This is a genomic window from Oscillibacter sp. PC13 (assembly GCF_900115635.1).
In the GTDB taxonomy this organism is placed as follows: domain Bacteria; phylum Bacillota; class Clostridia; order Oscillospirales; family Oscillospiraceae; genus Oscillibacter.
This window is the reverse complement of the sequence record NZ_FOXE01000004.1, coordinates 1-110,688: the sequence shown is the minus strand read 5'-3', so window position 1 is coordinate 110,688 and position 110,688 is coordinate 1. Positions and strand designations below refer to the sequence as shown.

Sequence of the window (110,688 nt, the reverse complement as noted above, 5' to 3'; positions counted from 1 at the left end):
ATGCCTTTTGCGTCGCAGTAAGCCTCCATCGTTTTGTGAAAATCCAGATGATCCTGAGTCAAATTCGTGAAAATTCCCACGGCGTAATGCACGCCGTATACCCGGTCCAGTGCCAAAGCATGGGAGGAAACCTCCATCACTACATGGGTACATCCGGCGTCCCGCATCCCAGCAACCAGGCGCTGCAGTTCAAAGGACTCCGGCGTGGTTCGATCGGTAGGCAGAATCTCGTTGCCAATCATATTCTGATTGGTGCCGATAAGCCCCACCTTGGCCCCCGCCGCCTGCTCCAGAATTGCCTTGAGCAGATAGGTGGTGGTGGTTTTACCGTTGGTGCCGGTCACTGCCGCCATCGTCATGGTATCGGCCGGATGCCCGAAGAAGTTCGCCCCCAGTACAGCCAGCGCACGGCGGGAGTTTTCCACTTGTACATAGGGAGCAGGTACCTCTGGCAGCCGCTCACAAAGCACTGCAGCCGCACCGGCGGTCACAGCCTTGTCAATATAGGCGTGACCGTCCGTTTCAAAGCCGCGCATCGCCACAAACAGTTCGCCCGGCTTGGTGCTCCGGGAATCGTAGCTCACATTGGAAATCTCCATCTCCATGTCCGCAGTGGCAGACAGCACAGAAATCCCCTGTAAAAGTTCCTTTAATTTCATGATATGCGCCTCGTTTCTTCCCTTTTTGCTTCTTTAAAATGCCTATTGTATTATAAACAGGCAGAAATGAGAAGTATACGGGAGAATGTGCCGAAAATCATGCAAATCCTGTGGTCAGTCCAAAACGGAGTTATCACCGAATTGGACCGTAACCACCGTGCCGGCCTCCACCTCTGTCCCCGCCGCTGTGACTTGGGAAATGGCGTGGACATTTCCAGAGCTGGAGGTGGTCGCTCCAGCCACTTTCATAATCAATCCTGCATTCGTCATGGCCGTATTGGCCTGAGCCGCACTCAATCCCACCACATTGGGCACCGTGCACAAAGCATCGGACTTTTCCGCCCCCAGATATAGGATAATGGACGCATTATTGGGGACGATGGCACCGCCCACAGGCGTCTGATCCGTAACAGTGGAACCTTCTCCCACGGTCTTATAAGCAAATCCCGCACTGGTCAGTCGTGTTTTCGCATCCTCCAGAGATTTCCCCACCACATTGGGTACCGTCGTATCCGCGCCCACCAGTTCCTCTGCCGTATAGTCCGGATCGATTCCAAGCCAAGGCAGAACCTCGCTCATAATCCGGCTGGCCACAGGGGCCACCATGGTACCGCCAAACACCGGCGTGCCGGTGTTCCGGCTGGGTGTATCCATAGTCAGCAGCATGATCACCTGGGGATCATCCGCCGGGGCAAAACACATAAAGGACACCACTACGTCCCTGGTGCCGGTTTTGTCGGCGGTACCAGTCTTGCCACCGACGCGGTACCCGGTAACCTGGCCGTTTTTGCCACCGCCGTCGGACACCACCCACTCCAGGCATTCCCGCACCAGGGCGGAGGTTTCCTCGCTGACTACCTGACGCACGGGTGTGGCGTCGTGCTGTTCCAGAATGTTTCCGTTGTCATCCAGCACCTGGTCCACAATATAGGGCGTATACAGGTACCCGCCGTTGATGGTAGCGGCCTGGGCGCGGATCAGCGCCAGCGGCGTGACGTTAAACGTCTGACCGAATGCATAGGATGCCAGAGACACCACGTTGGAGTTAAAGCTCTTCTCGTCGGCAAAGATACCGCTGGTCTCACCGATCATGTCCACGCCGGTCTTTTCCATCAACCCGAAGGATTTAAGGTATTTGTAATAGGTCTGGGTGCCAATTTTCAGGCCCATGGTGATAAAGGCCGGGTTGCAGGAGTTCCCGGTGGCCACCTTCAGCGTCTGGGTGCCGTGCCCGGCTTTTTTGGCGCATCCGATGGCCTTATACCAGCCTGGCACCCGGATAGAGCCGGTACAGGTAAAGGTGGTGTTCATATTGACCACACCTTCCTCTAACGCCGTTGCCAGCGTGATGGGTTTGAAGGTGGAGCCGGGCTCATAGGTGGAGTCGATGCACTTATTGCGCCATTGCGTCTGCTGGGCAGTTCCCAGCGCACTCTTATAGGCGTCGCTTCCCTCCTCCAGCCCCTGAAGCGCAGCCTGGAGATCCGTATCGTAAATCTCACTGGGATTCTGCAGATCATAGTTGGGGTAAGTAGCCATTGCCAGAATCGCACCGTTCTTTGGATTCATGACAATGCCGGTGCCGCCGTTGGCAGCGCCGAATTTGTCCAGCATGCTCTTCAAGCCCTTTTCCAGATAATACTGGACATTGGTATCCAGCGTAAGCACCAGGTTGTGTCCGTTTTCTGCATCATAGTATTGCTCATATTGATACAAGAGGTCGCTACCCGCGGCGTTTTTGGCGGTGACCGTCAGCCCCGCCGTCCCCTGGAGCACATCGTCATACTTGGCCTCCAGCCCCATGAGCCCGGAGTTTTCCGTCCCAACAAAGCCAATGACATTGGAGGCCAGTGTGCCGTATGGATAGTACCGCTTGGAATCCGGCTCCATATAAATCCCGCGAAGCTTGGTGGGGCCTTTCGTTGGATCGGCGATTAGAACCGTATCCCCCTCTTCATTGACTGTGGTCAGGGCATTGCCCGCGTCGTCAATTTCCCCATTGATAAACCGGCGGACCTCGTCTGCCACCTCCTGATCTGTGCGGAGCTTGACAATCTCATATTGGGACTGTGTCTTCTCCATTTTTTTCAGGATGCTGTCCTGGTCTACCTCCAGAATCCGGCTGAGGCCCCGGGCGATGTAATTGCTGTCCTGCTCCTTTGCGTGATCACTGATTTCCTTCGGGGAGACGAATACTGTCTCCGCTGTGGCCGAAATGGCCAGTGTGTTGCCGTTCCGGTCATAAATGGTTCCCCGCGAGGCCGTTACCACCGTACTGCGGGTCTGCTGTTTTACCGCTTTTTCCTGCAGTTCCTCGTGTTGGTTGATCTGCAGATCGTATAGCTTCCAGAACAGAAGCAGAAAAGTAACGACGCCCAGCAGCACCATCATCAAAACTGTCCGCCCGCGAATAACCTGATTGGCCCGCCGTGCGGCATCGCTCTTTCTTCCAGGTGTTTTTGCCATGATCAATTGCCTCCTAACCGCCGGGCACCCAATCCCGCCAGCGCTTGAATACCAAAGCAAGGAGTAAGAAGTCCCCCTTCTTACTCCTCACTGTCCATTCATTATAGTGCAGTGTTCAATCAAAATATTCCACCACTGTATAAATGCCGTGGTTCAGGGACGTCAGCAGGCGGCTGAGGATGTCCGGCTCCTCCTTCTGATAAACCACAGCGTTGTCACCATCGCTCAGGTCAATATAGTAAATTTGGCTGTTGCTGGGTTTTCCCATCCCGGCAGCCTCTGCCGCAGCCTTAACAGTTTCCAGATCATACATCCGCTCGTACTGGGCAGTCAGTGTCACATTTTCCGTCTGCAAGGTGGACAACTGGCTTTTCAGTTCCACCACCTGGCTGGATAGTTCCGTCAGCTGAATGTAACTCATCAGCACCAGCACCGCCAATGCTGCCACTGCGCCAAATCCAAGCAGGGAAAACACAGAGAGTTTCTGTTTCTGCCGCACCTGTACCTGTGAAACCCGGCGCACCTGTGGCCGCGCCATAGATTCCTCCCGCGGCTGGCGACGTGCCTCTCCGGCATGACGCAGAGTGTGCTCCCGAACTTCCCGGTCCAGATCATATGCCAGATCACCGTATACGGCGCTTCTGCTGCTATACCCACTGTACCGCAGTTCCCGTGCTGCCGAAGCCACGCCCATTCCTCCTCTTTTGTCCACACACTCCTGCAAAAGCGTTCCTTCCGCAAGGTAAGTCTTTTTTCGTGCAAACGGACGGGCTTCGCCCGGCCGTTTCAAAACTTTATCTGCTGCATCTATAGCAGCCCGTCACACATAGCGGGACTGCTGGCCTGTTACAGATCAAATGAATTACACTTTTCCGCAACCCGCAGCTTCGCACTCCGGGCCCGCGGATTTTCTTTCAGCTCGTCCGAACCGGAAACAACAGGCTTTCGGGTCACCAGTTTGATGGCCGGCTTCTTTCCGCATACGCACACCGGAAACTCCGGTGGGCAAGTGCAGCCTCTGGCCATCTCCGCCAGTGCCCGCTTTACAATCCGATCCTCCAGAGAGTGGAAGGTAATCACTGCCAGCCGTCCTCCCGGGTTTAAGCCGTTTACCGCTGCATGCAGCATGGGCGGCAAGGCATCCAACTCTCCATTGACAGCAATCCGAATTGCCTGAAAGCTGCGCTTTGCCGGATGCTGCTTCTCCCGCAGCGCCGCAGGCGGCATCGCACTCTTGATGATTTCCACCAGTTCCAAGGTTGTCTGAACCGGTGCGGTTTCCCGCGCCCGGAGAATCGCCCTTGCGATAGCCGGAGCGTACCGCTCCTCGCCATACTCATACAGAATGCGGCGCAGTTCCTCTTGGCTCCAGGTATTCACCACCTCGTAAGCCGTCAGCGGCGCATCCTTATCCATCCGCATATCCAAGGGCGCATCCTGCATGTAAGAAAAGCCTCTGGATGCATCGTCCAACTGGGGCGAGGACACACCCAAATCAAAGAGCATCCCGTCTGCGCCGTCGGTGCCGGCCTCTTGGAGGACCGTGTCCAGTTCCGAAAAATTGCTGTGAATCAGCGTCACATGATCCATCCAGGGCGCCAGGCGAATCTTTGCCGCCTCAATCGCTGCCTGGTCACGGTCGATACACACAAGCCGGCCGGTTGTAAGCCTCTGGGCAATCTCGATTGAGTGCCCTGCGCGGCCCAGTGTACCGTCTACATAAATTCCATCAGGACGGATTTGCAGCGCCTCTATGCACTCCCGCAGCAAAACGGGCTTGTGAATATATTCCATAGGCGCTTACCCCCGGCTGCGGCGAGCACGGGCCAGCGCGTCCATGGCCGCCGCCATGTCATCGCTTTCCAGCATCCGCTGTTCCCGCTCCTCCCATGTCTTCTGATCCCAAATTTCCGCAAAGGAGTTCAAGCCCACAATGGTGGCCGTTTTCTTCAGCCCCGCGTGCTTGCGCAGGCTGGCTGGAATCAGAACCCGCCCCTGGGCATCCGGCTCGCACTGAACGGCATTGGCATACAGCAGGGTCAGGGCCCGGGCCTCTGTATAACTTAAATCGTCCATCTCTTCAGACATCTGTTCCCACTTTGCCTGCGGATAGATAGTCAGACAGTGTTCCGCTCCAATCGTAATGTAAAAGGTGTCTCCAAGGGCCTCCCGCATGGTAGAAGGGATAACAAGCCGGCCTTTTGTGTCAATACTGTTATTGGATTTTCCCAATAATCTTGCCACAACCGCCTGCCCCCTTTCCCCGCTTTTTGGCCCCGAGCGGGAAAGTCTGGCACTTAATTGCACTAATTACCCACTTTTCCCCACCACATGCTTTGAGTATAAGCGAAACTCTTTTGGATTGCAAGGATTTTTTTCTGATAGAAATCTCCCAAAAACTGCTAAAATCATGTATTTTGGGGCTAAAAAGTCATTTTCCAAACAGGTGTTCGACACAGGAGCCGTCGGTTTACGTAAAACAGAAGGAACCTGTCGACACAATATCTTGTGTTGATAGGCTCCTTTTTTAAATTCATTTTCAAAATATTGAATATATCAAAAAAGTTTCACAGTTTTTCTCGTCGTTTTTTACAAAATTTTTTAGATTATGGTCGACCCGGCAAAAGCGGTCTGGCAGCACGCTGCCAGACCGCTTTTCATCTTCCACCTTATTCCGGTTCCTCCAAGGATCTTCCCTCCAGCTTTTCCCTCTGCTCCTGCGCTTTTGCCGCCGAAGCGCTGCGGAAGCTGACACGTGACTGCTTCACCTCGTCCAGCGCCGCCTGCACAGCCTCTTCTGTCCGGGCCAGAGCATCCTCAGCATACTCGTTGGCCACCTGATACAGCTGGCGGGACCGCTCCTCCGCCCGGGACACAATCTGCCGGGCTTTCTCCTTTGCTGCATACAGGATTTCACTGTCCGATACCTTAGCCTTTGCATCCAGTTCCGCCTGGCGCATCATACGGTCCACATCCCGTTTGGCGTCATCCACAAACTTCTCCCGGGCAGCCAACAACTCCTGTGCACGCTTGATCTCCACCGGAAGCTGCGCCCGCAACTCATCCAGCAGATCCAGCATTTCATCCCGGTCCACCATACTCATATTTGGCTTCAGCGCAGGGGCCTTCGCGTCTTCGATCCGCTCATACAGCATGTCGATCAGACGGTTGACATCGTTTGCCATATGTTATCCTTCCTTCTTCTCAGTAAGATCCCGCACCAAGGGAATAATGGTTGCGGGCAGGTACTTCTCCAACGGCTGACGGTACCGAATCATCTCCCGTGCCATTGAGGAGCTGAAATGCTGGTAAGCCGGGCTGGCCGGCAGCAGCAGAGTTTCCAGGCCCTCATAAATATTCCTGTTAATCAGGGCCAGCTGATATTCCAAGTCAAAATCCGCCGTGTTGCGCACACCCCGGACAATGGCGGTTGCATGATGGTTCACGGCAAAATCCGCCAGCAAGCCCGGCCACAGCTCCGCCTCCACATTCGGCAGTTCTTCCACTGCCATCTGCACCAGCATCAGCTTCTGTTCCGGCGTAAACATCTGATTTTTCTTTTCAGCGTTGGGGCTGACGCAGACATACACCTGGTCGAAGCAGGCAGCAGCACGGCAAATCAAGTCCATGTGTCCCAGTGTAATGGGATCAAAACTTCCCGAGCAAATGGCTGTTCTCATGACTCTTTTCCCTTTTCTTCATTTCCGGTGCGGTGATAGATCGTCACTCCGATCTTCCCATAGCGGTAGGTGCGGTGGATGCGGTAAGGCGCCTCCAATACCGGCAGCAGACGCTCTGCGGGATGTTCCGCCACAATTATACCATGCGGTTTGAGAATGTCAAATCCTGCGATATGGGCAATTGCGAGTTCCACCAGCCCTGCCTCATAAGGCGGATCCAGAAAAATGAGGTCAAACGGTTCCCGGAGCGTTTTTAAAAACTCCAAAGAGTCTCCAGCCACTACCCGGGCCCGGTCCTGGAGGCCGGTTGCTTGCAAATTCTCACGAATCAGTCTCACCGCATCAGCCCGGCGGTCCACAAACACGGCTGAGGCCGCACCCCGGCTGAGGCACTCGATTCCCAACTGGCCGGTCCCCGCAAACAAGTCCAGCACTTTCCGTCCCTCGATGTCAAACTGCAGGGCGCTGAACATCCCCTCCTTCACCCGATCGGTGGTAGGGCGGGTCTCCATCCCCTCCAGTTCTTTCAATCGCCGTCCCCGGGCGGAACCTGTGATCACACGCATGGCGGTATCTCCTTTTCTTGCACTTCCGCCGGCGGCGGTTTCATAACTTGGTTTATTTTACGGCAAACTTCTGCACATTTCAATAGGATTCCGCCGCTCTGCGCATTCTTTTTTAGACTTGTACTTTATAGAAGAATCGTATATAATAGAATTCTCAAAGTACGGGTATCCGTCACTGCGATTTTCCTGAGGAGTGCGGCGCTGCCGCCTCTTCTCTCCATACTTGGGAAAGAAAGGACGTTCTCATGATTCAATTCAAGTCTGATCAGGGTGAGATCTCCGTCAGCAGCGCCGTGTTTTCCAACATCACCGGAATTGCTGCCACCAATTGCTTCGGCGTAAAGGGTATGGCCTATCGTTCCATGACCGACGGCCTGGTGCATCTTCTGCGCCGGGAAGCCATGAGCAAGGGTGTCAATATCACCTATCACGAAGACAACTCCATTTCCATCGAGCTCCATATCATTGTGGAGAACGGCGTCAACCTCCCCGCAGTCTGCCGTTCCATTATGAACGAAGTGCGGTATGTGGTGACCAAGAATACCGGCGTGTCCGTCAAAGCTGTGGACGTGTGCGTCGATTCCATGACCCTGTGAGGGAGGAACAAGGAAAATGAACGAACAAATTACCGGCGCGCTGTTCAAGCAGATGATTCTGCACGGCGCTGCCGTCATCACTGCTCACAAGCAGTCCATTAACGATTTAAATGTGTTCCCTGTCCCGGACGGCGACACGGGGACCAACATGTCCATGACCATCGGTACAGCCGTCACGGAGCTGCGGAAGACCGCCCCTTCCACGGTGGACCAAGCTGCCTCTACCACCGCCTCTGCTTTGCTGCGGGGTGCCCGGGGCAACTCCGGCGTCATTCTCTCCCTGTTGTTCCGGGGGATTTCCAAAGGGCTGAAGGGTTTGGAAAGCGCGAATGCTGCCACGTTTGCCGCCTCCATGCAGGAGGGCGTTTCCGCCGCCTACAAGGCCGTCATGAAACCCGCCGAGGGTACCGTTCTCACCGTCTCCCGTTTGGCGGCTAAGCGGGCTGTGGAAGTGGCCGCCGAGGAAAAGAATGTGGAAAAGGTCTTGGAAGAAGCGATTCGCGAAGGGTATGATGCCCTTGCCCAGACAATTGAGATGAACCCCGTCCTGAAAAAAGCCGGCGTGGTGGATGCCGGCGGAAAGGGTTACCTTCTGATTTTAGAGGGCATGCTGGCAGAGATGCGGGGCGAGCCCATGCCTGCGTCCTCAGAGGAGCCTGTGGAAGAGAAACACAAGGCGGACTTCAACGCGCTTTCTGCTGAGGAGATCACCTTTGCCTTCGATACCGTGTTTATTGTGCGAAAATCCGCTCCGGATGTCTCACTGGAGCCATTCCGAACCTATCTGAACAGCATTGGCGATAGTCTGGTCATCGGCGAGGACGACGAGGCCTTTAAGGTCCACGTTCACACCAACATTCCCGGCAGCGCGCTGAATGAGGCGCAGAAATACGGTACGCTGGAGCTGGCTAAGATTGAGAATATGCGCACCCAAGCGGATGACCTGGCCGCCGGCAGAACCGCCCAAAGTACCGATGACCTTGATGCTGTGGAGGCCGAGTTGGAATCCGCCCCCGAGGAAGACGCCCATATGATCGCCGCGCCGGAGAAACAGTACGGCTTTCTTGCGGTCTGCGCCGGCGATGGCCTTGCCGCTGTATTTCAGGATTTGGGTGCCGACGGCGTGGTCTCCGGCGGGCAGACCATGAACCCTTCCACCGAGAGCATTTTGGCCGGAATCAATAAAATTCCCGCGGAAACGGTATTTGTCCTGCCCAACAACGGCAACATCATCATGGCCGCACAGCAGTGCAGCGCCCTGACGGAGAAAAATGTGGTGGTCATCCCCTCCAAAACCGTACCTCAGGGAATTACTGCCATGATGAACGTGGATTTTGAGGCACCAGATGCGGCTTCCATCACTGCCGCCATGACGGAAGCACTTTCTTCTGTCACCACCGCCCAGATTACCTACGCCGCCCGGGATTCCGACTTTGATGGATTCGACATTAAAGAGGGCGATTATCTGGCCCTGGAAGAGGGCAAGCTCTTCGGCACCGACGGTTCCCTGGATACCTTACTGCGGCGCCTGGCCGAAGATGCAGTGAAGCGGGAATCTTCATTCATCTCCCTGTATTTCGGCGAGGATGTGTCTGAGGAAGACGCCCAAAAGGCCGGAAAGCTTTTTGAAGACGTGTGCCCGGATGCCGAAGTGGCCATTCTCTCCGGCGGACAGCCCGTTTACTACTATATTATTTCTATGGAGTAACTCTCCCATCTGCTGAACAAGGCCTCCGGCTTATAGCCGGAGGCCTTGTTTGATTTCTAATTTTGATACCAAATCAGCATATGAAGATGGGTTTCCGTATTACCAGGGTTCTGGTAGCCGTGAATCTGGTCCGCTGGAAAACGCATGGAATCTCCTGCCGCCAGCAAATAGGCCCCTTCCCCGGCGGTAATTTTTGCCTGTCCACAAAATACGGTGATAAACTCCTCTGTACCTGGCATGTGGGGCTGCGCCTCCAAATGCCCGCCCGGCTGGATAGCCACCCGGTAGGTCTCAAACTGCTTCTCCCCGTCAAAGGTGAAGGCGGGACAAATAACATACCGGCCTTCATCCTCTTCCATGGGAGTAGCCGTATTGCCACGTACCACCACTGGCTGCTGCCTGGAGCCTTCCACCAAGGAGGTAAACGAAACCTTATAGCCCCCGGCAATCTTCCACAGCACGGAAATGGTGGGGTTCACGTCTCCCCCCTCAATTCGGGCCAACATACTGCGGGACACACCGGTAAGCGCCGCAGCGGCATCCAATGTCAGCTTTTTCTGTTCCCGAATGCGCTTGGTATTTTCTGCTACTGTTAGTTGAATATCCAAAAGTGCCCACCCTCCTATTGATGGGATATTGTAATTGTAGTACATTATAAGGGAAATCCGTTATATTGGACTTCTATATTCTGATATTGTAATGCATAACATGCATAATAAGATGGAGGCCAAGCATTATGTTGTTTCCCTGGTTCCAGTTTCTGACATACGCCTTTGCCACTGCAGTGACTCCCGGCCCCAATACTCTGGCATCCATGTCCAACGGCGGCAGGCTGGGGTTCCGCCGGGCTCTGCCCTTCAATTTCGGAATTCTGGTTGGTTTTTCTGTGGTGATGCTGGCCTGTACCATTTTGTGCGGGACTGTATCTGCTCTGATTCCAAAGATCAGGGTGCCTATGCTGGTCATCGGGGCGGCCTATATGCTGCACCTAGCCTGGAAAACCTGGCGCAGCGGTTCTCTGGCAGAAGAAAGTCACAGTGGCAGCGGCTTCCGAGACGGGTTGCTGCTGCAGTTTGTCAATCCCAAAATTTACATCTACGGTATTGTCTCCATGGAGTCCTATGTGCTCCCCGTCTATCAGGGGCAAACCGCCGTACTGGCAGGCTTTGCCCTGCTTCTGGCCTTCATCGGTTTTGCACTGACGCTCTGCTGGTCAGCCTTTGGCTCCGCCTTCCGGCTGCTGTTTTCCAAATACGCAAGGGTCACCAATACCGTCATGGCATTGGTACTGGTGTGGTGCGCGATTTCGTTGTTTCTGTAATTGCCTGGTTTTCCCTATTGTTTCCTACGCATCCTTTCTGAATGCCCAAACAGCCGCCGCGGAGAATTCTCCGCGGCGGCTGTTTCCTTGTTATAGTTTTGCCAGCTCGGCGGCAACACTCTCCTCGCAGGCGCGCATGGCCTGCAGCGTCTTGTCCATCAGCTCCTCCAACGGCCATCCCAGTTGCTCCGCACCGGTTTTAATCACATCCCGGGAGCAGCCTGCGGCAAACTTCTTATCTTTGAATTTCTTCTTCAAAGAGCTCAGCTCCATATCCTGGCAGCTCTTGCTGGGCCGCATCAAGACCGCTGCGCCGATGAGGCCCGTTAACTCATCCGCCGCAAAGAGGACTTTCTCCATCTCCTCTGTGGGCTCCACATCAGAGCACAGACCGTATCCATGGCTGCATACGGCATGGACAAACTCCTCGCTGCAGCCGATTTCTGCCAACAGCTCCGGGGCCTTTTTGCAGTGCTCCTCCGGCCAATTCTCAAAATCCACATCGTGGAGAAGACCCACGGTGGCCCAAAAATCCGCATCCTCCCCGTAGCCCAACTCGCCCGCGTACCAGCGCATCACGCGCTCCACCGTCAGGGCATGCTGAATGTGGAAATGCTCCTGGTTGTATTTTTGCAGCAGCGCCAACGCGGCGTCTCTCTCAGGACATGCTTTCATAAAAACTTCTCTCCTTTTTGTTGTCCTCCGCGCCTGACGGCGCGTTTATAGGGGTAGTCTGTGCCCCTCAAACCAGCGGAATTCTTTCCGTCAGTCTGCATCCGGTGCAGGCGCCCTGCCGTGTCCGCGCGGGTCCGGGTCCCCATCCAGGGTGACAAAGTAGTCGTAATAGGGCAGCAGAAATTCATATCCCTGTTTCAGATGCCCCACAATGTCCCGGCAGAACAGTTCCTCCGTCAGCTTGTCGCTGTGGCAGACGGAAAAGGACTTCATCCGATACCAGGGTTCCAGCATCTTGGAGGGTGCAGCGGCCCTTGGTTTTTTATACTCCTCTGCCTCCAGCACAAATTCCTGCTGGTTGTTCAGCTTCCGGGTCAGGGTTTCCATGATCTTGGGAGCCCGATCAATCCGGGCGCGAAGCTTGGCCATGGTCAGAGGCTTCGGCATATAATAGCCCATGCCATAGGTCCATCCCTCCGGCATCAATTCAAACCAAAAGGTTGGGTGAGCGGTCCATTGCTCTGAAGGCTGCTCCACGGAAAACCACAGGCTTTCCTTATACGGCCCCCGGCCGTGAAGCCGCCGGGCGTCCCGGTAGATACGGGTCACCTTTCGAATCAGGCCGCAGTCCGGCCGCTTGTCGGAGAGAAATTCATAAATTTCGTCTCCCAATTCCCTCATGGGCTGGTAAAACTGGGTGAGATAGATCTGTTTGTTGGCCTCAAACCAGGTCCGCTCGTTGTTGAAGCGGATGCCCCACATAAAGTCTACGGTCTCTTCGGTAAATCCGGTAAACATGGCATTCTCCCGTCAGATTTCAAATTCTATGACAGTATAACACAAAAGCTTTGCAGGAGCAATCACCGCAATCGACAAAAGAAAGGCCGGAGATCTCTCTCCGGCCCGGTGTCTCTCCCTTATTCCGCCTGCGCCGCTTCCATGATAAACCTGGTGCACAGCTCATATCCCAGAATGCCGCTGTCCAGTGAGAGGTGATAGTTGCGGCTGTCTCCCCACTTCTTCCCGGTATAGCGGCTGTAATATGTATGGCGGCTGCTATCCCGCTTGGTCATCAGCCGCTGAATTTCCGTGGCGTCGGTAATTCCGGTCAGTTGACTGACCCGCACCGCCCGGTGAATCTCATCGGCATGGATAAAAACGTTCAGGCTGTCGATTCCGTTCTTTCGCAGAATCTCATCGGCACAGCGGCCCAAAATCACGCAGGGCCCCTCCTGGGCGAAGCGCAGGATAATGGCCTGCTGCACATCGTGGATAACCTCCTGCGTGTCATGAAAATAGGTGCTGGAGGCAGAACAGATGCTCTTCAGGATGGAGTCCGTCTTGGTAACATCCTCTTCCTCATTTTCAATCAGCTCCGTGTCAAAGCCGCTGGCCTTCGCTGTCTCCCGGACAATGTCCCGGTCATAGAACTGAATGCCCAGCTTCTCCGCCACCTGTTTTCCAATGGAGTGGCCGCCTGCGCCGTATTCACGGCTGATGGTAATGACTTTCATTGCGATCCCCCAGTCTCCCCGCCTGTCTGCGGGGATTTCCTCTTGTGCGTATCATATCATATTCTGGCCATAGACGCAACGAAAATCTCCCTGCTTTTCCTTACAGTGCCCGTTCCAGCAGAGCCATCAGCTGGTCCGCATCCCGGTAGGACTCCTCCCCCAGCTGGTTCAGAAGCCGGGTCAAACAGGGATCTGTAGTGCCGTCTGCCGCCCGGAGATAGTTCAGGCCGTTGCAGGCCTCCACATGATACCGCTCCCGCAGGGCGCTGCACCACTGGCTCACAAATATGCGCTCACAGTTGATGGAGGCTTGATAGCACTGTCCGGTAATCAGATAATACACCGCCATCAGGCGCTTCGCGCGGCCCCCTGCGGCAGCAGCAAGATCCCGCAGTCTTTGCCGGGCCCAGGAGGGGGCCTGGTGTGCAAAGGCCAGATAATACCGTCGGTCCGCCAGCTCCTCTTCAATGAAGCCCTCAATCACCTCCAGCATTTCCATGGCCGCGCTCCCCATGCAGCAGGGATTCGCCTGTGCGCCGGGAAGCTGTTCTTCCGCTGTCAGCGCGGCGGATGGCGGTGTGTTCTGTACCGGCTGCGCCTGAGGCTGCCCAGGCAATTCCGCCATGGCTGGTACCGCCGCTTCCCGAATACCCGGATACGGCTCCAGGTTTGGGGCCACCCTCTGCCAGACACGGTCATATTGGCGATAGTCGTACCCATTGGGGCTATGTAAATCTTGTTCCATAAAAGTCCCTCCTTTTCTACCCAGCATATGCCCGGAAGAAAAAAGCGTTCCTGTTGCACCCGCAACAGGAGGATTGTATAAAATCCGGTTACAATACCTCCATACAGCTTTAGACGCAGCTGCTTTGCAGTACACAGGCTGCTGAGCGGCCGCATGCTGCGCGGTTCCGCCATGGCGCAGGGAAGCCCATTTCCCCGGATTTTCCCTTCAGAGAAAGAAAACAGTGGAATCCCGTGCTTCCCGTTGCTTTTTCTATCTGTTTCTGCTAGAATAAGAACGCTATGAGCATTTTCGCAGAAGGAGGTTCCGTTTATGCTGGAACTGAAACATATCAGCTATGTCGTCCGTGAGGGAGATGACGAGCTGGGCATTTTGAAAGACATTTCACTGACCATTGATGACCACAGGCTGGTGGTATTTACCGGCCCCAACGGGGGCGGTAAAACCACTTTGGCTAAAATTATCATGGGTCTGGTGCAGCCCACTGCAGGCCAGATTATTTGGAACGGCCAGGACATTACCCATTTGGGCATCACAGAGCGGGCACGTCTCGGCATCAGCTACGGTTTCCAGCAGCCGCCCCGCTTCAAGGGGCTGACCGTCCGAAATCTGTTGACCTTGGCCTCCGGGGATGAGAAGCTGTCCAAGGATCGTTGCTGCCAGTATCTGACCAAGGTTGGCTTATGTGCCAACGACTATCTGGACCGGGAGGTGGACGTCAGCCTCTCCGGCGGTGAGGTCAAGCGGATTGAAATCGCCTCCATCCTGGCCCGGAACGGATCGCTGATGATCTTTGACGAGCCGGAGGCTGGCATCGATCTATGGAGCTTCGCCCGCCTGACGGAGACCTTTGAGCAAATCCATGCCACGGGCAAGGCCACGATGATCATTATCTCTCATCAGGAGCGCATCATCTCTCTGGCGGACGAGGTAGTCGTCGTCGGGGATGGCACCATCCGCCATCGCGGCTCTGCCGACGAAATATTGCCTCAGATTCTGGCGGACACCCTGAGCGGCTGTCCCGTCTTGACGAAAGAAGGTGCTGCGAAATGATGGAAACTGAAATTGACCGCGAGCTACTGGAAAAGATTGCCGATTTGATCGGCAAGCCCGTGGGTGCTTTCAATATTCGCAAGGACACTGGCTGCGACGGCCGCCAGTCCACGGAGCATATCGATATCACTGGCAAAACTGACGGCAAGTCGGGTATCGACATCCGCATCAAGGACGGCACAGTGGGTGAAACCTGCCACATCCCTGTGATCATCACCAAGCCCGGTATCGAGGAGACGGTATACAACGACTTCTATATCGGTGAGAACTGCAGCGTGGAAATTGTGGCTGGCTGTGGCATTCACAACTGCGGCGACCAGGACAGCCGTCATGACGGCATCCACACATTCCACGTGGGCAAGCACTCCCATGTGCATTACACGGAAAAGCACTATGCCGAGGGCGACGGCAAGGGCAGCAAGATCTTTAACCCTCAGACGATTGTCTATCTGGAGGAGGGTGCCTCCATCCAAATGGACACCACCCAGATCCGGGGTGTGGACTCCACCAAGCGGTACACCAAAATCGTCTGCGGCAAGGATGCCGAGGCCGTCATCACTGAGCGTCTGCTGACCCATGGAGAGCAGGTCGCGGAAAGCGACATGGAAATCGACCTGGACGGAGAGAACTCCAAGGGGCGGGTGATCTCCCGTTCCGTGGCCCAGGACTCCTCCAGTCAGGTGTTCTACCCCCGAATGGTGGGCAACGCCCAGTGCTTTGGCCATGTCCAGTGCGACTCCATCATCATGGGAGACGCCAAGATCAAGTCCATCCCCGCCATCACCGCCAATTGCACGGAGGCACAGCTGGTTCACGAGGCCGCCATCGGCAAGATCGCCGGCGACCAGCTTTTGAAGCTGGAGACGCTGGGCCTCACGGAGGAAGAGGCCGAGGACTGCATCCTGAAGGGCTTTTTGGCATAATCAAACAAGGCGGCTGGCAGAATGCCAGCTGCCTTCTTATATTCCGCTGCTTCTCTTTTTGGCAGCTCCTATCCCCTTTTCACCCTGTTTGCGCATCGTTTCTCATATTCTCTTAGTATTATTTTTAGTACTTGACAATACAAGGTAGTTGGTATAATATCATTCTCAAAGGGGAGATGTTATGAACGCGCAGTTCAAAAAGGGCGTGCTGGAGCTGATTGTGCTGGAATCTGTCCGCAAGCGGGATATGTACGGCTATGAACTGGTGGCCGAAGTCTCCAAAGTTGTGGATGTAAATGAAGGCACCATCTACCCCCTGCTGAAACGTCTGACCAACGAGCACTATTTTGAGACCTACCTCCGGGAGTCTTCAGAGGGCCCGCCGCGAAAATACTATCACCTGACTGCCGCCGGTGTTTTATACCGGGACGCTTTAGAGTCGGAATGGATCCAGTTTTCAAAACAGGTCAACGCATTCTTAAAGGAGCATGTGGAATGAACAAGCAGGAATTTTTAAAGGATCTGCAGAGCCGTATCCGCATTCTGGCGGATGCGGAGCAGCAAGATATTCTGGCGGAATACGCGCAGCACATCGATTTGCGCACCGCTTCCGGTCTTTCCGAAGAGGAGGCCATCCGCGACTTTGGCGACCCGGGGCAGCTGGCATCTGAAATTCTGGAGGCCTATCATGTGGACCCAGCTCGCCTGATGGCAGAGCCATCTGGAAAGGAAACTGCAGATATGGTCGGCGCTCTGCGGCGGGCCGGTTCCAAAGCTGGGGGCACACTCCGCCGTCTTGGCATACGTATCGCCAGCAGTGTCTGCTCCATCGGCCAGCGCCTCTCTGCCGGTGTGAACCGTCTGGGCCGGTGGACAGTCTCTTTTTTTCACCAGTGCGGTCTGGCTCTGCGCCGCCTCTTCCGTCGCCCGTCCCAATCAGAAAGCACTGTTCCACAATCTGTAAAGGAGGATCCCCACATGAACGTGGTTTCCACCCCCTCCCACCGGGGACACCAGGTGCTGCGTGCAGTAAAACGCCTTTGCACCGGCCTGCTGCGGCTTCTCTGGAATCTTCTGCTGGCCCTGTGCGCCGTTCCGTTTATTGCGGCCGGAATGTTGGCGTTGGTGGGCATCGGGCTTCTGGCCGTGCTGCTGATACAGGGCTATCCATTGATTGGAATTCTACTGTGCTGCCTGGGAGCCGTCCTCTGTTGTGCCGCGATTCTGGGACTTGGCATCACCCTGATCTGGCATCGCCCTCTCCCGGCAGAAAATCCGGAGGAGTCCCAGGCAATAGAAGCGTCTCCCGCTGAAATCATCGTTCGGACAGTAGAACTGGCTGCCTCGCAGCCGGAGAGAGAAGAGGTGAATCATCATGCGTAACCTCCGTTTGATCATGCTGGGCCTTCTCTGCAGCGGGCTGCTGTTGGGCGGCATCGGCGCCGGCGTGGCTTTTTCTGAGTTTTCTTCCTTCAGCTATGCCGGGGAACAGCTCATTGACGGCGCCCAGCGCCGCACCCAGTGCTTTACCGTTCAGCTGGAGAGTACCGTCGGCTCGGTCTCCATTCAGGACTACTCCGGCGTTGGCACTGTCCGCTTGAAGGATGTGGTCCGCCTGGAAGCCAGCAACGACGTGACTCCAGGTACCCTCCAGTGGGAGATCACCTATCAGTCTGCCGGTCCGGAGGCCGGTGTCTGGGCGGACTACTCCTCAGAAAAAGATCAGGAGTGGCTCCACTTCTCCTGGCAGGGACACTCCTGCAGCGATTTGGCGCTGTTGATAGCCTGCAAGGATCAGGTTCTATCTGATATTAAGGCACACCGCCTGGGTGACTACATTCCAGCCCTGCTGGAAGAAGCGGTGATTTATGTGAATCCTGCCGACATTTCCCGGATCAGTCTGGACTGACGGCCGGAGCATGTGTATTGATCATTCAGGCTATCTTAAAGCGCCTGACAGTAAAAAAGCGGGACCGCCAGAGCGGTCCCGCTTCCTGCTTCTTTTTGAGAGATTTATTCTGTGCCTCTTCCCTCGTTCCACTTCCACTCTCGGATCTCCGGCAGATCCACGCCGTGATCCTTGATATACTGCTTGTGCTCCACCAGCTTGTCGTTCATCCGTTGAACCAGGTAAGCACCCCGGTTACCCAGCTCCGGCAGGCGGCGCACTACATCGATGACCAGGTGGAACCGGTCAATATCGTTTAGAACACGCATGTCAAAGGGTGTGGTGATGGTGCCTTCTTCTTTATAGCCCCGGACGTGGAGGTTCTTATTATGGCGGCGGTACGTCAGTTCGTGAATCAGCGTGGGATATCCATGATAAGCGAAGATAATAGGCTTGTCCTTCGTGAAGAGCATATCGTACTCCTCGTCCGTCAGGCCATGGGGATGCTCTGTGTGAGGCTGAAGCTTCATCAAATCCACCACGTTGATTACCCGGATTTTCAGGTTTGGCAGTTCCTTCCGCAGAATCGTCACCGCGGCCAGTGTCTCCAGGGTGGGCGTGTCACCGCAGCAGGCCATGACTACATCTGGCTCCTGGCCCTGGTCGTTGCTGGCCCAATCCCAGATGCCGATCCCCTGGGTGCAATGCTTCACTGCCTGATCCATGGTCAGCCATTGGGGCCGGGGATGCTTGCTGGTGACCATCACGTTCACGTAGTTCCGGCTCTGGATGCAGTGGTCAAACACGCTTAAAAGGCAGTTGGAATCGGGAGGCAGATAAATGCGCACCACATCCGCCTTTTTATTGGCCACATGGTCCAGGAAGCCGGGATCCTGGTGTGTGAAGCCGTTGTGGTCCTGCTGCCAGACGTTGGAAGAGAGAATATAGTTGAGAGACGCGATATCCTGCCGCCAGGGCAGTTCATTGCAGGTCTTCAGCCATTTGGCGTGCTGGGCGAACATGGAGTCCACAATGCGGATGAATGCCTCATAGCTGTTGAAGAAGCCGTGGCGTCCGGTCAGGAGATACCCCTCCAGCCAGCCCTCGCACATATGCTCGGAGAGCATGGAGTCCATCACCCGGCCGTCCGGATCCAGGTGCTCCTCCGGATCCTCATTCTCATGCCGTTCGCCCAGGAAGCGGCGGCCCGTCACTTCGAACACGGGGCCCAGGCGGTTACTGGCCGTCTCGTCAGGAGCGAAGATGCGGAAGTTTCGGGCATCCATGTTCAGCTTCATCACATCCCGGACATAGCTGCCCAGCACCAGCATATCCTGCGCTTCCACAGCGCCGGGAGCAGGGACATCCAGGGCGTAATCCCGGAAATCCGGGGTCCGCAGATCACGGAGCAGCAGACCACCGTTGGTATGGGGATTGGCACCCATGCGCCGGTTCCCGGTGGGCGGGAAGCTGCGAATCAGCTCCACGGGGCGGCCGTCCTCGTCAAACAGTTCCTCGGGATGGTAGCTGCGCAGCCACTGTTCCAGCAGCGGCAGGTGCCTTTCCGTGTCCGCCCCCATAGAGATGGGGACTTGATGCGCACGGAAGGCGCCTTCCACCGCATTGCCGTCCACCTCCTTGGGACCAGTCCAGCCCTTGGGCGTGCGGAGTATAATCACTGGCCAGCGCGGACGAGTGGTATCTCCCGTGCTGCGGGCATAGTCCTGAATCCGCTGGATCTCCCGGATGGCCCAGTCCAAAGTCGCCGCCATCTGCTGGTGCATGGCCTCCGGATCGTCACCCTCCACAAACCGGGGCTCCCAGCCGCAGCCGCGGAAGAACTGTTCCAGTTCCTCGTGGGAGATGCGGGAGAACACGGTGGGGTTTGCAATTTTGAATCCGTTCAGGTGCAGAATCGGCAGTACTGCGCCGTCAGTAATGGGATTAAGGAACTTATTGGAATGCCAGGAGGTGGCCAGCGGACCAGTCTCCGCCTCGCCGTCGCCCACTACGCAGGCGGCAATCAGGTCGGGGTTGTCCGCCACCGCGCCAAAGGCATGGGCCAGGGAATAGCCAAGTTCTCCTCCCTCGTTGATGGAACCGGGTGTCTCCGGCGCCACGTGGCTGGGGACGCCGCCCGGAAAGGAGAACTGCTTGAACAGCTTCTGCATACCGCTCTCATCCTGGGTGATGTTTGGATAGACCTCTGTGTAGCTGCCGTCTAACCAGTCCTGCGCAATCATGGCGTTTCCGCCGTGGCCAGGGCCGGACAGGTAGATCATATCCAGATCCTCCCGCTTGATAATCCGATCCAAGTGGGTATAGATGAAGTTCTGCCCCGGGCAAGTGCCCCAGTGGCCCACAATCGTCTGCTTCAGGTCTCCGGCAGTCAACGGGCGCTTCAGCAGCGGATTGTCCAACAGATACAGCTGGCAGGCAGTCAGATAGTTGGCAGCCCGCCAATAAGCGTCAATCTGCTTAAGCTGATCCGGCGTCAGCAGCGGTCTCTTGGAAAGGCGGGTATTTGCTTTAGGTCTTGTATTTGCCACCCTCCGAGCAGCTTTTGGCATAATAGTTCCCCCTTTTTGTAATCGTTTAACTTTAGTATATCGCTTATTTTTCAAAAAGCAATACACTTTTTGTATTTTCCAAAAATATTTCCGCTTTATTCACATTGTTCTCGAGTTAAGCATACCGTTAATTCCGCTCCTTTATTTTTTAATTTTGTAAATATTTTCATCTCCTTGTATTTTCTCGCCAGGTATGCTATGTTATTGCCATGGATACTTATGAAATTATTCGTTCCCGCCGGCGTACGTTGGCTTTGGAAATTACCCGGGACTGCCGTGTGGTAGTGCGCTCCCCCCGCGCTTTGTCCCGGGATCGGATTGACGCTTTTGTACAGCAGCATGCGGATTGGATTGCCGTCCATCTGGAACGGCAAAGGCTGCGGGCGGAGACTTTGCCACCCGTTCCCACCAAGCATGAGATTGACGCGCTGAAACGCAAAGCACGCGACATTTTACCGCCGAAGGTTGCGGAGTGGAGCAAAAAAATGGGAGTCTCCCCCACCGGCATTAAAATCACTTCCGCCCGGACCCGATATGGCAGCTGCAGCGGAAAAAACAGTCTTTGTTTTTCCTGCTTTCTGATGAACTGCCCGGAATCGGCTGTCGATTTGGTAGTAGTTCATGAGCTATGTCATATTCGGGTGAAAAATCATGGCCCCCAATTTTATGCCCTTCTGCGCCAGTACCTTCCGGATTATCAGGAGCGGAAAAAGCTGCTGTGACAGTGTGCGGCGCTTTTGTGCATGAGAAACCGGACAGGCCGCCCGGACCCGTTGATGGTTCTGTCAGACCGCGGCATCACCGGCACCCACCAAAATACCTCACGGAATATCTTTGAAATTCATTTTAAAAAACCGCCGCTGATAGCGGCGGTTTTTTTGCGCTTGTGGGTTATGCGCGGGGTGTGGTATCCCGTTCCAGCGGAATATCCGGCTGGAACAGCCGGATGGCATTCAGCACCGCATCCGCCTCCTTCTGCGTTTCAAACAGGAAGTCCTGGTAAAACTCCCCGTCGTAATAGGCCCGGAGCCGCACCATAGGCAACTGCTTACCACAGCAGCCCGTCACCGCGATGGCTGTATTTTTTGTCCAGACCTTGGCCAGTGCCGCAAAGGGCAGATACTTAGTACCCGGAAAGGCCGGGAAATAAATAGCCTCCCGCCCCACCCGGTACTGGCCTGCCCGGTGGGATTCCCGGAGATCGTCAGAAGCATTCTCTAGTAAGTAAGAATTGGACAGGGATTTCAATGCAAACAGCGGCATAAAGCAGTCTCCTTTCGCCATCAGCCTTCGTGCTCGATGGGAGTTTTTCAGTTTTACTGTATCCGTTTTTTCGGCAGCTGGACAGTGCAATTGCAACAGCGGACATCCAAAATTCCTATATTTTTGTTTTCGCTTAAGCTGCCATGAATCGCGTACACATACGACTCAATATACAGCCGCGGACGATATGAAATACATAACAGACAATATCTGTGCTCTTACGTATTCAAAGGGCGGCGCGGCAAACGGCGAAGGTTGGAGCTGTGCCTTACGGTGGTATGGCGGGAACGGAGAAACTATAGAAAACATCACCCTTTCGGGGAATCGTGTAATCATTTCCAGCGGGTATTACTATAAGATTACATTGGCGGATGATAAGATTGATTTGGTATTTTTAGAAGGCCGGTTCGCCAAATATTTGGAACTTCCAGATATCGAATCGGCAGATGTCAACGAGAATGCTCCTGAAGTATTGGAAACTACGGAGCAGGGATAGGTAAAGGAGCCCTTAAAACAGCAGTTGAATATCCGAAGGGGAAGCAAACACCATTGAACCCCCAAAAAAGAATCGGAAGTTGAAGAAAGGGACTGGCTGCGGCCCAATGTCATTAAGTTAAAAATTTTGTGCACGCGAAAAAACACCCACCTCGCTTTGAACCGAGGCGGGTGTTTTTTAGAGATAGCTTATCTCGCTCCTTAAAATCACTTGTAGACTTTTTTTAACTTCTTTTTTAAAACCATGTCGCTCACAGGCTCATCATAACCCCAATATACCAAGGCAACTCCTTGTTCCTCACAGAGTTTCTTTTTTCTGGCATCTCTTTCTTGTGCAGCCTTCAACCCTTCTTCTCCACCAAAATACTCTACGACCTCAAAATGTTGTCTTCCCTGATACTCAAATCCTGTATTGAGAGAGGGGACATAAACATCTAGGGATTGTTGCCCTAGCCACTTAGAATGATATTGATAAATAGAATCGGGATAGTGTTTGCCTATCAAGACAAACATTTCAACCTCACTCTTCCACTTACTGACCTTGATGCCTTCGCTCTCCATCTTCAGAAGCAGAGAAGACTCATATTTTTGCAATTCTTCCTTATTGAAAAACGGGTTTTTAACAGAATCAAAAGTATCATTCCCCATGAGAGCAAAGGCATACGAGAAGGAGTTGTTGGAATTGTAATTCACACCCACATAGAACAAACTCAGAATTGGCTTAAAAACCTTACGATAAATCTGTTCATCTGAGCGCAACCAAAGTAGTTCTCGCATTGTATTAATAACAGAATCACACATCCTCAATTCTGCATCTTTCAATGTAGGAAGATTGAGTGTGAAGTCATGCCTTGCTTCATACGAATTGATTGCAGACAGATACTTATCAATAGGCACATTGAAGATGGAATAGGTGCTTTTGTACTTTGAAAGCAAAAATAAGACACTTTCATTTTTGCAGGTATCCGCGCTCACTTCAACCATAATGTTCAAGGTGTCGTCATCACTAAAAACATTTGGCATAACAGAGTACGGCAAACCATTTCCCATCAGCCATTTAACAATCTGACCTTGCTTACTACTGTTGCAGGTAAAACACAAGTATCTTTGTTTCCTAAACCGCTTTTGAATGATAAACTTTTTGAACTTGGGGTTAATTTGCAGAGACTTGTCTGCTCTGGTTTCTTCTTGATAGAGAGCAACATCTTCGTCACTCATAGTCTTGATATTCCACAAGATAATCCCTTGGTAATCCTGTATTTTATAAGTACCACTCTTTTTATCAAAGGCAAAACCATACTGTCCTGGACCAAAGAAATGTGCTTTCTTACTTGCTTCAGGAAGCAAAAACAAATCTCCTCTTGTATCAAGTAGATAGTTCTTATTTTCCTTTTCATTTCTGACAATACAGCAAGTACCCTTTTGATTTGTGGCAGCTACAAAGGTGTTCTTCATCACAACAGATGAACCTCTCCTATCTACCAAAACCAAATCAAAATATTCGCCTCTCTTTTTCTGATAGTAGATGCCTTTCTCTGAATTAACACAAAAAACAGGGTAATCATAATTCTTGGCGGTCTCAGCAGAAAACATAGGCGGTCTATCTACCACGATAATATCCCTGTCAATATCCCAATTTTTATACTGTTTCAAAAGATTCATAAATCCCAAAGCCATTGGTCACCCCTCTATCGCTTCATATACCGAAAAACCTCCATAAATGATACCACAAATATGACAATGAACACAATTTTAATTATAGTGCTTTTAAGACATTCCAACGACTAGTTGATTTTTGTGTCGCGTCTTAACTTAATGGCTGAATCGACGGAAGATTTACGATAAAATGCCTACCTCCGAAAATATATGGGCGGATTTTCTGATACATTTTGTAGACTAGTTGATTCTTTGATGGTTGCGTATATTTTACTCCAAACCACAAAACAGGCCGATTTTCACAAAATATTCAATACTAGTTGATAGACCGTGCGTAGCGTTCCATATTTTTTCGTTTTTTGGTGTCTGTTAAGATAGGGCGGCATTTCTTTTTCTGAAAACCCCTGTTTTGACCGTCTGAAACCGGCTTTTACGAAAATTAATGTGTTGAAGGAGTGGAAGGCAATGCCCCCACCCCCCTCATTTTTTAGTTGCTATTCAACACACAAATCCGGGGAATCCCTTTGCGAGAAAATTGCACTGATCCTACCGTCTAAGGTTGACTGGAATGGCATAGTCAGGGAATTTCCGCTATCTAAATAAAGTAGCACAAATACAGCACCGCCGTTAAGCAATAGAACATAGTTCTTTATCGCTTGACGGCGGTGCTTTTCGCTTAACTTAATGACATTGGCTGCAGGCCAGTCCCTTTTTTTGCATTCTTATTCTCCCATGGGAGCCCCGCACTGGGGGCAGAATTTGCTGTCGGAAACCGCACCGCAGATGGGGCAGGTCTTTTGTGCGGAAGCAGCGGGTGTCTCCTCTGCCGCGGTCTCCGGCTCCCCGTCCTTTGAGGGTTTGCTGGCCTCCAGTTCGGCAATCTTGGCCTTGCTGGCGTTGACCGCCTCCACCAGTTCCCGGACACTCTCTGGAATTTCCCCCTCATACTCACTGACAAACCACTCACCGATGGTGCGGTAGTTCTTGTCGATCTCCCTCTGTTCGCCAGCAATGGCCACGCTGATCTTGGTCAGCTCAGCAGCATCTTTCGCCTTGTCGGCAGCAACGGCAGCTACATCCTTTGCCTTTCTGGTCAGTTCATCAAAAAAAGCCATGTCAAAAACTCCTTTCATTCTACGCCGCAAGGCGCGATGGTAGTTCATCATTTCCTGCATTTTTCAGATTCGATGGCTTCAGTATATCGTACTTTTCCTGTGAGTGCAACAGAATTTCCGTTTGTTTACACATCGTTTTTAATCCACCCGCAGCTTCTTTCCACCGCTCTTCGCCATTGCTGGTAGTCAGCGCTGCAGACTCCCGCGTCTCTTTGCGGCAGGAATACGTGCTGACTGCGCCGCAGGCCTTCCAATTCAGAAAGCCCGTTCCATAGTCCAACCGCCAGGCCAGCCAGTGCCGCCGCGCCAAACGCGGTGGTTTCCACCTGGGCGGGCCGGTCGACCGGAATCCGCAGAAGATCCGCCTGTGTCTGCATCATGATATCACTGACGGAAGCTCCTCCATCCACCCGGAGTGTAGTAATGGGACAGGATGCGTCGGCATTCATGGCCTTTACCAAATCCGTCACCTGGTAAGCAATTGCATCCAGCACCGCCCGGGCAATATGGGCCCTGGTGGTCCCCCGCGTAATTCCCACAATGGTGCCGCGGGCATACATATCCCAATACGGCGCCCCCAAGCCTGTGAAAGCCGGTACAAGAATAACACCACCTGAAGAGGGGACACTCTCTGCCAGCCGGTCGCACTCCGGTGCGCTGGAAATAAGCCCCATCTCATCCCGCAGCCACTGGATCGCACTGCCGGCGTTGAACGCACTTCCCTCCAGCACATAGGTCGTTTTTCCCCCCAGACACCATCCCACGGAGGTCACCAGTCCCGTCCGGCTGCGCACCGGTACTTCCCCCACATTCATCAAAGTGAAGCAGCCTGTTCCGTATGTGTTCTTTGCCTGTCCGGGTGCAAAGCAGGCCTGACCGAACAGGGCTGCAGACTGATCGCCTGCACTGCCGCAAATCGGAATACCCGCCAGTGCCTCCAGTCCCGGAATGCCGGCGGCGACCACGCCATAGACCTCGCTGTTTGGCCGTGGTTCCGGCAGCAGCGACACGGGGATATCCAGCAGCCTGCACAGCTCTTCATCCCAGGTCATCGTGTGAATATTGAACAGCATCGTGCGGGAGGCATTGGAATAGTCCGTCACGTGTACCCGGCCTCCAGTCAGGTTCCATATCAGCCAGCTATCCACCGTACCGGCGCATAATTCTCCCCGCTCTGCCCGTTTCCGCACTCCGGGAGCATGATCCAGAATCCACTTGATCTTGGTGCCGGAAAAGTAAGCGTCAATCAAAAGTCCTGTCCGCTCTGCCACCAAATCTCCATGTCCGTCCGCTTTCATTTGATCACAGATGGACGCGGTGCGGCGGCACTGCCAGACAATCGCGTTCTGTACGGCTTCTCCAGTACGCCTGTCCCAGAGAACTGTCGTTTCCCGCTGGTTTGTGATGCCAATGGCGGCAATCCGCTTTGGATCAATATGGGCAGCATTCACCGCCTCTGCCAAGGCGCGCTTTTCTGTCTGCCAAATCTCCGCAGGGTCATGCTCCACCCAGCCGGGCTGCGGATAAATCTGGCGGAAGGGATGCTGGGCCCGGGAGACTATCTCCCCTGCCCGATTAAAGAGAATCGCCCTGGAACTGGTGGTTCCCTGGTCCAGAGCGGCAACATGGGTTTCCATCAGCAACTCCCCCTTTTCTGAGTGGCTGCGCCGATCCTACCATAGGTACAGGGCATTCAAACAGAGGCCGCAGGCCGCCAAACCCTCTTGGCATTTCTGTCTCATTTATGGTAGGATACAGTCGGTATCTATTTCCGCAGGCACAAGGTCTGTATTTAAAAGTTCCTGCTCAGTATAACACAGGGGAGTTGAATTTTCCATGGTACAACATGAATTTACCTTTCCTTCCGCTGACGGAAGGACCGCTATTCACGCAGTGGAGTGGCTGCCGGATGGCGAGGCGCGGGCTGTACTGCAGATTTCCCATGGTGTGTCCGAGTACATTCTGCGGTATGCCCCCTTCGCCGCTTTTTTAACCGATCGGGGTTTCGCTGTGGTAGGGCATGATCATTTGGGGCACGGCAGCTCTGTGGCGCCGGGTGCTCCGCGGCTGTACTTTGGTCCAAAGGGCAGCTGGAATTGGGTGGTAAAGGATCTCTACACCCGTCGGGAACTTGCCGGCAGGCGTTTTTCCGGCGTTCCCTATTTCCTTCTCGGCCATTCCATGGGATCTTTTCTGGCCCGGACCTATTTGATCCAGTATCCTGGCACCTTGGACGGTGTCATTTTGATGGGCACCGGCCAGATGTCCCCCTCCCTGATTGCAGGTGGTAAGCTGATTGCCGCTCGGGAAAGCAGAAAGGTGGGGGAAACCAATCCCAGTCCCCTAGTGATGAAGCTAGCTTTTGAAAATTACAACAAGCGTTTTGCCCCCAACCGTACCGGGTTCGATTGGTTGTCCGCCAACTGCGAAAATGTGGACTGGTATATTGCTCATCCCCTGTGCGGCGGAAACCCCACCATTGGCCTTTTTCGTGAAATGCTGGATGGCCTTTCCTTCATTTCAAAGCCCGCAAACCTCAAAAAAATGAACCTGAACACTCCCGTATTCTTCATCTCCGGTGCTATGGATCCGGTCGGTGACTGCGGCAAGGGCGTTCAACGGGCCTTTGAGAGCTTTCGAAAAGCGGGGGTTCGGGACGTATCCATTCAGCTGTATCCCCATCTCCGGCATGAGATTCTAAACGAGGACTGCAAAGAGGTCATCTATCGGGATCTCTATCAATGGCTGGCCCAAAGGCTGCCATCCCGGGAGGGAGGCGACAGTTGCCCATGAGCCAGCCACTTACCAGACAGCAAAAGTATTATATGCTCACCCTGGCGGGCCGGGTGGCCGTCTTTGTATTCCTTGCAGTCTATGCGCTCGCCGGAGCGGCGCATTTTGACACAGATCTGGACCAAGGTCCTTCTCTTCTCTCTCCGTTGACGGCGGTATGGCTGCTGCTGATGGCCTCTATGGTGCGCCGATTTTTTCCAGCCCGTTCAGAAAGCCTGGGCTGTCAAAAGCTGTTCTCTGAACGACTCCAATGCACTGACCGAAAACCATCTGTGCAAGAAGTGCGGCAGGCTGACCGGGGTGCATTTGTGGTGCTGTTCGTCTGGGCCTCGACAAATGCGCTGTTTCTTTTGGGGCACGCAAGGGGGTAGCTGGAAGATCGCTTTCTCATCTGTCTGGCGGGATTTTATGGTGTGTGCGATATTGTCTGCATTCTGTTCTTCTGCCCCTTCCAAGCCTGGATGATGCACAATCGCTGCTGTATTACCTGCCGCATCTATGATTGGGATTACCTGATGCTGTGCACGCCCCTTCTGGGTATCCGCAGCGCCATGACGGCCTCTGCCTGCCTGCTGGCGGCAGTGCTCTTTCTTCGTTGGGAGATTACGTACCGTCTCCACCGGGAACGTTTTTTTGAGTGCGGCAATGACGCCCTGCGGTGTACAAACTGCGAAGAACATCTGTGCCATTATAAAAAAGCGCTGTCTTCCAAATGGAAGCGCCGCCATTAAACAAAAAAGCAGGAGCAAAGCATGTGTGCTTTGCTCCTGCTTTTCAGCCGGACGCTCCCAGACGCAGTGCCGCCGTATCCCCGGTTCTCTGCAGAATACGCGCAGAAAGCACAGTATCCATGGTGAACACCAGCAGCACAGCATAGGTGAGCCCGGCTGGAATTCCAGCCAGCACCGGCGTCAGGACGTTGTGGACTGCAGGAAACACCGCCGCCAGCAGCCCGCCCCAGATTACAGAAAATGGAAGGCAGACCCGTCCCCGAAGGTTTCCCCACACGGCACTGTAGTCCCAAAAATGCACGTGGAAAAGGGATTCATAGGCCAGATGGACAACATACTCCACCGCTGTGGCAGTCAGCCCGCCCCAGAGTGCCAGCCTCCAAAATCCGTCTCTCCATTCCGGCGGCAAGGCCAGCACTGCCAGTACCCCAAGGCCGTACACCGGGCACAACGGCAGCAGCAAAAAGCACTTGCGCACTTGATTTTTCGACCGGGTTACCACCGCAAATCCCTTCTCCAGGAGATATCCCAAAAAACTGTATGTCCAAAACTGCCAGAACAGCAATGCCATCGCGCTCCTCCTCTCCGATTCAGTATTTCCAGAATGGAACCCCGTATCCATGCATTGCGCTGTCCGCTCTTTCGTGATATCATAAGAAAAACATCAATTGGGAGTGTGACAACCATGGCAGATACCTGGGAGCATTTAAAGCAGGACTGTATGCAGTGCCGCGGCTGCGCACTGGCAGATACCCGCACCCATGTTGTCTTTGGTGATGGTGCCACCGATGCAGAGATTCTGCTGGTGGGTGAAGGCCCCGGCCAGCGTGAGGACGAGCAGGGAATTCCCTTCGTCGGCAAGGCAGGCCTGTTTCTTGATGATATGCTGGAAATGATCGGCTTGGATCGGAGCAAAGTTTATATCGCCAATATTGTCAAGTGCCGCCCGCCCCAGAACCGGGATCCGCTGAATGTAGAGCAGGATGCTTGCATCGGATGGCTTCGGCGGCAGACAGCCCTGCTGCGGCCGAAGATCATCATCTGCCTGGGACGCATTGCCGCCAAGGTCATCATCAAGGAGGATTTCAAGATCACCGCAGAGCATGGGCGGTGGTTTGAGCGGGGCGGTGTTCAAATGACCGCCATCTATCATCCGTCTGCTTTGCTGCGGGATGTGAGCAAGCGCCCCGAAACGTTTGAGGACTTGAAATCCATTCAGACAAAAATCCGGGAGATTTGCCCCGTTCATTCATAAGTTTTCTTTTCTCCGTTTGTGCTGGCGAGGAATTTCCATTCACTGCGTTACCGTGGCGGTACATGTCCAGTTCTCCGCCGCACAATCTGCAGGAACGGGCAGCTCTGTGCAGGGCTGCCTTTCTTTCGGCGCGGCAGCTGTTTGAAAAATTCTGAATTTTTCAAACAAGCTCTCAGCAGGCCCTCTGTGCTGCAGGATACCGCGCTTTTATTTTCGCCGAATTGTTAACCAGTAAAATAAATATGGTTGACAAGTACTTGCGTCCATGTTATACTCCCTACGATAAGAAAAGGAGGCTTTTGCAATGGCTGACACTGATATTTCCGTTTCCCGAATCCGTACTGCGGATATGGCCTATATTGCCCTATTTGCCGTACTGATGGCCGTGTGTGCCTGGATTTCGATTCCCTTCACCGTCCCCTTTACGCTTCAGACCTTTGCGGTATTTGCTGCCTTGGCTATCCTGGGCGGCAGGCGGGGTACGCTGTCCGTAGTTGTTTATCTGCTGTTGGGAGCAGTGGGACTGCCGGTGTTTGCCGGCTTCAAAGGCGGTTTGGCCGCCTTATTGGGTACCACCGGTGGCTATATCCTCGGTTTTCTCCTCACAGCCCTGTTGTATTGGGGGATTACGCATATTCTTGGTGAAAAGCCGGTTGTGATGATTCTCTCCTTGATACTGGGGCTTGCAGTGTGCTACGCCTTTGGCACCGCTTGGTTCTTGGTGGTTTACACACGCACCTCCGGTGCACTCAGCCTTTTCACCGCCTTGGGCTGGTGTGTATTCCCCTTCATTCTCCCCGATCTCTGCAAGTTGGGACTGGCGGTGTTGCTGTCTTTTCGGGTAAAGAAGCACTTGAAATAATCGGATTTTACGCCCCGCATCATACCTGCGTATCAATTGCGCACCGATTTGCCGCCGGACAAGTGACGCTCCGGAGGGTTCCGGAGGATTTCAGGTTCCAAATCTTAATAAAAGGATAAAAGGACATGCCGGAGCAATACTCCGGCATGTCCTTTTCGCGCTGTCAGAAAGTCTCTGTCTTTCCATCACGGGCCTTTGGAATGCGCTGTGGTTTATTTCTTTTCCGCTTTCTCTTTCAGTTTCGCATCTACCCGTTTCAGTCCCCGGATACAAATGCACGCTGCGGCCGCAAGGATAGCAATTCCTCCGGCCAGCCCTTTTTCTCTTTTGTCCTTTCCTGTCACTGTCATTGCGCCTCCATTTTCCCAAAAGGTGCAAAGGTCAATCGCATATCATACCACATCACGCCGCCATGGACGGATTTGGATACACCTTCATTATGAAAGCCAAACGTTTCATAGTAGTGAATCAGCCTTTCTTTACAGGTGAGGACACAGCCCTTCCTCCCCTGCGCACATGCATCTGCAATGACCTGTTCCATCACTTTGGCGGCATAGCCGCGGTTTCGAAATTCCGGCATGGTATTGACGCCAAAAATCATCTGCCAAGCACCGTTCTCCTTGTGAAGTGCGGCATTTTCATACATCTCATCCCGCAGCAGCGGTTCATCCGTCGCCAGTCCGTTTACAAAGCTTATCAGCCTTCCATCATCCGCTTCCAGAAGCCAAAAGTGATTTGGATAGACTGCCAGCCGGGCCGCAAAATCCCGTTCCGTGGCCGCTTCTGAAGCCGGAAAGCAAGCCGCCTCCACCGCCGTCAATGCCGGAAGATCCCGCATGTCTGCATTGCGAATGCGCATACCGCTTTTCCTCCTCTTACTTTAAATACCGATACCCCAGCAGCAGCCGGGCCGTGGTATTGGACATGTTCTCAAACCAATAAGACCTATCCGCCGCAAACCGCAGGGCATCCCGCTCCAGCAATTGGAGCTTTTGCTCTTCCGCCACCAACTGCACGGTACCGGAAAGCACTGTGGCATGGCAGATACACCCCGGCATAGAAACCTCCGGTTCATATCTGGCGCTGATATACAGATCCAGGAAAAAGCTCTCCTGTCGGGTACTCTCGTCGTAGGGAAACGAAGGCCGCAGCACCACTTTGCCGCCGTCCAGCCGCTGAGGCTTCGTATCCAGTTCCCGCACCAACAGCAAGCTCTCAAAGCCGTCATTTTCCAGCAGAAGTTCTGCCGGAACCTTCAGCGCCGCCGCCAGTTTGCCCAGAATCGCCACAGAGGGGTTTGCATCTCCCCGCTCAATCTGACCCAGCATACTGCGGGAAACACCGGACAGCTCCGCTGTCCGCTCCAGGCTCAGCTTTTTACTTTTGCGAATGCGCTTGATATTCTCGGCCACAGCCCGGTTCAGCTCCACAGCAGATCACCCTTCCCAATCGGTCAATATATTGTCAAATTACTTTCTTATAGTACCTGTTCCATCGCCTCTTGTCAAGAAAAAGCGGGGCAGTACACCGCCCCGCCTCTCTCGTTTGGTCTATATCCGCTTCCACACAGCACCACCGGGCACATCGGTAATCTCAATGCCCTGCTGCTTCAGCTCATCACGAATCCGATCCGCCTCAGCAAAGTTCTTGTTCTTCTTGGCCTCGTATCGGGCCAACACCTGCGCGTCAACTGCCGGATCCCCTTCGCCCTGCACTGTGTATCCACTGCCAGACGCAGCCTTCGACGTCTTGGCATTCTCCTGCCGCTTTTTTTCTGCCCGGTCCATCAGTCCAAGGCCCAGAACCGTATCAAATTCCTCCAGCAGCAACAGCTTCGTAGCATCCGTGGTCTTGGCCTTCAGCACATCATACAGGGCAGTGACCGCCAGTGAGGTATTCAGATCATTATCCAGAGCCGTTTTGAATTTGCTCCTGAGAGCGGATGCCGCCGCCTCATCCGCCGTACCTTCGCCGGGCTTCAGTGCCGCAATGCGGGCAATCAACTTGTCATAGGCAGTTTTCGCGTTGTCCAGATTTTCCCAGGAAAAGACCAGCGCCTTCCGATAGTGGGACTGGAGGCAGAACAGCCGATAAATCAGCGGGTCATATCCCTTCTCCTCCAGCAGCGACACCGTTAAAAACTCGCCCTTTGACTTGCTCATTTTGCCGGAGGATGTGTTCAGGTGCAGAACATGGAACCAGTAATTGCACCACTTATGGCCCAGAAATGCCTCAGACTGTGCGATTTCATTGGTATGATGGGGGAAAGCGTTGTCAATGCCGCCGCAGTGAATATCCAAATCCTCTCCCAAGTGCTTCATGGAGATGCCGGAGCACTCAATATGCCATCCGGGGTATCCCACCCCCCATGGAGAATCCCACTTTAGGGCCTGATCCTCAAATTTGGACTGGGTAAACCAAAGGACAAAGTCATTTTTGTTGCGCTTATTCGTGTCCTCTTCCACCCCCTCCCGGACACCAACGGCCAAATCGTCCGCGTCGTGATCGTTGAATACATAATACTTATCCAGCTTAGCGGTATCGAAATATACATTGCCGCCCGCCTGATAGGCATACCCCTTTTCCAGCAGGCGCGTAATGATTTCGATATATTCATCCACGCAATGGGTTGCAGGCTCCACCACATCCGGCGTCTTGATATTCAGTTTGGCGCAGTCACCAAAGAATGCGTCCGTGTAGAACTGGGCAATTTCCAGTACGGTTTTGTGCTCCCGCTTGGCGCCCTTGAGCATTTTATCCTCGCCGGTATCTGCGTCCGAAGTCAGGTGTCCCACGTCTGTGATGTTCATCACCCGCTTGACATGGTAGCCCGCATAGCGCAGATACTTCTCCAGCACGTCCTCCATGATATAGGAGCGCAGGTTGCCGATATGCGCGTAATGATAGACTGTGGGGCCGCAGGTATACATTTTCACAACGTCGGGATGGTTGGGAACGAATTCCTCTTTTTTGTGGGTAGCGGAATTATAAATCTGCATATCAGGCAGACCTCTCTTTCGTCTCATTCAGTTTCTTTTCCAGCTCTTCCATACGCTGGGACAGGAGATTCAATTCCTCCAGCAGAGGATTTTTGATATGAATCTGATCCACATCGTCGGCATAGTAGATGGGCTTTCCATCTACGCGCACCACCTGTGCAGGTACACCCACGGCAGTGGCATTTGGTGGCACTTCCTCCAGTACCACCGCGCCGGCAGCAATGCGGACGTTGTCTCCCACCTTGAAGGGCCCCAGCACCTTGGCTCCGGATCCTACCAGAACATTATTCCCCAATGTGGGGTGGCGCTTTCCCTGATCCTTGCCAGTACCGCCCAAGGTAACGCCCTGGTACAAAAGGCAGTCGTCCCCAATTTCAGCAGTCTCTCCAATGACAATGCCCATGCCGTGGTCGATGACCAGCCGATGACCGATGGAAGCGCCAGGGTGGATTTCAATTCCGGTCCAAAAGCGGTTCCACTGGGAGACGCAGCGGGCCAAAAACCTCCAGCGGTGCCGGTAGAGCCAGTTCGCAATGCGATGATAGATAATGGCATGGACACCCGGATAGAGAAGAAAAACCTCCAATTTGCTGCGCGCCGCCGGGTCACGGCGCTGGTAGGCAGCCAGCAGGCCGCCTAATCTGGTAACTCGTTTTGCCATAGCAATTCTCCTTGTGTTGGTCGGGAGACAAATCAAAACGCCCCCCGTACCAAAGTACGAGAGGCGACGAATCGCGGTTCCACTCTCTTTTATCACTCAAGGAGGCCCTTGACGCAGGCCGGACGGAGGGCTTCCACATCCCCCGCGCTCCCAGGCGCACTTCACAGTCTCCGCCGCAGGTGTGCTTGCAGCCGGTGACACACCCTCTCTGCCCTTTGGATAAACCGTTACTCTTCCCGATCATCACGCTATTGATTACTTTTCAGTATAGTATCAGGATTTGTCCGGCGTGTCAAGGAGGTCTGCTGAAAAAGCGTCCGCCTTCAGATTAAAACTCCTTCTCTGCGACACAGTCCAATGCCTCGTTTAAAGTCTTTATCGCGCGGTCTGCATCCATTTCGACCTCCAATAAATAGATGGCTGTCTCCATAGCTCTGCAGAGATCGGCGCACAGTGCATTTGTTTTCCATTCTTTGCTGTTCATATCACCATCTCCATTTATTACTTTATATTACTTTATCATAATTGTCAATATTAAGTAATATTCAATGCTATTCTCGAGACGGGGTGAATATATGGAGACAAAACCTTTAAAAACCAGAGTCAGTCTTTCTCTGGACGAAGATGTGGTGAAACGCCTTCGGATCATTGCAGAAGAGGATGATCGGGCGCTGTCCTCCTGCATTAATCTGATTTTGCGGGATTATCTCCGCAATTGTGAAACCAAATGCTCAAATGCCCAAAGGGGGCGGTGCTGATGCACCGCTCCTTTTGGTGTGTTCTGGCTTTGCGGCAGCGTGCCTTTCCGTCTTTGTATGTCTGCTTTCTTTTCTCAGATTTCCGCAAATTCCGCCTGTCAACCGCCTGTTGACCGAATTCTCTCAGCTGTTGCTTGTCAACCGGCAGGGGATTTGGTAGGATGGAGCCAGAACAACAGGAGGAAACTGCCAATGGAATGGAACGAACGTATCGCCTTTGTCCGCAAAGCCGCAGGCCTGACTCAGGAACAACTGGGGCAGCTGCTGGGCGTCACCCGGCAGGCGGTCAGCAAGTGGGAATCCGCCCAGACCGTACCGGACGCCGTCACCATCGCCCGCCTGTGCGAAGCGCTGCACGTTTCCGCAGATTTTGTGCTGCTGGGGAAAGAGCCGGAGCCGCCGGACAATGCCGGTGACGCTCCGCCCTACGCACTGCCGGACACCTGCCCCTGCTGTGGGCGGCCAGTCTCCGGCACCATCTGCCCTGTCTGCGGATACACACTGCCTACAACCCCGCCCCGTGGTCCCCGGTACGCCATTGTCGCCAGCCGCGTCTCCTTTGTCAACGAGGAGGATCGGGCAGCGGAGCTGGTAAAATACTGCGGCATGCCCGAAAGCTATGCAAAAGCGGCCGTCCACCAGATGCAGGAGTACGCATCCTTTTTCCTTCTGCGCCGGAATTTGACGGACAGTGCCGCCCAGTGGATTGCCGCCCATTTGGATGGCAGCTGTTTCTCCCTGCGGATTGTCCAGGATAACGGCGAGGAGAGCAACGACGCGCTTCTAACCAAGCCAAAGGCTATGGAGCTCCCCGCCCCTGCCGCTCCCAAGCAGGGTGGGCTTGGCTTCTGGGGTGTGGTGGGGGCCGTTATTGTGGCGCTGCTGATTCTCTCATTTTTCTAACGATGAAGGCCGCTTTTAAGACGCGCTGTCTCTTGCCTACAGTGGTCATTGCCGCAGTCTATTTCTGTAACCGGCTTTGGCTGCTCCCCCACACATCCGGAATGTCCCATCGTCTGCTGGCCTGGTATTTGGGGGACTTTCTGGCCGGAGCCCTGATGCTGTGCATTCTGAATGGCAGTCTGGCGATGGGAAACCGCCCCGCTCTGAAGGGAATTTTGCCGGTTTCTGTCTTTTTGGCGGGGTGCGGCCTTTTTTGGGAGGTTGTCACACCGCTGTATCTTTCCCGCTCCGTCTCCGACCCCTGGGATGTCGCGGCCGTGTGGCTGGGCGGCATGGGGATGCTGGCATTTTTCAGCATTATGGAGCACCGTTGAAAATGCCTCTCCAACCATTCATTTGCATTCGAATCCATCAAGAAGGAGCCGCTGTTCTGACAAGCAGAATAGCGGCTCCTGTCCCATATGCTCCCAGCCTCACGCCGAGGCAATGACATCCTTATTCTTCACAAAATACTCCACGCCGGAATAAAGGGTGGTCAGGGTAATCACCCAAACACAAACCGTGTTCAGCGCTTCCGGCAGGAAAGGCAGGAACATCAGCACAATGCACACCATGGTAGAGGCCGTCTTAACCTTACCCGACCAGCCAGCGGCGATAACCCGTCCCTTATCGCTGGCAATCATCCTGAGGCCGCTGACAGCAAATTCCCGGCAGATGACAATCAGCAGTGCCCAGGCCGGCATCTGCCCAATTTCCACGAACCACAGCATGGCGGCGGTGACCAGCATCTTGTCCGCCAGAGGGTCGGCAAACTTGCCGAAATCCGTCACCAAATTGTACTTCCGGGCAATTTTCCCATCCAGCAGATCTGTAAGACTTGCGACAATAAAAATAGCCAGCGCCACATATGCGGCGTTTGGAAAGCCCCAGTACAGCACTCCCATAAATACAGGAATCAAAATAATGCGTAAAATGGTTAGTTTATTGGGTAAATTCATGTCGCTTTCTCCTTTTTAAACCGCTTCCCCGGTCAGTTCGCCGTCCATAGTCCCGGTGAGCCGGACATTCACAAAGGTGCCGGGTGCAATCTCCTCCTGGGCCGTGAAGTAAATCCGGCCGTCAATGTCCGGAGATTCGGCATAGCTTCGGCCAAAGAACATCTGCGCCTGAGAATCAAAGCCCTCGCACAGGACCTCCCGTTCCTCTCCCAGCAGGGACTCGTTGTACGCGTCAATGATGTCGGACTGGACATCCACCACCAGCTCCGCCCGGCGCTTTGCCTCCTCGGTGTCCACATGTTCCATCTGCGCGGCCCGGGTGCCGTCCTCCGGGGAGAAGGGGAAGACGCCCGCGCGCTCAATCCGCATCTCCCGCAGGAACTGGCAGAGTTCCTCAAACTCCGCCTCCCCCTCATAGGGCAGGCCCGTGATGATGCTGGTACGCAGCACCAGGCCGGGAACGCGCGCCCGGAGCTTTTCAAGCAGGGCCGTCAGCTCCGCCTTGGTGTCCCGGCGGTTCATGGCCTTCAAAATCGTATCGTTACAGTGCTGAATGGGGATATCCAGATAGGGCAGCACCTTTGGCTCTGCCGCAATCGTGTCAATCAGCTCGTCGGTGATCTCATCGGGATACAGGTAATGGAGCCGGATCCACCGGAAATCCAGCCTGTTGAGCTTTCGCAGCAGGGCAGCCAGCTGATGCTCTCCATTCAGATCTGTGCCATAGCGGGTGATGTCCTGGGCAATGACAATCAGCTCCTTCACGCCGGCGGAAGCCAGCTCCGCTGCCTCGTCCAGCAGCTCGCCCATGGGGCGGCTGCGGTACTTGCCCCGGAGGGATGGAATCACACAGTAGGCGCAGTGGTTGTCACAGCCCTCGGCAATGCGCAAAAAGGCATACCAGGGCGGCGTGGACAAAATCCGCGCCCCGCTCTGGTTGGCGGTATGGATATTGCCGATGTGACAGGGACGAAGGCCCTTTTCCATCACCTCTGCAATGGCGCCGGCGATGTCGCCGTAGCTGCCGGTCCCGAGGATGCCGTCCACCTCCGGCAGTTCCTGCAGAATGTCCTCCTTGTACCGCTGCGCCATACAGCCGGTGACAAGGATTTTTTTCACCTGGCCGGCCTTTTTCAGCTCCGCCATCTCCAGAATGTTGTCAATGGCCTCCTCACAGGCAGAGGCCAGGAAGCCGCAGGTATTCACCACCACCACATCGGCCCCCTCCGGGGCGACGGTGACGGTATACCCCGCCTCCTGAACAGATGCCATCATCTGCTCGCAGTTCACCTGGTTCTTGGCGCAGCCCAGGGAAATAAATGACACGTTGTAACTCAAAATGGATTCCTCCGGTTCAATCGAGTGGTTTGCCCCGCCAGGCGGGGTCGTCGGTGATGCCCAGCAGGTAGTCGGTGGAAACGTGGAAATACTCCGCCAGAATCACCAGCTTGTCAATGGTCGTGCTGCGGCTGCCGCTCTCAATCATGCTAATGGATTTATGGGTAAGCCCAAGGATTTCGCCCAACTGCTGCTGGCTAAGATGTTCTTCTTTTCGCAGTTGACGGACTCGTTCATTCAGTAAAATCGTTGTCTGCATAAATACCCCTTGACTTGTTCCTTTAAGTGGAGTATACTCCACTTAAAGGAACATTTTAGATGGAAGGAATCACTTTGCCTGATATTCTCAACGCCATTCTCGAAGGCGGCGACCTTGTCTTCCCGCGGAGGGATGCCCTGGATCCGCCCCGCTCTCCTTCGGAACAGGAGGCGGCGTCTCTTCTTGGCACGCTGGACCCAGGGACTGCCTGGAACCTGCGGGACAACATTCAGATTCTGGTCCGTGAGCACCGGGACGAGGCCTTCCTCTCCGGCGTCCGTTTCGGCGTACAGCTCATGGAGGAGCTGGCGGCGGATTAGTCCTCCGTCACTTCGCTGCCCCATCTTCCCCAGGCCGACTTTACATCGCCCCAAGAAAAGCCCCGGCGCAGCAATGCGTCGGTGAGCCGTTTCTTCTCCTTTTCCTCCGGCAGCCGGCCGTGGAGCTTGCTCTCCAAAAAGCGGTCAATCTGCCCCTCCGGGGGCGGCAGGGCATCCAGCGCATCTTCCCACAGCTCCCGGGGCACCCCCTTTTCGTACAGCTTCTCCCGTACCCGGGCCGGGCCATAGCCCAAATCCGCGCAGTGGCGGACCAGCAGCGATGCATAGTCCGCGTCGTCAATGGCACCGATGGCCTCCAGCCATTCCGCAGCGTACCGGGCCTCCGTTTCACTGGCCCCCTTCTCCCGAAGCTTTCGCTCCAGATCCCGGCGGCTCATGGCTCGCTTGCCGATGAAATCCGCTGCCGCTGCCTTGGTGTTGGACACGCCGGCAGCCTCTTTCAGCTTTGCCAGCGCGGAGCCATCCAGCTCGTCCCCGGCCCGCAGGCCAAAATCCAACAATTCCTGTTCTGTGATTTTGAGACAGGCCCCGTCCTCCAAAAACACCAGCACCCGGCCCTTTTTATGTTTGGACGCCTCAATGCGCTCAATCCGCATCGTCGAAATCGTCTGCGCTCACATCCACCGCCCGGCCGGCCGCCTTTGCGGCGATGCGGGCCTGATTGCTCATCAGCTTGTCGAAATTCTTGCGGATGTCCGCCTCCAGCTGCTCGGCAATCTCCGGGTTTTCCAGAAGATACTTCTTGGCCGCGTCCCGGCCCTGGCCGATGCGGGTTTCCCCCATGGAGAACCAGGAGCCGGACTTCTGCACCAGATCCAGCTTCACACCCAGGTCGATCAGCTCGCCCTCATGGGCAATGCCCTGGCCGTACATGATGTCAAATTCCGCCTCCCGGAAGGGGGGCGCCATTTTATTTTTGACCACTTTTGCCCGGGTGCGGTTGCCGATGATCTCACTGCCGTTTTTCAGCGCCTCAATCCGGCGCACGTCAATCCGGACGGAGGAATAAAACTTCAATGCCCGGCCGCCGGTGGTCACCTCCGGATTGCCGTACATGATACCCACCTTTTCCCGCAGCTGGTTGATGAAGATGACAATGCTGTTGGTCTTGCCGATAGCGCCGGTGAGCTTTCGCAGCGCCTGGCTCATCAGCCGGGCCTGAAGGCCCACATAGCTGTCGCCCATTTCGCCTTCGATCTCCGCCCGGGGCACCAGGGCTGCAACAGAGTCCACCACAATCACGTCAATGGCGCCGGAGCGCACCAGTGCCTCCGTAATCTCCAGCGCCTGCTCGCCGGTGTCCGGCTGGGAAATCAGCATATCCTCCACCTTGACGCCCAAAGCCCGGGCATAGGTGGGATCCAGCGCGTGCTCGGCATCCACAAAAGCCACCTCGCCGCCCCGCTTCTGCGCCTCCGCCACCACATGGAGCGCCAGCGTGGTCTTGCCGGAGGATTCCGGTCCGTAAATCTCCACGACTCGGCCCCGGGGCAGACCGCCGATTCCCAGGGCCACATCCAGTGCCAGGGATCCTGTGGGAATGAAGTCCACATTCAGCTCTGCCTTATCACCAAAGCGCATGATGGACCCCTTGCCATACATTTTTTCAATCTGGGCCATGGCCGTGTCAATGGCCTTTTTCTTGTCATCCGCCGGTGCCGCCGTGGGCATGGGCGCCTTGTCTTTTGCCATATGTCTCTTCCTCCTCAAATTGCTCGACAGCCCGTTTTCATTGCGGCGGAGTCCCCGCCGCTGCCGGCATGCCTTGTCGTTGTACCCGTCAGATCTCCGTACACAGGGTGCCAAATACCACCCTTGGGATGTCATGAAGGTCCTTTACAATCTGGATGTCTCCAAAGCCCTGGGTGCGCATGATGCGCAGCACATCATCCGCCTGGCCGGCACCCACTTCAAAGTACAGCCGTCCGCCCGGCATCAGGCAGTTTTTCCACTTCTCAGAGATGGTGCGGTAAAAGTCCAGCCCATCCGCCCCGCCGTCCAGCGCCAAATGCGGCTCATAATCCCTGACAGAGGTATCCAGCCCCGCAATATCCGCCCGCGGAATATACGGGGGATTGGAGATGATACACTGGAATTCTCCCAAGGCCTTGTCCGGTTTTTCCCGGGCATCTGTCTGCATCGGCACCACCCGGCCGCTGAGTCCGTTGCGCCGGATATTCTGACGGCAGATTTTCAGCGCCCCGTCCGCGTATTCTCCCAGCACCACCCGGGCCTCGGGCACCTGGGCCGCCACGGCCAGGCCGATACAGCCGCTTCCAGCGCACAGATCCAGCACCCGGCACTCCCCCAAGGTCTTGATGTAGCCGATGGCCTGCTCCGCCAGCACCTCTGTGTCCGGCCGGGGAATCAACACATCCCGGGAGATATCCAGGGGCAGGCCGTAAAATTCCCACTCGCCGATAAGATACGCCACCGGCTCTCCAGCCAGATGGCGCTCCACCAACCCCCGGACGCGGTGCTCCAACTCCGGGGAGGCATACAGGCCGCCGTCCCGGGTCAATTCCTCCCGGCTCTTGCCAGTGCCGAAGCACACCAGCTCCCGTGCCTCCAGCGTGGCAGCCTCGATGCCGGCTTGCCGCAGCTGTTGGCGAATATCCAAGTATAAATTGTTATAGGTAATAGCCATAGCATCCTTGCAAGGTCCGTTTGACTCCATTTCTGCCTGTGACAGAAACTCCGTTCACTCCCCCTGATCCTCCTTTTCTGTCTCAAAGGCTCCTTTCGCCTGCGTCAGAATTTGATACAGGCCGTCTTACCACTCATCCTTGCCCTTCTCACTGGGCAGCACCAGCTCCAGGGAGCGGATTGCCACTTCGATCATCCCGTCATCCGGTTCGTTGGTGGTAAAGTTCTGCATCCACAGGCCGGGGGCCGTCAGCACCTTTGCCAGCTTGTTGTCCTGGACGTGGCGTCCCACCCAGCGGTTGAATTCATACGTAATGCCAACCACCAGGGGCAGCAGCAGCAAGTGCGCCGCGGTCCGCAGCCAGACATTGGTGATGGGCCAGATGCCAAATACCACGCTGGAGAGCAGGATGGAGACGAAAATCACCACAAACAGGAAGCTTGTCCCGCACCGGGGATGGTGGCGGGGCTGAATCCGGACGTTCTCCACCGTCAGCGGAAGCCCCGCCTCATAGCAGAAGATGGTTTTATGTTCCGCGCCATGGTACTGGAACACCCGATAGATGTCCTTCTGCTTCGAGCAGAAAATCAGATATAGCAGGAAAATCAGGATTTTCAGAACACCCTCCACCAGATTCCGCCCCCACATTGGGAAGCCGGGGAAAAAGTGCAGCAGTCCCCCCGTGATGAAGGTGGGCAGCACCATGAACAGCAGCACCGAAAGTCCCACGCCCAAAATCACAGACAGGGTGACAATCGCCCCTTCCAGCTTCTTGCTGGAGAGCTTTCTGTCCAGCCATTGCTCAAATTTAGAGGGCTGCGCCGCTTCCTCATCCGGGTAGAAGTCCGCCGAGTACATCAACGCCTTGACTCCGTTGACCATGGAATCCAGAAAATTGACGGTTCCCCGGATCAGCGGCACTCCCAGAATCGGATAGCGGTCGCGGATGAATTTCAGCGCCTCCACCTTCTCCACCAGGTTGCCCTCCTGATCCCGGACCACAATAGCCTGCTGCTCCGGCCCCCGCATCAGGATGCCTTCAATCAGTGCCTGTCCGCCGATGCTGGTGCGGAAGGCACAGGACTTGTTTTCTTCTGCCATGAGGTTTCCTTTCTAATGCTATCAAAATTTTATCACACCCCGTTGCGGAATGCAAACATTTGTTCGATTTTTCTCAGTCTTTTTCCGGAAGGCGAATCTGCACCTCTGTTCCGCCGCCCTCAGCATTTCGGATGGTAAATATGCCGTTGTGCAGACCGATGATCTCATCACAGACCGCCAGGCCAATCCCGCTTCCCCGGGCTTTGGACGATCCCTTGTAGAATTTTTGCTTGATGAACGGCAGCTCTGCTTCCGGTACGCCTGGACCATAGTCCCGAACCTGAACCACCTGGAATGTCCCCTCCCGGTAGATTGCAGCAGAAATTCGCTTGCCGCTTCCACCGTGCTTCGCCGCATTGTCCAGCACATTGCAAAATACCTGCTTCAGCCGCTCCGGATCGCCGGGAATGGGCGGAAGTTCTCCGTCTCCGCTCTCGTATTCCAGTTCAATGCCTTCCTGGCGGAACAGTTCCCGATAGGTGAAAATAGCATCCTCAAATTCCGCCTGCAAATCCACTTCCTCCATCTGAAGCGTAAATCGTCCATCCTCCATTTTAGAGAACTCCAGCAGCTCCTCCACCATGGTGGAGAGGCGTCTGGATTCGTTCAGGATAATACGGATTCCCCGCCGCAGCTGCACCGGATCACCTGTGGGATCTTCCAATATGGTCTCGCCCCAGCCATTGATGGCCGTCAGCGGTGTACGCAGCTCATGGGATACAGAGGAGATAAACTCGGATTTCATTTTCTCATTTTGGCTGATTTTCATGGACATATCATTGATATTGTCCACCAGCTCCCCCAGCTCATCCGTATACTTGTTTTCAATCCGGAAACCGTAGCTGCCGGCAGAAATCCGCTTGGCAGCAGTCGTGACAACAGCCACCGGCTCCACCACGTTGTTGATGAACAGCAGGTTGGAAATGACCACCAGAGACATGCAGATGCAGGCCACCAGTAAAATGGCCAGCACTGCCAGGAAAATCTGCCGATTTACCGCCTTCAGTGATGTGACAAAACGCATCACGCCCACCACCTTACCATTAAAGGTCAGCGGAGATGAGACAGAGAGAATCTTTTCCCCCGTCTCCGGATCCCGTCCGCGGAAGTCCCGCATCTCGTTTTCTGCAATCGCGCGGGTAATATCATCCGTGCCGGGGGCGGTTCCTGCTGTGAGGCCCGAGGTAGATACCTGGATGCGTCCCGCGCTATTGATAAACTGAAGTTCAATGTGATTCTTATCCTCAAATGTATCGATGGACTGTACCGCCATCTGATAATATTCCGTGTAGCCATTGTCCATAAAGTAGTCGTTAAAAGCACCGGCAACTGCCTGTGCGCGGCTTTCCAGCCCCTTTTGCATGCTGCTGTAATAGTAGTTGGAAATACCAGCGGAGAACAGCAGAACAATCAGCATTAAAAGTACCAGAACGGGTGTCACAGTGTTGACAATCCACCGCTGCCGCAGTCCCCGAAGGCGCAGCGCATTCCATTTTTGGCTTTTTTCTTCCTCTGCCACTGCCTGCACCTCCCTTTGTTTTTCAAGCGCTCAGCTTTTTGGCTGCCGTCACCGGCAGGTTAAAAGCCCCATTTATAGCCATAGCCCCACACCGTTGTAATATAAGTGGGGTTCTGCACGTTGTCCTCAATTTTCAGGCGAAGACGCCGAATATTCACATCCACGATTTTCAATTCACCGAAGTAATCCCGCCCCCAGACCATATCCAAAATTTCCTCTCTGGAAAGCGCCTTGCCCGGGTTCTCCATAAAGACCTTCATAATCGAATACTCTACCTGTGTCAGCTTAATCCGCTGTCCGTTTTTTTCCAGTGTCCGGTTTCGGGTATTCAGCAAAAAGGGTTCCTGCCGAATCTCACCAGTCTGAGCGGTATCGTCTCCCCCAGCTCTGCGGAACAGCGCATCCACCCGGGCTGTCAGCTCTGCCGGGGAAAACGGCTTGGTTACATAGTCATCCGCGCCGGTCATCAGCCCCGTCACCTTATCCATCTCCTGGGAGCGGGCCGTCAGCATGATGATGCCAATCTTTGTATTGGTGGCCCGGATCCGGCGGCAAACCTCAAATCCGTCAATCCCCGGCAGCATAATGTCCAGAAGCGCCACCTTTGTATCCAAATTTTCCTTCAGCCGTTCCAGTGCCTCTTCTCCAGTCTCTGCCTCAATTACGTCATAGCCAGCCCGGCGCAGGTTGATGACAATAAAACTCCGGATACTGGACTCGTCTTCTAAAACCAACACTTTTTTCATCGCGTGCCTCTATCCTTTCTCAGTTGTCATCCCATTCTTTGGTAATCAGACTAAATGCCTCCCGGACTTCATCCTCCGTCAGTGCATCGCTCCAGGTGCCGCTGTCGTCCAGCAATTCTGCAGTGAAAGTTGTCTCCGCCTGGCGGCTGAGCGTAAACCGGTTTCCCCGAACTGCTCTGATATCCCGGCTGGATCCTGTCAATGCAGAAATGCGCAGGAATGCCTGCGGGCCGCCCTGATCGGCATTCAGCATGGAAAATGTCACAGCGGCCTCTTCCGGCATCACTGTCCTGGTAACCATAATTTTTCCGCACCAGTTTTCAGGGAGTTGAAAATACCACCCGTCCTCCAGGTTGTGGTAGGTGCTTAAAACTGTGGCAGCAGTCCCTTTGGCATCATAGCTTCGCCAATCAATCTGTTGGTATGGTGCCGTCTCTCCGTTGTCCCATGCCGGCAGATTTACCGGCCAGGGAACCTCTGTCAGTCCATCGTTGTTGATATCTGTTGGATAGAGGGAACGGAAGGGTGCAATTTCAGTGGAAACACCCGTTACATCCGAAAGAACAATATTGGCCAACTCACCGTTGCGAACCGTCAGAATATCTGTAATGGCATTTGTGGAATCCTCCACCCCCGTCACAAACAATGCAGGAATTTCTCCTTGAAGCGTCCCCTTTTTCATCTGTCCCTGCTGGCTTAATTCCGCCATTGTCATCGAAATGCGCGCAGAGGTCCGGGGAGACAGCCCGCTGTCCTGCCACTCGTAATAGTCAGCTACGCCGTTTCCCTCATCGTCTGCACGGAAAACCACCAGCTCCCGCAGTTGATCCTGATCCAGGTCGGTTACGGCATACCGCACATAATTCGTGCGCAACAGTTCCACCGGTTCCTTTTGCCGCAGCGAATAAACTGACAAGGCCTGCAGATCTGTACCGGCACGCCAGCCAACCACCAGCTCTGTATGGCCGTCTTGGTCCAGGTCCTCATACGCAATGCTGTAAATGCTGGTACCACTGCCCTCAATCACAGCAGTCTGTTCATAGGACTGCCCTTTTGATGAAAATATATAAATTTTCAGGGGGCGCTCATCTTCCGAATTGCGAAAAAAAGCAATGGCCTCCTCCAGACCGTCTCCATTCAGGTCTACCAGTTGAACAGCCTGGACATGGGTTCCGGCTGTCGGCGCAGCATATTCAGCGCCGCTCTGCAGCACCGCTTTGATGCAGTTGTCCAGCTCTGTATACTCCGTAGGGAGCTTCGGCAGGCTGTACAGTTCCTGAGGATTAAACACAAATCCCACACCGCAGCTGCAGGTTCCCGGCAAAAGCACCGCCAATATCAGCAGGCATGAAACCGCGCGCAGGACTTTTTTCACAGCCATCTCCCCCTTTCCTATTTTTATTGCCAAATGCCTATAATTTAACTAATATATGATAGCACGTTTTCCTGTGTTTGGGTAGCTTTTCTTGGGATTTTCCCGTCATTTTACCGTCTGTTCATTTTTCTTTTTTTTCTGTAAATCTCCACTTGAAATTTCGAAATGCTTCTAGTATAATAAAAAAGCTTTCATAAGCCGGTGTGATGGAATGGTAGACGTAGCGGATTCAAAATCCGCCGGTGGCAACACCGTGTGGGTTCGAGTCCCACCACCGGCACCAGTTAAGAAACACCCCGTCCGGCTCCGTTTTCCGCGCAAGTGGGAAACGGAGCCGGACGGGGTGTTTCTTCGTCCCCTCAAACCGCAAACGCTACGTTGGTTTGTGGTTTGAGGGGACGAAGGGACAACAGCAAAAACCGAACAGGGCAAAGCAACACAGGTGAGGAATGCGAATGGAGTTCCTTGCCTGTGTCATTGTTTAGCAGGTTCTGCAACTCACCACCACTCTCTGGTGCTGCCGGTGATCATGGGAGACACCGCTTCTCTGTGTAAAAAGCACACGGTAACTCTCAAGGAGCCGCGGTAATATTATTTCACAGTAGTGAGGCCTCTGAAATCCGCTCTTTTATTTGACACCACAAAAAATAGGCAGATCCGTAATATCAAGGCTATGTACCCCGATGCTGTGATTGTACAGCCGAGGTGTGGCCATGGTCACGAAAAAGAGTCAGGCCGCCCAAAAAGTCATCCTGAAACATTCGAAGGACTTTAATGGCAGCCTGACCGATGTGGAGGTTATACAGGTGCCAGTCAACCGGCCAAGGATCGGAAACGTTGCTTTGCGGCGGGATCACATAGCTGGCTCCGTGCGCTGAGATATATTCCCGAATTGCCCGAGCACCATATGCCCGGTCTGCCAGTACGGCACTCCCTCTGATCCCGACTTTTTCCAATAGTTCAACAGCGTGAACCGAATCGTGGTCATTTCCAGCGGAGAGAAGGAACTCCACCGGGTTTCCCAAACCGTATTGGGACACGCCGGAGCAAAGCAAACTTTGCTCCGGCATTTTTTATTTCATGCATGTGAAATAAAAAGCAGCAGATGAGTCAAGCTCTATATTGAAATTTGTCTGCCGCCGGTCTGCTGGTACAGTCTATGTGAAATAGAGAGAACCGTCCTGTGCTCAGCGGCATTTTTCAGTGCTGTCAGCACCGTCTGCTCTGTGTCGGCATCCAAATTTGCTGTCATCTCGTCCAATAGCAGGAGCTTTGGTTCCGCTGCAATAGCCCTGGCAATGGACAGCAGCTGCCACTGCCCCTGAGAGAACAGTGACGGCCCACAGGGCGTGTCGTATCCCTGTTCCAGGGCAGAGATGGCTTCATGAAGGCCAACAGTCACCGCCGCCCGCTCTGCCGCCGCCCGGCTGATCGACTCGTCAAACAGTGTAATCTGATCCAGCACCGTGCCGGGGACCAGACGAAAGCTCTGCTCCACATATCCGAACAGCCGCCGCTTCACAGTGTCCGGCAGCTGCGAGGCTTCCCGGCCATAGATCAGCACTTGGCCATGGGCTGGGTTGTATTGGCCCAGCAGCAGCTTAAACACCGTACTTTTGCCGGCGCCCGTCCGGCCTGTCAGTGTAGCCTGCTCCCCGTCTCTCACAACAAAGCTCAGATCCCGCAGCACCGGTGCGCCCTCATCGTAGCCAAAGGTCACGTCACGCAGTTCCACACAGGGAACATCCTCCCGGAGGAGGGAATCCAAGGTGATGGAGGCATCCGTTTCCCACCGCTCATCCGCCGCCAGGAATTCATCGATCCGGCGCACACCTGCCACTGCGGATTGGATGGTTTGGATTTCCATCCCAACGCTCTCCAGCGGGGCAAACACTGACCCAATATAGACAATCACCGCCGCTGCCGTGCCAACAGACATTCCAAAAAACGACTGGACCGCCGGAATGCCCGCAGCAGACAGAAGCATCACCGCAGCCACTGTCAAGGCGCTGGCAATCAGAATCACCGGAGAATAGACTGCGTCATAGAAATTGGCCTTTTCCACGGCGTCATAACTGTCTTGAATGTGGCGTTCATATGCCTTGCACATATATTGCTCCTTGTGAAGAGCGTGAATTGTACGGATACAGCGGATGGTCTCCGGAACATGATTGGTAGCCCGTTCCACCGCCACCCGATTAGCCAGCTGGGCGGCCAGCATTCTCTTTTGTACCTGGCGTGTAAAGAGGAACAGCAGCGGGGTCAGCACCAACAGCACCAGCGCCAGGCCCCTGTTTTTGACGAAAAGAATTGCCAAAATGCTGATGACTTTACCTCCATCGGCAACCATACTGATGATTCCGGAGGTAAACAGCGCTTCCACCGTGTCCACATCTCCCACAAAGCGGGATACCGCCGCCCCCGGATCCTGTTTCACAAAGGCATCCGACGGCAAACGGGACAGCTTGCTGCACAGGGCGCTGCGCAGACCATGTGTGATTTTCTGTCCAAAGACGATCAGCAAGCTCTCCCGTGTAGCATCCAAAAGTCCGGTAAGGAATGTCAGGGCAACATACAGCAGCGCCAGGGCAAAAGGAATGTTGTTCCCTGCTGTCAGGAGATTTACAGCCCGTTCCAGCACCAGCGGCGGCAGCAGCGCCGTCACGACAGCTCCCACCACTGCCATGACAATGGCGGCTGTTAACAGTTTGGAACGCCCTATCACCGTCCGCAGAACGCCGGCCAACCCTCTCTCATGCCTCTGCTTCATGGTCGCCGCCTCCCTTCTGCAAGTCATATAGGGCGGCATACTGCCCGCTGACGCGCATCAGCTCTTTGTGTGTTCCCACAAGCGTCTGCCCGTCCTCCATCCAGATTACCTGGTCCAACTCCGGGAACAAGTACAGCCGGTGTGAAAAGAGCAACACAACGCTGTCCTGCGTCAAGATCCGCAGGCGCTCAAATACCTCCCGCTCCGTCCTCTGATCCAGCGCAGAAAAGGGGTCGTCCAAAATCAGCAGCGGCCTCGGATGTCCCAGTGTCCGGGCCAGCGCCAGCCGTGCCTGCTGCCCGCCCGAGAGGCGGACGCCGCCGGTGCCTATCCGTGTATGGATGCCATCCGGCATTTCAGCTATCTCCCGGCCCAAGCAGACCGCCTCCAGCAGCGGTTCCGGAGAACGCTCATCATCCAGAAGGATGTTGTTTCGGATCGTATCGCTCATCAATTCAGGGTCATGACCCAGGTAGCCCACAATATCCCAGCGCCGTTCCGACGGAAGGTCGGAAAGTTCTTTCCCCCCGAATCGGATACTGCCCTCATAGGGGATCTCACAAAGAATCGCTTTGCCCAGTGTGGACTTTCCACAGGCCACCGGACCGGTAACGCCAATGATCTGCCCAGGTTCCGCCTTGAAGGACAGTCCCCGAAATATGGGCGTTCCCCCAGAATACGCCGCACTCAGGTTTTCCACCTCCAGCTTCCCAGCGGGGGCTGGCTCTGCGGCCGTCTCCATGGGGACAGGTCTCATCAGCGGCTTGATACGCTTCCAGGAGATCTCCGCCTTCTGAACAGCGTTGAAGAGCTTAGCCGCCTTGGCCGATTTCACCGACAGCTTGGTGAAGCATGACAGGAATGTCGCAAAGACAGCAATATCCCAGTTGGCCCATCCGCCGCCCGTCACATTTCTTCCTCCGAAATAAAAAATAAACAACGTACTGATCATGGAGATGGCCTGGTACAGCGGCGGCATGGCCGCCACCCAAATATTGGCCCGCACCGCCGCTTTCTCATAATCTTCCAGCTGTTTCTCATAAGCCCGGTCCCGTTGGGACTCACAGCCGAACACCCGATAGGTGGACGCACTGGAAACCCGATCCAGCGTAGCGGCACTGAGCCGTCCACGGCTCTCCTGCGCCGCAGTTCCGCTCCTCTGGACAACCGCCTTCATTTTCTCCGCAATAAAATAGGAGCACGGCGGAAAGAGCAGGCTCAGCAGTGCCAATCGCCAGTCATACCAGAACAGCAGCGCGGCATATCCGGCCAAGGCCACTCCGGTATCAAAGACCTCTGTGGTAAACTTCCGCATTCCCTCCGCGCAGGCATCCACATCAGAGATTGCCTTGGTCATTATGCTTCCGATGTTTTCGCCTTCCAAATCCGCCCGATTCCGGTGAATCAGGTTCCCGTAAAGAACCCGCTTCATATCCCGGTTTATGTGGTTGGCAAAACGGCGGACATACAGCCGCTTGATATATCGGGCTATCTGGACAGCAGCAATCACCGCCACATAAGCCCCAGCCAGCCGCAGCATATCCGGAAAGTCCTTTTCTCCGCCAAAGATGTCCAGCAGGCACTGGGTCAGGCGTCCTTCAAACCATGGTCCAGCCAGCAGTCCGGTGTTGTAGAAAACGCCCGACAATGTCACCGCCAGCAAAGTTGCCCACTCCATGCGGAAGTAAGAGGCAACCCGGTCTGGCCGCCGGGCAATATCTGTTTGTTTCATGGATTGACTGTTCCCTTCTCCGCAATGCGCGCTGCAACGTCTGGAAAGCCCGCCCGGCTCTGGTGTTTGGATCTTTGGTACAGCGTATTTAAAATACGGCAGAACTCCAGTTGATCCGCCTCCGGCAGTTCTTCCAGCAACCACTCATAAAAGGTTGTCTCAATGCTGACCTTGGAATTTTTTAATTCCTCCGCCTTTTCCGTTGCATACAGCAGCTGGCTGCGGCCGTCCTCCGGATTTTCCCTGCGTATGAGATAGCCCTTTGCTTCCAGACTGGCGGTCCGGCGGGCTGCTGCGCCCTTGTCGATTTTTAATGCCTCCCGGATCTCCGCCTGCGTGATGCCGGGCTGATGGCGTACCAAATGAATAAAATCGAACTCCGCTGTGCCAACACCTTCCGCCCGCATAGTCTGCAGCGTAAGCTTGGCAGCCTCCCGTGCGATTTTCGTGATTTGCCGTTCTGTTTTATCCATGAAAATCCTCCGCCTTGTATAGATGCATATACAACTAATTTTATGATAGTACATTTTTTTGTATTTGCAACTAACTTTTTCGATTTGTGAAGGACGGTGCAGCGGCATGTCAAACTTTTTATCCCTCGCACTTGACAAAGTCAAGTTAAGTCTGTATGCTTGTCCCTGTCAAGAATGGAGGGCTGAAATGTTTCAAACTCTGGCCTATTATTCCTCTGCCTTTTATAAGGACTTTACCGATTACGCCGGTTCTGAACTGCAAAGGCTCGGCATCAATTATGGTGCACTGTTTTTTGTGATTTATGTTGGAAAACATCCTGGCTGTCCACCTTCCGAACTCACAAAGGCGTTGTGCGCTGACTGGGGACATTCTCAGCGAAGCATTACGAAACTTGTGGAAGACGGCTTTATGACGAAAGAAAAATCCGGCCGTACCTATCATCTGCATCTGACGGAAAAAGGGCTTCGGACCTTCCAGGTCAGCCACCATGTATTCTTTGATTGGGATCAAGCAAACCTCGCCTGTCTGACAGATGCGGAGCGTACGGATTTATTTGTTCTGCTGGACAAAATTGTGCACAGAAAAAAGGATGCACGCAAGTGTATGATGCCTTGCTCATATGAAGGAGGGGCTGAAAAATGAACTATTCCATCGTTTACAGCAGCAAAACCGGCAATACCCGGCTGTTGGCCGAAACCTTGCGGGAACTTCTTCCGCAGACAGCTTGCGTTTACAGCGGCGTACCGGCCGATGCCGCCCTGGCGGCAGATCTCCTTTATGTTGGTTTCTGGACCGATAAGGGCAGCTGTGACGCCGCCACAGGGGAATTCCTCACAAAATTGCGGGGAAAGCGGCTGTTTCTCTTCGGGACAGCCGGCTTCGGCGGAGAGGAGTCCTACTTTGACACAATTCTGGAGCGCACCTGTCAGAAGCTGGATGACAGCAATACGGTCATCGGCACGTATATGTGTCAGGGTAAAATGCCCGTGGCCGTGCGGGAGCGCTATGAAAAAATGCGATCCGATCCCGCCCACGCCCCGAATCTGGAGCATATGATTGAAAACTTTGATCAGGCCTTGTCCCATCCGGATAAAGCTGATTTGGAGCACCTGAAAATGACCGTGCTTGCTTTGACGGTTTCTCAGGAACCATTTGCTGCGGCAATTCAGTAAAACGGTTTTGCAGCCGATCCACAGCTGCTTACGGCTGTTTTGATGTCCTCCGTTTTTGGATCTGCACCATTTTATAACAAAATGTTTTTGCGCAACTATTTGTTGCATTTTACGCAAGGAATGTTATAATGATTTCATAGCACAGTCCCACTCGTGTCTAAATCTATCATATGTCGGAGGTAAACAATTATGGGCTATCCTCAAACGGGCAACGAGGTATTTGTCAGTTTTTCGCTGTCCAATACAATGCTTTCCGGAATTGGCAAGGGAACCATTACCAGAGAGGAAGTTTCCGCCGATTATTTGAAAAGTCTGTTTGAAAAATATGGTGTTGTGGTTTCAGCAAAGCCAGAACAGCGCAAGTTGCTGGAGAAAGTAAACACGATTTACGATCTGAAGCTGGATATTCCGGAGACATTGAAAATCATCCAGCTTTCGGAGAAAAACCGCCGACTCGTCGTCATTTCTGTGCAGGGCCTTCGGCGGATCAACGGTTCTCTCCTCTCCGAGTATTCAGAGGAGGAATTCCAGGAAGCAACCTTCAGTTTTGTGAAGTACTATGTGCAGAGCCGTCATTACGATGAATTGGTTACAGAAAATGCAAAGTTGAGAAAGGATCTGGACGCCGAAGTCGCGTGGCGCACCCGTGTCTCTGATATTTGATGCACTTCACGCCATATTGACAGCACATTTACTGAAGTGATTGCTCCATTTCAGGTGGGAGCCGTTTCGTTTCAGGCCACTGAACATTCAATCAAACCGGAAAGACACGCCGAACTGCGTGTCTTTCCGGTTTGATTTTATCAGCGGAAACGCTCCGCTCACCCAATCCGTGCAGTTTAAAGGCCTGCACAGTAGTCCATCACCGGCTGAAGCTGCGGAGAAACCCATTTGTCCCGGTGGCAGAACAGCTGTTTCCAAATCTTAATTTCAAACTCCTCCACATGCAGCCGTACCAGCTTTCCCGCGTTGACGGCCGCAGCAGTGGCATAGTCCGGGAGGAAGGAGCATCCTGCTCCCTGCCCCACCAGTTGGCAAATGATCTCTGTATCTCCCACCTCCAGCATGGGCGTGATTTCCAGGGAACGTGCCCCCAGTGCTTCATCCATCAGCCTGCGGTAGCTCATTCCCTTTTCAGTCAGGAAAAAGGGATAGCAGAGTACATCGTGAATGGAAACCGTCTTTTTTCCTGCCAATGGGCAGTCAGCCCACACTACAAAGTGCGTTTCGACCTGCTCCTCCCGGATCAACCGGTACTCCGGATTGTAGATGTGATTATCCAATGTAAATACCAAGTCCACTTCGTTTTGGTTCAGCAGGCGGAACATCTCCTCTGTGCCTGCCGCAATCAGTTTCAGACTGATTCCGGGATAGCGCATCCAGAAGTCCCGAAATGTGCTTCCCAGGTGTCTGCATAAAGAGTCCGCCATCGCCAGTCGGACATGTCCCGTGATTTCCTTTTCCTGCTTCAGCTCCCAAGAGAGCTCCTGGGTCAGCTTGTCCATTCGATAGGCATACCGCAGCACCTCCCGGCCGCGATCGGTCAGTTTTACAGTGTGATGAATCCGTTCGAACAGCCGCGTGTTCAGTTCTTCCTCCATCTGCTTAATCTGGAAAGACACCGTAGACTGAGAAAAGCCCAAGCGCTGGGCCGCCCCCGTAAAGCTGGACAACTCCGCCACATAGATAAACGTCTTCAAGTTCCGGAGCTCCATTTTCATATCCCCTCATAAATTTATTTTTTCGATTCATATAATTTAAATTATCGATTTTACAAATAGACAGGTCTATTATATACTGAATTCCGAGAAAATCAATTTCTGCCTTTGGACAAAACGCGCAACGGAAAGGGCACTGCAATAGAAAGGAAGACAACACCGATGGAACCGATGATTGGGCTCATTTCAACGATTTACCGTTTTTTGTGGGGAGATCTGTTCAGTATACCACTGCCCGGCGGCGGATCGGTCGGCATCTCTCTGCTGGTTTTGATGCTGATCCCCACCGGCGTCTATTTCACAATCCGAACCCGATTTCTCCCAATCCGCCTGTTTCCGGAAATGCTGCGGCTGACCCTTGAAAAGCGATCCGGCAGTCACGCCGGTGCAATCTCCGGCCTGCAAACGCTGATCGTTTCCACCGCTACCCGCGTGGGCATGGGAAACCTGGTGGGTGTTGTTGCAGCCATTTCCGCCGGAGGTGCGGGCGCCGTATTCTGGATGTGGATCTCTGCCCTGCTGGGAGCCTCCACCGCCTTTATTGAAGCAACTCTGGCTCAGCTTTATAAGGAAAAGGACCCGCTCTACGGCGGTTATCGTGGCGGTCCCGCTTATTACATCCATCACTTTGCAGAGGAGAAGCTGGGTGGAAAGAAACGCCGTTACACCATCGTGGCAGTCCTGTTTGCAATTTCGGGACTCATTTGCTGGTGCGGTATCAGCCAGGTTATCAGCAACTCCGTCTCCAGTGCATTTCAAAACGCCTTTCATATTCCGCCTCTCTATACCACAATTATCCTAGTGGCACTTTCCGCAGTCATCGTGCTGCGAAAAAATGCCACGGTAAAGGTTCTGGATGTGTTGGTACCCATTATGGCAGGCTGCTATTTCCTGCTCACCCTGCTTCTGCTGGTCAAAAACATCCCCCTTCTGCCCGCCGTGTTTCAGCGTATCTTTGCAGAAGCCTTTGGCCTGCGTCAGGTAGTTGCGGGCGGATTCGGAGCGGTCCTGATGAATGGTGTAAAGCGCGGGCTGTTTTCCAATGAGGCCGGTTCCGGCTCTGCTCCCTGCGCTGCAGCGGCGGCGGATGTTACCCATCCTGTTAAGGCTGGCCTGCTCCAAGCGCTGGGCGTCTTTATTGATACAATTGTTATCTGCAGCTGCACAGCGTTCATTATGTTGATGACTCCGGAATCCGATATGGCCGGCCTGCAGGGAATGGATCTGCTCCAGGCCTCGATGCGCCACCATCTGGGTCAATTTGGGGTGGTCTTTATCGCGCTTGTCCTATGGCTGTTCAGTTTTTCCACCTTCATTGGAATTCTCTTCTATGCACGCTCCAATGTGGCCTATCTTTTTGGGGACAACTGGCTGTCCCAGACCGCTTATAAAGTCCTGGCGCTGATTATGCTGTTCATCGGTGGACTGGCTACATATACCTTTGTATGGGATTTGGGCGATGTGGGCATCGGTCTGATGACCGTCTTCAATATCATCGTGATTCTTCCGATGTCCAAGCAGGCCTTGGCTGCTCTCAAAGAATACGAGCAAACCCTGCGCAGCAGGTCATAGTGCTGGCAGCTCCCTTCCTGTCTGCTCCCCCAGTTCCGGCAGCTTCATAACTTTAGGGTGAAAATGCATATGGATGAAACACAGGCCCCTCCGTATCTGAGCGGGCCTGTGTTTTTATGCATTCTCATACAACACACTTTATTTTCAGCGTTTTGGAATTGGAAATGTCTGAAAACAGTTCCCTGCATACGGTCATTGCCGGAGTAATAAACAGCCAGGGAGGCACCTGCGGTGCCCCCCTGGCCTTGCACAATCGTGCATTTTATACAGAAAAGGACTCTGACAGCTCCAAGCCCGGGTTGTGTTTCAGCAGGTACCCCACAGACCACTCGCCTCCAAAGGCCACCAGATAATGCCCCCTGAAATCCTCCAACAGCGCCGATCCCGTGCAGAGAATCATTTCCTTCAGTTCTCCCGGATAAGCCCGAATCACCCGCAGATGCTCATAGGGCAGCCCCATCATGTGGAGATCCACGCCATACTCATTTTTCATCCGGTATTCGAAGACATCAAACTGCAGAGTACCCACCACACCCACAATAACCTCTTCCATACCGGCATCTGGAATCTTGAAAATCTGAATAGCGCCCTCTTGGGCAATCTGCTCCGTGCCCTTGATGAACTGCTTGCGCTTCATCGTGTCCTTGGGGCTGACTCTCATAAAGTGCTCTGGTTCAAAGGTGGGGATACCGGAAAATTTAAACTTTTTCCCAGGTACTGTAATCGTATCGCCGATAGCAAAAATGCCAGGGTCAAACACGCCGATGATATCCCCCGCATAGGCCTCTTCGATAATTTCCCGTTCGGCCGCCATCATCTGCTGCGGCTGGCTGAGGCGCATTTTCTTGCCGCCCTGGATATGATAATACTCCGCGTCCCTCTCAAATTTACCGGAGCAAATTCGCATAAAGGCAATCCGATCTCGGTGGGCCTTGTTCATATTAGCCTGAATTTTAAATACAAAGGCAGAAAAATCCGATGAGAACACATCGACTTCCCCTTCATCCGAAATCCTGGGCAGCGGCGCGGTTGTCATTCGCAGAAACTCTTCCAAAAACGGCTCCACGCCAAAGTTTGTTAAAGCAGATCCAAAAAATACCGGGCTGAGCGAGCCGCTGCGTACGGCATCCATGTCAAACTCGCGGCCAGCCCCCAGCAATTCCACCTCGTCCCGCAGGGTGGCCGCCTTGGTCCCGCCCAGCATTTCGTCCAAAGCCGGGGCATCCAGCTCCACTTCTGTAGATGTTGCCTTTCTGGCGTGTCCATCTCCGGCGAAAAATAAAATTCTCCGTTTTTCCCGGTCATAAACGCCTTGGAATTCCTTGCCGCAGCCGATGGGCCAGTTCATCGCATAGGTGTCGATACCCAGCTCCCGCTCCACCTCCTCGCACAGCTCCAATGGATCCCTGGTCTCCCGGTCCATCTTGTTGATGAAGGTAAAAATGGGAATATGCCGCAGGGCGCAAACCTTGAACAGCTTCCGTGTCTGAGGCTCCACACCCTTGGCACCGTCAATCACCATGACAGCGGAATCCGCTGCCATCAGCGTTCGGTAGGTATCTTCTGAAAAGTCCTGGTGGCCTGGGGTGTCCAAAATATTGATGCAGTAACCGTCATGCTGAAACTGCATAACAGAGGATGTGACGGAAATCCCGCGCTGCTTTTCAATCTCCATCCAGTCCGATGTGGCGGCCCTTGCCCGCTTGCCCTTGACCTCACCGGCTTGGGCAATCGCTCCACCGTATAATAACAACTTCTCTGTCAAGGTTGTTTTACCGGCGTCCGGGTGGGAAATAATTGCAAACGTTCGGCGGCGGGATATCTCTTCTCTCATGGTAGGCATTTCTGCGCCTCCTTATCAGCATACAGACTTAGTTAATTTATCATACTCTGTGGGAATTTTCAAGATTTTTCCCACGGTTTTTCCTCCGATTTCGTAGATCGATTATTTCCTAAGTTCTCCTATGCAAACGATTTGGAACTGTCCAGATCCCCGCAGGATACTGAAATACGGCGTCATGCCAGCTTTAGTCACTAAAATATTCCTTTCCTCGTCTGCAGATTGGCTGGCAAAGTTAGAAGCCACTGTTCATCAGTGCCATCCGAAATCCAGCTGATGAGGAAACGATCAAGCGCAGCGGGGGAATGAGCCAAAGCTCATTCCCCCGCTGCTTTCCATCCCACTCCATAGTTTCTATGCCTCCGGCGGCACAGCCAGTTCAAAGCTCTCCCAAGTGTGTTCTGCCGCTTCAATATCAGCCCAGGCCATCTCCGCCTGCTCGCATTCCAACCAAGTCAGATACCGGAAATAAAACTCCACTGCCAGATGGCATGGCAGAATATCCAGAATAATTTTTTGAATCTGTTCAAATTCTTCCGGAACCCCCGCCACCTCTGGAAAAATTACCCGCAGATGCCCCGTGTCCACCTCAATCGCCCTCGCCCGAATTCCACAGCCGCGAATCGTTCGGTCAATAGTTTCCGGGGTCAGACTGTCGCCGTCAATTTGCAGCAATGCCGCAATGGCAAGTCGCCGCTGTTCCGTCGTCACAGCTGCTGGTTTTCTGGCAAACAGCGCTTCTGTCCGGTCAAGGCCCGCTCCCTCCGCTGTTGCGACCAGTGCCTCACGTTCTGCGATTTCCAACTGCCGTTCCAGTGTATCCAGCCCTGTTCCAGCAGCATAAAGTTCTGCTCCGCCGAGAGATGCATTTGATAAATCATATACCCGCAGCGGCTCCAGCAGGTTTTTTAAATACTGCTCATACATGTGCCTACGCCTCCATCTGGGTCACAGTCAGTGTTCCAAGCACTGGAAGAACGGCTTCGTTTGCCGCCAGGTCCTCCGTCGGTGCCAGAATCCGATAATTCTCTATTCCATCCACACCATAGATTTGATTTCCAATTTCCGCCAAGCGGATTGCTTTTCCCAGCAGCTTTCCGCTGAATAGTTCCGCCGCTGCCTGTTCCACCGCAGCTTTCGCCTCGGCAAACGCGATGCCTTCTCTTGCCGCCACCTCCACGGTCAGATCAATCTCTGTCACCTCTGGAGCCAGCACCTGGACATCTACGGCAATCTCCCGTTTTTCCTGCAGGTTTTCCTGAATCTCCGCTAACAGGCTCTCCGAAGGCAGCCCGGCTTCGGTCGTAACATATACATTTACTGTTCCAATGCCCCGTGCCCTTCCGACCGCCTTTGCTGCCGCCACGCCGTCATGCTGCATCGCCGTCTGTTCATAGTAAGCGGCATTTGCTCCATTTGGAAGCCGCTGATAGCTCTCCAGAATTCTCTGCCGCAGTGCCTCATCGCTCTCTTCATCGCTGCCGCCCTGGAATGCCTCAGGATTTGTGCAAGAGGTAACTGCCACGGGGCAAGCAGTCAAAATATGAATTGCTCCCGCCGCCACATTGGTGCCATTTCCTGTCCCTAAAGATTCTGCGGGCACGTCAGCAAACAGTTCTCCTGCCGGAATATTCCCAACGGCAGTTGTCTGAAAACGCACCTCCGCCGCCGTCATGCAAACCGTCCCATCCGGAATGGTCAGAGGCGCGGACGCTGCCGTATCCACGTAGAACCGCAGCATTCCTGCAGATTTGCTTGCCGCCGTGCGCTTGATTCCCCGCATGGCGGCATGCCGGTCCAAATAGATTCCCTGTGCCGTCTGTGGAAAACTTTGATCCAAGACCCAGTCCGCCTGAATACTCAATGCCTGTAGCTGTGCTGCCAAGGCGTACAGCCGCACAGTTAAATCGCAGGAATCATCCGGGGTGAAGCCCGCCCGTTGTGCAAAGGCATTCAGCAGTTCTTCATAGATTTCCTCGATTGTCCTCACCTGTTGTCCCCTTTCACTGAATTTTCAGTGTAATGGAAAAGGACTCTCCCGCGCAACTCATCGCGGCTGTCAGATCCATTACGCCCTTTTCCCTTTCTGCGAGCGTTACACTGTCCACTGTCAGGCCGCTCTCCTCTGCCAGCGCCTCAGTGACGTACTGAACTGCAGCTGTCTGTCTTTGGGCAGCACTTACCTGCCCAAGTAGCCAAAGCCGGCTGCCAAGATTTTCACAGAATGGAAAGTATCCACGCCGTGCGGTCAATCGGAATAAAATCCGTTGCACTAAGGCCTCTTTCCCGCTCACCCTGCGCAACCCTCCCACGCCATCTGGAACATAATCTCCGTCACGCAGCTTCAACTCCATCTCATGTCAATCCTCCTTCACAGCGGCATGGCTTGTACGCCTCTCCATTAACCACCAGTTCTCCTTTGATGGAGATGGTTCCCTGTAGTTCCACAGTACCGTCTTTTTTCAAATAGACTGCGTTGCCGACAGGGCCGTAGAGATAGACCTCACCCGGCAGCATCTCCTTTGGCGTGGCTGACTGCCTGGCCCCGGCCACACACTGCTCTTCACCACCTGGTCCTCCCTTGATAACCAGCACTTCTTCCCCACTTCCCGGCAGCCAAATGTATCCACCGGGTCCATAAACCGGCAGTGAGCGCACTTCGCCGCGGGTAATGACCCCTGTCCCATTCCCGGCAATCGTGGTTACACCCAGATCTGCATCTGCAGTTGGTGATACCGGCTTCACCTGTTTTGAAAGCCACATTTATGTTTTCTCCTTCAGTTGTAACTTCTCCATCGCACCTTCCGAGGCAGAAAAAATATTCTCTGTCTCCTCTGTCCGGTACTCACCGGCAATACCGATTCGTTTCAAATTCAGCCGCACGATATCTCCCGGAAACACAGCAAAGTTTCCCGGCAGGCAAATGGAAATCCGTTTCTCCTCTTCTTTGGAGCGGTCGATTTGATACTCTCCTGTGTACCGCATAGCCGCCCATGTGCTCTGTCCAGGCGTATATACCACCCGTCGACACTGACCGCCTCGGTTGATCATATCCTGGTTTTTGACAGAATACTCCACGTTCTGTTTCTTATCGATGACCAGCACTTCTGTCAGAACGCCATAGTGATCCTCCCGCAGTGTACAGGAGATCACAGGTGTTCCGTCATGGATGGCCAATCGTTTTCCGCTGTCCAGTTCCGCTGTTGCTAACAGCTGTCCGTCTCGGTTAAATCGCGGAGAAAACCCGCCGTAGGCGTGGCAAAAGTTTTCCAGGGCTCTCCACTGGCTAGTTCCCGCAGCCACTGTATATGTGGAATTTGCCCTCACATCTGCTATCTCCCTGCAGGAAATACCATATGGCTCCACATGGCAGCGGACAATTTCTGCCAGTGTCGCCGCCTGGTAAGTCACTGGTCTGGCCTCGTTGTCCAGAAGCCGCGCCGCGTAGCCTCGTCCCCGGACGGTTGCCAACAGCCCCTTATCCGTCATGGAAACCGTATACTCATCTACAATCCCCCGCAGCATTACCTGGCCATTTTCCATAGCAGAAAAGCCTGCTGCCAGGTGCAGCGGCTCCGCCATTACCTTCTCATACAAAAATGTAACTGTAAAGCTATCGCAGGGCACGCTACCCGTATAAGTCAGATTCCATGATATCAGCCGGGGCAGGGTGTATGCCCTGTGATCGCTTGTCATGAGATAGCCTGTCATGGGATGTTCACCCTGTTTCCGGGATAGATCAAATTTGGATTTTTGATCTGGGGATTTGCCTCAATCAGCATTGTCAGTTCTACATTGTACTGCTTGGCAATCCCCCACAGGGTGTCTCCTTTCCGCACGATATAAACAGTTTTCTCTTCTGCTTGAGCGCTGCTATCCTCTGGTTGGGCATTGGTACTGCTTTCCACCGCCGTCAGACCGCCGCTGTAGGCGCCGAAATCCTCCCAAAACTCAAATGTGTACCGCACATAGTCTGGTAGCGGCCGCTCCGTCAATTGGAGGGAGGTGAAATATGCTCTCGCCGGCTGCCATACCGGATGCACCAGCAGTCCGGCTCCCTCCTGCTCAAATACCGCGGCCAGTTGTTGAAACTGGTCGTAGGCATGCTCCCCTGCAAAGGTTCCTTCTCCCTTCAAAACCCGATAAGTTGTTCCAAGCTCCTGTATCACATACCGTCCAAAGGGAATCTTGTGGACCGCTATTTGTCTCCGGTATTCCACTGTATAGCTTTCCGGATTGTGGGGCCAGGTATAGTCCTTGAATCGCATAGGTGTCAAGCGCATGACATTCCTCCTTTCAGTACAGGGAAAAGCCGCCGTCATAACGCCGGGCGTCCCGCTGGAATGTGAGAGACAGCTCATCCGGGTCGGATGTTCCCCCTGCATCCGGCATCAAAAACTCTGTCACCATGCGGGTCCAGGGTTCCTGTGTACTGCTCTGCCCCCATTTTCCCCATTTGACCTGCTTTCCGCCAAAGGCAGCAAGCTCTGAACGGCTGCTATCTGACAGCGGTGTTCCCTCCACCGCTTCAAATCCGGCATTCTTCCATACAGCCTCCACCGGCTCTGTCGCCGCTTCGCCTTTTCCGAATGCGCCTATTCCCTCCAGCACAGGCGCCAGCCAAACCTGTGCCGATATCTCCGGGTTTATAACAGGCGTTTTCTCGGGGGCTTGCAGTTCCACTCCCTCCATGGCGCTGTTTCCCAGCAGCAGTCTGTAAAGCGCCATCTGCTGCCGCAGCAATTCCTGTCGGATATAGTCCATCTCATTCCTCCAATTCCACAAACCGCGCCATGTCAAAAGACGGGTTTTCCTGCTGCAGAATGAGCGGTCGCTCCGCCTCCAGGCGGCGCAGCAGAAGTTCCATCTGCCGCGCCGTCAAAGACTGTAAGACGGTCTCTCTATCCGGAAACGCCTGTTTGTCCCCGGCAAAACAGCACGCCTCTAAAATTTGGGCATTACACAGAAGAATTCTTTCCAGCGGATCTTCCGTCTCTTCCCTGCACGCACGCCAAATCGTCAGCATTTGCAGGGCCGTCATGGGCCGCAGTTCTTCAATGTCCTCCAATTTCACGCCGTTGTCTCCATGCGTTTGGAGGCCACCACTGTAATCTTCTCTGCCACCATCGCATTCAGCTGTCCCTCCTCATGAATTGCGCTCCACTCACATCCGCTGTAAATAATCTTCCGGTCCGGCTTGCAGATTACCAGGGAAAAGTCCCGCAAATCATGAAAATTGATGCCATCGGAAATTGCATCGTCTGTCGCATACAGCCGCGTCAGTTCCAAAATATACTGCTTCTGCCCTTCGATGGTGGCCACCGGCTCACTCTCTCCAAATGCCTCTACGCTCTGACTGGACTTGGTGGCTTTCGCTGCATAGCTCTGCACCACCGCTACCTTTTTGCCGTCTAATTCCAGATAAATATCTGAGCTTGTTGGAAATCCATTCATGCCGATTCATTTCCCCTTTCTCATACCGTGATGTGCACGGTCAGATAGATCTGGTTCAGTCCATGGGCCACAGCAAAACTGAACTCCACCAAGCATACGGTTGGATCATCAGCATCCGCCGTCACCGTCACCTCGCCATAGCTGTCAATAATTTCCGCCGCCATCTTTTTTTCCAGCTCTATGATTACCTGGGAGCGAATCGCGCTCCGGCTCTGGACTGTGTTCTTTGACCGTGTGAATTTGCTCCGCAGCGCACTTCTTACCGCAGGAATGATATCATCTACAATTAAAATGGTTGTCAATTCCCGCCAGGTTGTATCCGCCGCGCCGCCGCTGGTTGTTCTGGTTGTGATGCCGCGCACCGGTGAAATCACACCGGTTACACTTTCCAAGGGCGTCACGCCGCCGCGAACCAGCAAGTCGATATCGTTGTCGCCATAGGCTACATTTAATCCGTTCAGCCCCCTTACTGCCGCACCGTTCAGGGGAACTGCCGGATCCTTCCCTGCGGCAATGACACCTGCCACCGCTGCTGCGGAAAATACGCCCGGGAGCACGTCTCCTGCACTGTCCAAGGCATCTGGTCCCACAAGAACCATTCGTTCACTGTTCAGTGCCGCTGCGTGAGCTACCAGCTCTGTCACCGTCTCACCGCTGCCGCCTACCACTGCAATCCGTTCCTTGCGGCTGGCTGAGGCCTCCTCTACAGATGTCCGCAGCGACTGCTGCACGGTCTCACTCGCGCTGTCGCACACCAATACCTGTACATTCTGGGTTCCCAGCACCGCAAATGCGTCCTCATAGTCCGTTTTTGTCCCCTCATCTGCCACCCGGACCGCCGTCACCGTGGATGCTCCATTGGCAAACAGCAGCTTTAAAATGGTGGACATACCAGGCGTGCTGTCCTCTCCAAAAGCAGCAATTCCGGCAGTATATCCCGTTAAAACCACTGCCTGTCCCACTGTTCCCTTGGCTGCTTTGGCTGCCACGCCAATCGCCCTAGGCGCCTGCCCTGCAGACACCACAGTCGATGCATCATAGCTGGAGTATACACCTGGCCGTTCATGCTTCGTCTCACTCAAGTCTTCAAAACTCCTTTCAATTGAAAGTCCAAAAAGGCCATGCTGTCGTCGCTATCCTGTGCGATAAAAGCAGCCCGGCACCGAAGATATCCTTGGCGCAAAAACATTCCCGTCTCCTTTTCCCATTTCAGCGCCTCCCAGCGGAGTTCCCCCGGCCGGATCCCCTCAGGGAGTCCGCTTAGCAGCACATCCGCCGCTGTCTCACAACCGTCTTCGCACAAAGCTGCTCTTGAGCCCCGAATATCTACTGAAATCTCCGCCTCCAGCTGCTTCCCATACAGCTCTCTTACCGTCCCGGCAGATGCATCATAGCTTTCGCCCAGATAGTTGCAAAAGCCCATTGTCTTTCCCTCCGCCGCGCCTACGCCCACCACTGCTATTGGCCCGCCGTATTGTTTGGCTCTGCCGGCTGGAAAAGCTGTCAATGCCGGCAGCTCTGCCTTCTGCAGTGCGGTGATCACCGCGTCTCTCACCTGTATCAGTTCCCTCACTCCGCCGCCTCCTTCTCCGGTTCCAGCATCGCCCACCAGTAAATCACATTGTCGCCGATATAGTAGGCTCTGCAGCTGCGCGGCTGAAACCGCAAATGGTTGTATTCCACAATGTCCCCTGTTTCCAGCGGCGTCTGTCCCAGATATAGCCAAAGCCGGTCGTCAATACTGCCCAACTCTGTCATAACGAAGGGCTCGCGCTCTTTTCGGTCTGTCACTGGCTGCAAAAAGACCCGTGTGGAGACATCTGCCTCCGTGCCTCGGATCACCACCGTCTGCCCGTACTTCGTCAGGATTTCTTTTACCAAGTGTGAACTCATCCTCTCACCCCGAAAAAGCAAAAGTCTCCATTCACCGTATACGGAGCCATCATCCGTTTTGCCGTCTGGCGCAATTCCTGTGCAGCTGAACTTGCTTTTCCCACATCCTTCTCGTGAACAGAAAGTTCTCCCACTGAAAAAGATGCCACTGTATTCCTGCCGCACCGGCAGGCCCACAGGTCCGCGGCCGCCATAGCGGCTGCAGCGCAATGAAAGGCGGGACCACAGTCCTCCTGCGAAATGCCCTCCCGCAGTTGCCGCGTCAATCGTTCTTCGGCGGCCGTACAGAGTAGCGCCAGCGCAGCCTCCTCGTCTTCCCCGCTGCCACAGAATGCTTTCGCCAGCGTCAGCGTTTCTGCTCCTGTGCTCATACCTTCAAAACCTTGGATGCCTCCGGGAAGAGCTTGGCAAAGCCGGAGATCGATGTAATCGCCGCCCGTTCCAGCTGGCGGTCAATCAGTTTATCATACTCCACGGTGATCTCACTGCCGCAAATCTGCTCCAGCGCATAGCTCTTATCCAGGCCGATCAGTGTTCCTGCAGGCATGGCACTGGTTCTCAGCAGTTGTGCGCCTAAGGGTGTCGTCAGGGTGCCGGTTCCTTGGAAGTTCAGCCCAGTCAAAGGATTTTGGAATTCGTCCAGCTTCAGCATGGAGAGCATCACATCCCCTCCCACCAACATTGTGTTCATGGTATACGGGTCAAACTGGCTCCAGAATTCCAGCAGTGCGTCATAGGTCAGCGTCCCGGCAGTACCGGAAATCGGTTTGGTTCCTACCTGAAAACTCTTCGCCGCATTGTTGTTTCCGTCCCCATCGACGATGACGGCAATGGCATCTTGAAGATGCATCCGGCCGATATACGCACCAATCTGCCGCAGTGTCACGGAAAAGAGGTCCAGCCGCTGGAAGCGGATGGCCTCATAAGAAGCCACCAGCATTCGTCCGCGCTTATGAAGGCGTACCAGATTCTCCTGTGTGCGAATGGTGGTTTCCGGAATACTGGCCCCCTCCTCCACACGTTTCAGTTCCTTCTCCTCTTCGCTGGGAACAGAGGCAATCGAGCGGTAGTCCATTCCGTCAAACTGTGTCACTGTGGCTGTAATAGCCGGAAGAATGCTCTCTTCCTCCAGCCCCTGCCGGACCACGCGGGATACAAACTCTGGAAACAGCACAGCGGAATCTGTGGTGTGAAAGAATTTTTCCACCATGTCGCTGCCTGCGCCCTTTACTTTAATATCAAAGCGCTTCAGCTGACGCTGAAAGGCATCCAGCCCTTCCAGCGGCGTACCCCGGTAGTGTTCACTGGGATCCAGTTTTTCCAACGTCTGCGCGAAGGTGCAGCCGCTCTGCCCATACATGCCCTTTTCCAGTTTGATGTTTTCATAATGATATGCCATCTATTCTTTTCCTCCTTATAGTGCAAATGTCACGGTTTTGGCTGACGTATCCACATCCACCACCAAATAGCTCCGGCCACTGGCGGCAGCTTTCACGCCACCGCTGCCGTCACTTGCCAGAGTTGCCCAGCCCAAGGACGGCGCTGCCCCATCTGTTTCCACCGTATACCCGGCGGTCACCATGCCTCCAAGCGCCACCGCGCAGGCATCTCCGCCCCGGCTTAGAGACAGTACCATTCCGCAGAACCCGTCTCCATCTCCGCAGCCCGCCACGGTACCGTTGGCGCTGAGCTTGACCATCTCTCCCTCAGACACTCCACTGCAGGCAAACGTCGCGGCCCACTGGCCAATTCCCTCATAAGAAAGTTTCATGATTGTCCTCCTTTATATCATTCGTCCATCAGACGAGAAATGCAGTCTCATCGCCCTGCTCTGCGGCGGCAAAATTCCGCAGTTGCGGGGCAGCTGGAAATCGTTTGTTTACGCTGGCCCCATAGGCCTGCTGCAGCGCCAGGAGCTCTGGCTCCTCCAGCCGCTCTGCCGCTTTAGCAAACGTCTCGCCATCCAACCCGTCATCTGCCAGCATCGCCAGTCGTACCACCTCTCGGCGCAGCTGTTTTAAATATTTCTTACCAAGCTCAGCCTGCTTTTTCAGCTGTGCCAATTCTCCGTTCTCCTGTCCAAATCGTTTCAGAACACCCGCATTTCTTTGTGCCGGTACTGCCACAAACGACCATTCATAGGCATCCGTTGGTTCCCGCAGTTCTGCAAAGCACAGTTTCCCGCCATACCGTTCGCCCCTCACGTGTGAGCAGGTACCGCTTTCTGCGCCGCAGATCGAGCAGGCACTCCTTGCCACGCTGCATCCAATGCTTACCTCCTTCTTAATTCCACCTTCAATCTCCGCTATCAGATCTCTGTTTTTTTCACTGCGCAGAAGATACGCCCACCCCTTCAAATAGCAGTATCCATCTCCGGCTGCTGTAACTTGTGCTGCCTCCCGCACAACCTCTGTGCGATAAATTCTGGCGGTTTGTCCTTCTGCAGACCACTGGTGGTCAAAAATGCCGCTCTTCCCCATCAGCAGATCTCCCAGCGAAGAAAGAGCGGTCTCGTCAAATCGTTCCCAATCCCGGTCCACCTCATTGTCACAAAGCCGCACACTGAAGGTGTAGACCTCCTCCGCCGTCAGCGGAGTCTTTGCCAGTCGATTGATAAATTCCAAGTCTTCCATATCCACACACTTTGTTTGTCCACTCTGGTTTTTCTGAATCTCCACTTAATCCCTCCTTTTCTCCACGGCATCATTTTCAACTCGAAGTTTTCTCGCCTGTTCCCGATACAGATCCGCCTTCGCCTCTTCCACTTCATCCTGAAGGTTGATCTCGTCCCAAACCACATCGAAGCTGCAGCCGTATCCATGCATTCGCAGCCACAGGCTGCAGATCCGCTCCACCACAGGCGTCAGTGTTCGCCGGATGGCTGTAATTTCTGTTGTCAGCAGATCTGCCTGCTGGGAACTCATCCGCTCTGTAGAGCTCCAGTTCAAGCCCAGCATAAACGGCGGAATCCCCGTCTTTGCCACCACCTGCTCCAAAATCTGCCGTACCGGAACATCACTGTCTAATATTTGATTGTCCGAACCAATCACTCGAATATCCACATCGCCAACCGCCACAAAGTCACGAACGCCGCCGTTTCTGCTCTCCTGCATAGCCCGCGACCACTCTCCCGCCAACTGCCAGCTCTGCTCCTGGGCGGTTCCGTCCGCTCCATTTTTGCAAATCACCGCAAACCGCACATTGCCGCACCGCTCCCAATTCACTCCAATTGTGTGGTAAATTTTCATCAAAATGTCCGTCAAAAAGGGCAGTGACCGCAGCAGTGATACGCCATAGGGGCTGTCCGCCTCTGGATTAAAGGGTGTAAACAGCAGCAAATTCTGATAGGGCAGTGGGGACACTCTTCCCTGTTCATCCGGTCCGCAAATGGTGAAATCCAGCGGATGCGCTCCCTCCCGAATATCAATATTTTCCACACGGCCACACAGCAGCGCTGCAATTTCCCGATTTCCAACGGTTGGCACAATTTCTCCAACAGCTCTCCCGCATGTCAGCAGGGAATCCAAATAGCAGTCCAGAAAAGCATTCACGCCAAATTGTCCGCGTCCTGTAGGGACCGTCCGCAGAAAGGTCTGCAGCGATTGCTCTGCCGTCTTGTCGCCGCAAACCGCCGTCATGCCGCCCGTCATACGAATCAACTTATAGATAGCGGCATCCACCACCGGCACAGCCTCCCGTACCGCCCGGTACAGCCGTACTTCTCCGTTGCGCAGCGGCACATACTCTCCCAGCATCCCAAACGGATGCCGTGTGCAGTCTCTCAGCTGCACAGGAACCCCTCCCGTCTGCAGCTTTTGTTTTCGAAAACTCAACATCTCTTAAAATCCTCCACGTTCTACCCAAGTTGCAGCAAAGCCACGCGCTGTCCTTCCGGCTAAGTCCATCGCAAAATACCGCATATCATCCATGGCATGGTCATGTTCCTTTTTCGGTGCGTCTTTTTCTCCTTGCGCGTCCCAACAGTAAAGTTCTATTTCCCGCAGACAATCCGTGCAGCCTTCACAAATTACCATTTGACCATTTTTTAATAGGTTTGCCGTCACCCGGATGCCGTCGGACACACTGTTGTCAGCCCGAATCACGGGGAAATTTTCCCGGCGCAGTGTTTCAATAAAACTGGCTGCCGATGGATCTACAATGACCCGTGTTACGATCCGGCCATTCAGCAGCCGCTTTAAGTCCTCTGCGTATTCCGCATCTGTTTTTTGCCGGCCCTCCCTGCGGGAATCGTAATAGTACTCCTGCACCCGATACCATACAGCATCCTTCTTGCCCCAAATCCCGAAGGATGCCGGATTGGCTGTACCATAGTCTATGGACACCCGCCATTCAGAAAATGCCCCATCCGGTACAGGAACCGCATTTTGTTTCCTATCAAAGAAGTCGTATACCAGCCCCTGAGCCGCCACCCACTCTCCAAGCACAAAGCGCCGGAAAAACACACCTGAATATGCACTTCGGTACCGGGCGCGAATGCGTGGTGTCAGCGCGGGATTGTCCTCCATGGTAAAGTGAAGGTATAATGCTCGGCGCTGTTTTGCTTTTTGGATCCATTCTTGGTAAAACCAATGCTGGGGTCCCTCTGGATTGCAGTTAAACCAAAGCCTGCTTCCCGCCACACTGCATCGGGCACAGGCCTGTTCTACAAAGCTTCTTGGCATCAGTGCAGCCTCATCCAGCAACACGCCAGCCAATGTACTCCCCTGAATGAGTGCTGCGCTGGACTCGTCCCTGCCTCCAAACAGCAAAAATTGGTTTTCGTGATCGTTCAGCCGTACTGTCAGCAAATTTTCCGACCTTTTTTCCTGGCAATGCATTCCCAGCCTTCGCAAATAGGGCATCAAATCGGTCAGCAGGTTCCGCCGCAGAGAGAGAATGGTCTTACCACAGAGTCCAAACTGCTTTCCATCAAAACATGTCATTGCCCATAAGAAAAAGGAAACGCCCATGGAAAAGGTTTTTCCACTTCGAACCGCCCCATCGCAAATCAGGGCATCATACGCTCCGCCTTGGCACCACCAGGTCAAAACACGCTTTTGTTTTTTAGAAAATTGCATGATTTCAGTCGTGCTCCCACCCCGTTTCTTCAACGGCCTCTGCCAAGGCCCGATAGAGCTCTTCGGAGCCATTTTCATGATGGCTGCTGTCAAGCAAATGAAATAGTGTTTCTAAGGCCCGAATCCGATCCACCATTTTCACCTCCATGCCGCCCTTGTCCGTCACCTTAAACTCCGAAACTGCGGACAAGTCCAGTTGCTCTGCCTCCGTCACGCCTTGGGAAAGTGCCAGCTTTACAATATCGTTTGCCCGGCCAAAGGCCAGTTGTGCCAGCCGTCGAAGTACATCTTCCCGTCGAATTTGTCCAACAGCTGTTTCCCGCATCTTCTCCAGCTTCTGCTGCAGTGGTTTCGTTGCGAGCAGTGCAAAGCCATCCGGGAATCCTGTTTCCTCTGCTGCCCGTTCCGGATCCATCGTCTTCAAAAAAGCCCTGCAAAAATTTTTCTGCCGGCCGCTGTCATATTGTTTTTTCAAGCGTTCCCTCCCAACTCTGTTCTCTTCCGCACAAATAGCGTTCACGCAAAAAAAGTTGCACGAGTTCGTGCATTTCTGCTCAAAAAAGAAAAAAAGCTGCTTTCGGCAGCTTCTTTCCCTCTGCAAAAACAATGCTCTGGAGCAAGCTCCAGAGCATTGTTTTCATGCATGTTTTATTTTCAGGCAGCTCTTCCTTTTATATGCTTTACCAAGAATTCTTCTGCAGCCTCCGCGTTGCCAATTCCGTAGAAAATCAGGCCCTTTGCTTGATCCTTGCTCCCCTGGTTCTCAACATCTGTCAGTGGGTGGCAGGCTCTCCATCTCATCTGCTTATGAATCTCCTGGAAGAGGCAGCTTCCCAAAACTAAGCAGTCCTGATCGGCCACATCGCGGACAATCTGATAATCATCGATGTCATCCAAATTCATATAGAAAAAGCTCTTGTCACGCGTCTGCAGGATAACGCGCTGATCCGTAATCCAATACCGGCAGCCGGTCACATTACGCCGTTCCAAGATAGGGGAAATGACTGCAAGTACGGTAATAATTGCCACAAGTCCAACAAATCCCATGCTCCACTGGTCGTTATAATGGAAGTAAGCCAACAACAGGCTAATCGCCGCGATGGGTGCGATAATCCATTTTGCCAAAATTTTAAACTTCGTTCCATTTTCCAGCAGGGGAAATGCCATCGGCTTTCCCTGCCAACAAACACGCTCGTTCCCCTTTAAATAGCTATTCAAATCCTTTTCCATACGATACACACTCCTTTTTCTTGCTCAGCAGGTGTTCTGCTTATTGACTTTATTATAGCCGAACCTATCGTTCAGTCGCTGCTAATCCCGAAAGGTGTCTTGTTAAACCTCTGTGAAGGAGCACGAATTTTCTCTGTTTTGATAATGACTTCTTAGCGGATTTTTAACATCTGCTCTGTTATACTGTATAGAGAAACTGTTTGTATGCACATCTCATGCCATATATCTGCAGCACTATAAAAGGAGGCTCTCTTTTGAATTTTCCAAGCGCTTCGATCCGCTGTCTGTTTTCCTTTTCTTGGCGAGACTGTCTTGTTTCCACAGGCATCTTTTTCTGTGCTGTGGAGTTTTGTATTCTCCTGCGTCTGGCAGACAGCAGCGACGGTTTCGCGTCTCCCATTTTCGTTTTGGCGGTGTTGCTGATCTCCCGTTTAACCAATGGCTACCTTTTCGGTTTGATTGCTTCCGTTCTCGGTGTTATCGGTGTCAATTACATTTTTACATATCCCTATATGGCATTCAACTTCACTCTTTCCGGTTATCCGCTCACCTTTCTAACCTTTCTGATGGTCTCTATCATCACCAGCACTTTGACAACGCAAATCAAGCAGCAGGAGCGGCTGCGGGCAGAAAATGAGAAAGAAAAGATGCGGGCCAATTTACTGCGTTCGGTCTCTCATGATATCCGAACGCCATTAACCTCTATTATCGGTGCCACTTCTGCCATTCTGGAAAACCCAAAGCTCTCTCCCACAGAGCAGCAGGAACTGCTGGAGGATATTCGAAATGAAGCACAATGGCTAATCCGAGTTGTGGAAAACTTACTGTCAATTACCCGCATCGGAGATGCTGGAACTCAAATTACAAAAGAACCGGAACTGGCAGAAGAGGTCCTGGGTGAATCCGTGCGAAAATTTCGCAAGCGATTTCCTGCCGTAGCGATTTCAGTGGAAGCGCCCAGCGTCCCTCTGTTTGTTCCAATGGACCCCATTTTAATTGAGCAGGTTTTATCCAACCTTTTGGAGAATGCTGTCGTCCACGGAAAGACTACCTCTCAAATTCGGCTTTCTGTACAGGAAAAGGAGCATACCGCATGTTTTTCCGTATCAGACAACGGACAGGGAATTCCAAAAAAGGAATTTCACACGCTGTTCGACGGGACGCTGAAGCACAGTGAAACGTCTTCCGGAGACGGGAAACGCAACATGGGCCTGGGCCTTTCTGTGTGCTTGGCAATTGTTCGAGCTCACGGCGGCACAATGAACGCAAAAAATTTATCCGAGGGCGCTGAGTTTTCTTTCCGTCTGCCCCTTCCCAAAAAGGAGGAACTATCAATATGAATATTCGAGAAAAAATTTTAGTTGTGGAAGATGAAAAAAGTATCTCTCACTTCATCTCCACCATTCTAAACAATAATGGGTATGAGGCGATGCAGGCTCGTTCCGGTACAGAGGCTCTCTCCATGATCTCGTCCCATTGTCCTGATTTAATCATTCTGGATCTTGGATTGCCTGACATGGATGGTACGGAAATTCTTCAAAATCTTCGAAGCTGGTCCAGCCTTCCCGTTGTCGTTGTGTCCGCCCGTTCCCATGAGCAGGACAAAGTGGATGCCTTGGATTTGGGGGCCGACGACTATTTGACCAAGCCCTTTGGCACGGATGAACTGTTGGCCCGTGTGCGCACTGCCATTCGACACACACGCACCGCTTCCGGTAATGATGAAATTGCCCGAAATGGCACCTATACTGTCCGGGATCTGACTATCGATTATAATAAGCACCAGGTTTTAATGCGGGGAGAAAACGTGCATTTGACACTCAGCGAATTCCGCATTGTGGCTCTACTGGGCAAATACGCTGGCAAAGTCCTGACCTATGATTTTATCATTAAAGAGCTCTGGGGCCCCAGAGCCAGCGGCGACAACCAGATTCTCCGTGTCAACATGGCAAATATTCGCCGCAAAATTGAAAAAAATCCCGCTGAACCAGAGTATCTCTTTACCGAAGTCGGTGTTGGATATCGGATGCTGGAAGGTGATTAATCGTTTTTCCTCACTCCCCTGCCAAAAGCAGGGGAGTTTATTTTTTATATATTCTTAGCGGTGATGGTCTTTTCTTTGCAAAGCCCGAACTGTATTCTCCTTTCTTTTAGCATCATTTTCCTCTGGATTCTGCTATTCTGTTTGTAGAGTCTTTGTTACGATTCCTCAGGAATTTTTTAAAAGGAGTGTGTGTTTTATGGCAACTTTTGTACTGGGCTTGGTCATTCTATTTGCAGGCGCTGCATTATACGGCCGCTTCTGTGAGCGGGTTTTCGGTCCTGACGACCGAGAAACCCCCGCCTATTCCAAGCAGGACGGCGTAGACTATGTCCCCATGCAGGGGTGGAGAAATGGCCTCATCAATCTATTGAATATTGCAGGCACCGGCCCGATTATCGGGCCAATTCAAGGCATTCTGTTCGGGCCCATCGCTTTTCTTACTATCCCCATCGGAAACATCATTGGCGGTGCCATGCACGACTATTTCTCCGGCATGATCTGTCTGCGGGACGGCGGCACCCAGATGCCTGATATGATTCGCCGCTATAGTAACAAGGGTATCTATGCCGTGTACCAGGTGTTCTGCAGCGTGTTGCTGCTGTTGGTAGGCGCTGTGTTCATCTATACTCCCGGTGATATTGCTGCCAAGCAGGTCTTCGGCTTCAGCGGCTCCGCCACCGCTGTCTCTACTTGGGTCATCTATGGCGTAATCTTCCTCTATTACCTCTGTGCCACCGTATTTCCAATCGATAAGATTATCGGCCGTATCTATCCAATCTTCGGTGCAATTTTGCTGTTCTCCGCTCTTGGTGTGTTCATCGGCCTGTTTGTCAAGGGTTATCCATTGCTGAATGTATGGGATGACTGGAACGGCGGCCTTATCGCCTATGGCGACTACTTTGGTGAGAAGCACTTCATCCCCATTTTCTTCATTACCGTGGCTTGCGGCATTCTCTCCGGTTTCCACTCCACCCAAACAGCCATCATCACCCGCACCATGAAAAGCGAAAAGCAGGGTCGGATGACTTTCTATAACATGATGGTTCTGGAAGGCTTTATCGCCATGGTCTGGGCCGCTGGTGCCATGGGTGTGTACAATCTGGGTCTTCAGGAAGCCGCCTCCAATTTGGCTACCGACACCATTGGTGTGGTCTGCCGTGATATCCTGGGCAACGTAGGCGGCGTCATTGCCCTGCTGGGCGTCATCGTCCTTCCCATTACTTCCGGCGATACTGCCCTGCGGGCTCTCCGCCTATCCATCTCCGAATCCTTCCACATTGACCAGAGTTCCAGTGCCAAGCGCCTGTCTCTGTCCGCTGTCATTTTTGCCATTGTGGCTGTCATCCTAGTTTTTTCCAAGAGCAATCCCGAGGGCTTCACCATTCTGTGGCGGTATTTTGCCTGGTCCAACCAGACGCTCGCTCTGTTCGCCTTCCTTGCAATCTCCGTCTGGATGTTCGAAAACCACAGGCAAAAATTTGTTTGGCTTCCTCTGATTCCAGGTGCCTGGTATGCTTTCGTCACTGTGACATATATCATGAATGCTCAAATCGGCTTCCGTATCCCCTGGACCGGCGCCTATATCATCGGTGTCTGCGCTTCCGCTGCCTATGTGGCTGTAATTCTCTGGTATGGCAATAAGCGTGCAAAATCCATTTCTCTGAAATAGGAATTTTGTCGCTGACTTCCTCTCTCTTCTCGGATTCCGCCGTAAGCATTTGCGGCGGAATCCATTCTTTGCAAACTGTATTTACCCCGCTGACCAGGTTGGGCCAGCGGGGTAAATATGCGTCCTCAGGTTTAGGCATATACAATTATCATACCGGTCATTATCCCGATAATAGCTGCCAGGGCCGGAAGCTTAGATTGCCACATAAGGCTGGCCTCCGGCAGCAATTCTCCATATACGACGTACAGCATCGCGCCAGAGGCAAAGCTCAACGAAATCGCCAGGGACAACGGCCCCATACTTCCCAGGAAATACCCCAAAATTGCTCCCAAAATAGTTGGCATCCCTGTCAAAGCCGTTACCAATATCGCGGCAGGCCGATGCATCTTCCCAGAGACCAGTGGCACCGCCACCGCCATTCCTTCCGGAATATTGTGAAGTCCAATCACCACAGCCATCATCAGTCCACTTCTCGGCAGCAATCCGCTGCTTTTTGTCCCTGCAAAAGCAGCTCCAATCACCATCCCCTCCGGAATATTATGAAGAGCAATGGCCGCCGCCATGACCACACCTGCCAGGAAGAGGTCTCCACCGTTCTTTCGTACTCCCTGTGCCTGTCGCCTCCCGTCCACAACTGCATTCAAAAGGCCAATGACGCCATATCCCATTAAAACACCCGCAAGTATCAATGCCAGGCTGGTCTGCCGATCACTTCCCTCTGGAAAAAGCGCATCTGTCAGCAGGTCAAAACACACCACCGCCGTCATAACTCCAGCGGCAAAGCTCAAAAGCAAGCTGATCATCCGGTCTGAATCTTTTCGGAAAAAGCAGGAAATAACTCCCCCAAGCCCTGTCCCGCCCACGCCGGCTACAGTTGTCATGAAAATCACATCAATCAGCAGGTTCCTCACAGCCTTTCTTGTGTTCTATAAAAAGGCCAGGAAGTCAACTCTCGTCAACTTCCTGGCTTATCAGAAAGATTCCTTTGTAAAGTCGCATTAAAGCAACAGATAGAGAAGGAAGGCCACCATACCGCACCCGGCCAGCAGCAGATCAAATGAGAATGTCTCTCCCACCAAAAAACGCCTGGGCTTTTTTCCATATGTGCCGAAGTTTTCATCATGTTTCGGCACAAAAATTCCCGGTGCCCTGGTAAATAGAATTCTCTCTCCGACGAATACCAGCAGATCGCCTATGGATGCCACGACTCTGGCGCAAAATGCCCCAGCAAATACCAGTCCCCGCAGCATTGGACGATACAGCCGTTCCTCCAGATCCAACCACTTTGGCCAGCAATCCACATACACTACCGTACCGGCCTCTTTCCGCATCAGCAACCGCCGCACCACCACTAGATAAACCATCGCACCAATAGCAAGGGAAACACACGCTCCCTTCAAATTCACCCAGGCAAAATAAGAGACCGCGTGGCCGTGATCTGCATACAAAAATTCCGCAGCCCACTGCGCAATGGGCTCCATGGTAATTCCGGGTGTCATCCCCAGCAGCAGGAGTGCCAATGTGCCGCATGACAATGCAATCACCGTTCCCTGTGACATATACTCCCGTACGGCAGGCCGCTGGCCTGCCGCCTTAGGTGCAACAAAAATCGCCACAAACAGTTTTGTCATATAGGCTGCCGTCAGCCCTCCGGAAATCAAAAACAGCCACTCCACCGCTTGAAATACGCCGCTGGCAGCATCCGCACGCTCCAATATATGAATGTACTCGACAATGCTCTCGTGGAGCAGGGTCTTGCTCACATAACCCGAAAATCCAGGTACACCTGCGATGGAGGCCGCTCCCACGAAAAACACCCCCTTCAGCCATGGCTTATTTCGTCCCCAGCCCCGGATGTCGTTAAGATTGAGGGAATGCGCTCCCACATAGACCACTCCCGCCGCCACAAACAGAACCAATTTAATCAGACTGTGGTTCAGCATATGCAGTACCGTCCCCCAGGCCGCTAGGGCATTTTCCCCATTCAAATATCCCTGCATTGCCACGCCCACTAGAATAAACCCTATCTGGGACATAGAAGAACAAGCTAATGTCCGTTTCAAATCAATAGAAAATACCGCCAGTACCGCCCCCAGCACCATGGTAGTCACACCTAGGGCCAGTACCACTCTATTCCACGGCGCATCTGCCCAGAACAAACCGCGGGAAATAATCAAAACGCCAAATACGCCGCTCTTGGTCAGAATACCGGAGAGCAGCGCCGATGCCGGTGCCGGTGCCACCGGATGGGCCCTCGGCAGCCAAATGTGCAGAGGATACATCCCCGCTTTGGCCCCAAATCCGATTAGGCAGCAGCCGCCCGCCGTATACAGCAGCCCCTTTTTTTCTGCAGGAAGTGCCATCACCAGATCCCGGAGTCTTGCAATCTCCAGACTTTCAAGCAGATCATTTAGCAGCAGTAATCCCGCCAGCAGTGTCATGCCTCCTATGACTGCCACTGCCAGGTAGGTTTCTCCCGCCCGCAGAGCTTCCGCTGTCTCGTTTTGTGCCACCCAGACATAAGAGGTAAACGACATCATTTCAAAGAACATAAACAATGTAAACAGATCTGCCGCAAGAAATACGCCCATCAGAGCTCCCAAGGTCAACAGCCAAAACAGGTAAAACCGGTTGCAGCCCTCTGCTGCCGCAAAATATGGCGGGCAGTTCAGTCCCGTCATCGCCCACAAAAAAGCTGCAGTCAGTACCAGCAGGCTGCGCAGGCTCCCTGCTGTCAGCTGTAGCCCAAGGCCGCATACTCCGGGAAGCATCAGTGATGCTCCCGGCCAGAACAGCAGGCACACCGCAGCGGCCAGCTCTATGATGGGAACGATCTGAATAAACCGGTTCCGATACTCCCGACTGCGCCGCCGCAGAGGAAACACTGCCACGGAAGATGCCATGGGAAAGAGAATTAAAAACAGCATCAAATATGAACCCATCCGCTTCCTCCCTATAGTGCGCCCTGTGCGACCAGTGTCAAAAAGTCAATGACCCGGTCAGAGCACAAGGCCAGCATCATACCTGCCGTGGTCAGCAGCACCAGCGGTACGGTCATCGCCTTTCCGGGATCATGAATCATTTCCAGCGCCTCCACATCCAGTTTTCCAATGGGAAAATATGCCCGTACTACAATAGTCATCAGATAGAGCGTCGTCAGCAGCGTCGATAAAATCAACGCTCCAATTCCCACATAGGCCAGCGGATTTCCAGAGGCAACCGCCCCCTCGGAGATCATCCACTTCCCAGCGAAACCGCCCAGTGGAGGCAAGCCGATCAAAGCAAAAGAAGATACCGTGAACGTTATGAATACCACCGGCATCACCCGCCCGAAATTTTCCAACTCATATACATACTCCCGTCCGCTTTTGTGGATAATGGCTCCCGCACAGCAGAACATTGTAATCTTGATCACCGCGTGATACACCATATGGGTCAGTCCGCCTAGTAATCCGGCAGGACTCATCAGCGTCAGAGCAAATAGGATGTAGGAGAGATTGCTGACCGTAGAAAAGGCCAGCCGCCGCTTCAGATGGGGCGTCCGCAGCGCTCTGGCAGATCCATATACAATGGTGGCAATTGTCGCCCCCATCACCACAGTCTGCGCCCATGTCCCCCGCAGGAACTCCGCTCCATATCCAAAATAAATCAGCCGCAAAACTGCAAAAGCGCCGGCCTTCACCACTGCTACTGCATGTAGCAGTGCACTCACCGGCGTAGGAGCCACAGAGGCGTCCGGCAGCCAGCCATGAAACGGGAAAATTGCGGCCTTCACACCAAATCCAAAAAAAGCCCCCACAAAAACAACCAGCAGCGTCTGCTCATTTCCCGCTACCCGGTTCATGTCCAGCACACCGCCATAAGTAAAGTTCAGATGCCCGACGCCATAATTCAATAAAAACACAACGCCGATAAAGGCAAATGCCGCACCCGACAGCGAATAAATTAAGTACTTTCTTCCTGCGTACCGGGCCTTCTCATCCATCGCATGCATCACCAAGGGCAGAGTCGTCAATGTCAGAAGCTCATAGAAAAGATACAGCGATAAGAAATCCTCAGAGTATGCAATTCCCAGTACCACGCCAAAAGCAATCAGCCAGAATCCGAAAAAGCGGCTCTCATGCCCCTCATGGGACATGTAGTCCAGCGCGTATATTGTGATCAGCGGCCACAGAGCAGAGACAATCGCACCATATACCATAGAAACGCCGTCAATCCGCAGGGAGATCGAAAAGCTCTCAGAAAAGCGTACCAAGATGCAGGCCAGCACATCGCTGCCCTGAAGGTATGTCAGTACGATGCAGGCGCCGGAAAGAACGGCTGTCGCAATCACTGTGGCCATAATATACGTATTTCTCACCTTACGATCCTTCGGCTGTATGACCAACAGTCCAATGCCCAGCAGCATGGGAACCAAAATCGGCAGTGTCAAAAACCGGTGCACATGTGCACCTCCTTTTCATGTATCTCAGGGAAACAGCTGTATCGACAGCTGCTGCAGCCATTGAATCACCCCGCCCGGGAACAGACCCAGCAACATTGAAACGACAGAAAGCACAATCATGGGCACCGTCATCTGGGGACCCACTTCCTTCCGCTCGGCAATAAATTCCTTTCCAGGAAAGAACCCCGTCGTTGCAATCGGCAGCAAGTAGCCGGCCGTCAACAGCGCTGAGAGAATCAGTACCACCATCCCTGCCATGCCAAAGGCCCAGGAAGCTCCCTCCAGCCCAGCCGAAATCAGATACCATTTGCTGACAAAGCCCGCCATCGGCGGAATTCCAATCAGCGACAAGGCAGATGCAGTAAAACACAGCATGGTCACCGGCATCCGCTTTCCAACTCCCCGCAACTGATCTACCCGCAGAAAACTCGTGGACATAATGACGGCACCCGCTGACAAAAACAAGGTATTCTTGGCAACTGCATGGAAAACCATTTGCAGCATTCCCGCCAAAAGCCCCTCCGGTGTCAGCAGCAATACGCCGAACAGCACATAGGACACCTGGCTCACCGTGGAATAGGCCAGTCTCCGTTTCAACAGCTTCTCTCGGTACGCCAGCATGGAACCAACAAATACCGTTGCCAGGGCCAGAACCAGCAGGACGTACTGGGGCCAGCTTCCCTGCAGGAAATCCGGTCCAAACATATAATAAGTCACTCGGATGATTGCCAGCACACCACCCTTGGTAATCACACCAGACAGTACTGCAGAGGCCGGAGCCGGAGCCTCTGGATGGGCTGAGGGCAGCCAAGCCTGCATGGGCATCATCCCCGCCTTAGCACCAAAGCCTATAATCATCAAGCAATATGCCCATAACAGCAGCGAGCGATGCTTCTCTGCTGTTATGAGATTCATAGCGCCGCCCGCCACAAAATCCGGCACCGCCAGATAGTACGCAATAAAAAAATATCCTGCCAGCGCCATGCCAGCACCAAATACGGAATACCCCAGGTATTTGAATCCAGCCCGCCGGGAAGCTGATGTGGCATTGTGAAGTACCAGCGGTACTGTGATCAGGGACATCACCTCAAAAAACATATACATGGTCACAAAATTTGCGGCCATGGCAAGTCCTATCAGCACTCCAAGCGTCATGGTATAGAACCCCAGGAACTGTCTCTCCCGCGCTGCATGCTTAATATAGGGAAAGGAGAACACAACAACCGGTGCCCAGATACATACCACCAGCACCATAAAAAACTTGGCCAGGCTGTCATTGCGCAGCGCTAAGCGCAGTCCGCCCTGAATGGTCAACAGCTCCATGGTTTCAAGCGGCAAAGCGCAAATGCCAAAAACCAGGACCGCTGTGGCCAGAACCAGTACGAACGTCAATCGATTGCGAGGTTGTTCCTCCTTCTGCCGAAACACAAAGATGCCACCGATCAATGGCAGCAAAATAGGCAGCAATAACATGGGCAAATACCTCTTCCGTCAGATGAGCCGCACACCGGCTTCAATTACGCTGGTAATGGGATGATAAAAAATTCCAAGTACAAAAATAGCAAGCGTCAATATGGTAGCTGCTGTTGTGAAAGACCGGTCAAAGGACAGCTGATCCGGCGTAGCGTCAGCCAGCACCGCCGCCTCATCCTCTGCGGATGGCTTTAACCAGATGGCCAGCAGCGCCGGCACATAATACAGGGCATTGAGCACGGTAGAAAGTGCAATGGTAAAAAGAGTCAGCGCCGTTTGATTAGTTGGCAGAGACGCACTTGCAAAGTACAGCTTTGACACAAACCCGCCGAACAGCGGAATGCCTATCATGGAAAGAGCTCCCACCGTGAAGCCAATACCCGCTCCCACGTCGCGGTAAGCACTGCCCCGCAAGTTCTTCAAGCTTCGGTGATGGCCGCTGACGGCAGAGAGCCGCCCCGCGCAGCAAAACAGCAGCGGCTTGCAGCAGGCATGAACCAAAATATGGAAGCAGGAGGCCACCACTCCCGCTGTCGTCCCCAGTCCCAGACCCATAAAAATATATCCAATCTGTGCCACAGAGGAATAGGCCAGCATTCGTTTGACGTGATATTCCCGTATAGCGCCAAGAGAGCCAAACACCATACCCAGAAGGCCAAAGATTAAAATGACATTGGTCACACCCATCTCTACCATGAGATCCAGCGTAAATACCCGAATCATCAGTGTCATCATCAGTACAATATACCCCTTCAGCACCAGGCCGGATAAAATGGCTGAAGAAGCTGTGGTGGCACCGCCGTGAGCATCCGGCAGCCACAGGTGAAAGGGAAACATGGCGCTCTTAATCCCAAGGCCGGCCATAATCAGGCCCACTGCCACTGTCAAGGGAACCTGATACTCCCCGGATGCCGCGACCTTTTGTACCGCCTCTGAGAGAGATGGCATCAGCAGATAGCCGGTAATGCTGTTCAAAAATGTCAATCCAACCAAGAACAAACTGGACCCCAGCAAGCTCATAAAGAGATAGCGAATGGTTGCAATCAAATTCGTCCCCGTATCCTTGGCCATGACCAGTGCGCAGGCAGTAATGGTGCTGATCTCAATAAATACATATCCGGTGAAAACGTCATTGGTATATACTAGTGACAACAGTCCCGCCTCCAGCAGATTCACCATGGTAAAGTAAAACCGCTGTTTTTCCGGCAGCACATCATGGAACAGATCTCGCCGCCCGCCCATGAGGGACATGGCCACCACCGCGGAAAATGCCATTGCCAGCAAGGCCTGTAACGGCCCACATTTAATGGCGTTGCCATACGGGGCAATAAATCGTCCCATGGTGTATGTAAAGCTCAGGTCATTGCGGAATACATAATCCAGCACCAGTGCGGACAGTACGGCAATGATCCCAGACACGCACAGCGTCATCTGATATGCAATCCGTCCCTTTGGAATCACGGCCGACAGCACACCTGCCAGAATTGCCAAGAAGATACAGAAGAAGGGGAAATTTTCGACAAAAGGCCGCATATTTCAGTCCTCCTCCTTCTTGGCCCGCTCCAGCAACTCCCGCAGCTCAATGGTGCCGTAGTGCCGGTATATACGCTGAATCAGCGCCAGGGAGAAGGCTGTAATGCTGACAGAAACAACGATGCCGGTCAGAACCAGGCCGCTTGGAATAGGGTTGATATACAGTGGATCAAACCCCCGATCTCCTACAATCGGTGCAATCCCTCCCTCAATATATCCCAGTGACGCCAGCAGAAGAAACACGGCAGAATCCATGATGTTAAATCCAACCACTTTCTTCAGCAGATTCTGCTGCAGCAACAGGTTTGTAAAACCGATGCCAAAGAGAATGACTGCTGTGACAGCGAAACGATTTTGCAGAACTGTTTCCAGCATCAAATCTCTCCTCTCGCAAACATGGCGTAAAACCCGTAAACAGTGCATGCCACCACCAATCCAACCGCCAGATCAATCAGCAGTGTCATCCCCTCCAGATAGTTTGGAAGATTGTTTGCACCAATAAAAATGTACGCACCATACAAGGTAATATACAGCACCAGTCCAAAGGTTCTGACTGCGCTGTAGGTCTCATAGGTCAGAATCATCCGCATGTTTCCCGGTCCATACGCAGAAGAAAAGAGAATCAGTCCAGCTCCCAGAATGGTTCCTCCTGAAAAACCACCGCCAGGCGAGGTCTCTCCATTCAGCAGCACATAGATAGCAAACAGGAAAATGCAGGGCACCAAAAACCGGGCTGCCTGTTTCAGGATAATGTCGTGATGTTCCTCTGCAATGATGTCTTCCGACCTCATTTTCTGCAAATCATGCTCGTCCGTGTTTTTTTCATCCCGCAGCAGCAGCATCATGACGCTGACAACTGCCAAAAAAAGCACGCAGCTCTCTCCCAGGGTATCAAACCCGCGATAGCTCAAGATCATGGCTGTCACCGCATTGGCAGAGCCAGTCTCTTCCTCTCCGTGCTCCAGATAATGCTCAGACACCTCGTTGTTGATAGGATTGTCTGCCTGTCCAAAGGTCGGCATGCTCAGTGCAGCCGCCATCAAAATCCCAATCAGTGACACGCAGATTATGGTTGCTGCAATTGGGTACCAGTTGAAGAATTTCTTCAAATGGGACTTCTCGCGCTTTTCACGTTCCTCTTCAGAAGGGCGTGGAAAGCGCGGCTGGCGCCGCTCCATCACAAACAATGTTTGATCCTTGGGCTCCCGATCCCCGTCTACCCAAGAGACAATCCTCTTTCTCCAATTCTGTTTTTCAGAAGAATTATTCATCCCTCGTTCCTTTCAGCGCATGGATCTTCTTCAACGTTAAAAAGAATAGAATACTGGTCACTCCAGCGCCGACCGCCGCCTCTGTAATCGCCAAATCCGGACTTTGCAGCAGGCTCCACAGTACTGCCATCAGCAGGGAAAAGGCCATATAGACAATCACCATGGAAAGCAGCCGTTTACACAGCGGCGCGGCAGCGGCACACATAATGATGCCCGCCAACAGAAAATACTCCAGTATGATCACCGCTCTTCCACCTCGCATTCCTTTTTAATATTAGAGATTGTGCAAACCTCCATCTCTGCAATCAGATGGCTGGCCACTGGACTGGTCAGCCATAAAAACAAAAAAATTAGAATGGTCTTTGCAGCTGAAAGCGACCATCCATGGAGCAAAATCAGTCCAATCAGGATGCAAAAAATACCGAGTGCGTCTCCCACTGCCGCCGCATGCATTCGATTCAACACGTAATCAAACCGGTATAAACCCAAGACGGCTGTAAAAAATACAAACACGCCAAACAGCAGTGATGCCAGACCAATCACCGTCACAAGATTATGCACCACGGAGGCCCTCCCCCTTTCCATGTCCTTTTTCCGCCTTCCGGCGCCGCCAGGTGATCATCACGCGGGATACCACCACAACCGTTAAAAAACTCAGCAGCGCATACACCAGCGCTACATCCACCAGAAAATCCTCCCGCAGCCGCACCGATAAAATCACCAGCTCTGCCACCACCATGGTATTGATGACATTTACGGCAATGATTCGGTCTGTGAAGCGGGGGCCCAGAATCGCCCGCAGGAGAGCCACCAACATCAGCGCTGCCAGTATGAAGGCACTGCCTGTCAGCAGTGCATTTCTTATTTGTTCCATTTTACGCCTCCAGCTCTTTCAGCTGCTTTTGAAACTGGCATGATTCAATGTTCTCTGCCAAAGATGCATCCAGTGCATGAACGCAGAACCGACCGTTCTGCGCCTCCACGGTAATGGTCCCTGCTGTCAGCGTGATAGAATTTGCCAGTACCGCCCTGGAACGATTGCTCTGCAGCGTCGTATCAAACCAGATGAGCTTCGGCTCCATATTCCGTCCGCGGGTGTAAATAAGCTTCATCACCACAACCCCCGCCTTTAGCATTTCCAGCAGAAGGTTCCACAAATAGCAAACTGCCGACCACAACTGCCGAATGGTATACCGTCTCCACTGCCACTGGTATCCAAGTGTCCTTCGGCAATACCAGCACAGCATTCCCGAGACCGCCGCTCCCCACAGGCAGGTAGAAACGGTCATTGTTCCGGCCATCAGCAGCCATAAAGCAAAAAATAAGATGAACATACGTTCGTCTCCTCTTTCAAGAGTAACCGTCAAAAGCCTTTCACCAGGCCAGCGGCCGCCATGCTTATCAGGTACCATCGTTAAAAAAAGGACAAATCCATTTTTATTTTAGCGGAAACTCCTTAAGCCTGTCAACCGCTTCACCGGCAGAAGGCCTTACCAGGCCCTGAAAAACTTAAACAAAATCTTATCCTTGTTTTTATGCAATCTGTCTTCCTCTCAAAAAAACACCTGTTCTCCTTGTGTTGTAACATAGCGCCGGACATATTGCATAAAATTTTGCGTTACTGGAGAAGCCGTTCTCAGCTGCGGCACCCCCATACCAATTATGCGATATTGCGCGGGCGTCAGCGTTCGCACCACTGCATCGCCGTGGTAATTTCGCAGCAGCAGCTCCGGCAGGATGGAGATCCCCAATCCTTCCGCCACCATGGAGATAATGGCATAATCGCTGCAGGATGAAAAACGGATATGCGGATAATGATCCAGTCTATCCAAAATATGATGTACCTCATAGTCATATCCCGCCAAAGGCATGATAAACTGCTCGTCCATCAGCATCTCAAGCGGTATCACTGCTCTCTCCGTCAGCGGATGCCGCGGCGGCAGAAGAATCAGCAGTTGATCCCTGCACAGCGGGATCCACTCAAGTCCGAGCTTCTCCCCTCCGGTATAAATGCAGAGTTCAGCCTCACGGTTGTTCATCATCGCATCAATGCTGTCTGTGCCACCCTCCACAATCTGAATTTCCACATGGGGATAGTCCTTCTGAAACTCCCGGAGGATGCTTGGCATCCAATAGGTTGCCACACTGGAAAACGATGCAATTCGGAGCCGTCCGGTATCTGCTCCTTTTATTTTTGCAATATACTGCTCCAGCGACTCGTTTGTATTCAGAAGCTGGCGAATAATCGGCAGCAGCAGCTCTCCCTCTGCATTTGGGACAATTCCGGAGGACGTGCGCACCATCAACGGAAACCCCACTTCCTCCTCCAGCGACTGCATCATATGGCTGATGCCCGACTGGGTATAGCCTAGTTCCTCTGCCGCCTTGGACAGGCTTCCCCGTTCCACTGCGCGGACAAACGCCTCATATTTTTTGATATTCATATGTTCACTCCTGTCATGCTTATCTTTCATGGCAGATGCCGTAAACTTGATATTTCAGAATATCACCATGTTATCGTATGCGCTGTCAAAAGGCAAGAAAATTTTCCTCCCCCACGGTTGAATCCTGTGCCATGCTCCAACATTTTACCTCTCACGATACATACTGTCCTTTTCCCTGTCATAGAGTTCACAGAAGAGGTGACGTGTAACTATGACAATCCATGTTGTAAAAAGCGGCGAAACCGTCCGCACAATTGCAGAAAGCTATGGGGTGGATCCCTCCCGTCTGGCTTCTGACAATACGGTTCCAGAAAGCGGTGCCCTTGCCGTGGGGCAAACCCTGGTTATCCGGTTTCCGCAAGTAATTCACTCTGTTCAGTCTGGGGAAAGCCTTTCTTCTATCGCCGCCTCTTATGGGATTTCCATTCGGCAGCTTTGGCAGAACAATTGGTTCCTGGGCGGAGGCACCGTCATTCATCCAGGAGACGCTCTTGTCATTTCCTATTTTGATGAACTTCTGGGCGCAGCTTCCTTTAATGGATATGCCTATCCCTATGTCGATCCGGTTCTTCTGGGGGAAGAGCTCCCCTACCTCACTTACATGACGCCTTTCACATATGGCATCACTGCCTCCGGAAGCCTCCTTCCGCTGGAAGATGACGCTCTTCTGGCCGCTGCCCGCCAACGGGATGTACGGCCCGTCATGCATCTGTCCACACTCACAGAATCCGGCCAATTCGATACAGACCGGGCCGCTCTCGTCCTGACGGATTATGGTGTTCAAAATCAGCTGATCTCCGAGGTTCAGCAGCTGATGCGCCGCCGGGGCTATGCGGGTCTGGATGTGGACTTTGAGTATCTCCCCGGCAGTCTGGCCGGCGCTTATGCGGCATTTCTCGGCCGCCTTCAGCGTTTGCTGAGCTCTCAGGGCTGGTTTGTCTGGGCAGCGCTGGCCCCCAAAACCAGTGCCGGGCAGCCGGGTCTTCTGTACGAAGGCCACGACTATGCAGCCATCGGTGCCGCTGTGGACGGCGTACTGCTGATGACGTATGAATGGGGCTATACCGCAGGCCCTCCGATGGCAGTCGCACCGCTGCCTAATGTCCGGGCCGTACTTGATTATGCTGTCACGGAAATTCCACCGGAGAAAATCTTCTTAGGTGTTCCCAACTACGGCTATGACTGGCCCCTGCCCTTCGTCCAGGGCGTCACCCGAGCCCAATCCATTTCCAATCAGCGAGCCATTGAACTGGCCATTGCGTATGATGTTGCCATCCAGTACGATGAAGCGGCTCAGTCGCCTTTTTTTCATTACACCGACGCCGCTGGCACAATCCACGAGGTGTGGTTTGAGGATGCCCGCAGCCTAGAAGCAAAGCTCCGTCTGATTGCAGAATATGGATTCCGTGGCGCTGGCTTTTGGAATCTGATGCGCCCCTTTTCCCAAACCTGGCTTACAGTTGCCTCCCTTTATGATATTGAATAATCCAGCGTCCTGCTGCTTCTGATGAAGCCGCATCAATTCCCCCAAACTTTTTCGTGTGTTTTTTCATTCCCGGTTGTATCATATGATATAGAAATCAACCGGGAGGGAGACCCATGCGAAAATACATCTATCAAACTGCCGCCATTTTTGTAGCCCTTCTGTTTTTGTCAAGTGCATGGCTATTGTATAGGGGAGACTTCCTGTCCCTGCACACAGAGGCGCAGAAAGTCTCCGCCATTGTCGATTATGCATCTGACGATCCGGACGATCCAAGTCCTCTCAGAGTCGTTCTGCACCCGGTGATCCAATTCGATGAAACCTTCGGAAACCGACGCATCATCGTCTTCGCCGACAGCGAAATCGACGGATTGCTTGGGCGCATACAGTTCCGCCGCGGTATTCTTGGCGGCTGGCAGCCACTCTCCGCCTTTTATAATAAAACGCCAGTGATGATTCAAAGCGCTACCATCCGCGATCAAAATATCCGGGTGGTCTACGGGGTGGACTGTCCGTCAAACGTGGCGCATTACAAAGTGCAGGCCAATTTACGCAATGATGCCACCCTCATGGCCGAGGGAGATATCACCACCCCCACCTTCTTCCATATTCACGAGACAGACCGGGACTTCTTCCCCGCCATGGAACTTTATGACGGGGCCGGGAACCATCTGGACTACTCCTACCTAGCCTCAGACCAGTCCATCCCCTCTCCTTCCATCGGGTCCGCGGAAACCGATATGGTCTACTGGATCTGCGCCGCCTGGCTGGGAATCGGCTATCTGATCGTCAAATACCTCTGGGACCAGCGCAAAAAGGAGACTGCCTGACGGCAGTCTCTTTTCGTTGTCTTCCCTTACTGCAGACAAAACAGAATCTTCAAACCGCTATTCTGTCTGCGCTTTTGCGTCCCCGTAGGGCAGAGGTGTTGTCCCTTCCTCCATTCCACGTGCCATCAACACATCGGTTGGCGTAATTTTCATCAGATCCTCTCTGGTGACGGTTTCCAGCCCCGCCAGCCGGTTCGCCTGATGAATCAGAATCTGCTCGAAGATGTTGCGGACACCCCGTGCGTTGCCGAAGGAGATGGAATTTGTATTTTCCTCCCTGATGAAATCCCGCACCATCTCCGCCGCCTGGTTTTCCAGCGTATAACAGCCCTTTTTGCACTGCATCTCAAAGATTTGCATCATCTCGTCCATGGTATAGTCCTCAAAGTGCAAAAAGCGGTTGAAGCGGGACTCCAGGCCGGGGTTGGAATGGATAAAGTCGTCCATCAGTCCGTCGTACCCCGCCACAATCACCACCAAGTCGTCACGATGGTCCTCCATGGCTTTTAAAATCGTGTCAATGGCCTCCTGGCCAAAGTCATTTTCCGCTTTGCCGTTCAAGGCATAGGCCTCGTCAATAAACAGCACGCCGCCCAGCGCGGATTCAATCACCTTCGCCGTCTTGATGGCCGTCTGACCCACATAGCCTGCCACCAGACCGCTCCGGTCCACCTCTACCATCTGTCCCTTGCTCAGAATTCCCAGGCTGTGATAAATCCGGGCCATGATACGGGCAATGGTGGTCTTGCCGGTGCCTGGGTTTCCTGAGAACACCATGTGCAGGCTCAAATCCGTGGTAGGCAGATCATTGTCCCGCCGCAGCTTGTAAACAGTCACCATGTTGATGAGGTTCTTCACCTCTTTCTTCACTGCCGCCAAGCCGATATATCCGTCCAGTTCCTTCTGCAGGTCCTCTATTTTCTCGGGCAGCGACACCTCCTCTGCCTTCGGTACCTGTGTATGATTTCCTCCGGCAGATACCACAGGCCCCTTGTCCGTCGGTTTTTCCGGCGCCCGCTCTCCCGGTTTCTTCCCCGCCGCCGGCGGGTTCCCCGACTGGGCCGGTACTCCCCAAAAGTCGCTGCCCATGCGGCTGAGGTTCTGTTCCGTCATGGTGCGGATAACCTCCAGCTGCTGCAAAATAATCTGGTCCTTTTTACTGATGTCTTTTGCATCCATATGCACGCCTCACATTTTCAGGAGATTGGTGTGTTCCAGCGCCCGGAACAGCAGCGCCGCCACCATGCCGGTCAGTGCCCCGGTAAGCAGGGAAACGCCCAGCAAAACCGGCAGGTAATATAACGGTGCTGTGTTTCCCAGTGTCAGCACCGCTGCGGCTACCTGGCCGCAATTATGAGCCGCCGCTCCGCCGATGGACACGCCGTAAACCGAAAGGCGCCGCAGCCGGAACAGGGCAATCATCGCCGCCATGGCCGTGACGCCGCCCATCAGGGAAAAAATCAGCGCATTCATATTTCCCGCGAACATGGCGCCCAAAAAGCACCGCGCAAACAGAATCAGCAGCGCCTGTGCAGGCCCCAGCGCATAGAGGGCGAACACCGTCACAATGTTGGCAAGTCCCAGCTTTACCCCCGGAATGGGAATTGCCAGAGACAGGGGGAAGAAATTCTCCAGATAGGACAGGGCCAGCGCCATGGCGGTCAGTACCGCGCACAAAGTCAGCTGTCTTGTGGTCAGTTTCATGCCGTTCCCCCTCATCCAATCACGACGTCCACATCGCTACTGCCGCCTGTCCGCACCAGCTGAACCACAATCCGGGCCGGCAGACACACAATGCTCTGCCCAGCCTGTCCAATGGTTCCCGTGTGCACACAGTCCTGCGTGGGACAGTCCGCCTCTGCAACCCGGAGTTCTCCGCTCTGAACCAGCAGATGCAGCGTGTAGCCGTGATTGGTATAGGTCCGTTCCATCTCACCGTCCGAAAGGGCAAACCGCTCTCTCTCCTGCCCGTCCATGGACACCACCGCAGTCAGTTCTCCCTCTGCCAGCGTCCCGCGCACCCAAAATGCACCGGCACAAACCACCGCCAGGACAATCACCACAGCGGCCACCAGTGCATCCCATATTCCGGGCCGCAGCTTAGGAAACGGTCTTGTAGACATATCCGCTTCCCTCCGTCTCCTCAAACGCATCGGCAATTCCATCCGTCACCAGCACCCGTCCGTCGTCCGTTACCAGCACTAGGTCAAAGTCATAAGCGCCACTGCGCCAAAAGTCCAGCGCCCGCTCCTCTCCCATGACAAACAAGGCCGTGGAAAAGGCGTCACACATGGTTCCGCTCTCTGCCGCTACCACTGTGACGGAGGTCAGCCCGCTCTCCGCAGGATAGCCGGTAGCCGGGTTCAGAATATGGTGGTAGGTAACGCCACCCTCCTCAAAATACCGCTGATAGCCGCCGGAGGTCACCGCGAAAGCATCCGAAAGGTGCAGCTTTCCCACATAGGCGTCGGCCTCCTCCGTCCGGTTTGGGTCCTGAATCCCTACCACCCACGGTTTTCCATCCGGCCGTGTGCCGCAGGCCCAGACATTTCCCCCCAGGGACACCGTACCGGAGGTGACGCCGAACTGTCTGTAAATCGCCGCCACCCGGTCAGAGGCATAGCCCTTTGCAATGCCGCCCAAATCAACTTGGGTCCCTTCATCCAGCCAAGCAGTTCCTGCCGCCGCATCTGTGTGGACATGCTCCATTCCCACGTGGGTTAAAAGCACCTCCAATTCCCCCGATTCCGGCACCCGGTAAGCATTTTTTGTAAAGCCCCAGGCAGAGGAAACCGGCGCCAGGGTAATGTCAAGTGCACCGCCGGCAACACGGCTGAAGGTTCTTGCCTGTTCAATCAGTCCACAGACCTCATCACCCACTTCCACGGTCTGCCCCTTCCCAAAGTCTTCAGACGCCTGATTCAAAAGGGTCACCTGGCTGTTCTCCCGGGTCCGGGAGAGCATGCTTTCCAGCCGGTAAAGCTCTGCTTCCGCATTTTGAAGGGCAGCTTCTCCATCACCGTTGCAGGCAGTCAAAAACATCACAGTGTCCATGGCAAACACCTGTGCCTCCACCTGCTTGCTGCCGCCGCAGCCGGTCAGGCTTCCCATCAACAAGAGCACCGTCAGAAATGCCCCTATATATCTTTTCATCATTTTCTTTCGTCCTCTGCAGTTTTTGCGAAGAATTCCGCACATATTATGGAGAGAGTATACCACATTTCCGCCTGTATCTCAACCAAGAATACTCCTCTCACGATGACCCTCCCATCCACAAAAAAGAGCAGACACACACCCTTGCAAAAATAGAGGAAGTCTGCTATACTATTTTAGCATGTCAGTTGCAATTTTCCTTTTTTAGGCAGAATTTGAATCAAACAAAACCCTGGAGGTTGCCATATATGTCAAAAAATCCAAACAACAAATCTAAACAAATCAAGCGGGACGAGCCCATGAATGGCGCAATAAAAATTTTTCTGGCGGGCTGCGTGGCGGAGCTCTATCTGCTGATCCTTCGACGGTTTTATGTGAATGGAACATTGCAGCAGGTGGTGGATTGGGATGGGTACCTGAACTATTTCCTCTACGGTGGCTTGGTGATTCTGGCCGTGGGCCTCGTTCTGGCCTTGGTCTGGAAGCAGTCAAAAGCGAAGCGTGCTACCGCTTGGTGGATTTTTGGTGCCGGTGCATTTCTGGCAGCCTCCAGCGGCCTTGTCCGTGTGTACTACAGCACAGCTCTGACGTTTTTGTGCATTCTGGTTCCCGTTGTAATTCTGCTTGGGATTCTGTGGAGTCTCTATGACCGGGAGTGTGCCTGGGCACTGAGTATTTTGGGCTTCTCTCTGATTGCACTGTGGCTCTGCCGCCGCGGAATGAGCAATCTGTACGTTGGTACCGCTGTGAAGGTGTGCGTCGGTCTTTATTTGCTGTTGCTGGTAGTTGTGGCCGTCTTGGCCCACCAGGCCGACAAAAAAGGCGGTATGCTGGGTAAACTGCGGGTTCTTCCCGCCAACGCCGATGTGATGCCCATCTATGCAGCCTGTGGCCTGTCCTTCCTCGCGCTCGCCTCCGCTCTTATCTATGCCCCTGTCTCCTATTATGCGATGTGGGCTTTGGCTATCGTCGTATTTGCTCTGGCTGTTTATTACACAGTCAAGCAGCTTTAACCCTGAACAGAAAAACACCCCCGCGTCTCTGCTTTGCGGCAGAGACGCGGGGGTATTATTTTATATGGATACTGCCAAATGGTCAGCGGTAGTAAATGCCAAGGAATTTCTTGTGCGGCTGTGAAAATGGTCCCAGGTGAATCTCCATGCTGATTTCAAAAGCCCGGTTCCAAGGAAAGCTATATTCATCCAGCCATATGTCGCACCAGCCCCGCTCGGCATAGGGCTGCCGGGTCGGCAGTGCGGAAACGAAATTGCTTCGCTCCAGATTTTTAATCACCGCCTCTGTGCTCTTCTCCATCCCCATCTCCAGACGGGACTGCACCGCCTCTAAATCCAGCTCCGGCTGATAAAAGTTATCAGGATTACCACTCAAATCATTTCGGATATAAGCCAGCAGGTCATCCCTCACCACATTTTTATAGCAAAAATCTTTCAAAATGCTGTCTGCCAAGGTTTTGATAAACGCCCGCTCCGTCTGCAAGTTGGATTGCCCATTTTGAAGAAACGCATACCGGGCCACACCGTGGCTCAGCGCTGTTCCCGTGACGATGGCCATGTCCAAAAAACCCGCATAGCTCAGCAGCCATCCCAGTTCCGATTTTTGGGTCAGGGCCTCGTGGAAGGTAGTGCCATAGGCTCCATTTCCTGCGTCAATTAAAATGGTGGGAATGTGGGCCTCCCGGTTTTCATTGAGCTGTTCAATTAGCTCCCGGCAGTATGCCTCCTTTTTCATCTCATCCTCAGGCTGGGTCAGCACCAGCACATCCAGTGTTGTGGAGTTCCCTGTCCCATCCGTCAGGCCGAAGAAATCCAGGTGTTCCTCCACGATGTCTGTCAGCGGCTGATAGTCATAAGCGCAGGCGGGTTTATTCTCCATCCCGCCGAAATACTGTATCGCCACAGAGGCGCCTTGCCAGTCCGTTTCCTCCAAATACAGTTTTGTCACCGCCTTGAAGGCCAGATCGTCCACACCGGAGAGCAGTGCGTCCCCCTTCCGCAGCCCCTGCCGGAGATAGGCGATTTCGTTTTTCTGAATGCTGTCTTCTTCAGAAGAGTCGTCAACCCCGATAAGCAGTCGGAAATTCCCGTAGTCATTCTCGTCATCCGCCGTCCCGCCGTTCAAAATCCACTGTACCCAGCCGGACAGCTTCAGCTTTCGGGTCCGGGCGGAGAGATACTCCGTGATCTCCTCCTCCGTCAGGCCAAAGGCCGCCGGATCCAGCGGCGTCCCATCCCTCCCCAGCCGATAGTCCGCTTGGATGTTCTCCGGGTACAGCTCCTCCCCGGCAAGATGGGGCCGGGCCTCCATGCCGTAGGACCGCAGAGCGTTGTAGCCTTCCAGGTCCCAATGGTCGTATCCTACCGTGGGGGCCAGGCGCATGACGCTCTCCAGCAGCCACACCCGGTTCTTTTCATCTGCCGCCAGCGTTTTCAGCAGCTGCTCAACCGCCTGATATTCCGTGAGCATGGTACCGTCAGACAAATACAGCGGCACATGGACAGACAGGGATCTGGAGTTCACCAGGCCACCGGACAGCAGTTGATCGAGGGACAGCACATATCGATCACACCCTGCCGCCTCCTGGGCCAATACCCATTCATACAGATCCTCCCGGTCACCGGACTGGGTGCCGTTGCTGTTCAGGGGCTGCCCCAGCAGCTTTGTCTGATAGTCGTCCTTCTCCGGCATGGTCAGCTCATATCCCAGCGACTCCGCCAGATATACCACCCGTTCCAAATTGTCTGGCCGGTCGTCCAGCGGCACGTAGGCAATCGTCCCCATGATCGGTTCCTGCGGCTCCGCTTCCTCCGCAGGAAGAGGCTGTCCGCAGCCCGCCAGCAGGCAGCAGGCCAGTGCCGCCGCCAAAACACGTCTTTGTCTCCACATATGCTCTCCTTTTGAAAAAACAGCCTGCATATCCCATGCAGGCTGTTTCCATTCTTGTTTACAGACCAAAGGCCCCCAGGTTCAGTCCACCGGTGATGCCGGCCATTCCCTTGTCCATAGCCTCTCCCGCCTGGCGAAGCGCCTCGTTGACAGCGGAAACCACCAAGTCCTGCAGCATCTCCACATCCTCCGGGTCAACCGCCTCGGGCTGAATGGTAACCGCCAGCACCTCCTTCTTCCCGTTGACCTTGGCCTCCACCACGCCGCCGCCCACGCTGGCAGTAAACTCCTGTGCCTCCACAGCTTCCTGGGTGGCATTCATCTGCTCCTGCATCTCTGCAATTTTCTGCTGCATTTCCGCCTGTCGCTGTACACCAGACACCTTTCCGTTCGTAAAACCGCGCCGTGCACTATATCCCATGTCCGTATTCTCCTTTGCGTGTATTATTTGATTTTAATATTGTCAAACTGGCTTCCAAATTTCAACAGATTCTGCAAATTTTCCTGCGGGGACGCCTTTGGCGGTTCTCCTGTTCGAAAAGCCAGCCGCACTGGTATTCCGGCAGCTTTCTCCGCCTCTTCGCAAAGGGCAGTCTTCACCCGGTCGTTCTCCAGCCGTCCCAAGGTTATATCATCCGGTCCATAGACGGTCAGCAAATCGCCGTCAAGCGCACCGGTACACATATCCAGAAACGCCCGGTACATCGGCGGCAGCCGGCCTTTGCAGCTCTCTGCCAATCCCCTCCACCAGTTTCCGCCAGCGGCTGGAACGGTTGTTGTAGCAGGCGGCTCCTCCACAGGCTGTCCGGCCGGTGCCGATACAGGTGTCGGCGCACTTTCCGGTGCGTCAAATACACGACCGCCCTCGTCTTCCGGTGCAGGTGGTTCTTCCAGCGGCAATGGCGGCACCTCTTCCTCCCAGGGGAGATCAGCCTCCGCAGCAGGTACAGTCTCCTGTCTGGGAGTTCTTTTTTCCTGAGGCACAGATGGCTTTGCGGTCTCCATGCTCTTTTGCACCGCTTTCCGAACCGCCTGGGCTTGTGCGGCTGCGTTTTCCAACCGCTGGATTCTGGCCTCCAAAGCCGTCAAATCACTGGAGAGGGATTCATCGCACAGACGCAGCAGACACAGCTCCGCATCCGTGCGGCGGTTAGAACTATAGTATAAATCCGCAGTGGTTTTCTGCAAAGTTGTTGCCAGATAAATCAACCGGCTGGCAGACGCACTTTTTCCCAGCCTGTCCAAGGCAGCGGAGTCATATCCGCCGGACAGCAGTGCCGCACCGCCCTCTGGTGCCGTTCGCCGCAGCAGCAGATCCCGTACCAGGATAGAAAGCTCTGACAGCACAGCCCCCACATCTTTGCCATTGGCATACAATTGGTTCAGCAGCAGCAATGCCGCCTTGCTGTCCCGCTGCAGCACATATTCCATCAGCTGTGCGGTCTGCAGGTTTCCTGCCAGCCCCAGCACCTCCAGCACTGCAGTGCTGTCAATGGTCCCGCCCGCGGCGGCGCATTGATCCAGTAAGCTGAGGCCATCCCGCAGGGCGCCATCCGCCAAGCGGGACAGAAGTTCCGCTCCGTCAGCAGCTAAGTCAATGGCCTCCTGTCCAGCCACATAAGTTAGCCGCTTTGCTATGTCCTGAGGAGTAATTCGTTTAAAGGAAAAACGCTGACACCTAGATAGGATCGTGGCTGGCACCTTGTGCAGTTCCGTGGTAGCCAAGATAAACATCAAATGCTCCGGCGGCTCCTCCAAAATCTTCAGCAAGGCGTTAAACGCCGGGGTGGACAGCATGTGGACCTCGTCCACAATATAGACCCGTTTCTTCACATTGGCAGGGGAATAGATCGCCTCATCCCGCAGGGCACGAACCTGATCCACGCCGTTGTTGGAGGCGGCGTCCAGCTCCAGCACATCTAAAAAGCTGCCGTTTTCAATTCCGAGACAGCTGGCGCACTGATTGCAGGGGTCTCCGTTTACCGGATGCTCGCAGTTGACCGCCTTCGCCAGAATCTTGGCACAGGTTGTCTTGCCGGTGCCACGGGTCCCGGTAAAAAGATAGGCATGAGAGGTGCGCCCTTCCGCAACCTGCTTTTGCAGTGTCTCGGTGATATGGGCCTGCCCAATAACGTCGGAAAATGTCTTGGGCCGCCATTTGCGGTATAGGGCCTGATACATGGACATGCCTCCTAAAGATAAATTGGCGACGGAAAAGTCCTCCGTATGCAGCTGCGGAACCGGCACCCTCACGGCACATGGAACATCCCGCTTAATGCTGCTCGGTTCCCCGCCTGACATGATTCACGGGGTCCCATTGCGCGAGACCGGCTCCGCAGCTGCATGCGGAGGACTTGTTCAATAGCTTTCTTATTTTACTATATGACTGCTGAATTATCAACTGAAATTTTTGTTTTCTCGAAAAAAATATCCTTTACAATTGAGGAAAATATGGTATAATATCAGTTGTTGTTGAATTGCCAATCGTTGTCTGGGGGCGTAGCTCAGCTGGGAGAGCCAGCGCAACATAACACGGGCCCGGCCAGAACAGCAAATTGCACAAATAAGCAAACAAAAAATATACAAAACCACCAAATATGGGCCTATAGCTCAGCTGGGAGAGCGTACGGTTCGCATCGATATGGACGCACATCCATCTGCGAGGGTTGGCCCAAAATTTTGGAGAGAAATTCCTCCGGAACTCATGAAAGCTTAAAACTTCAAAAATCCGCTTTTTGTTCCGAAAAACGGGCAAAAAGCGGCAATATGGGCCTGTAGCTCAGCTGGGAGAGCGTTCGGTTCGCATCCGAGAGGTCGACGGTTCGATCCCGTTCAGGTCCACCACTTCGAGAAAAATCACCGCCAAATTGGCGGTGATTTTTCGTTTGACCACAATAATACCACAGACGGGAATATTTTCTGACCACTTTACGAGAACACAGGCGGCGAGATCCCAAACTCGCCGCCTGTGATTTTCGTTTATCTTTGATTAGGCATAGCAACTGGTGGGCGTACACAGGCCAATTGCAGACCTCTCACAGTCCATAAATAACCATCCCCGTTACAGCAGATATGATGATCAACATTATTGGCGATAACTTCTTTTTCTTGAAATGCTTATAGCCAAGTATTGAGGCAATCAAAACGACCGTAATAGCAATGGCTCTGATATTGAGTGTCACAGCAGAAATCGTGCCAAAGCAATTTTTGAGAACCATGTATACACCAGTTGCCAGCACGATGCCGATCACACAGGGCTTGAGACCGCGAAGCACCGCCTGAACATACTTGTTCTTCATCGCTGTTTTCAGCAAGGCTGTTACCAGGAGGATAACGAGGAAAGAAGGCAATACGACCGCCAGCGTTGCAACAACCGCACCCGGAAATCCCGCCTGGCTACTGCCAATGTAGGTCGCCAGATTGACCATGATAGGGCCGGGCGTACTTTCGCTGACGGCAATCATGTAGGTCAGCATTTCATCACTCAGCCAACCGTAGGACATGACCACGTCACGAATCAGCGGGATAGCACCATAGGCTCCGCCGAAAGCAAAACATCCGACTTTCAGAAAACCGAGAAACAAATCCAGATAGATCATTTCTTTGCACCGCCTTTCTGTTCAGGTGCACCATTCAGAATAAAGACCGTCAGACTCACAGCTGCGGCAATCAGCATCAGACTGATAGAGGAGAAGTTCCATGCGAAGATGTTGATACAAAGCATCACGATACAGGAGCATATCATGATCGTTCTCGGCAGCTTCTTCTTGTGCATTTTCTTGATCATAGTGATTGCCGCATCCAGAATCAGAATGCCAACAGCGATTTTGATACCCTTAAACGCATTGGCAATGATCGTCAGTTCCAGGAAATTGTCCAGGAACATGGAAATCAGATAGATAACCGCAAAGGACGGAACGATCATACCCAGTGTTGCGACCAAAGCGCCAACAAAACCGGCTTTCTTGTATCCGGTAAAAGTGGCGCAGTTGATGGCAATGGGGCCGGGAGTAGATTCTGCAATAACGGTGATATTCATCATTTCATCGTGGGTGATCCACTGCTTGCGCTCGACGCAATTGTGTTCGATCATGGAAATCATGGCATATCCGCCGCCAAAGGTGAACAGACCGATTTTTGCAAAAGTCAGGAATAAATCAAGTAAGATATTCATTCTTGTTCGCCCTCTTTCCGATACTCACACTGGCAAACCGTTATATCACGGTCCACGGTCAGCGAAGCTGTTCGCATCTGTTCAAATTGTTCTGTGAGAAAATCAACGGCATCCTGCAACGGAAGATAATGTGTATGATAGCCATATTTCTCGCCATAGACCAATCCGGCGTCTTTCATCACTTTCATGTGCTGAGAGATGGCAGATTCAGAGATCCCAAACTTTTTGGAAAGCGAACGGACGCAATGCTTCCGTTCCAAAAGTGCTTGGTATATTTTCAAACGCATGGGTTCTCCCAATGCTTTTAACATACGAGCCAATTCCACGGTATCGCCTCCATGATTTAGTAGTTGCTTAATTATACCAAGGAAATTTGTTTAAGTAAATACTAATTCAAAAAGAGGCGATATGCAGCGGACACCTCAAATGCGGAATCCGCTGCATATCGCTGCATTATTTTGTTTCGTTATGATTCTGTCTTATTGCATGCCAGAGCCGCCAGTTCTGCCCTGACCTCATCGTAGTATCTTCGCACCGTGCTGACATCCATCCCCAACTGCCGGGCGATGTAGCTCTTGTTACTCACACCGGGGTTCTCGATCAGGTATGCGGCAAGCTGCTTTTTCTTGGGGCTGACACCGTCGGGGTACTCCGTGGCCTTGCCGGAGCGCAGGGCGGCGATCTCCGCTTTCATTTGCAGGATGAGGTCTGCCAGCTTTGCTTCGGTCTCCTCGCGGGTGCGTCCGTATACATTTCGGGAGTGCTTTTTGCCATCCGGCCACACCGGGGAGTATCGCCCCTCCCAAAGATCGTCCTTAAGCTGCTTGATATACCCCGTGCCGGGTCTGCGCCGTGGTGCCGTGTACGGCACGAACTCCTGCGGCTCGGCTGGCTTCTGCGTTTCCTGTTCCTCTACCTCCGCCTTTGCGATGCCTCGGTCGATACTGACGGCGGCGTTTTCCTCCATCTCACTGGTGATGTGGGTGTAGATGTTCAGCGTGGTCTTGGCGGATACGTGTCCGATGATGGCAGAGAGGGTTTTCACATCCATGCCATGCTCCAGCGACATAGTGGCGAAAGTGTGCCGGAGATCGTGAAATCTCACCCTTTTGCAGTCAGCTCGTTCCAGGATCTGCTGAAGCCGCTTTCGGACATAGCCGGGGTCGATGGGCTGGTCGGGTTTGATGCGGGACGGGAATATCAGATGGGAGAAGATTCCCTTTTTGTATTCCCGCAGGAGTTCCACCATGACGGGCGGCAGAATGATGGTTCGGAAGGCGGCTTTCGTCTTAGGCTCGCAGAGGATATTCTTACCGCCGACAGGCGTTATCTGTTTGTTGATACGCAGTTCGCCGGTCTCGAAGTTCAGGTCATCCCATGTGAGGGCCAGGATCTCGCCCCGGCGCATCCCGGTGGTCAGTTCCAGCAGGAAGAGTTCATACATTCCTTCCTCCTTGGCCTGAATCAGAAACCGCTGGATTTCCTCCCTGGACAGCACCTTCATCTCCTTCGGCTCCGGTGGAGGGAGTTTGACGCCGAGGATGGGATTCTTTTTGATGAGACCGTCCTTGATGGCCCGTTCCAGAGCCATCCGTATCACATGATAGCAGCTTCGCACCGAACGCTCGGCCATCTCCGGCCCCTTGGTATCCCGATGAATCTTCCGGCCATTGGCTTTCATTTCATTCAGGAACTTCTGGCAATCTGCCTGTGTCAGCTTGTTCAGTGGGATGTGTCCGAGGCCGGGAATGGCGTGGACATAGATCCATTCCTCGTACCCTTTCTGCGTGGTGGGACGGATGGTCAGCTTGGCGTGGTTCTCGTACCAGTAATCGATCCAGTCGCCGAAGCGCATATCCGGCTTGATCTTGAAGGGCGTGACTTGACCGTACTCCGCTTGGAGCTTCTTCAGCTTTTCATCGCACTCCGCCTTGGTCTTGGCCAGCACATTTTTCGTCTTGGGTTTTCCGTTTTCATCATAGCCCACGATGTGTCGGCCTTCCCACCGGCCGTCCTTTCGCAGGCGGACGGTTCCTTGGCCGTTTTTCCGTTTCCTTGCCATCGGCTCACCTCGCTACCATGAACTCTTCCATGAACCCGCCCACGATCTCCGATGCCCTCCGGTGCATATCGCCCGTGACGTGCGTATAGGTATCGAGGGTGAACGAAGTTTTCGTATGCCCCAGGATTCCTGAGAGTGTTTTGGCGTCCACGCCACTGGTGAGTGCGTGGGTGGCGAAAGTGTGCCGGAGATCATGAAAGCGCATATTGGGCAGCCCCGCTTTGGCCAATATCTTTTTCATCCGTGCATAACCGCTGTTGGGCATGACCGGATCTTCCGGGTGGAGGGGATTTGGAAACATCCATTGAGAGATGGACTTCTTTTTCCGTTCTGTGAGAAGCTGCACCGTGCTGGGCGGCAGTTTGATGGTTCTGCGTCCTGCTCCGGTTTTGGTGTCGCCCACATAGTACCCGCCGCCCTCCTTGTTGTGCAGCGTTCTGCGGATGGTGAGCGTTCCTTTCTTCTCATCGAAGTCCGTCCACATGAGGCCGCACAGTTCCCCACGGCGCAGTCCGGTGGTGATCTCCAGATAGAAGAAGTCGTGCCAGTGTACATCTTCTTTGATGGCCTCCATGAACCGCTCCAGCTGTTCATCGTTGAGGATGGTTTTTGGGGTGGTCACTTTTTTCGGCAGGGTCACATCGTTGGAGGGATTCTTTACGATGAGGTGCCGATTGACCGCTACGTCCAACGCCTGGTGCAGCACGTTGTGTATCCTGCGCACCGTGGTACCAGAGAGAGGACCTCCCTCTGCGCTGCCCTCCCGCTGGAGCTTACGGTACAGGCTTTGGACATCGGCGGCGGTGACTTTGCAGATCTGTTTGTCACTGAGATAGGGATTTATGTTGTTTGCCACATAGCGGCGGTAGCCAGTTAGTGTCTTGGGGCGCACCGCCGGAGCGGCGCATTCCTCCAACCAGATCTCCAGCCACTCGCCCAGGGTCATGCGGCTCTCCTCCGTCAGTTCTGCGCCGTCGTATTCGTCGATGCTCCGGTGCAGCTTTTCCATCAGATCCTTTTGGGTCTTTGCGGACATGTAGTGGAAGATGGAGTCGCCGTTTTCTTTATGGCCCACTACGATGCGGGCTTCCCAGCGGCCATCGTCCCGCTTGCGCACCATACCGTCGCCGGATGGTCTGCGTTTTGCCATTGTTTTCACCTCCTCGAAGGGTTTTCTCATTGATTAGGCGTATCATCGGATGAGTTGTTTTCCTCCTGCGCTTTGCGGCAGGCTCGTTCTTCTTCCTCCTTGGCGAAGGAGTACGCCGGTTCCTCTGCCAGCTCCCTGTGGATGCCGCAGGCGAGACGGTACCCGCAGGTGAAGCTGTGCAGTGTAGCATGACCGCGCAGGCTGTCCTCCATGTCCACCAGCCGCAGCAGGAGCTTTCGGTCCTCCTTCGCCAGCCGGGAAGAGAGTTCTCTGTGGGTCCGGTCAACCTCATCAGCGAGTTCCTGTATCGACCGGGGTTTGGTTTCGAACTGCCTTTGCAGTGCTTTCATGTAGTCGTACATTTGCTGGCCTCCTTTTGCAGAACAAACAACTACCACACTTTCGCAAGAATAGCCACTGCTTTTCGAGAAATATTTGCGACTAATTTTAGTTGCTTTTAGATGTGTTGGGGACTATACTTCTCTTATGGTCTGAGACAGCAACAAAGTCACATATTGCAAAACGGGAGGCTCGTATATGAACAACACTATGGAGTACAAAAATTATATCGGTAGTGCTGAACTTTCAGAAAGTGATAGTTTGTTCTTTGGTAAGGTTATGGGCATCCGGGCTGTGATTTCTTACGAAGGGACAACCGCAAAAGAGCTTGTGGCGAACTTCCGCGCCGCCGTCGATGATTACCTGGAGCTCTGCGAGGAAGAAGGAAAAGAACCCGAGCGCGCTTACAAGGGTAGTTTCAATGTTCGGGTTTCTCCCGAACTCCACAAGCAGGCAGTCATCTATGCAACTTCCCGCCAGATGAGTTTGAACAGTTTGGTGGAATCCGCACTGCGCAATTCTCTTGCATCGCAGCTGTGAAATAGTTTTTTGGAGCAGCACTCCCGGTGGCGGGAGTGCTGCTGTTTTATCTGCCGATCGCAGACGGGAAGCGGTACGGCTCCGCCACGCACTGGTACAGGACCGCACCGCAGTTTCCGCAGATCAGGAACTTGATGCGGTTGCCCAGCAGACCGTTTCGCTTGAAGGTCACCAGCGCATCGCTCTGCCAGCCGACGCGGATATCTCTGCCGCCGCAGAACCGGCATTGATTCACCGGAAGTTGATTCGTCATAGTCGCTTCCTCCATTTCTGTTTTTTGCAAACACACAATACCGGAAGAGTGGACAGATATCCAACACATAATTTGCTGTCAGCAGATTTTCTACCAAAGCAACAATTCTGTTTCGACTACACTGGTGGAAGAGAACTGCGCACATCATTCACCCCTTTGGTATTTCACCGCTGCATCGAAGGTGACAGTGCCGCCGGTCTTTTTTACATTCTCGATGCAGGTGGCCCGGAGCTGCTTCACGGTCTCCGGATTGACTCGCATCGTTCCGGCAACCACATTCATCACCATGTCCAGCTCCACCGCCTGCTTGAACAGCAGACGGGCGATGCGGTTCTCGCTGTCCTGGACTGCGCCACGCACTGCCGACATCAGTACAGGCGGAAGATAGGTCAGCGCATTGTTGGCGGAGATGTAGCCTGCATACATCCTTGCGGCATTCTCCAAAAACTCGCTGCGGCTTTTGCAGTTGGCCTGCTCCATGGCAGTGTCGATGGCCCGCAGCGTATCGGGATAAAGCCAAACGGGGATGCGCTGTTTCTTCTCATGCGCAGACTTCTGCGAATTATCATTTCGTTTCATAATAACCTCCATAATTTCTCATAGACACCTTTGACAGCCACCTTCGGAAACGGCTGTACAGCGGGGTTTTGCGGGTATTTTTCGCCATTCCGACCACCTAACATGGCACACGGGCGGAAATTCCGACCACCTGGCAAAATGGACAAACGACCCGCACTGCGGGGCGATGTGAGCCGCAGGAAGGGCGCAAGCGACCACCTGCTTTATCCTGCACCATTTTCGACCGCCCATTTGGAGGGCGAAAATGACTGTGATCGTGCAAATTGCCGATAGATAAAAGCGGGGTGTACAGCGGCCCAAAATCGCCCTTGATCCCCCTATGGGGGCTGGGACTCCGCCCAGCCCCGCAGGGGCGCACACAGCGGCCCACAGAGGCCGACACGGGGCAGTCATGCGCTCTGCTCATCGCCTACTGGGATGAACCCGATGCCCAACTTTTCAGCTTTCGCCTTCGCTTTCTGCCGCGCAGTGGTGAGCTCCAGTTCCGCCAGCCGCCGTTCGTTGTGACGGTCGAGAGCCAACCGGAGCGGCAGGATGTGATACCGCAGACAGCCGTTGCGCTTGCGTCCGTCCTTGGTCACGAACTCTGTGCGCTCTGTACGGATGAGACCGCGCTCCTCCAGCGTGCGCACATACTTCGCCACCGTGTTGACCGCGAAGCCCAGCGCCTCCGCGATGGTGGGGTAGCTGACGATGCACTGATAGGTGCGGCGGTCCTCGATGCGGATGAGGTATGCGTAGATGTAGAACTCGTACTCGTTCAGCTTCAGATCGAAGACTGCGTTGGGGAGCAGGAAGAAATTCTTTTCTTTCATCCTCTGTTCATACTGAGAGAGCAGCATCACTGCACCTCCTTGGTGCGGGCGGAGATCCATACCCGCAGTTCCTCTTTGGGAATGACGATCCGCTTGCCGATGCGCAGAGAGGGAAAGCCATCCTCCTGGATGAGTTCGTACACGCTGGAGTCGGAGACGCCCAGCAGGTCGGCCAGCTGCTTCACGTTCAGAAGCAGAGGCAGTTCGTCGTAGCTTGTGTAGATAGACTTTTTCAAAACAGTACCTCCGTGAATTTAGATTCAGAGAAAAAATGTTTGCGTTTCGGAGGCCTCTCTGTTAGACTGATCACAGATGGAGTCTGCGTTTTCCGAAACGCGGCGCGCCGCCGGACTGTTGCAGCAGTTTGGCGGCTTTCCTTTTTCAGCGGACCATGTTCATCGCCTTCTTTTCTTCTGGATTGATTCCCTGTGTCTGCACCGGATTGACTTTCTGCTATCAATCAGGTACAATCAGAGCATAGCATATTCAAAATACCGTGCGCAATAGCTCTGGCGGTTGTTGGGTACACAACTTAAAGTCCATCGGAAACACAGAGAGGGAAACAATGATCTACTATAACGACCACTTCTTTGAACGGTTTGATGTGCTGTTCGGAAAGAAGAGCTGCATCGTTGCAGGTGAGGAATATCCGCTGGGGTACTTTGCGGCAGAGGCCATGGAATTGGACGCTGCGGTTTTTGAGGAAATAAAAAAGCTGACCCAACAGGCCAGCCAGGAGTTTGATATGTTTCTGACCGCACGGACAGCGTCCGGCGCAGGTATGGCGATTCAGGCATTGGATCGAGCGTGGGAACTTGTCAGGCAGCTTCCGCTGTACAACAAGATCCCGTACCGGGAAGGGCGCGGGAGTTCGGTCAGCGGCATCGTCCGTGAGCTGCGCAGTGACGAGCAGAAGCTCGACCGTATGCTCACAGTCGGGACGCCAGAGAATGAACTCCTGCGCCGTTGGCACGGGATGTATGACCGTTTGGCAGACGATCTCAAACGGTTCCGGTATGACACGGACGATATGCTGACCGACTACTTTGAGGAGTTGCCCTCCCGCAGACCGGAGGCGTATGCGGCGGCATTCGAAGCGTGTATAGCATCCTTCCGGGAGATCTATATGCAGACGGAGGACGATGAGGATCTTGCGTACATGAACGAGCGCAGGCTCAACTTCCCGGTGAGCATCTCCTTTGTGGTAGAGCGGGACAAGAAGACAGGGCAACCGTTCATGGCAGAGCGTATGACCTTTGAGGACTTGATCAGCTTTTTGTATATGGATCTGTACCGGGGCATGGCGATTGGTAATGTGCCGAGGCAATGCCACAACTGCGGCAAGTGGTTTTTGGCGATTGGTGCATACGACACGGTGTACTGTCAGCGAGTGGCACCGGGAGAGACTACCCGCACCTGCCGTCAGGTCGGTGCTCACAGAAAAGAGCGGGAGAAGAATGGCAAGGACTTTGCCCACCGTGAATACACAAGAGCGTATGGCCGCCTGAAGAGCAGAAAGCTGAGGGAGACGATCAGCGAGGAGAAGTGGAACCGACAGGTGGCGTATATTCAGGAACTGAAGGCGGAGTATTTAGCAGGCAACATGAGTGATGTTGAGTACGTGACGAAACTGGATCAGGTGTAACAGCTAACCTGCAAATGAACATGGATAAAACGCTGCTGGGCAAGTCGTGATGACTTGCCCAGCGGCTTTATCATTGATTAGGCATAGCAGCCCGCATCTTTGAATCAGGCAGCCTTTTATTTCTTCTGCTCGGTTTTGTCTTTCGTATAGGTGCCAGAATTAGGTGCCTCATACGGCTTGCCTTCCTTGTTGTAGGTGAGGTTGAACACTAAATCAGAGAGACACTTTTTGAAGGACGGGTTATCCTGGAACTGTTTGAACAACTCCATGTTGTCCGCCATGATTTCAAAAATAACTTGCCGCAGCGCACGCTCGCTTTCCAATCGAGCACTCTGCTCGTCGGAGTTGCGCATAGCATTCTGATATTTCTCATCTTTGGAGACCATCGCAGGGATTTCAAGAATCTGCCTACGGACATTATCAGCGTCGTTCCAGTTGATATTACCGAACATATCATTGAAGTCAGACAGGATTACAGACAGTAGATCCATTTCCGGCTGCACGATATGTCCCATCTTTCCAGCAGGCACGGGAGCAACAACTGCATCCTCATCCTCTAACTTGATGGAAACAGCCTCGCGGGCTTCATTTCGATAGCTCTCAAGGTCAATAGTTTCCAAAATACCCTGGGACAAATCATCCTCACGGGGAGATGGTAATTTCGGAATCAGCAGATTCAGGAAAATGGACAGCTTTTCCCATTCTGCATTACCATACGGGAGAATCGCACCCAAGAAGCCATAGGTACGCACAAAAGACTTCGTAGAACTCTTAAACTTGATCTGATCCTCGGTATCAAGCTGTTTGTAAACGGCAGCGCAGGCATCCAGAATCGGATCAAGTTTATCTCTGTCCGCTCCATCCAAATACAGATTAACGAGGTGGTCTGCTTGTTCATGCGAATAGACCTGGTAATCTTCCATGACGGCAATCAGATCGTACAGCTTGTTGGGGTCAGTTTCGCCGGACAGAAGAGTGGTGCGGTAGTATGTTGAGAAGGATGCTTGGATGATTTCCGGCTTGTTGGCGAAGTCCAAAACAAAGGTATCGTGTTTTTTCGGGTGGCAACGATTCAGTCTGGACAGTGTCTGCACAGCCTTAATATCATACAGTGTCTTATCTACATACATCGTATGGAGCAACGGCTCATCAAAACCCGTCTGATACATATCCGCAACGATAAGGATGCGGTACGGATCTGTCTTCAGTGTAGTGGGAATCTTGGAATCCGGGAAACCGTTTATTGCAGCGGATGTAAGTGCAGGCTCCTGCCCTTGGTATTTATGCTCACCAGAGAATGCGATAATTGCCTTATACGGACTATGCCTATCTGCAAGACACTTGGTTATTGCATAGTAGTATTCGATACACCGAGGAATATTTTGTGTAACGACCATTGCACGAGCCTGGCCACCGATTTTCGCTTTGACAATAACCTGCTCATGGAAATGCTCCACCATCATCGCTGCCTTTTTGGCAACGGTATACTCATTATTCTCGACAAAGGAGCGGAGTTTCTTCTGTGCCCGCTTTTTAGCGAACATCGGGTCATCCTCAACCGTTTTCATCAGCTTATAGAAGCTGTCGATGGTGGTATAGTGCTGCAGAACATCAAGAATAAATCCCTCTTGAATAGCCTGTTTCATGGTATACACATGGAACGGACGATGGTTAATTTCATCACCATCCTGGTATGCTACACCGAAGGTCTCCAAAGTCTTGTTCTTAGGCGTAGCAGTAAACGCAAAGTAGCTGGCATTGATCAGCAGTTTGCGTCCTTCCATCATGGCATTGATTTTGTCCTCGTTATCCATTTCATCATCAGATGCCAGCCCGGAAAGAGCCAAGTTCATCTGAGCAGAATTGCGCCCGCTCTGACCAGAATGCGCCTCGTCGATAATGATAGCAAAACGGTTTTCCTTATGCTCGGCACCGATTTCCGGCACGATATACGGAAACTTTTCAATCGTGGTAACAATGATGCGTTTTCCGTCCGCAATAGCCTTACGGAGATCCGCTGCGTGTTCTGCCCAGGCAACCGTATTGGCTACCTGCATAAACTGCTTGATGGTGTCACGAATCTGCTTGTCCAGAATACGGCGGTCAGTGACCACAATAACGGAATCAATCATCGGATGTCCGTCTTTCTCCAGGCCAATTAGCTGATGCGCCAACCATGCGATAGAGTTTGACTTACCGCTGCCAGCACTATGCTGAATCAGATATCTCGTACCAATGCCGTTTGCCTTGACATCCGCCAGAAGACTTTCTACTACATCAAGCTGGTGGTATCTTGGAAACACCTGCTTGATGGACTTCTTTTTGGTTTCCGGGTCGGTTTCTTCAATGACTTGGGCATAGTTTTCGATGATACGTGCCAGCTTTGCTTTGGTAAGGATGTTCTTCCAAAGGTAGTCGGTCATAATGCCATCCGGGTTCGGAGGGTTTCCAGCACCATCGTTATAGCCCTTGTCAAAAGGCAGGAACCAGCTATCTTTGCCGGACAGCTTGGTGCAGAATTTGATATGGGCATCATCAACGGCAAAATGCACCATGCAGCGTTTGAAGGAGAACAGTACCTCACGGGGATCGCGGTCATCCTTATACTGCTGAACAGCATCGTCCACATTCTGCTTTGTAAGCTGGTTCTTCAGTTCAAATGTGATAACGGGCAGACCGTTGATAAATAAGCACATATCCAGTGCCAGTTTGCCTGCGCCCTGGGAATAGCGAAGCTGACGGGTCACGCTGAAGATATTCTTCTCAAACATCTCCCGTGCTTTGACATTGTTTTCGGTCGGTGTCAGATAGAACATGATGAGGTCTACCGGGTACACCTTGATGCCGTTACGCAGGACATCAAGGATACCGCGCTTGGCGAGTTCTCCCTGGAGACGGTTCAGAAACTGACGCTTTTTCTGCTCGGATTTGAATACGCCCAACTTGTCCATCTGTTCCGGCTGTGTGTCCTGTAGGAAACGGAACAGACGGGTTTCATCTATGGCGTATTCTTTGTTGTAGTCGGCATTGCTGCCTTCTTCGTAACCATTGTGGTCAACGAGCCATTTCACAATCAGGGCTTCAAGACCACTTTCTTTGGTGTTTGTAAAACTCACGCTGTTCACCCCCCTAATGCTTACAGAATAGTTTGCAGGAATTGAACCAGTGCGGCAACCGCAGCGGCAAATTCTGCTGTACCTTTCAAGGCTTTAATGCCGGTAATAGCGGTTTTAATAAAACCTTTCTTCGGTTTGTCGGACTTCGCCTGTTCCTCGATAACCTCCAGACTATCAGAGAGGGTTTCCGCATCCTCGCCGGTAATGCCAACAGCTGCAGAACGAACATTGTTAATCAGTGTATCGAGTTGTGCCAAATCAACACCCACATTGTTTGTGGCTGTAATAGTGGCATTGTCACTTGCGATATTTACCTGGCCATTGCTCACTGTGATGGAGTATGTAATTTTTTCATCGATCCCCATATCAATTCCCACCTTTGTCAAATAACTTTCAATATGTCGGATCAGTACCATTACTACTCGGTCATTGAAGGCTTTCGTTCTATCCTGACGGTTATTAGATGATGTATAGCTTGCGGCGATTCCGAGGGAAACATTTATCCCTTTTTCGGCAACATAATCGAGGATGGCGAATACGTTATATACTTCCTCTTCATCCGTATCACCAAGCGCAAAAATACTTCTGCCATATGATTGGCGGATTTCTTGGAATGCCTTGTCCATATCCCAATCGCAGGAGCCGCAATCAAGGACATAATCGTAAATAATGGGCGTGGCTTTTATGAAAGCAACGAATTTGCCCACAACTCCCGTATGATCATTATAGTCTGCCTGTAAAAGACGGTTTGAGATGCTGTTAAAATCATACATGATTTTCCGCAGTTCGGCTCTATTCAACTTCATAATTTTTCACCCCACAGAACGGGCAGTAACACCCAGTCATCTTCAGAATCGGCTTAACTTTTGCTGTGCGCTGACAGCAAGGAAATGATGCTATTTCCATTGCCTCAATGCCGGAACGAATTGGATCTTCGCGCTCATGTTTCGGTGGTTTTCCGGCTTTGAATGTTACAGGTCCCTTACGGAACTGTCGCTCCATTTTTTTGAATTCTTTATGGATCATATCCATTGCTTTGTTCTTTGTCATGGCAATGGCCAGTTCAAGAACATCCTCTGTAATGTAACTTTCACCGGCAAGACCACAGCTGGGGCAGAACAGTTCCAACACACCATCATCCTGAACATCAGATGGGGTGGCTTTGAAGTAAGTACCGCAATTGGGACACTGAAGAAGCACATAACCATCATCATCTGCTGGAATGGAAATGGCATGCTGAAATCATCACTCATTCTTCGCCCTCCTGTCCCTCAGCTTCCTCATCGCTGTCCACAGCATCCGGCTCCTCATCCACATATTCATAATCTGGAATTCATAATGTACGAGTAAGGTCTATCCGGCCTTACTCGTTTCCTTTAAGATGGAGGCATCGGTCTGACGAAATCTGGAATTGGGACACCACGCCCGGAGTAAAATGTGTCAGCCAGCCTCCATCGTTTAGTGCTCGATTCAGCAAGTTGGGACGTAGCTCCCGTTTCACGATTGAATATGTGCGTACTTTGGAAAGAGCTGGATAACCGCATACCAAAAACGAAAGAAGGAATGCCAATGCTTGCTGTCGGTATCGATGTATCAAAGTCAAAAAGCGCTGCAGCAATTCTGAATCAGGATGGAACAGTACACACGAAACCGTT

124 protein-coding genes, 2 tRNA genes and 1 other RNA gene (1 of these 127 only partly in view) are annotated in these 110,688 nt (G+C 53.3%); 34 read left to right on the top strand and 93 right to left on the bottom strand.

Annotated elements, in window-relative coordinates; all coding sequences use genetic code 11:
• From BMZ81_RS03450 to rsmD, 8 genes are all read right to left on the bottom strand, one after another.
• Positions 1-659, bottom strand: the beginning of a protein-coding gene (locus BMZ81_RS03450) for a UDP-N-acetylmuramoyl-L-alanyl-D-glutamate--2,6-diaminopimelate ligase (protein ID WP_091128658.1). Its footprint begins 790 nt before the window's first position; 659 of the gene's 1,449 nt are visible here — the first part of the coding sequence; it begins with the start codon at positions 657-659; the stop codon falls past the left edge of the window.
• 114 nt (positions 660-773) lie between these two features.
• A complete protein-coding gene (locus tag BMZ81_RS03445) occupies positions 774-3,125 on the bottom strand; it encodes a penicillin-binding transpeptidase domain-containing protein (protein ID WP_242942556.1) in 2,352 nt (783 codons plus the stop codon).
• 115 nt (positions 3,126-3,240) lie between these two features.
• Positions 3,241-3,819 carry a hypothetical protein gene (locus BMZ81_RS03440; RefSeq protein ID WP_091128656.1) on the bottom strand — a complete coding sequence of 193 codons (579 nt, stop codon included), beginning with the start codon at positions 3,817-3,819 and terminating at the stop codon, positions 3,241-3,243.
• Between the two features lie 152 nt (positions 3,820-3,971).
• Positions 3,972-4,919: a 16S rRNA (cytosine(1402)-N(4))-methyltransferase RsmH gene (rsmH, locus tag BMZ81_RS03435; RefSeq protein ID WP_091128654.1), complete on the bottom strand. Its 948-nt coding sequence runs from the start codon at positions 4,917-4,919 to the stop codon at positions 3,972-3,974.
• 6 nt (positions 4,920-4,925) lie between these two features.
• Complete coding sequence (gene mraZ / locus BMZ81_RS03430; protein ID WP_091128651.1) at positions 4,926-5,369, bottom strand: division/cell wall cluster transcriptional repressor MraZ; 444 nt, start codon at positions 5,367-5,369, stop codon at positions 4,926-4,928.
• A gap of 425 nt (positions 5,370-5,794) precedes the next feature.
• Positions 5,795-6,310 carry a hypothetical protein gene (locus tag BMZ81_RS03425; RefSeq protein ID WP_091128648.1) on the bottom strand — a complete coding sequence of 172 codons (516 nt, stop codon included), beginning with the start codon at positions 6,308-6,310 and terminating at the stop codon, positions 5,795-5,797.
• Positions 6,311-6,313: 3 nt separating this feature from the next.
• On the bottom strand, positions 6,314-6,805 hold the full coding sequence (gene coaD, locus BMZ81_RS03420) for a pantetheine-phosphate adenylyltransferase (RefSeq protein ID WP_091128647.1): 492 nt from the start codon (positions 6,803-6,805) through the stop codon (positions 6,314-6,316).
• A complete protein-coding gene (rsmD, locus tag BMZ81_RS03415; protein ID WP_091128645.1) occupies positions 6,802-7,371 on the bottom strand; it encodes a 16S rRNA (guanine(966)-N(2))-methyltransferase RsmD in 570 nt (189 codons plus the stop codon). Before rsmD ends, coaD begins: the two co-directional genes overlap by 4 nt.
• 245 nt (positions 7,372-7,616) lie before the next feature.
• Between rsmD and BMZ81_RS03410 the strand changes: the two genes are divergently transcribed.
• Together BMZ81_RS03410 and BMZ81_RS03405 are read left to right on the top strand one after the other, a co-directional pair.
• Positions 7,617-7,967, top strand: a complete 351-nt coding sequence (locus tag BMZ81_RS03410) for an Asp23/Gls24 family envelope stress response protein (protein ID WP_177187182.1) — start codon at positions 7,617-7,619, stop codon at positions 7,965-7,967.
• 16 nt (positions 7,968-7,983) lie between these two features.
• Positions 7,984-9,675, top strand: coding sequence for a DAK2 domain-containing protein (locus BMZ81_RS03405; protein WP_091128642.1), 1,692 nt, complete (start codon positions 7,984-7,986; stop codon positions 9,673-9,675).
• Between the two features lie 56 nt (positions 9,676-9,731).
• On the opposite strand, the gene BMZ81_RS03400 is transcribed toward BMZ81_RS03405, so the two are convergent.
• The gene (locus BMZ81_RS03400; RefSeq protein WP_242942555.1) at positions 9,732-10,283 is read right to left on the bottom strand and encodes a helix-turn-helix domain-containing protein; all 552 of its coding nucleotides are present in this window, start codon (positions 10,281-10,283) and stop codon (positions 9,732-9,734) included.
• Positions 10,284-10,411: 128 nt separating this feature from the next.
• Between BMZ81_RS03400 and BMZ81_RS03395 the strand changes: the two genes are divergently transcribed.
• The gene (locus BMZ81_RS03395) at positions 10,412-10,996 is read left to right on the top strand and encodes a LysE family transporter (protein ID WP_091128637.1); all 585 of its coding nucleotides are present in this window, start codon (positions 10,412-10,414) and stop codon (positions 10,994-10,996) included.
• Positions 10,997-11,086: 90 nt separating this feature from the next.
• Here the strand turns inward: BMZ81_RS03395 and BMZ81_RS03390 are convergent, their stop codons facing one another.
• The 4 genes from BMZ81_RS03390 to BMZ81_RS03375 form a co-directional block, all read right to left on the bottom strand.
• Positions 11,087-11,671 (bottom strand): HD domain-containing protein, encoded by a 585-nt coding sequence (locus BMZ81_RS03390; RefSeq protein ID WP_091128634.1) that lies wholly within the window; start codon positions 11,669-11,671, stop codon positions 11,087-11,089.
• A gap of 90 nt (positions 11,672-11,761) precedes the next feature.
• Positions 11,762-12,469: a DUF2461 domain-containing protein gene (locus BMZ81_RS03385; RefSeq protein WP_091128632.1), complete on the bottom strand. Its 708-nt coding sequence runs from the start codon at positions 12,467-12,469 to the stop codon at positions 11,762-11,764.
• A gap of 119 nt (positions 12,470-12,588) precedes the next feature.
• Positions 12,589-13,185: a cytidylate kinase-like family protein gene (locus BMZ81_RS03380; protein ID WP_091128629.1), complete on the bottom strand. Its 597-nt coding sequence runs from the start codon at positions 13,183-13,185 to the stop codon at positions 12,589-12,591.
• 100 nt (positions 13,186-13,285) lie between these two features.
• Positions 13,286-13,930 carry a rubrerythrin family protein gene (locus BMZ81_RS03375; RefSeq protein WP_091128627.1) on the bottom strand — a complete coding sequence of 215 codons (645 nt, stop codon included), beginning with the start codon at positions 13,928-13,930 and terminating at the stop codon, positions 13,286-13,288.
• Between the two features lie 312 nt (positions 13,931-14,242).
• On the opposite strand from BMZ81_RS03375, the gene BMZ81_RS03370 reads away from it, so the two are divergent.
• The 5 genes from BMZ81_RS03370 (at position 14,243) to BMZ81_RS03350 (ending at position 17,815) form a co-directional block, all read left to right on the top strand.
• Entirely contained in the window at positions 14,243-14,983 is a 741-nt protein-coding gene (locus tag BMZ81_RS03370; RefSeq protein WP_091128624.1) for an ABC transporter ATP-binding protein, read from the top strand.
• Positions 14,980-15,906 (top strand): SufB/SufD family protein, encoded by a 927-nt coding sequence (locus BMZ81_RS03365; RefSeq protein ID WP_177187181.1) that lies wholly within the window; start codon positions 14,980-14,982, stop codon positions 15,904-15,906. Before BMZ81_RS03370 ends, BMZ81_RS03365 begins: the two co-directional genes overlap by 4 nt.
• Positions 15,907-16,087: 181 nt before the next feature.
• Positions 16,088-16,405, top strand: a complete 318-nt coding sequence (locus BMZ81_RS03360) for a PadR family transcriptional regulator (RefSeq protein ID WP_091128621.1) — start codon at positions 16,088-16,090, stop codon at positions 16,403-16,405.
• On the top strand, positions 16,402-17,289 hold the full coding sequence (locus tag BMZ81_RS03355) for a DUF1700 domain-containing protein (RefSeq protein WP_091128619.1): 888 nt from the start codon (positions 16,402-16,404) through the stop codon (positions 17,287-17,289). Before BMZ81_RS03360 ends, BMZ81_RS03355 begins: the two co-directional genes overlap by 4 nt.
• Entirely contained in the window at positions 17,282-17,815 is a 534-nt protein-coding gene (locus BMZ81_RS03350) for a hypothetical protein (RefSeq protein ID WP_091128616.1), read from the top strand. The genes BMZ81_RS03355 and BMZ81_RS03350 overlap by 8 nt, the downstream gene beginning before the upstream one ends.
• A gap of 104 nt (positions 17,816-17,919) precedes the next feature.
• Here the strand turns inward: BMZ81_RS03350 and BMZ81_RS03345 are convergent, their stop codons facing one another.
• Complete coding sequence (locus BMZ81_RS03345; RefSeq protein ID WP_091128615.1) at positions 17,920-20,364, bottom strand: phosphoketolase family protein; 2,445 nt, start codon at positions 20,362-20,364, stop codon at positions 17,920-17,922.
• A 209-nt stretch (positions 20,365-20,573) separates the two neighbouring features.
• Here BMZ81_RS03345 and BMZ81_RS03340 point away from each other — a divergent pair, with 209 nt between their 5' ends.
• Positions 20,574-21,086 (top strand): M48 family metallopeptidase, encoded by a 513-nt coding sequence (locus BMZ81_RS03340; protein ID WP_091128612.1) that lies wholly within the window; start codon positions 20,574-20,576, stop codon positions 21,084-21,086.
• 169 nt (positions 21,087-21,255) lie between these two features.
• On the opposite strand, the gene BMZ81_RS03335 is transcribed toward BMZ81_RS03340, so the two are convergent.
• Entirely contained in the window at positions 21,256-21,627 is a 372-nt protein-coding gene (locus BMZ81_RS03335) for a hypothetical protein (RefSeq protein WP_091128610.1), read from the bottom strand.
• Positions 21,628-21,814: 187 nt separating this feature from the next.
• Here BMZ81_RS03335 and BMZ81_RS03330 point away from each other — a divergent pair, with 187 nt between their 5' ends.
• Entirely contained in the window at positions 21,815-22,123 is a 309-nt protein-coding gene (locus BMZ81_RS03330) for a hypothetical protein (RefSeq protein WP_091128607.1), read from the top strand.
• 206 nt (positions 22,124-22,329) lie between these two features.
• Here BMZ81_RS03330 and BMZ81_RS03325 read toward each other — a convergent pair whose 3' ends face one another.
• The 3 genes from BMZ81_RS03325 to glpK all read right to left on the bottom strand — a co-directional run bounded on the left by BMZ81_RS03325 (position 22,330) and on the right by glpK (position 26,530).
• Positions 22,330-23,799, bottom strand: coding sequence for a hypothetical protein (locus BMZ81_RS03325; protein ID WP_091128606.1), 1,470 nt, complete (start codon positions 23,797-23,799; stop codon positions 22,330-22,332).
• Between the two features lie 701 nt (positions 23,800-24,500).
• Positions 24,501-24,893 (bottom strand): zinc ribbon domain-containing protein, encoded by a 393-nt coding sequence (locus BMZ81_RS03320; RefSeq protein WP_091128603.1) that lies wholly within the window; start codon positions 24,891-24,893, stop codon positions 24,501-24,503.
• 125 nt (positions 24,894-25,018) lie between these two features.
• Positions 25,019-26,530 carry a glycerol kinase GlpK gene (gene glpK / locus BMZ81_RS03315; RefSeq protein WP_091128602.1) on the bottom strand — a complete coding sequence of 504 codons (1,512 nt, stop codon included), beginning with the start codon at positions 26,528-26,530 and terminating at the stop codon, positions 25,019-25,021.
• Between the two features lie 199 nt (positions 26,531-26,729).
• On the opposite strand from glpK, the gene BMZ81_RS03310 reads away from it, so the two are divergent.
• Genes BMZ81_RS03310 through BMZ81_RS03300 form a run of 3 tightly spaced genes read left to right on the top strand, consistent with a single transcriptional unit; the run spans position 26,730 to position 28,417 of the window.
• Positions 26,730-27,686, top strand: coding sequence for an alpha/beta hydrolase (locus BMZ81_RS03310; RefSeq protein ID WP_091128600.1), 957 nt, complete (start codon positions 26,730-26,732; stop codon positions 27,684-27,686).
• A complete protein-coding gene (locus BMZ81_RS03305) occupies positions 27,683-28,057 on the top strand; it encodes a hypothetical protein (RefSeq protein ID WP_091128598.1) in 375 nt (124 codons plus the stop codon). Before BMZ81_RS03310 ends, BMZ81_RS03305 begins: the two co-directional genes overlap by 4 nt.
• Before the next feature lie 42 nt (positions 28,058-28,099).
• On the top strand, positions 28,100-28,417 hold the full coding sequence (locus BMZ81_RS03300) for a hypothetical protein (protein WP_091128596.1): 318 nt from the start codon (positions 28,100-28,102) through the stop codon (positions 28,415-28,417).
• A gap of 43 nt (positions 28,418-28,460) precedes the next feature.
• Here BMZ81_RS03300 and BMZ81_RS03295 read toward each other — a convergent pair whose 3' ends face one another.
• Complete coding sequence (locus BMZ81_RS03295) at positions 28,461-28,988, bottom strand: putative ABC transporter permease (protein ID WP_091128594.1); 528 nt, start codon at positions 28,986-28,988, stop codon at positions 28,461-28,463.
• A gap of 114 nt (positions 28,989-29,102) precedes the next feature.
• Here BMZ81_RS03295 and BMZ81_RS03290 point away from each other — a divergent pair, with 114 nt between their 5' ends.
• Positions 29,103-29,672: a uracil-DNA glycosylase gene (locus BMZ81_RS03290; RefSeq protein ID WP_091128592.1), complete on the top strand. Its 570-nt coding sequence runs from the start codon at positions 29,103-29,105 to the stop codon at positions 29,670-29,672.
• A 304-nt stretch (positions 29,673-29,976) separates the two neighbouring features.
• Positions 29,977-30,534 (top strand): biotin transporter BioY, encoded by a 558-nt coding sequence (locus BMZ81_RS03285; RefSeq protein WP_091128590.1) that lies wholly within the window; start codon positions 29,977-29,979, stop codon positions 30,532-30,534.
• A 346-nt stretch (positions 30,535-30,880) separates the two neighbouring features.
• Here BMZ81_RS03285 and BMZ81_RS03280 read toward each other — a convergent pair whose 3' ends face one another.
• The 5 genes from BMZ81_RS03280 to BMZ81_RS14000 all read right to left on the bottom strand — a co-directional run bounded on the left by BMZ81_RS03280 (position 30,881) and on the right by BMZ81_RS14000 (position 34,678).
• Complete coding sequence (locus BMZ81_RS03280; protein ID WP_091128588.1) at positions 30,881-31,393, bottom strand: GNAT family N-acetyltransferase; 513 nt, start codon at positions 31,391-31,393, stop codon at positions 30,881-30,883.
• A gap of 16 nt (positions 31,394-31,409) precedes the next feature.
• Positions 31,410-31,964 (bottom strand): helix-turn-helix domain-containing protein, encoded by a 555-nt coding sequence (locus BMZ81_RS03275; RefSeq protein ID WP_091128585.1) that lies wholly within the window; start codon positions 31,962-31,964, stop codon positions 31,410-31,412.
• A 120-nt stretch (positions 31,965-32,084) separates the two neighbouring features.
• Positions 32,085-33,533 (bottom strand): cysteine--tRNA ligase, encoded by a 1,449-nt coding sequence (gene cysS / locus BMZ81_RS03270; protein ID WP_091128582.1) that lies wholly within the window; start codon positions 33,531-33,533, stop codon positions 32,085-32,087.
• A gap of 1 nt (position 33,534) precedes the next feature.
• Positions 33,535-34,194, bottom strand: coding sequence for a serine O-acetyltransferase EpsC (gene epsC / locus BMZ81_RS03265; RefSeq protein WP_091128580.1), 660 nt, complete (start codon positions 34,192-34,194; stop codon positions 33,535-33,537).
• A gap of 328 nt (positions 34,195-34,522) precedes the next feature.
• Positions 34,523-34,678, bottom strand: coding sequence for a hypothetical protein (locus BMZ81_RS14000; protein WP_177187180.1), 156 nt, complete (start codon positions 34,676-34,678; stop codon positions 34,523-34,525).
• 91 nt (positions 34,679-34,769) lie between these two features.
• Between BMZ81_RS14000 and BMZ81_RS03260 the strand changes: the two genes are divergently transcribed.
• The 3 genes from BMZ81_RS03260 (at position 34,770) to BMZ81_RS03250 (ending at position 36,229) form a co-directional block, all read left to right on the top strand.
• Complete coding sequence (locus BMZ81_RS03260) at positions 34,770-34,952, top strand: hypothetical protein (protein ID WP_091128578.1); 183 nt, start codon at positions 34,770-34,772, stop codon at positions 34,950-34,952.
• 192 nt (positions 34,953-35,144) lie between these two features.
• On the top strand, positions 35,145-35,855 hold the full coding sequence (locus BMZ81_RS03255) for a helix-turn-helix domain-containing protein (protein ID WP_177187179.1): 711 nt from the start codon (positions 35,145-35,147) through the stop codon (positions 35,853-35,855).
• A gap of 32 nt (positions 35,856-35,887) precedes the next feature.
• Positions 35,888-36,229, top strand: coding sequence for a hypothetical protein (locus BMZ81_RS03250; protein WP_143072729.1), 342 nt, complete (start codon positions 35,888-35,890; stop codon positions 36,227-36,229).
• 99 nt (positions 36,230-36,328) lie between these two features.
• Here the strand turns inward: BMZ81_RS03250 and pgsA are convergent, their stop codons facing one another.
• From pgsA to BMZ81_RS03235, 3 genes are read right to left on the bottom strand one after another with little or no spacing between them, the layout of a single operon-like run.
• Positions 36,329-36,853, bottom strand: coding sequence for a CDP-diacylglycerol--glycerol-3-phosphate 3-phosphatidyltransferase (gene pgsA / locus BMZ81_RS03245; protein WP_091128572.1), 525 nt, complete (start codon positions 36,851-36,853; stop codon positions 36,329-36,331).
• A gap of 15 nt (positions 36,854-36,868) precedes the next feature.
• On the bottom strand, positions 36,869-38,191 hold the full coding sequence (gene rimO / locus BMZ81_RS03240; RefSeq protein WP_091128570.1) for a 30S ribosomal protein S12 methylthiotransferase RimO: 1,323 nt from the start codon (positions 38,189-38,191) through the stop codon (positions 36,869-36,871).
• 16 nt (positions 38,192-38,207) lie between these two features.
• Positions 38,208-38,450, bottom strand: a complete 243-nt coding sequence (locus BMZ81_RS03235; RefSeq protein WP_091128568.1) for a helix-turn-helix domain-containing protein — start codon at positions 38,448-38,450, stop codon at positions 38,208-38,210.
• Positions 38,451-38,509: 59 nt separating this feature from the next.
• Between BMZ81_RS03235 and BMZ81_RS03230 the strand changes: the two genes are divergently transcribed.
• Complete coding sequence (locus BMZ81_RS03230; RefSeq protein ID WP_091128566.1) at positions 38,510-38,770, top strand: hypothetical protein; 261 nt, start codon at positions 38,510-38,512, stop codon at positions 38,768-38,770.
• Here the strand turns inward: BMZ81_RS03230 and BMZ81_RS03225 are convergent.
• The 7 genes from BMZ81_RS03225 to BMZ81_RS03195 all read right to left on the bottom strand — a co-directional run bounded on the left by BMZ81_RS03225 (position 38,767) and on the right by BMZ81_RS03195 (position 46,185).
• On the bottom strand, positions 38,767-39,387 hold the full coding sequence (locus tag BMZ81_RS03225) for a regulatory protein RecX (protein WP_177187178.1): 621 nt from the start codon (positions 39,385-39,387) through the stop codon (positions 38,767-38,769). The two genes, BMZ81_RS03230 and BMZ81_RS03225, sit on opposite strands and share 4 nt — an antisense overlap.
• Positions 39,377-40,483 carry a recombinase RecA gene (recA, locus tag BMZ81_RS03220; RefSeq protein ID WP_091128563.1) on the bottom strand — a complete coding sequence of 369 codons (1,107 nt, stop codon included), beginning with the start codon at positions 40,481-40,483 and terminating at the stop codon, positions 39,377-39,379. The genes BMZ81_RS03225 and recA overlap by 11 nt, the downstream gene beginning before the upstream one ends.
• An 88-nt stretch (positions 40,484-40,571) precedes the next feature.
• Entirely contained in the window at positions 40,572-41,438 is an 867-nt protein-coding gene (gene prmC, locus BMZ81_RS03215; protein ID WP_091128789.1) for a peptide chain release factor N(5)-glutamine methyltransferase, read from the bottom strand.
• Between the two features lie 126 nt (positions 41,439-41,564).
• Positions 41,565-42,539, bottom strand: a complete 975-nt coding sequence (locus tag BMZ81_RS03210) for a DUF1385 domain-containing protein (RefSeq protein ID WP_091128561.1) — start codon at positions 42,537-42,539, stop codon at positions 41,565-41,567.
• Between the two features lie 73 nt (positions 42,540-42,612).
• Positions 42,613-44,058, bottom strand: coding sequence for a HAMP domain-containing sensor histidine kinase (locus BMZ81_RS03205; protein WP_242942554.1), 1,446 nt, complete (start codon positions 44,056-44,058; stop codon positions 42,613-42,615).
• 59 nt (positions 44,059-44,117) lie between these two features.
• Positions 44,118-44,804 (bottom strand): response regulator transcription factor, encoded by a 687-nt coding sequence (locus tag BMZ81_RS03200; protein WP_091128557.1) that lies wholly within the window; start codon positions 44,802-44,804, stop codon positions 44,118-44,120.
• Between the two features lie 19 nt (positions 44,805-44,823).
• Positions 44,824-46,185, bottom strand: a complete 1,362-nt coding sequence (locus BMZ81_RS03195) for an FG-GAP repeat domain-containing protein (protein WP_091128555.1) — start codon at positions 46,183-46,185, stop codon at positions 44,824-44,826.
• 191 nt (positions 46,186-46,376) lie between these two features.
• On the opposite strand from BMZ81_RS03195, the gene BMZ81_RS03190 reads away from it, so the two are divergent.
• Positions 46,377-46,462 (top strand) — tRNA-Leu (locus BMZ81_RS03190).
• 388 nt (positions 46,463-46,850) lie between these two features.
• On the opposite strand, the gene BMZ81_RS03185 is transcribed toward BMZ81_RS03190, so the two are convergent.
• Genes BMZ81_RS03185 through BMZ81_RS03170 form a run of 4 tightly spaced genes read right to left on the bottom strand, consistent with a single transcriptional unit; the run spans position 46,851 to position 51,154 of the window.
• Positions 46,851-47,249 (bottom strand): transposase, encoded by a 399-nt coding sequence (locus BMZ81_RS03185; protein WP_091128553.1) that lies wholly within the window; start codon positions 47,247-47,249, stop codon positions 46,851-46,853.
• A gap of 47 nt (positions 47,250-47,296) precedes the next feature.
• The gene (locus BMZ81_RS03180; RefSeq protein WP_091128550.1) at positions 47,297-48,949 is read right to left on the bottom strand and encodes an ABC transporter ATP-binding protein; all 1,653 of its coding nucleotides are present in this window, start codon (positions 48,947-48,949) and stop codon (positions 47,297-47,299) included.
• A complete protein-coding gene (locus BMZ81_RS03175; RefSeq protein WP_091128548.1) occupies positions 48,933-50,681 on the bottom strand; it encodes an ABC transporter ATP-binding protein in 1,749 nt (582 codons plus the stop codon). The genes BMZ81_RS03180 and BMZ81_RS03175 overlap by 17 nt, the downstream gene beginning before the upstream one ends.
• Positions 50,678-51,154, bottom strand: a complete 477-nt coding sequence (locus BMZ81_RS03170; protein WP_091128546.1) for a MarR family winged helix-turn-helix transcriptional regulator — start codon at positions 51,152-51,154, stop codon at positions 50,678-50,680. Before BMZ81_RS03170 ends, BMZ81_RS03175 begins: the two co-directional genes overlap by 4 nt.
• A gap of 106 nt (positions 51,155-51,260) precedes the next feature.
• Here BMZ81_RS03170 and bilQ point away from each other — a divergent pair, with 106 nt between their 5' ends.
• From bilQ to BMZ81_RS03155, 3 genes are all read left to right on the top strand, one after another.
• Positions 51,261-51,797 (top strand): bilirubin utilization transcriptional regulator BilQ, encoded by a 537-nt coding sequence (gene bilQ, locus BMZ81_RS03165; protein ID WP_242942553.1) that lies wholly within the window; start codon positions 51,261-51,263, stop codon positions 51,795-51,797.
• Complete coding sequence (bilS, locus tag BMZ81_RS03160; RefSeq protein ID WP_091128542.1) at positions 51,794-52,327, top strand: flavodoxin family protein BilS; 534 nt, start codon at positions 51,794-51,796, stop codon at positions 52,325-52,327. Before bilQ ends, bilS begins: the two co-directional genes overlap by 4 nt.
• Positions 52,328-52,516: 189 nt before the next feature.
• A complete protein-coding gene (locus tag BMZ81_RS03155) occupies positions 52,517-52,990 on the top strand; it encodes a hypothetical protein (protein ID WP_091128541.1) in 474 nt (157 codons plus the stop codon).
• A 176-nt stretch (positions 52,991-53,166) separates the two neighbouring features.
• Here BMZ81_RS03155 and BMZ81_RS03150 read toward each other — a convergent pair whose 3' ends face one another.
• A complete protein-coding gene (locus tag BMZ81_RS03150) occupies positions 53,167-54,042 on the bottom strand; it encodes a LysR family transcriptional regulator (RefSeq protein WP_177187177.1) in 876 nt (291 codons plus the stop codon).
• A 174-nt stretch (positions 54,043-54,216) separates the two neighbouring features.
• On the opposite strand from BMZ81_RS03150, the gene BMZ81_RS03145 reads away from it, so the two are divergent.
• Positions 54,217-55,617 (top strand): alanine/glycine:cation symporter family protein, encoded by a 1,401-nt coding sequence (locus BMZ81_RS03145; RefSeq protein WP_091128786.1) that lies wholly within the window; start codon positions 54,217-54,219, stop codon positions 55,615-55,617.
• A 262-nt stretch (positions 55,618-55,879) separates the two neighbouring features.
• Here BMZ81_RS03145 and BMZ81_RS03140 read toward each other — a convergent pair whose 3' ends face one another.
• The 21 genes from BMZ81_RS03140 to BMZ81_RS03040 form a co-directional block, all read right to left on the bottom strand.
• Positions 55,880-57,460, bottom strand: coding sequence for a peptide chain release factor 3 (locus tag BMZ81_RS03140; RefSeq protein ID WP_091128530.1), 1,581 nt, complete (start codon positions 57,458-57,460; stop codon positions 55,880-55,882).
• A 351-nt stretch (positions 57,461-57,811) separates the two neighbouring features.
• Positions 57,812-58,384: an aldolase/citrate lyase/malate synthase family protein gene (locus tag BMZ81_RS03135; protein ID WP_091128528.1), complete on the bottom strand. Its 573-nt coding sequence runs from the start codon at positions 58,382-58,384 to the stop codon at positions 57,812-57,814.
• Between the two features lie 4 nt (positions 58,385-58,388).
• Positions 58,389-59,447 (bottom strand): baseplate J/gp47 family protein, encoded by a 1,059-nt coding sequence (locus BMZ81_RS03130; RefSeq protein ID WP_091128526.1) that lies wholly within the window; start codon positions 59,445-59,447, stop codon positions 58,389-58,391.
• A gap of 13 nt (positions 59,448-59,460) precedes the next feature.
• A complete protein-coding gene (locus BMZ81_RS03125) occupies positions 59,461-59,811 on the bottom strand; it encodes a hypothetical protein (protein ID WP_091128525.1) in 351 nt (116 codons plus the stop codon).
• A 1-nt stretch (position 59,812) separates the two neighbouring features.
• Positions 59,813-60,220, bottom strand: coding sequence for a hypothetical protein (locus BMZ81_RS03120; RefSeq protein WP_091128522.1), 408 nt, complete (start codon positions 60,218-60,220; stop codon positions 59,813-59,815).
• On the bottom strand, positions 60,221-61,168 hold the full coding sequence (locus BMZ81_RS03115; protein WP_091128520.1) for a hypothetical protein: 948 nt from the start codon (positions 61,166-61,168) through the stop codon (positions 60,221-60,223).
• Entirely contained in the window at positions 61,165-61,740 is a 576-nt protein-coding gene (gene safA, locus BMZ81_RS03110) for a SafA/ExsA family spore coat assembly protein (RefSeq protein WP_242942552.1), read from the bottom strand. Before safA ends, BMZ81_RS03115 begins: the two co-directional genes overlap by 4 nt.
• 13 nt (positions 61,741-61,753) lie before the next feature.
• Positions 61,754-62,221: a hypothetical protein gene (locus tag BMZ81_RS03105; RefSeq protein ID WP_091128518.1), complete on the bottom strand. Its 468-nt coding sequence runs from the start codon at positions 62,219-62,221 to the stop codon at positions 61,754-61,756.
• 1 nt (position 62,222) lies between these two features.
• The gene (locus BMZ81_RS03100) at positions 62,223-62,531 is read right to left on the bottom strand and encodes a hypothetical protein (RefSeq protein ID WP_091128516.1); all 309 of its coding nucleotides are present in this window, start codon (positions 62,529-62,531) and stop codon (positions 62,223-62,225) included.
• Positions 62,528-62,917: a hypothetical protein gene (locus tag BMZ81_RS03095; RefSeq protein WP_091128514.1), complete on the bottom strand. Its 390-nt coding sequence runs from the start codon at positions 62,915-62,917 to the stop codon at positions 62,528-62,530. The genes BMZ81_RS03100 and BMZ81_RS03095 overlap by 4 nt, the downstream gene beginning before the upstream one ends.
• A 14-nt stretch (positions 62,918-62,931) precedes the next feature.
• Positions 62,932-63,993: a phage tail sheath C-terminal domain-containing protein gene (locus tag BMZ81_RS03090; protein WP_091128511.1), complete on the bottom strand. Its 1,062-nt coding sequence runs from the start codon at positions 63,991-63,993 to the stop codon at positions 62,932-62,934.
• A complete protein-coding gene (locus BMZ81_RS03085; RefSeq protein WP_091128509.1) occupies positions 63,990-64,484 on the bottom strand; it encodes a hypothetical protein in 495 nt (164 codons plus the stop codon). Before BMZ81_RS03085 ends, BMZ81_RS03090 begins: the two co-directional genes overlap by 4 nt.
• Entirely contained in the window at positions 64,481-64,792 is a 312-nt protein-coding gene (locus BMZ81_RS03080; RefSeq protein ID WP_091128506.1) for a hypothetical protein, read from the bottom strand. The genes BMZ81_RS03085 and BMZ81_RS03080 overlap by 4 nt, the downstream gene beginning before the upstream one ends.
• 8 nt (positions 64,793-64,800) lie before the next feature.
• A complete protein-coding gene (locus tag BMZ81_RS03075; protein ID WP_091128503.1) occupies positions 64,801-65,175 on the bottom strand; it encodes a hypothetical protein in 375 nt (124 codons plus the stop codon).
• On the bottom strand, positions 65,172-66,203 hold the full coding sequence (locus BMZ81_RS03070) for a phage major capsid protein (protein WP_091128501.1): 1,032 nt from the start codon (positions 66,201-66,203) through the stop codon (positions 65,172-65,174). Before BMZ81_RS03070 ends, BMZ81_RS03075 begins: the two co-directional genes overlap by 4 nt.
• Before the next feature lie 15 nt (positions 66,204-66,218).
• On the bottom strand, positions 66,219-66,575 hold the full coding sequence (locus tag BMZ81_RS03065; protein WP_091128498.1) for a hypothetical protein: 357 nt from the start codon (positions 66,573-66,575) through the stop codon (positions 66,219-66,221).
• 28 nt (positions 66,576-66,603) lie between these two features.
• A complete protein-coding gene (locus BMZ81_RS03060; protein WP_177187176.1) occupies positions 66,604-67,482 on the bottom strand; it encodes a hypothetical protein in 879 nt (292 codons plus the stop codon).
• A complete protein-coding gene (locus BMZ81_RS03055) occupies positions 67,483-68,595 on the bottom strand; it encodes a serine/threonine protein phosphatase (RefSeq protein WP_347498045.1) in 1,113 nt (370 codons plus the stop codon). It lies immediately after the preceding gene.
• Between the two features lie 48 nt (positions 68,596-68,643).
• The gene (locus tag BMZ81_RS03050; protein WP_091128493.1) at positions 68,644-69,882 is read right to left on the bottom strand and encodes a PBSX family phage terminase large subunit; all 1,239 of its coding nucleotides are present in this window, start codon (positions 69,880-69,882) and stop codon (positions 68,644-68,646) included.
• Between the two features lie 4 nt (positions 69,883-69,886).
• Positions 69,887-70,357 carry a terminase small subunit gene (locus tag BMZ81_RS03045; RefSeq protein ID WP_091128490.1) on the bottom strand — a complete coding sequence of 157 codons (471 nt, stop codon included), beginning with the start codon at positions 70,355-70,357 and terminating at the stop codon, positions 69,887-69,889.
• A gap of 179 nt (positions 70,358-70,536) precedes the next feature.
• Positions 70,537-71,112, bottom strand: coding sequence for a hypothetical protein (locus BMZ81_RS03040; protein ID WP_091128489.1), 576 nt, complete (start codon positions 71,110-71,112; stop codon positions 70,537-70,539).
• A gap of 254 nt (positions 71,113-71,366) precedes the next feature.
• On the opposite strand from BMZ81_RS03040, the gene BMZ81_RS03035 reads away from it, so the two are divergent.
• From BMZ81_RS03035 to BMZ81_RS03025, 3 genes are all read left to right on the top strand, one after another.
• Complete coding sequence (locus BMZ81_RS03035) at positions 71,367-72,452, top strand: sensor histidine kinase (RefSeq protein WP_242942551.1); 1,086 nt, start codon at positions 71,367-71,369, stop codon at positions 72,450-72,452.
• A complete protein-coding gene (locus BMZ81_RS03030; protein ID WP_091128487.1) occupies positions 72,449-73,156 on the top strand; it encodes a response regulator in 708 nt (235 codons plus the stop codon). The genes BMZ81_RS03035 and BMZ81_RS03030 overlap by 4 nt, the downstream gene beginning before the upstream one ends.
• Before the next feature lie 196 nt (positions 73,157-73,352).
• Positions 73,353-74,825 (top strand): carbon starvation CstA family protein, encoded by a 1,473-nt coding sequence (locus BMZ81_RS03025; RefSeq protein ID WP_091128485.1) that lies wholly within the window; start codon positions 73,353-73,355, stop codon positions 74,823-74,825.
• Positions 74,826-74,956: 131 nt separating this feature from the next.
• On the opposite strand, the gene BMZ81_RS03020 is transcribed toward BMZ81_RS03025, so the two are convergent.
• The 12 genes from BMZ81_RS03020 to BMZ81_RS02965 form a co-directional block, all read right to left on the bottom strand.
• Positions 74,957-75,736: a ZIP family metal transporter gene (locus BMZ81_RS03020; RefSeq protein WP_242942550.1), complete on the bottom strand. Its 780-nt coding sequence runs from the start codon at positions 75,734-75,736 to the stop codon at positions 74,957-74,959.
• Positions 75,737-75,823: 87 nt separating this feature from the next.
• The gene (locus tag BMZ81_RS03015; protein WP_091128483.1) at positions 75,824-77,767 is read right to left on the bottom strand and encodes a complex I subunit 5 family protein; all 1,944 of its coding nucleotides are present in this window, start codon (positions 77,765-77,767) and stop codon (positions 75,824-75,826) included.
• Positions 77,768-77,778: 11 nt separating this feature from the next.
• Entirely contained in the window at positions 77,779-79,269 is a 1,491-nt protein-coding gene (locus BMZ81_RS03010) for a complex I subunit 5 family protein (protein WP_242942549.1), read from the bottom strand.
• Between the two features lie 24 nt (positions 79,270-79,293).
• On the bottom strand, positions 79,294-80,742 hold the full coding sequence (locus BMZ81_RS03005; RefSeq protein ID WP_091128481.1) for a complex I subunit 5 family protein: 1,449 nt from the start codon (positions 80,740-80,742) through the stop codon (positions 79,294-79,296).
• Positions 80,743-80,760: 18 nt separating this feature from the next.
• The gene (locus tag BMZ81_RS03000; RefSeq protein ID WP_091128478.1) at positions 80,761-82,275 is read right to left on the bottom strand and encodes a complex I subunit 5 family protein; all 1,515 of its coding nucleotides are present in this window, start codon (positions 82,273-82,275) and stop codon (positions 80,761-80,763) included.
• Positions 82,276-82,278: 3 nt separating this feature from the next.
• Complete coding sequence (locus tag BMZ81_RS02995; protein WP_091128476.1) at positions 82,279-82,650, bottom strand: sodium:proton antiporter; 372 nt, start codon at positions 82,648-82,650, stop codon at positions 82,279-82,281.
• Positions 82,650-83,546, bottom strand: coding sequence for a hydrogen gas-evolving membrane-bound hydrogenase subunit E (mbhE, locus tag BMZ81_RS02990; RefSeq protein ID WP_091128475.1), 897 nt, complete (start codon positions 83,544-83,546; stop codon positions 82,650-82,652). The genes BMZ81_RS02995 and mbhE overlap by 1 nt, the downstream gene beginning before the upstream one ends.
• Positions 83,539-83,790, bottom strand: a complete 252-nt coding sequence (locus BMZ81_RS02985; RefSeq protein WP_091128472.1) for a hydrogenase subunit MbhD domain-containing protein — start codon at positions 83,788-83,790, stop codon at positions 83,539-83,541. Before BMZ81_RS02985 ends, mbhE begins: the two co-directional genes overlap by 8 nt.
• Positions 83,787-84,110 carry a monovalent cation/H(+) antiporter subunit G gene (gene mnhG, locus BMZ81_RS02980; RefSeq protein ID WP_091128469.1) on the bottom strand — a complete coding sequence of 108 codons (324 nt, stop codon included), beginning with the start codon at positions 84,108-84,110 and terminating at the stop codon, positions 83,787-83,789. Before mnhG ends, BMZ81_RS02985 begins: the two co-directional genes overlap by 4 nt.
• A complete protein-coding gene (locus BMZ81_RS02975) occupies positions 84,100-84,420 on the bottom strand; it encodes an MrpF/PhaF family protein (RefSeq protein ID WP_091128467.1) in 321 nt (106 codons plus the stop codon). The genes mnhG and BMZ81_RS02975 overlap by 11 nt, the downstream gene beginning before the upstream one ends.
• A 1-nt stretch (position 84,421) precedes the next feature.
• On the bottom strand, positions 84,422-84,880 hold the full coding sequence (locus BMZ81_RS02970) for a Na+/H+ antiporter subunit E (RefSeq protein ID WP_177187175.1): 459 nt from the start codon (positions 84,878-84,880) through the stop codon (positions 84,422-84,424).
• Between the two features lie 219 nt (positions 84,881-85,099).
• Positions 85,100-85,990, bottom strand: coding sequence for a LysR family transcriptional regulator (locus tag BMZ81_RS02965; RefSeq protein WP_177187174.1), 891 nt, complete (start codon positions 85,988-85,990; stop codon positions 85,100-85,102).
• 211 nt (positions 85,991-86,201) lie between these two features.
• Between BMZ81_RS02965 and BMZ81_RS02960 the strand changes: the two genes are divergently transcribed.
• Positions 86,202-87,476: a glycoside hydrolase family 18 protein gene (locus BMZ81_RS02960; RefSeq protein WP_091128460.1), complete on the top strand. Its 1,275-nt coding sequence runs from the start codon at positions 86,202-86,204 to the stop codon at positions 87,474-87,476.
• Between the two features lie 113 nt (positions 87,477-87,589).
• Positions 87,590-88,303 (top strand): hypothetical protein, encoded by a 714-nt coding sequence (locus BMZ81_RS02955; protein WP_091128458.1) that lies wholly within the window; start codon positions 87,590-87,592, stop codon positions 88,301-88,303.
• A 57-nt stretch (positions 88,304-88,360) separates the two neighbouring features.
• Here BMZ81_RS02955 and BMZ81_RS02950 read toward each other — a convergent pair whose 3' ends face one another.
• From BMZ81_RS02950 to BMZ81_RS02935, 4 genes are read right to left on the bottom strand one after another with little or no spacing between them, the layout of a single operon-like run.
• Positions 88,361-89,482 (bottom strand): AAA family ATPase, encoded by a 1,122-nt coding sequence (locus BMZ81_RS02950; protein WP_091128456.1) that lies wholly within the window; start codon positions 89,480-89,482, stop codon positions 88,361-88,363.
• A 9-nt stretch (positions 89,483-89,491) separates the two neighbouring features.
• Positions 89,492-90,007 (bottom strand): Gx transporter family protein, encoded by a 516-nt coding sequence (locus BMZ81_RS02945; RefSeq protein ID WP_091128453.1) that lies wholly within the window; start codon positions 90,005-90,007, stop codon positions 89,492-89,494.
• Between the two features lie 11 nt (positions 90,008-90,018).
• Positions 90,019-90,426, bottom strand: a complete 408-nt coding sequence (locus BMZ81_RS02940) for a NusG domain II-containing protein (RefSeq protein ID WP_177187173.1) — start codon at positions 90,424-90,426, stop codon at positions 90,019-90,021.
• A complete protein-coding gene (locus tag BMZ81_RS02935) occupies positions 90,404-91,459 on the bottom strand; it encodes an FAD:protein FMN transferase (RefSeq protein ID WP_177187172.1) in 1,056 nt (351 codons plus the stop codon). The genes BMZ81_RS02940 and BMZ81_RS02935 overlap by 23 nt, the downstream gene beginning before the upstream one ends.
• A 245-nt stretch (positions 91,460-91,704) precedes the next feature.
• On the opposite strand from BMZ81_RS02935, the gene BMZ81_RS02930 reads away from it, so the two are divergent.
• Positions 91,705-92,469 (top strand): hypothetical protein, encoded by a 765-nt coding sequence (locus BMZ81_RS02930; protein WP_091128448.1) that lies wholly within the window; start codon positions 91,705-91,707, stop codon positions 92,467-92,469.
• 82 nt (positions 92,470-92,551) lie between these two features.
• Here the strand turns inward: BMZ81_RS02930 and BMZ81_RS02925 are convergent, their stop codons facing one another.
• From BMZ81_RS02925 to ffs, 4 genes are all read right to left on the bottom strand, one after another.
• Positions 92,552-94,360: a DUF4127 family protein gene (locus BMZ81_RS02925; RefSeq protein ID WP_177187171.1), complete on the bottom strand. Its 1,809-nt coding sequence runs from the start codon at positions 94,358-94,360 to the stop codon at positions 92,552-92,554.
• A 58-nt stretch (positions 94,361-94,418) separates the two neighbouring features.
• On the bottom strand, positions 94,419-94,781 hold the full coding sequence (locus BMZ81_RS02920) for a YbaB/EbfC family nucleoid-associated protein (protein ID WP_091128444.1): 363 nt from the start codon (positions 94,779-94,781) through the stop codon (positions 94,419-94,421).
• A 23-nt stretch (positions 94,782-94,804) separates the two neighbouring features.
• Positions 94,805-96,541: a DNA polymerase III subunit gamma/tau gene (dnaX, locus tag BMZ81_RS02915; protein WP_091128441.1), complete on the bottom strand. Its 1,737-nt coding sequence runs from the start codon at positions 96,539-96,541 to the stop codon at positions 94,805-94,807.
• A gap of 53 nt (positions 96,542-96,594) precedes the next feature.
• Positions 96,595-96,694, bottom strand: an RNA gene (ffs, locus tag BMZ81_RS02910) — signal recognition particle sRNA small type.
• Between the two features lie 434 nt (positions 96,695-97,128).
• On the opposite strand from ffs, the gene BMZ81_RS02905 reads away from it, so the two are divergent.
• Positions 97,129-97,204 (top strand) — tRNA-Ala (locus tag BMZ81_RS02905).
• A gap of 191 nt (positions 97,205-97,395) precedes the next feature.
• On the opposite strand, the gene BMZ81_RS02900 is transcribed toward BMZ81_RS02905, so the two are convergent.
• The 6 genes from BMZ81_RS02900 to BMZ81_RS02875 form a co-directional block, all read right to left on the bottom strand.
• Positions 97,396-97,959, bottom strand: a complete 564-nt coding sequence (locus BMZ81_RS02900; RefSeq protein WP_091128440.1) for a chromate transporter — start codon at positions 97,957-97,959, stop codon at positions 97,396-97,398.
• Positions 97,956-98,534 carry a chromate transporter gene (locus BMZ81_RS02895; RefSeq protein ID WP_091128437.1) on the bottom strand — a complete coding sequence of 193 codons (579 nt, stop codon included), beginning with the start codon at positions 98,532-98,534 and terminating at the stop codon, positions 97,956-97,958. The genes BMZ81_RS02900 and BMZ81_RS02895 overlap by 4 nt, the downstream gene beginning before the upstream one ends.
• Entirely contained in the window at positions 98,531-98,860 is a 330-nt protein-coding gene (locus BMZ81_RS02890; RefSeq protein WP_091128436.1) for an ArsR/SmtB family transcription factor, read from the bottom strand. Before BMZ81_RS02890 ends, BMZ81_RS02895 begins: the two co-directional genes overlap by 4 nt.
• Before the next feature lie 140 nt (positions 98,861-99,000).
• A complete protein-coding gene (locus tag BMZ81_RS02885) occupies positions 99,001-100,596 on the bottom strand; it encodes a site-specific integrase (RefSeq protein ID WP_091128433.1) in 1,596 nt (531 codons plus the stop codon).
• Between the two features lie 4 nt (positions 100,597-100,600).
• Positions 100,601-101,746 (bottom strand): site-specific integrase, encoded by a 1,146-nt coding sequence (locus tag BMZ81_RS02880; protein WP_091128771.1) that lies wholly within the window; start codon positions 101,744-101,746, stop codon positions 100,601-100,603.
• A 26-nt stretch (positions 101,747-101,772) separates the two neighbouring features.
• A complete protein-coding gene (locus BMZ81_RS02875; protein ID WP_091128431.1) occupies positions 101,773-102,108 on the bottom strand; it encodes a DUF6809 family protein in 336 nt (111 codons plus the stop codon).
• 175 nt (positions 102,109-102,283) lie between these two features.
• Between BMZ81_RS02875 and BMZ81_RS02870 the strand changes: the two genes are divergently transcribed.
• Positions 102,284-102,625, top strand: coding sequence for a type II toxin-antitoxin system HicB family antitoxin (locus BMZ81_RS02870; protein WP_091128429.1), 342 nt, complete (start codon positions 102,284-102,286; stop codon positions 102,623-102,625).
• Positions 102,626-102,671: 46 nt separating this feature from the next.
• Here BMZ81_RS02870 and BMZ81_RS02865 read toward each other — a convergent pair whose 3' ends face one another.
• The 4 genes from BMZ81_RS02865 to BMZ81_RS02850 form a co-directional block, all read right to left on the bottom strand.
• A complete protein-coding gene (locus BMZ81_RS02865) occupies positions 102,672-102,878 on the bottom strand; it encodes an SPASM domain-containing protein (protein WP_091128427.1) in 207 nt (68 codons plus the stop codon).
• Between the two features lie 144 nt (positions 102,879-103,022).
• On the bottom strand, positions 103,023-103,457 hold the full coding sequence (locus BMZ81_RS02860; protein ID WP_091128425.1) for a ribbon-helix-helix domain-containing protein: 435 nt from the start codon (positions 103,455-103,457) through the stop codon (positions 103,023-103,025).
• A gap of 389 nt (positions 103,458-103,846) precedes the next feature.
• Positions 103,847-104,299 carry a helix-turn-helix domain-containing protein gene (locus BMZ81_RS02855; RefSeq protein ID WP_091128423.1) on the bottom strand — a complete coding sequence of 151 codons (453 nt, stop codon included), beginning with the start codon at positions 104,297-104,299 and terminating at the stop codon, positions 103,847-103,849.
• Positions 104,299-104,508 (bottom strand): helix-turn-helix domain-containing protein, encoded by a 210-nt coding sequence (locus BMZ81_RS02850; protein WP_091128421.1) that lies wholly within the window; start codon positions 104,506-104,508, stop codon positions 104,299-104,301. Before BMZ81_RS02850 ends, BMZ81_RS02855 begins: the two co-directional genes overlap by 1 nt.
• A gap of 329 nt (positions 104,509-104,837) precedes the next feature.
• Here BMZ81_RS02850 and BMZ81_RS02840 point away from each other — a divergent pair, with 329 nt between their 5' ends.
• A complete protein-coding gene (locus tag BMZ81_RS02840; protein ID WP_091128416.1) occupies positions 104,838-105,917 on the top strand; it encodes a DUF6076 domain-containing protein in 1,080 nt (359 codons plus the stop codon).
• A gap of 116 nt (positions 105,918-106,033) precedes the next feature.
• Here BMZ81_RS02840 and BMZ81_RS02835 read toward each other — a convergent pair whose 3' ends face one another.
• The 3 genes from BMZ81_RS02835 to BMZ81_RS02825 are packed head-to-tail and all read right to left on the bottom strand — an operon-like array spanning position 106,034 to position 110,164.
• Positions 106,034-109,033, bottom strand: a complete 3,000-nt coding sequence (locus BMZ81_RS02835; RefSeq protein ID WP_091128413.1) for a type I restriction endonuclease subunit R — start codon at positions 109,031-109,033, stop codon at positions 106,034-106,036.
• A gap of 20 nt (positions 109,034-109,053) precedes the next feature.
• The gene (locus BMZ81_RS02830; RefSeq protein WP_177187170.1) at positions 109,054-109,839 is read right to left on the bottom strand and encodes a hypothetical protein; all 786 of its coding nucleotides are present in this window, start codon (positions 109,837-109,839) and stop codon (positions 109,054-109,056) included.
• The gene (locus BMZ81_RS02825; RefSeq protein WP_242942548.1) at positions 109,826-110,164 is read right to left on the bottom strand and encodes a TFIIB-type zinc ribbon-containing protein; all 339 of its coding nucleotides are present in this window, start codon (positions 110,162-110,164) and stop codon (positions 109,826-109,828) included. Before BMZ81_RS02825 ends, BMZ81_RS02830 begins: the two co-directional genes overlap by 14 nt.
• A gap of 306 nt (positions 110,165-110,470) precedes the next feature.
• Between BMZ81_RS02825 and BMZ81_RS14160 the strand changes: the two genes are divergently transcribed.
• Positions 110,471-110,688, top strand: a 218-nt coding sequence (locus BMZ81_RS14160; RefSeq protein WP_207645605.1) for a hypothetical protein, incomplete at its 3' end; no start/stop codon positions are given.

Excerpts from the sequence above, each read along its gene's own strand:
- BMZ81_RS03370 (WP_091128624.1), top strand. The coding sequence starts at position 14,243 with ATGCTGGAACTGAAACATATCAGCTATGTCGTCCGTGAGGGAGATGAC.
- BMZ81_RS03260 (WP_091128578.1), top strand. The coding sequence starts at position 34,770 with ATGGAGACAAAACCTTTAAAAACCAGAGTCAGTCTTTCTCTGGACGAA.
- prmC (WP_091128789.1), bottom strand. The coding sequence starts at position 41,438 with ATGGCTATTACCTATAACAATTTATACTTGGATATTCGCCAACAGCTG.
- BMZ81_RS02885 (WP_091128433.1), bottom strand. The coding sequence starts at position 100,596 with ATGGCAAGGAAACGGAAAAACGGCCAAGGAACCGTCCGCCTGCGAAAG.
- recA (WP_091128563.1), bottom strand. The coding sequence starts at position 40,483 with ATGGCAAAAGACAAGGCGCCCATGCCCACGGCGGCACCGGCGGATGAC.
- rsmD (WP_091128645.1), bottom strand. The coding sequence starts at position 7,371 with ATGCGTGTGATCACAGGTTCCGCCCGGGGACGGCGATTGAAAGAACTG.
- coaD (WP_091128647.1), bottom strand. The coding sequence starts at position 6,805 with ATGAGAACAGCCATTTGCTCGGGAAGTTTTGATCCCATTACACTGGGA.
- BMZ81_RS03005 (WP_091128481.1), bottom strand. The coding sequence starts at position 80,742 with ATGTTATTGCTGCCTATTTTGCTGCCATTGATCGGTGGCATCTTTGTG.
- BMZ81_RS03330 (WP_091128607.1), top strand. The coding sequence starts at position 21,815 with ATGAAATACATAACAGACAATATCTGTGCTCTTACGTATTCAAAGGGC.
- BMZ81_RS03180 (WP_091128550.1), bottom strand. The coding sequence starts at position 48,949 with ATGAAGCAGAGGCATGAGAGAGGGTTGGCCGGCGTTCTGCGGACGGTG.
- BMZ81_RS14000 (WP_177187180.1), bottom strand. The coding sequence starts at position 34,678 with ATGAACAGCAAAGAATGGAAAACAAATGCACTGTGCGCCGATCTCTGC.
- BMZ81_RS03000 (WP_091128478.1), bottom strand. The coding sequence starts at position 82,275 with ATGCGGCCTTTTGTCGAAAATTTCCCCTTCTTCTGTATCTTCTTGGCA.
- BMZ81_RS03155 (WP_091128541.1), top strand. The coding sequence starts at position 52,517 with ATGGGCTATCCTCAAACGGGCAACGAGGTATTTGTCAGTTTTTCGCTG.
- bilS (WP_091128542.1), top strand. The coding sequence starts at position 51,794 with ATGAACTATTCCATCGTTTACAGCAGCAAAACCGGCAATACCCGGCTG.
- BMZ81_RS03385 (WP_091128632.1), bottom strand. The coding sequence starts at position 12,469 with ATGTTTACCGGATTTACCGAAGAGACCGTAGACTTTATGTGGGGCATC.
- BMZ81_RS03355 (WP_091128619.1), top strand. The coding sequence starts at position 16,402 with ATGAACAAGCAGGAATTTTTAAAGGATCTGCAGAGCCGTATCCGCATT.
- BMZ81_RS03170 (WP_091128546.1), bottom strand. The coding sequence starts at position 51,154 with ATGGATAAAACAGAACGGCAAATCACGAAAATCGCACGGGAGGCTGCC.
- BMZ81_RS02945 (WP_091128453.1), bottom strand. The coding sequence starts at position 90,007 with ATGAAACTGACCACAAGACAGCTGACTTTGTGCGCGGTACTGACCGCC.
- BMZ81_RS02920 (WP_091128444.1), bottom strand. The coding sequence starts at position 94,781 with ATGGGATATAGTGCACGGCGCGGTTTTACGAACGGAAAGGTGTCTGGT.
- BMZ81_RS02895 (WP_091128437.1), bottom strand. The coding sequence starts at position 98,534 with ATGAATATCTTACTTGATTTATTCCTGACTTTTGCAAAAATCGGTCTG.
- BMZ81_RS03175 (WP_091128548.1), bottom strand. The coding sequence starts at position 50,681 with ATGAAACAAACAGATATTGCCCGGCGGCCAGACCGGGTTGCCTCTTAC.
- BMZ81_RS03210 (WP_091128561.1), bottom strand. The coding sequence starts at position 42,539 with ATGGCAGAAGAAAACAAGTCCTGTGCCTTCCGCACCAGCATCGGCGGA.
- cysS (WP_091128582.1), bottom strand. The coding sequence starts at position 33,533 with ATGCAGATTTATAATTCCGCTACCCACAAAAAAGAGGAATTCGTTCCC.
- mbhE (WP_091128475.1), bottom strand. The coding sequence starts at position 83,546 with ATGAATAATTCTTCTGAAAAACAGAATTGGAGAAAGAGGATTGTCTCT.
- BMZ81_RS03305 (WP_091128598.1), top strand. The coding sequence starts at position 27,683 with ATGAGCCAGCCACTTACCAGACAGCAAAAGTATTATATGCTCACCCTG.
- BMZ81_RS03425 (WP_091128648.1), bottom strand. The coding sequence starts at position 6,310 with ATGGCAAACGATGTCAACCGTCTGATCGACATGCTGTATGAGCGGATC.
- BMZ81_RS03325 (WP_091128606.1), bottom strand. The coding sequence starts at position 23,799 with ATGGCTTTGGGATTTATGAATCTTTTGAAACAGTATAAAAATTGGGAT.
- BMZ81_RS03310 (WP_091128600.1), top strand. The coding sequence starts at position 26,730 with ATGGTACAACATGAATTTACCTTTCCTTCCGCTGACGGAAGGACCGCT.
- glpK (WP_091128602.1), bottom strand. The coding sequence starts at position 26,530 with ATGGAAACCCATGTTGCCGCTCTGGACCAGGGAACCACCAGTTCCAGG.
- BMZ81_RS02855 (WP_091128423.1), bottom strand. The coding sequence starts at position 104,299 with ATGCTGCTCTCTCAGTATGAACAGAGGATGAAAGAAAAGAATTTCTTC.
- BMZ81_RS03225 (WP_177187178.1), bottom strand. The coding sequence starts at position 39,387 with ATGCGGATTGAGCGCATTGAGGCGTCCAAACATAAAAAGGGCCGGGTG.
- BMZ81_RS03295 (WP_091128594.1), bottom strand. The coding sequence starts at position 28,988 with ATGGCATTGCTGTTCTGGCAGTTTTGGACATACAGTTTTTTGGGATAT.
- BMZ81_RS03445 (WP_242942556.1), bottom strand. The coding sequence starts at position 3,125 with ATGGCAAAAACACCTGGAAGAAAGAGCGATGCCGCACGGCGGGCCAAT.
- BMZ81_RS02955 (WP_091128458.1), top strand. The coding sequence starts at position 87,590 with ATGCGAAAATACATCTATCAAACTGCCGCCATTTTTGTAGCCCTTCTG.
- BMZ81_RS03185 (WP_091128553.1), bottom strand. The coding sequence starts at position 47,249 with ATGCCGGAGCAAAGTTTGCTTTGCTCCGGCGTGTCCCAATACGGTTTG.
- BMZ81_RS03280 (WP_091128588.1), bottom strand. The coding sequence starts at position 31,393 with ATGCGCATTCGCAATGCAGACATGCGGGATCTTCCGGCATTGACGGCG.
- BMZ81_RS03015 (WP_091128483.1), bottom strand. The coding sequence starts at position 77,767 with ATGGGTTCATATTTGATGCTGTTTTTAATTCTCTTTCCCATGGCATCT.
- BMZ81_RS02925 (WP_177187171.1), bottom strand. The coding sequence starts at position 94,360 with ATGTGGAGACAAAGACGTGTTTTGGCGGCGGCACTGGCCTGCTGCCTG.
- BMZ81_RS03195 (WP_091128555.1), bottom strand. The coding sequence starts at position 46,185 with ATGGCTGTGAAAAAAGTCCTGCGCGCGGTTTCATGCCTGCTGATATTG.
- epsC (WP_091128580.1), bottom strand. The coding sequence starts at position 34,194 with ATGGCAAAACGAGTTACCAGATTAGGCGGCCTGCTGGCTGCCTACCAG.
- BMZ81_RS02935 (WP_177187172.1), bottom strand. The coding sequence starts at position 91,459 with ATGATGAAAAGATATATAGGGGCATTTCTGACGGTGCTCTTGTTGATG.
- BMZ81_RS03440 (WP_091128656.1), bottom strand. The coding sequence starts at position 3,819 with ATGGGCGTGGCTTCGGCAGCACGGGAACTGCGGTACAGTGGGTATAGC.
- BMZ81_RS03200 (WP_091128557.1), bottom strand. The coding sequence starts at position 44,804 with ATGAAAAAAGTGTTGGTTTTAGAAGACGAGTCCAGTATCCGGAGTTTT.
- BMZ81_RS03135 (WP_091128528.1), bottom strand. The coding sequence starts at position 58,384 with ATGTATGAGCAGTATTTAAAAAACCTGCTGGAGCCGCTGCGGGTATAT.
- BMZ81_RS03070 (WP_091128501.1), bottom strand. The coding sequence starts at position 66,203 with ATGGCATATCATTATGAAAACATCAAACTGGAAAAGGGCATGTATGGG.
- BMZ81_RS03065 (WP_091128498.1), bottom strand. The coding sequence starts at position 66,575 with ATGAAACTTTCTTATGAGGGAATTGGCCAGTGGGCCGCGACGTTTGCC.
- BMZ81_RS03380 (WP_091128629.1), bottom strand. The coding sequence starts at position 13,185 with ATGAAAGTCATTACCATCAGCCGTGAATACGGCGCAGGCGGCCACTCC.
- BMZ81_RS02900 (WP_091128440.1), bottom strand. The coding sequence starts at position 97,959 with ATGATCTATCTGGATTTGTTTCTCGGTTTTCTGAAAGTCGGATGTTTT.
- BMZ81_RS03405 (WP_091128642.1), top strand. The coding sequence starts at position 7,984 with ATGAACGAACAAATTACCGGCGCGCTGTTCAAGCAGATGATTCTGCAC.
- BMZ81_RS02880 (WP_091128771.1), bottom strand. The coding sequence starts at position 101,746 with ATGGCAAAACGCAGACCATCCGGCGACGGTATGGTGCGCAAGCGGGAC.
- BMZ81_RS02860 (WP_091128425.1), bottom strand. The coding sequence starts at position 103,457 with ATGAAACGAAATGATAATTCGCAGAAGTCTGCGCATGAGAAGAAACAG.
- BMZ81_RS03230 (WP_091128566.1), top strand. The coding sequence starts at position 38,510 with ATGGAAGGAATCACTTTGCCTGATATTCTCAACGCCATTCTCGAAGGC.
- safA (WP_242942552.1), bottom strand. The coding sequence starts at position 61,740 with ATGCGCTTGACACCTATGCGATTCAAGGACTATACCTGGCCCCACAAT.
- dnaX (WP_091128441.1), bottom strand. The coding sequence starts at position 96,541 with ATGTATCAGGCCCTATACCGCAAATGGCGGCCCAAGACATTTTCCGAC.
- BMZ81_RS03030 (WP_091128487.1), top strand. The coding sequence starts at position 72,449 with ATGAATATTCGAGAAAAAATTTTAGTTGTGGAAGATGAAAAAAGTATC.
- bilQ (WP_242942553.1), top strand. The coding sequence starts at position 51,261 with ATGTCAAACTTTTTATCCCTCGCACTTGACAAAGTCAAGTTAAGTCTG.
- BMZ81_RS03360 (WP_091128621.1), top strand. The coding sequence starts at position 16,088 with ATGAACGCGCAGTTCAAAAAGGGCGTGCTGGAGCTGATTGTGCTGGAA.
- BMZ81_RS03365 (WP_177187181.1), top strand. The coding sequence starts at position 14,980 with ATGATGGAAACTGAAATTGACCGCGAGCTACTGGAAAAGATTGCCGAT.
- BMZ81_RS03285 (WP_091128590.1), top strand. The coding sequence starts at position 29,977 with ATGGCTGACACTGATATTTCCGTTTCCCGAATCCGTACTGCGGATATG.
- BMZ81_RS03105 (WP_091128518.1), bottom strand. The coding sequence starts at position 62,221 with ATGGACTATATCCGACAGGAATTGCTGCGGCAGCAGATGGCGCTTTAC.
- BMZ81_RS02875 (WP_091128431.1), bottom strand. The coding sequence starts at position 102,108 with ATGTACGACTACATGAAAGCACTGCAAAGGCAGTTCGAAACCAAACCC.
- BMZ81_RS02870 (WP_091128429.1), top strand. The coding sequence starts at position 102,284 with ATGAACAACACTATGGAGTACAAAAATTATATCGGTAGTGCTGAACTT.
- BMZ81_RS02840 (WP_091128416.1), top strand. The coding sequence starts at position 104,838 with ATGATCTACTATAACGACCACTTCTTTGAACGGTTTGATGTGCTGTTC.
- BMZ81_RS02950 (WP_091128456.1), bottom strand. The coding sequence starts at position 89,482 with ATGGATGCAAAAGACATCAGTAAAAAGGACCAGATTATTTTGCAGCAG.
- BMZ81_RS03050 (WP_091128493.1), bottom strand. The coding sequence starts at position 69,882 with ATGCAATTTTCTAAAAAACAAAAGCGTGTTTTGACCTGGTGGTGCCAA.
- BMZ81_RS03125 (WP_091128525.1), bottom strand. The coding sequence starts at position 59,811 with ATGGAGTTGAAGCTGCGTGACGGAGATTATGTTCCAGATGGCGTGGGA.
- BMZ81_RS03145 (WP_091128786.1), top strand. The coding sequence starts at position 54,217 with ATGATTGGGCTCATTTCAACGATTTACCGTTTTTTGTGGGGAGATCTG.
- BMZ81_RS02975 (WP_091128467.1), bottom strand. The coding sequence starts at position 84,420 with ATGGAACAAATAAGAAATGCACTGCTGACAGGCAGTGCCTTCATACTG.
- BMZ81_RS03410 (WP_177187182.1), top strand. The coding sequence starts at position 7,617 with ATGATTCAATTCAAGTCTGATCAGGGTGAGATCTCCGTCAGCAGCGCC.
- BMZ81_RS03320 (WP_091128603.1), bottom strand. The coding sequence starts at position 24,893 with ATGGCTTTTTTTGATGAACTGACCAGAAAGGCAAAGGATGTAGCTGCC.
- rsmH (WP_091128654.1), bottom strand. The coding sequence starts at position 4,919 with ATGGAATATATTCACAAGCCCGTTTTGCTGCGGGAGTGCATAGAGGCG.
- BMZ81_RS03335 (WP_091128610.1), bottom strand. The coding sequence starts at position 21,627 with ATGCCGCTGTTTGCATTGAAATCCCTGTCCAATTCTTACTTACTAGAG.
- BMZ81_RS02830 (WP_177187170.1), bottom strand. The coding sequence starts at position 109,839 with ATGAAGTTGAATAGAGCCGAACTGCGGAAAATCATGTATGATTTTAAC.
- BMZ81_RS03025 (WP_091128485.1), top strand. The coding sequence starts at position 73,353 with ATGGCAACTTTTGTACTGGGCTTGGTCATTCTATTTGCAGGCGCTGCA.
- BMZ81_RS03115 (WP_091128520.1), bottom strand. The coding sequence starts at position 61,168 with ATGACAGGCTATCTCATGACAAGCGATCACAGGGCATACACCCTGCCC.
- BMZ81_RS03290 (WP_091128592.1), top strand. The coding sequence starts at position 29,103 with ATGGCAGATACCTGGGAGCATTTAAAGCAGGACTGTATGCAGTGCCGC.
- BMZ81_RS03350 (WP_091128616.1), top strand. The coding sequence starts at position 17,282 with ATGCGTAACCTCCGTTTGATCATGCTGGGCCTTCTCTGCAGCGGGCTG.
- BMZ81_RS03395 (WP_091128637.1), top strand. The coding sequence starts at position 10,412 with ATGTTGTTTCCCTGGTTCCAGTTTCTGACATACGCCTTTGCCACTGCA.
- BMZ81_RS03345 (WP_091128615.1), bottom strand. The coding sequence starts at position 20,364 with ATGCCAAAAGCTGCTCGGAGGGTGGCAAATACAAGACCTAAAGCAAAT.
- BMZ81_RS02965 (WP_177187174.1), bottom strand. The coding sequence starts at position 85,990 with ATGAATATCAAAAAATATGAGGCGTTTGTCCGCGCAGTGGAACGGGGA.
- BMZ81_RS02995 (WP_091128476.1), bottom strand. The coding sequence starts at position 82,650 with ATGCTGGAAACAGTTCTGCAAAATCGTTTCGCTGTCACAGCAGTCATT.
- BMZ81_RS03340 (WP_091128612.1), top strand. The coding sequence starts at position 20,574 with ATGGATACTTATGAAATTATTCGTTCCCGCCGGCGTACGTTGGCTTTG.
- BMZ81_RS02930 (WP_091128448.1), top strand. The coding sequence starts at position 91,705 with ATGTCAAAAAATCCAAACAACAAATCTAAACAAATCAAGCGGGACGAG.
- BMZ81_RS03120 (WP_091128522.1), bottom strand. The coding sequence starts at position 60,220 with ATGTGGCTTTCAAAACAGGTGAAGCCGGTATCACCAACTGCAGATGCA.
- BMZ81_RS02940 (WP_177187173.1), bottom strand. The coding sequence starts at position 90,426 with ATGTCTACAAGACCGTTTCCTAAGCTGCGGCCCGGAATATGGGATGCA.
- pgsA (WP_091128572.1), bottom strand. The coding sequence starts at position 36,853 with ATGAATTTACCCAATAAACTAACCATTTTACGCATTATTTTGATTCCT.
- BMZ81_RS03040 (WP_091128489.1), bottom strand. The coding sequence starts at position 71,112 with ATGGAAAAGGATTTGAATAGCTATTTAAAGGGGAACGAGCGTGTTTGT.
- BMZ81_RS03235 (WP_091128568.1), bottom strand. The coding sequence starts at position 38,450 with ATGCAGACAACGATTTTACTGAATGAACGAGTCCGTCAACTGCGAAAA.
- BMZ81_RS03390 (WP_091128634.1), bottom strand. The coding sequence starts at position 11,671 with ATGAAAGCATGTCCTGAGAGAGACGCCGCGTTGGCGCTGCTGCAAAAA.
- BMZ81_RS03140 (WP_091128530.1), bottom strand. The coding sequence starts at position 57,460 with ATGCCTACCATGAGAGAAGAGATATCCCGCCGCCGAACGTTTGCAATT.
- BMZ81_RS02865 (WP_091128427.1), bottom strand. The coding sequence starts at position 102,878 with ATGACGAATCAACTTCCGGTGAATCAATGCCGGTTCTGCGGCGGCAGA.
- BMZ81_RS03150 (WP_177187177.1), bottom strand. The coding sequence starts at position 54,042 with ATGGAGCTCCGGAACTTGAAGACGTTTATCTATGTGGCGGAGTTGTCC.
- BMZ81_RS02960 (WP_091128460.1), top strand. The coding sequence starts at position 86,202 with ATGACAATCCATGTTGTAAAAAGCGGCGAAACCGTCCGCACAATTGCA.
- BMZ81_RS03375 (WP_091128627.1), bottom strand. The coding sequence starts at position 13,930 with ATGGAACAAGATTTACATAGCCCCAATGGGTACGACTATCGCCAATAT.
- BMZ81_RS03075 (WP_091128503.1), bottom strand. The coding sequence starts at position 65,175 with ATGAGCACAGGAGCAGAAACGCTGACGCTGGCGAAAGCATTCTGTGGC.
- BMZ81_RS02970 (WP_177187175.1), bottom strand. The coding sequence starts at position 84,880 with ATGTTCATCTTATTTTTTGCTTTATGGCTGCTGATGGCCGGAACAATG.
- BMZ81_RS03255 (WP_177187179.1), top strand. The coding sequence starts at position 35,145 with ATGGAATGGAACGAACGTATCGCCTTTGTCCGCAAAGCCGCAGGCCTG.